The sequence below is a fragment of the Nonomuraea sp. NPDC001699 genome, assembly GCF_053596455.1.
In genome coordinates, this window is record NZ_JBSFGF010000005.1 from 283,436 (window position 1) to 392,304 (window position 108,869).

At 70.8% G+C, this 108,869-nt stretch carries 115 protein-coding genes, 2 tRNA genes and 1 other RNA gene (2 of these 118 running past the window's edge); 55 read left to right on the plus strand and 63 right to left on the minus strand.

Annotation, left to right across the window (positions count from 1 at the left end):
- On the minus strand, positions 1-1,563 hold the start of the coding sequence (locus ACWCSU_RS17850) for a BTAD domain-containing putative transcriptional regulator (RefSeq protein WP_449936086.1). The gene continues 1,713 nt to the left of window position 1, outside the view; the window shows 1,563 of its 3,276 coding nt (coding positions 1-1,563); it begins with the start codon at positions 1,561-1,563; its stop codon lies off the left edge, out of view.
- A 73-nt stretch (positions 1,564-1,636) separates the two neighbouring features.
- Positions 1,637-2,104 carry an ATP-binding protein gene (locus ACWCSU_RS17855; RefSeq protein WP_364083837.1) on the minus strand — a complete coding sequence of 156 codons (468 nt, stop codon included), beginning with the start codon at positions 2,102-2,104 and terminating at the stop codon, positions 1,637-1,639.
- A 194-nt stretch (positions 2,105-2,298) separates the two neighbouring features.
- Here ACWCSU_RS17855 and ACWCSU_RS17860 point away from each other — a divergent pair, with 194 nt between their 5' ends.
- Positions 2,299-2,496: a hypothetical protein gene (locus tag ACWCSU_RS17860; RefSeq protein WP_449936087.1), complete on the plus strand. Its 198-nt coding sequence runs from the start codon at positions 2,299-2,301 to the stop codon at positions 2,494-2,496.
- Here the strand turns inward: ACWCSU_RS17860 and ACWCSU_RS17865 are convergent.
- A complete protein-coding gene (locus tag ACWCSU_RS17865; protein ID WP_397035833.1) occupies positions 2,493-3,194 on the minus strand; it encodes a DUF2267 domain-containing protein in 702 nt (233 codons plus the stop codon). The two genes, ACWCSU_RS17860 and ACWCSU_RS17865, sit on opposite strands and share 4 nt — an antisense overlap.
- A gap of 38 nt (positions 3,195-3,232) precedes the next feature.
- Positions 3,233-5,512: a xanthine dehydrogenase family protein molybdopterin-binding subunit gene (locus tag ACWCSU_RS17870; protein ID WP_449936088.1), complete on the minus strand. Its 2,280-nt coding sequence runs from the start codon at positions 5,510-5,512 to the stop codon at positions 3,233-3,235.
- Between the two features lie 86 nt (positions 5,513-5,598).
- Here ACWCSU_RS17870 and ACWCSU_RS17875 point away from each other — a divergent pair, with 86 nt between their 5' ends.
- Positions 5,599-6,093, plus strand: a complete 495-nt coding sequence (locus ACWCSU_RS17875; RefSeq protein ID WP_449936091.1) for an MSMEG_6728 family protein — start codon at positions 5,599-5,601, stop codon at positions 6,091-6,093.
- Between the two features lie 47 nt (positions 6,094-6,140).
- Here the strand turns inward: ACWCSU_RS17875 and ACWCSU_RS17880 are convergent, their stop codons facing one another.
- Positions 6,141-7,202 carry a carboxymuconolactone decarboxylase family protein gene (locus tag ACWCSU_RS17880; RefSeq protein WP_449936092.1) on the minus strand — a complete coding sequence of 354 codons (1,062 nt, stop codon included), beginning with the start codon at positions 7,200-7,202 and terminating at the stop codon, positions 6,141-6,143.
- A gap of 166 nt (positions 7,203-7,368) precedes the next feature.
- On the opposite strand from ACWCSU_RS17880, the gene ACWCSU_RS17885 reads away from it, so the two are divergent.
- The 3 genes from ACWCSU_RS17885 to ACWCSU_RS17895 all read left to right on the plus strand — a co-directional run bounded on the left by ACWCSU_RS17885 (position 7,369) and on the right by ACWCSU_RS17895 (position 10,718).
- Positions 7,369-8,505, plus strand: a complete 1,137-nt coding sequence (locus tag ACWCSU_RS17885; protein WP_449936094.1) for a sensor histidine kinase — start codon at positions 7,369-7,371, stop codon at positions 8,503-8,505.
- Positions 8,502-9,161: a response regulator transcription factor gene (locus ACWCSU_RS17890; RefSeq protein WP_357702071.1), complete on the plus strand. Its 660-nt coding sequence runs from the start codon at positions 8,502-8,504 to the stop codon at positions 9,159-9,161. Before ACWCSU_RS17885 ends, ACWCSU_RS17890 begins: the two co-directional genes overlap by 4 nt.
- Positions 9,162-9,308: 147 nt before the next feature.
- Complete coding sequence (locus tag ACWCSU_RS17895; protein ID WP_357702068.1) at positions 9,309-10,718, plus strand: LCP family protein; 1,410 nt, start codon at positions 9,309-9,311, stop codon at positions 10,716-10,718.
- A gap of 27 nt (positions 10,719-10,745) precedes the next feature.
- Here the strand turns inward: ACWCSU_RS17895 and ACWCSU_RS17900 are convergent, their stop codons facing one another.
- Positions 10,746-11,312 (minus strand): NADPH-dependent F420 reductase, encoded by a 567-nt coding sequence (locus tag ACWCSU_RS17900; protein WP_357702066.1) that lies wholly within the window; start codon positions 11,310-11,312, stop codon positions 10,746-10,748.
- Between the two features lie 117 nt (positions 11,313-11,429).
- Here ACWCSU_RS17900 and ACWCSU_RS17905 point away from each other — a divergent pair, with 117 nt between their 5' ends.
- A complete protein-coding gene (locus tag ACWCSU_RS17905; protein WP_449936096.1) occupies positions 11,430-12,257 on the plus strand; it encodes an alpha/beta hydrolase in 828 nt (275 codons plus the stop codon).
- A 149-nt stretch (positions 12,258-12,406) separates the two neighbouring features.
- Here the strand turns inward: ACWCSU_RS17905 and ACWCSU_RS17910 are convergent, their stop codons facing one another.
- Positions 12,407-12,577, minus strand: a complete 171-nt coding sequence (locus ACWCSU_RS17910; RefSeq protein ID WP_357702062.1) for a DUF3073 domain-containing protein — start codon at positions 12,575-12,577, stop codon at positions 12,407-12,409.
- A gap of 86 nt (positions 12,578-12,663) precedes the next feature.
- Here ACWCSU_RS17910 and ACWCSU_RS17915 point away from each other — a divergent pair, with 86 nt between their 5' ends.
- Positions 12,664-12,996 (plus strand): ArsR/SmtB family transcription factor, encoded by a 333-nt coding sequence (locus tag ACWCSU_RS17915; protein ID WP_090938046.1) that lies wholly within the window; start codon positions 12,664-12,666, stop codon positions 12,994-12,996.
- Here the strand turns inward: ACWCSU_RS17915 and ACWCSU_RS17920 are convergent.
- Entirely contained in the window at positions 12,989-13,552 is a 564-nt protein-coding gene (locus tag ACWCSU_RS17920) for a hypothetical protein (protein ID WP_449936098.1), read from the minus strand. The two genes, ACWCSU_RS17915 and ACWCSU_RS17920, sit on opposite strands and share 8 nt — an antisense overlap.
- Positions 13,553-13,628: 76 nt before the next feature.
- Here ACWCSU_RS17920 and ACWCSU_RS17925 point away from each other — a divergent pair, with 76 nt between their 5' ends.
- The 3 genes from ACWCSU_RS17925 to ACWCSU_RS17935 are packed head-to-tail and all read left to right on the plus strand — an operon-like array spanning position 13,629 to position 15,982.
- Positions 13,629-14,141: a PadR family transcriptional regulator gene (locus ACWCSU_RS17925; protein ID WP_357702057.1), complete on the plus strand. Its 513-nt coding sequence runs from the start codon at positions 13,629-13,631 to the stop codon at positions 14,139-14,141.
- A 10-nt stretch (positions 14,142-14,151) separates the two neighbouring features.
- Positions 14,152-15,030: a 1,4-dihydroxy-2-naphthoyl-CoA synthase gene (locus ACWCSU_RS17930; RefSeq protein ID WP_364083809.1), complete on the plus strand. Its 879-nt coding sequence runs from the start codon at positions 14,152-14,154 to the stop codon at positions 15,028-15,030.
- A gap of 34 nt (positions 15,031-15,064) precedes the next feature.
- Positions 15,065-15,982 (plus strand): aminoglycoside phosphotransferase family protein, encoded by a 918-nt coding sequence (locus ACWCSU_RS17935; RefSeq protein ID WP_449936100.1) that lies wholly within the window; start codon positions 15,065-15,067, stop codon positions 15,980-15,982.
- A 14-nt stretch (positions 15,983-15,996) separates the two neighbouring features.
- Here ACWCSU_RS17935 and ACWCSU_RS17940 read toward each other — a convergent pair whose 3' ends face one another.
- Complete coding sequence (locus tag ACWCSU_RS17940; RefSeq protein WP_449936102.1) at positions 15,997-16,686, minus strand: HPP family protein; 690 nt, start codon at positions 16,684-16,686, stop codon at positions 15,997-15,999.
- 14 nt (positions 16,687-16,700) lie between these two features.
- Entirely contained in the window at positions 16,701-17,561 is an 861-nt protein-coding gene (locus ACWCSU_RS17945) for an alpha/beta fold hydrolase (RefSeq protein WP_449936104.1), read from the minus strand.
- A gap of 125 nt (positions 17,562-17,686) precedes the next feature.
- Between ACWCSU_RS17945 and ACWCSU_RS17950 the strand changes: the two genes are divergently transcribed.
- On the plus strand, positions 17,687-18,178 hold the full coding sequence (locus ACWCSU_RS17950) for a CGNR zinc finger domain-containing protein (protein WP_449936106.1): 492 nt from the start codon (positions 17,687-17,689) through the stop codon (positions 18,176-18,178).
- A 19-nt stretch (positions 18,179-18,197) separates the two neighbouring features.
- Here ACWCSU_RS17950 and ACWCSU_RS17955 read toward each other — a convergent pair whose 3' ends face one another.
- Entirely contained in the window at positions 18,198-19,112 is a 915-nt protein-coding gene (locus tag ACWCSU_RS17955) for an NADP-dependent oxidoreductase (RefSeq protein ID WP_449936413.1), read from the minus strand.
- Between the two features lie 214 nt (positions 19,113-19,326).
- Between ACWCSU_RS17955 and ACWCSU_RS17960 the strand changes: the two genes are divergently transcribed.
- From ACWCSU_RS17960 to ACWCSU_RS17970, 3 genes are read left to right on the plus strand one after another with little or no spacing between them, the layout of a single operon-like run.
- Entirely contained in the window at positions 19,327-19,818 is a 492-nt protein-coding gene (locus ACWCSU_RS17960) for a hypothetical protein (protein WP_357693516.1), read from the plus strand.
- Positions 19,818-21,914 (plus strand): flotillin family protein, encoded by a 2,097-nt coding sequence (locus ACWCSU_RS17965; protein ID WP_357693514.1) that lies wholly within the window; start codon positions 19,818-19,820, stop codon positions 21,912-21,914. The genes ACWCSU_RS17960 and ACWCSU_RS17965 overlap by 1 nt, the downstream gene beginning before the upstream one ends.
- 1 nt (position 21,915) lies before the next feature.
- Entirely contained in the window at positions 21,916-26,721 is a 4,806-nt protein-coding gene (locus ACWCSU_RS17970; RefSeq protein WP_449936108.1) for a DNA repair ATPase, read from the plus strand.
- Between the two features lie 98 nt (positions 26,722-26,819).
- On the opposite strand, the gene abc-f is transcribed toward ACWCSU_RS17970, so the two are convergent.
- Complete coding sequence (gene abc-f / locus ACWCSU_RS17975) at positions 26,820-28,457, minus strand: ribosomal protection-like ABC-F family protein (RefSeq protein ID WP_449936109.1); 1,638 nt, start codon at positions 28,455-28,457, stop codon at positions 26,820-26,822.
- Positions 28,458-28,615: 158 nt separating this feature from the next.
- Positions 28,616-29,056 (minus strand): MarR family winged helix-turn-helix transcriptional regulator, encoded by a 441-nt coding sequence (locus tag ACWCSU_RS17980; protein WP_357693508.1) that lies wholly within the window; start codon positions 29,054-29,056, stop codon positions 28,616-28,618.
- A gap of 84 nt (positions 29,057-29,140) precedes the next feature.
- Between ACWCSU_RS17980 and ACWCSU_RS17985 the strand changes: the two genes are divergently transcribed.
- Positions 29,141-30,286 carry an FAD-dependent oxidoreductase gene (locus ACWCSU_RS17985; RefSeq protein WP_449936110.1) on the plus strand — a complete coding sequence of 382 codons (1,146 nt, stop codon included), beginning with the start codon at positions 29,141-29,143 and terminating at the stop codon, positions 30,284-30,286.
- Here ACWCSU_RS17985 and dapA read toward each other — a convergent pair.
- Positions 30,248-31,126, minus strand: a complete 879-nt coding sequence (gene dapA / locus ACWCSU_RS17990; RefSeq protein WP_357693504.1) for a 4-hydroxy-tetrahydrodipicolinate synthase — start codon at positions 31,124-31,126, stop codon at positions 30,248-30,250. The genes ACWCSU_RS17985 and dapA overlap by 39 nt on opposite strands.
- Positions 31,127-31,197: 71 nt before the next feature.
- Between dapA and ACWCSU_RS17995 the strand changes: the two genes are divergently transcribed.
- Positions 31,198-32,067: a LysR family transcriptional regulator gene (locus tag ACWCSU_RS17995; protein ID WP_449936112.1), complete on the plus strand. Its 870-nt coding sequence runs from the start codon at positions 31,198-31,200 to the stop codon at positions 32,065-32,067.
- Positions 32,068-32,083: 16 nt separating this feature from the next.
- On the opposite strand, the gene ACWCSU_RS18000 is transcribed toward ACWCSU_RS17995, so the two are convergent.
- Positions 32,084-32,560, minus strand: a complete 477-nt coding sequence (locus tag ACWCSU_RS18000) for a hypothetical protein (RefSeq protein WP_357693500.1) — start codon at positions 32,558-32,560, stop codon at positions 32,084-32,086.
- A 96-nt stretch (positions 32,561-32,656) separates the two neighbouring features.
- A complete protein-coding gene (locus ACWCSU_RS18005; protein WP_357693498.1) occupies positions 32,657-33,244 on the minus strand; it encodes a TetR/AcrR family transcriptional regulator in 588 nt (195 codons plus the stop codon).
- An 83-nt stretch (positions 33,245-33,327) separates the two neighbouring features.
- Here ACWCSU_RS18005 and ACWCSU_RS18010 point away from each other — a divergent pair, with 83 nt between their 5' ends.
- Positions 33,328-34,281, plus strand: coding sequence for a quinone oxidoreductase family protein (locus ACWCSU_RS18010; RefSeq protein ID WP_449936114.1), 954 nt, complete (start codon positions 33,328-33,330; stop codon positions 34,279-34,281).
- 5 nt (positions 34,282-34,286) lie between these two features.
- On the opposite strand, the gene ACWCSU_RS18015 is transcribed toward ACWCSU_RS18010, so the two are convergent.
- A complete protein-coding gene (locus ACWCSU_RS18015) occupies positions 34,287-35,237 on the minus strand; it encodes a serine hydrolase domain-containing protein (protein WP_449936116.1) in 951 nt (316 codons plus the stop codon).
- A 129-nt stretch (positions 35,238-35,366) separates the two neighbouring features.
- On the opposite strand from ACWCSU_RS18015, the gene ACWCSU_RS18020 reads away from it, so the two are divergent.
- From ACWCSU_RS18020 to ACWCSU_RS18030, 3 genes are all read left to right on the plus strand, one after another.
- Positions 35,367-36,350, plus strand: a complete 984-nt coding sequence (locus tag ACWCSU_RS18020; protein ID WP_449936117.1) for a polyprenyl synthetase family protein — start codon at positions 35,367-35,369, stop codon at positions 36,348-36,350.
- Between the two features lie 84 nt (positions 36,351-36,434).
- A complete protein-coding gene (locus ACWCSU_RS18025) occupies positions 36,435-37,109 on the plus strand; it encodes a hypothetical protein (RefSeq protein ID WP_357693491.1) in 675 nt (224 codons plus the stop codon).
- Positions 37,110-37,151: 42 nt separating this feature from the next.
- Positions 37,152-37,718 (plus strand): hypothetical protein, encoded by a 567-nt coding sequence (locus tag ACWCSU_RS18030; protein WP_397035870.1) that lies wholly within the window; start codon positions 37,152-37,154, stop codon positions 37,716-37,718.
- Here the strand turns inward: ACWCSU_RS18030 and ACWCSU_RS18035 are convergent.
- A complete protein-coding gene (locus ACWCSU_RS18035; RefSeq protein WP_449936121.1) occupies positions 37,696-39,126 on the minus strand; it encodes an MFS transporter in 1,431 nt (476 codons plus the stop codon). The two genes, ACWCSU_RS18030 and ACWCSU_RS18035, sit on opposite strands and share 23 nt — an antisense overlap.
- Before the next feature lie 41 nt (positions 39,127-39,167).
- Positions 39,168-39,896 (minus strand): class I SAM-dependent methyltransferase, encoded by a 729-nt coding sequence (locus ACWCSU_RS18040; protein ID WP_357693485.1) that lies wholly within the window; start codon positions 39,894-39,896, stop codon positions 39,168-39,170.
- 247 nt (positions 39,897-40,143) lie between these two features.
- On the opposite strand from ACWCSU_RS18040, the gene ACWCSU_RS18045 reads away from it, so the two are divergent.
- The 3 genes from ACWCSU_RS18045 to ACWCSU_RS18055 all read left to right on the plus strand — a co-directional run bounded on the left by ACWCSU_RS18045 (position 40,144) and on the right by ACWCSU_RS18055 (position 42,900).
- Positions 40,144-41,406 (plus strand): LCP family protein, encoded by a 1,263-nt coding sequence (locus ACWCSU_RS18045; RefSeq protein ID WP_449936123.1) that lies wholly within the window; start codon positions 40,144-40,146, stop codon positions 41,404-41,406.
- 100 nt (positions 41,407-41,506) lie between these two features.
- Positions 41,507-42,436: an ATP-binding protein gene (locus tag ACWCSU_RS18050; protein WP_449936126.1), complete on the plus strand. Its 930-nt coding sequence runs from the start codon at positions 41,507-41,509 to the stop codon at positions 42,434-42,436.
- 77 nt (positions 42,437-42,513) lie between these two features.
- Positions 42,514-42,900 carry an SCO5389 family protein gene (locus tag ACWCSU_RS18055; protein ID WP_449936129.1) on the plus strand — a complete coding sequence of 129 codons (387 nt, stop codon included), beginning with the start codon at positions 42,514-42,516 and terminating at the stop codon, positions 42,898-42,900.
- A gap of 35 nt (positions 42,901-42,935) precedes the next feature.
- Here ACWCSU_RS18055 and ACWCSU_RS18060 read toward each other — a convergent pair whose 3' ends face one another.
- The 3 genes from ACWCSU_RS18060 to ACWCSU_RS18070 are packed head-to-tail and all read right to left on the minus strand — an operon-like array spanning position 42,936 to position 45,550.
- Positions 42,936-43,916, minus strand: coding sequence for an LLM class flavin-dependent oxidoreductase (locus ACWCSU_RS18060; RefSeq protein WP_449936130.1), 981 nt, complete (start codon positions 43,914-43,916; stop codon positions 42,936-42,938).
- A 17-nt stretch (positions 43,917-43,933) separates the two neighbouring features.
- The gene (locus ACWCSU_RS18065) at positions 43,934-44,605 is read right to left on the minus strand and encodes a ribonuclease HII (RefSeq protein WP_364083740.1); all 672 of its coding nucleotides are present in this window, start codon (positions 44,603-44,605) and stop codon (positions 43,934-43,936) included.
- A 9-nt stretch (positions 44,606-44,614) separates the two neighbouring features.
- Positions 44,615-45,550 (minus strand): LysR family transcriptional regulator, encoded by a 936-nt coding sequence (locus ACWCSU_RS18070; RefSeq protein ID WP_357693473.1) that lies wholly within the window; start codon positions 45,548-45,550, stop codon positions 44,615-44,617.
- Between the two features lie 79 nt (positions 45,551-45,629).
- Here ACWCSU_RS18070 and ACWCSU_RS18075 point away from each other — a divergent pair, with 79 nt between their 5' ends.
- The 3 genes from ACWCSU_RS18075 to ACWCSU_RS18085 all read left to right on the plus strand — a co-directional run bounded on the left by ACWCSU_RS18075 (position 45,630) and on the right by ACWCSU_RS18085 (position 50,959).
- Complete coding sequence (locus ACWCSU_RS18075; protein WP_364083736.1) at positions 45,630-46,916, plus strand: pyridoxal phosphate-dependent aminotransferase; 1,287 nt, start codon at positions 45,630-45,632, stop codon at positions 46,914-46,916.
- A gap of 141 nt (positions 46,917-47,057) precedes the next feature.
- Positions 47,058-47,702: a GNAT family N-acetyltransferase gene (locus ACWCSU_RS18080; RefSeq protein WP_352318377.1), complete on the plus strand. Its 645-nt coding sequence runs from the start codon at positions 47,058-47,060 to the stop codon at positions 47,700-47,702.
- A gap of 254 nt (positions 47,703-47,956) precedes the next feature.
- Positions 47,957-50,959 carry an AfsR/SARP family transcriptional regulator gene (locus ACWCSU_RS18085; protein ID WP_449936133.1) on the plus strand — a complete coding sequence of 1,001 codons (3,003 nt, stop codon included), beginning with the start codon at positions 47,957-47,959 and terminating at the stop codon, positions 50,957-50,959.
- 257 nt (positions 50,960-51,216) lie between these two features.
- Here the strand turns inward: ACWCSU_RS18085 and ACWCSU_RS18090 are convergent, their stop codons facing one another.
- The gene (locus ACWCSU_RS18090; protein WP_357693467.1) at positions 51,217-52,629 is read right to left on the minus strand and encodes a DUF7059 domain-containing protein; all 1,413 of its coding nucleotides are present in this window, start codon (positions 52,627-52,629) and stop codon (positions 51,217-51,219) included.
- A 124-nt stretch (positions 52,630-52,753) separates the two neighbouring features.
- Between ACWCSU_RS18090 and ACWCSU_RS18095 the strand changes: the two genes are divergently transcribed.
- The gene (locus tag ACWCSU_RS18095; RefSeq protein ID WP_357693465.1) at positions 52,754-53,056 is read left to right on the plus strand and encodes a hypothetical protein; all 303 of its coding nucleotides are present in this window, start codon (positions 52,754-52,756) and stop codon (positions 53,054-53,056) included.
- Here the strand turns inward: ACWCSU_RS18095 and ACWCSU_RS18100 are convergent.
- Genes ACWCSU_RS18100 through ACWCSU_RS18110 form a run of 3 tightly spaced genes read right to left on the minus strand, consistent with a single transcriptional unit; the run spans position 53,028 to position 55,147 of the window.
- Positions 53,028-54,005, minus strand: coding sequence for an NAD(P)-dependent oxidoreductase (locus ACWCSU_RS18100; RefSeq protein ID WP_357693463.1), 978 nt, complete (start codon positions 54,003-54,005; stop codon positions 53,028-53,030). The two genes, ACWCSU_RS18095 and ACWCSU_RS18100, sit on opposite strands and share 29 nt — an antisense overlap.
- Before the next feature lie 33 nt (positions 54,006-54,038).
- Positions 54,039-54,638 (minus strand): TetR/AcrR family transcriptional regulator, encoded by a 600-nt coding sequence (locus ACWCSU_RS18105; protein WP_364083728.1) that lies wholly within the window; start codon positions 54,636-54,638, stop codon positions 54,039-54,041.
- Positions 54,635-55,147, minus strand: coding sequence for an N-acetyltransferase family protein (locus ACWCSU_RS18110; protein WP_449936138.1), 513 nt, complete (start codon positions 55,145-55,147; stop codon positions 54,635-54,637). Before ACWCSU_RS18110 ends, ACWCSU_RS18105 begins: the two co-directional genes overlap by 4 nt.
- 58 nt (positions 55,148-55,205) lie before the next feature.
- Between ACWCSU_RS18110 and ACWCSU_RS18115 the strand changes: the two genes are divergently transcribed.
- The 4 genes from ACWCSU_RS18115 (at position 55,206) to ACWCSU_RS18130 (ending at position 58,645) form a co-directional block, all read left to right on the plus strand.
- Positions 55,206-55,685 (plus strand): winged helix-turn-helix transcriptional regulator, encoded by a 480-nt coding sequence (locus ACWCSU_RS18115; RefSeq protein WP_449936140.1) that lies wholly within the window; start codon positions 55,206-55,208, stop codon positions 55,683-55,685.
- A 49-nt stretch (positions 55,686-55,734) separates the two neighbouring features.
- Positions 55,735-56,538, plus strand: coding sequence for an SURF1 family cytochrome oxidase biogenesis protein (locus ACWCSU_RS18120; RefSeq protein ID WP_357693456.1), 804 nt, complete (start codon positions 55,735-55,737; stop codon positions 56,536-56,538).
- Between the two features lie 9 nt (positions 56,539-56,547).
- Positions 56,548-57,291 (plus strand): tyrosine-protein phosphatase, encoded by a 744-nt coding sequence (locus ACWCSU_RS18125; protein WP_449936143.1) that lies wholly within the window; start codon positions 56,548-56,550, stop codon positions 57,289-57,291.
- A 157-nt stretch (positions 57,292-57,448) separates the two neighbouring features.
- The gene (locus ACWCSU_RS18130) at positions 57,449-58,645 is read left to right on the plus strand and encodes an amidohydrolase family protein (RefSeq protein ID WP_357693452.1); all 1,197 of its coding nucleotides are present in this window, start codon (positions 57,449-57,451) and stop codon (positions 58,643-58,645) included.
- Here the strand turns inward: ACWCSU_RS18130 and ACWCSU_RS18135 are convergent.
- The 4 genes from ACWCSU_RS18135 to ACWCSU_RS18150 all read right to left on the minus strand — a co-directional run bounded on the left by ACWCSU_RS18135 (position 58,642) and on the right by ACWCSU_RS18150 (position 62,179).
- Positions 58,642-58,995, minus strand: coding sequence for a YkvA family protein (locus tag ACWCSU_RS18135; RefSeq protein WP_357693450.1), 354 nt, complete (start codon positions 58,993-58,995; stop codon positions 58,642-58,644). The two genes, ACWCSU_RS18130 and ACWCSU_RS18135, sit on opposite strands and share 4 nt — an antisense overlap.
- A gap of 65 nt (positions 58,996-59,060) precedes the next feature.
- Complete coding sequence (locus ACWCSU_RS18140; RefSeq protein ID WP_364083713.1) at positions 59,061-60,479, minus strand: amidase; 1,419 nt, start codon at positions 60,477-60,479, stop codon at positions 59,061-59,063.
- Positions 60,479-61,444, minus strand: coding sequence for an LLM class F420-dependent oxidoreductase (locus tag ACWCSU_RS18145; protein ID WP_449936147.1), 966 nt, complete (start codon positions 61,442-61,444; stop codon positions 60,479-60,481). The genes ACWCSU_RS18140 and ACWCSU_RS18145 overlap by 1 nt, the downstream gene beginning before the upstream one ends.
- 66 nt (positions 61,445-61,510) lie before the next feature.
- Entirely contained in the window at positions 61,511-62,179 is a 669-nt protein-coding gene (locus ACWCSU_RS18150; RefSeq protein ID WP_397035889.1) for a TetR/AcrR family transcriptional regulator, read from the minus strand.
- Positions 62,180-62,336: 157 nt separating this feature from the next.
- Between ACWCSU_RS18150 and ACWCSU_RS18155 the strand changes: the two genes are divergently transcribed.
- Positions 62,337-63,245: a hypothetical protein gene (locus tag ACWCSU_RS18155; RefSeq protein WP_449936148.1), complete on the plus strand. Its 909-nt coding sequence runs from the start codon at positions 62,337-62,339 to the stop codon at positions 63,243-63,245.
- Between the two features lie 127 nt (positions 63,246-63,372).
- On the opposite strand, the gene ACWCSU_RS18160 is transcribed toward ACWCSU_RS18155, so the two are convergent.
- The 5 genes from ACWCSU_RS18160 to ACWCSU_RS18180 form a co-directional block, all read right to left on the minus strand.
- On the minus strand, positions 63,373-64,431 hold the full coding sequence (locus ACWCSU_RS18160; protein WP_357693440.1) for an aspartate-semialdehyde dehydrogenase: 1,059 nt from the start codon (positions 64,429-64,431) through the stop codon (positions 63,373-63,375).
- Positions 64,428-65,702 (minus strand): aspartate kinase, encoded by a 1,275-nt coding sequence (locus ACWCSU_RS18165; protein ID WP_357693438.1) that lies wholly within the window; start codon positions 65,700-65,702, stop codon positions 64,428-64,430. Before ACWCSU_RS18165 ends, ACWCSU_RS18160 begins: the two co-directional genes overlap by 4 nt.
- An 87-nt stretch (positions 65,703-65,789) precedes the next feature.
- Positions 65,790-66,320, minus strand: a complete 531-nt coding sequence (locus tag ACWCSU_RS18170) for a DUF5063 domain-containing protein (protein WP_352362187.1) — start codon at positions 66,318-66,320, stop codon at positions 65,790-65,792.
- Entirely contained in the window at positions 66,313-66,912 is a 600-nt protein-coding gene (gene recR / locus ACWCSU_RS18175; RefSeq protein WP_357693436.1) for a recombination mediator RecR, read from the minus strand. Before recR ends, ACWCSU_RS18170 begins: the two co-directional genes overlap by 8 nt.
- A gap of 2 nt (positions 66,913-66,914) precedes the next feature.
- Positions 66,915-67,265, minus strand: a complete 351-nt coding sequence (locus ACWCSU_RS18180) for a YbaB/EbfC family nucleoid-associated protein (protein WP_125640519.1) — start codon at positions 67,263-67,265, stop codon at positions 66,915-66,917.
- A gap of 491 nt (positions 67,266-67,756) precedes the next feature.
- Between ACWCSU_RS18180 and ACWCSU_RS18185 the strand changes: the two genes are divergently transcribed.
- The gene (locus ACWCSU_RS18185; protein ID WP_357693434.1) at positions 67,757-69,013 is read left to right on the plus strand and encodes a helix-turn-helix domain-containing protein; all 1,257 of its coding nucleotides are present in this window, start codon (positions 67,757-67,759) and stop codon (positions 69,011-69,013) included.
- Positions 69,014-69,038: 25 nt separating this feature from the next.
- Here the strand turns inward: ACWCSU_RS18185 and ACWCSU_RS18190 are convergent, their stop codons facing one another.
- Together ACWCSU_RS18190 and ffs are read right to left on the minus strand one after the other, a co-directional pair.
- On the minus strand, positions 69,039-71,351 hold the full coding sequence (locus ACWCSU_RS18190) for a DNA polymerase III subunit gamma and tau (protein ID WP_449936153.1): 2,313 nt from the start codon (positions 71,349-71,351) through the stop codon (positions 69,039-69,041).
- A gap of 31 nt (positions 71,352-71,382) precedes the next feature.
- Positions 71,383-71,478, minus strand: an RNA gene (ffs, locus tag ACWCSU_RS18195) — signal recognition particle sRNA small type.
- A 106-nt stretch (positions 71,479-71,584) separates the two neighbouring features.
- Here ffs and ACWCSU_RS18200 point away from each other — a divergent pair.
- Positions 71,585-71,672, plus strand: a tRNA-Ser gene (locus tag ACWCSU_RS18200).
- A 62-nt stretch (positions 71,673-71,734) separates the two neighbouring features.
- On the opposite strand, the gene ACWCSU_RS18205 is transcribed toward ACWCSU_RS18200, so the two are convergent.
- Together ACWCSU_RS18205 and ACWCSU_RS18210 are read right to left on the minus strand one after the other, a co-directional pair.
- Positions 71,735-72,154: an SRPBCC family protein gene (locus ACWCSU_RS18205; RefSeq protein ID WP_357693428.1), complete on the minus strand. Its 420-nt coding sequence runs from the start codon at positions 72,152-72,154 to the stop codon at positions 71,735-71,737.
- 37 nt (positions 72,155-72,191) lie between these two features.
- The gene (locus tag ACWCSU_RS18210) at positions 72,192-73,202 is read right to left on the minus strand and encodes an aldo/keto reductase (protein WP_449936157.1); all 1,011 of its coding nucleotides are present in this window, start codon (positions 73,200-73,202) and stop codon (positions 72,192-72,194) included.
- Between the two features lie 173 nt (positions 73,203-73,375).
- Between ACWCSU_RS18210 and ACWCSU_RS18215 the strand changes: the two genes are divergently transcribed.
- Entirely contained in the window at positions 73,376-74,299 is a 924-nt protein-coding gene (locus ACWCSU_RS18215; protein WP_449936160.1) for a hypothetical protein, read from the plus strand.
- A 55-nt stretch (positions 74,300-74,354) separates the two neighbouring features.
- Complete coding sequence (locus ACWCSU_RS18220) at positions 74,355-74,831, plus strand: hypothetical protein (RefSeq protein ID WP_449936162.1); 477 nt, start codon at positions 74,355-74,357, stop codon at positions 74,829-74,831.
- Positions 74,832-74,837: 6 nt separating this feature from the next.
- Here ACWCSU_RS18220 and ACWCSU_RS18225 read toward each other — a convergent pair whose 3' ends face one another.
- Positions 74,838-75,479, minus strand: a complete 642-nt coding sequence (locus ACWCSU_RS18225; protein ID WP_449936164.1) for a LysE family translocator — start codon at positions 75,477-75,479, stop codon at positions 74,838-74,840.
- A gap of 88 nt (positions 75,480-75,567) precedes the next feature.
- Here ACWCSU_RS18225 and ypfJ (ACWCSU_RS18230) point away from each other — a divergent pair, with 88 nt between their 5' ends.
- The 4 genes from ypfJ (ACWCSU_RS18230) (at position 75,568) to ACWCSU_RS18245 (ending at position 78,205) form a co-directional block, all read left to right on the plus strand.
- Positions 75,568-76,527, plus strand: coding sequence for a KPN_02809 family neutral zinc metallopeptidase (gene ypfJ / locus ACWCSU_RS18230; protein WP_449936166.1), 960 nt, complete (start codon positions 75,568-75,570; stop codon positions 76,525-76,527).
- Between the two features lie 54 nt (positions 76,528-76,581).
- On the plus strand, positions 76,582-77,439 hold the full coding sequence (gene ypfJ, locus ACWCSU_RS18235) for a KPN_02809 family neutral zinc metallopeptidase (protein ID WP_357693416.1): 858 nt from the start codon (positions 76,582-76,584) through the stop codon (positions 77,437-77,439).
- Between the two features lie 45 nt (positions 77,440-77,484).
- Positions 77,485-77,781 carry a type II toxin-antitoxin system VapB family antitoxin gene (locus tag ACWCSU_RS18240; RefSeq protein WP_357693414.1) on the plus strand — a complete coding sequence of 99 codons (297 nt, stop codon included), beginning with the start codon at positions 77,485-77,487 and terminating at the stop codon, positions 77,779-77,781.
- Between the two features lie 109 nt (positions 77,782-77,890).
- Positions 77,891-78,205 (plus strand): hypothetical protein, encoded by a 315-nt coding sequence (locus ACWCSU_RS18245; RefSeq protein WP_449936170.1) that lies wholly within the window; start codon positions 77,891-77,893, stop codon positions 78,203-78,205.
- A gap of 40 nt (positions 78,206-78,245) precedes the next feature.
- On the opposite strand, the gene ACWCSU_RS18250 is transcribed toward ACWCSU_RS18245, so the two are convergent.
- From ACWCSU_RS18250 to ACWCSU_RS18265, 4 genes are all read right to left on the minus strand, one after another.
- Positions 78,246-78,335: transfer RNA gene (locus tag ACWCSU_RS18250), tRNA-Ser, on the minus strand.
- A 10-nt stretch (positions 78,336-78,345) separates the two neighbouring features.
- The gene (gene tadA / locus ACWCSU_RS18255; protein WP_449936171.1) at positions 78,346-78,876 is read right to left on the minus strand and encodes a tRNA adenosine(34) deaminase TadA; all 531 of its coding nucleotides are present in this window, start codon (positions 78,874-78,876) and stop codon (positions 78,346-78,348) included.
- Positions 78,873-79,349, minus strand: coding sequence for a tRNA adenosine deaminase-associated protein (locus ACWCSU_RS18260; protein WP_357693408.1), 477 nt, complete (start codon positions 79,347-79,349; stop codon positions 78,873-78,875). Before ACWCSU_RS18260 ends, tadA begins: the two co-directional genes overlap by 4 nt.
- Positions 79,350-79,367: 18 nt before the next feature.
- A complete protein-coding gene (locus ACWCSU_RS18265; protein WP_449936174.1) occupies positions 79,368-79,883 on the minus strand; it encodes a tRNA adenosine deaminase-associated protein in 516 nt (171 codons plus the stop codon).
- Between the two features lie 149 nt (positions 79,884-80,032).
- Here ACWCSU_RS18265 and upp point away from each other — a divergent pair, with 149 nt between their 5' ends.
- From upp to ACWCSU_RS18295, 6 genes are all read left to right on the plus strand, one after another.
- Positions 80,033-80,671 (plus strand): uracil phosphoribosyltransferase, encoded by a 639-nt coding sequence (gene upp, locus ACWCSU_RS18270; protein ID WP_357693404.1) that lies wholly within the window; start codon positions 80,033-80,035, stop codon positions 80,669-80,671.
- 210 nt (positions 80,672-80,881) lie between these two features.
- Entirely contained in the window at positions 80,882-81,106 is a 225-nt protein-coding gene (locus tag ACWCSU_RS18275) for a hypothetical protein (protein WP_352318442.1), read from the plus strand.
- Positions 81,107-81,203: 97 nt separating this feature from the next.
- Positions 81,204-81,362 carry a hypothetical protein gene (locus tag ACWCSU_RS18280; protein ID WP_352318444.1) on the plus strand — a complete coding sequence of 53 codons (159 nt, stop codon included), beginning with the start codon at positions 81,204-81,206 and terminating at the stop codon, positions 81,360-81,362.
- A complete protein-coding gene (locus ACWCSU_RS18285) occupies positions 81,359-81,892 on the plus strand; it encodes a PH domain-containing protein (RefSeq protein ID WP_125640563.1) in 534 nt (177 codons plus the stop codon). The genes ACWCSU_RS18280 and ACWCSU_RS18285 overlap by 4 nt, the downstream gene beginning before the upstream one ends.
- Before the next feature lie 96 nt (positions 81,893-81,988).
- Positions 81,989-83,332, plus strand: a complete 1,344-nt coding sequence (locus ACWCSU_RS18290) for a helix-turn-helix transcriptional regulator (protein ID WP_364083663.1) — start codon at positions 81,989-81,991, stop codon at positions 83,330-83,332.
- 100 nt (positions 83,333-83,432) lie between these two features.
- Positions 83,433-84,107 carry a FadR/GntR family transcriptional regulator gene (locus ACWCSU_RS18295; RefSeq protein ID WP_357693399.1) on the plus strand — a complete coding sequence of 225 codons (675 nt, stop codon included), beginning with the start codon at positions 83,433-83,435 and terminating at the stop codon, positions 84,105-84,107.
- Positions 84,108-84,114: 7 nt separating this feature from the next.
- Here ACWCSU_RS18295 and ACWCSU_RS18300 read toward each other — a convergent pair whose 3' ends face one another.
- Together ACWCSU_RS18300 and ACWCSU_RS18305 are read right to left on the minus strand one after the other, a co-directional pair.
- Positions 84,115-84,957: an SDR family oxidoreductase gene (locus ACWCSU_RS18300; RefSeq protein WP_449936178.1), complete on the minus strand. Its 843-nt coding sequence runs from the start codon at positions 84,955-84,957 to the stop codon at positions 84,115-84,117.
- Positions 84,954-85,241, minus strand: a complete 288-nt coding sequence (locus tag ACWCSU_RS18305; RefSeq protein ID WP_364083657.1) for an antibiotic biosynthesis monooxygenase family protein — start codon at positions 85,239-85,241, stop codon at positions 84,954-84,956. Before ACWCSU_RS18305 ends, ACWCSU_RS18300 begins: the two co-directional genes overlap by 4 nt.
- A gap of 63 nt (positions 85,242-85,304) precedes the next feature.
- Between ACWCSU_RS18305 and ACWCSU_RS18310 the strand changes: the two genes are divergently transcribed.
- A complete protein-coding gene (locus ACWCSU_RS18310; RefSeq protein ID WP_357693395.1) occupies positions 85,305-85,760 on the plus strand; it encodes a MarR family winged helix-turn-helix transcriptional regulator in 456 nt (151 codons plus the stop codon).
- A 4-nt stretch (positions 85,761-85,764) separates the two neighbouring features.
- On the opposite strand, the gene dnaN is transcribed toward ACWCSU_RS18310, so the two are convergent.
- The 3 genes from dnaN to ACWCSU_RS18325 all read right to left on the minus strand — a co-directional run bounded on the left by dnaN (position 85,765) and on the right by ACWCSU_RS18325 (position 89,058).
- The gene (gene dnaN / locus ACWCSU_RS18315) at positions 85,765-86,862 is read right to left on the minus strand and encodes a DNA polymerase III subunit beta (protein ID WP_449936181.1); all 1,098 of its coding nucleotides are present in this window, start codon (positions 86,860-86,862) and stop codon (positions 85,765-85,767) included.
- Positions 86,863-86,986: 124 nt separating this feature from the next.
- Positions 86,987-87,640, minus strand: coding sequence for a response regulator transcription factor (locus ACWCSU_RS18320; RefSeq protein ID WP_449936184.1), 654 nt, complete (start codon positions 87,638-87,640; stop codon positions 86,987-86,989).
- Positions 87,640-89,058, minus strand: coding sequence for a sensor histidine kinase (locus ACWCSU_RS18325; protein ID WP_449936186.1), 1,419 nt, complete (start codon positions 89,056-89,058; stop codon positions 87,640-87,642). The genes ACWCSU_RS18320 and ACWCSU_RS18325 overlap by 1 nt, the downstream gene beginning before the upstream one ends.
- 109 nt (positions 89,059-89,167) lie before the next feature.
- On the opposite strand from ACWCSU_RS18325, the gene ACWCSU_RS18330 reads away from it, so the two are divergent.
- Together ACWCSU_RS18330 and ACWCSU_RS18335 are read left to right on the plus strand one after the other, a co-directional pair.
- Complete coding sequence (locus ACWCSU_RS18330; protein ID WP_357693388.1) at positions 89,168-90,073, plus strand: ABC transporter ATP-binding protein; 906 nt, start codon at positions 89,168-89,170, stop codon at positions 90,071-90,073.
- Complete coding sequence (locus ACWCSU_RS18335; RefSeq protein WP_449936189.1) at positions 90,070-90,801, plus strand: ABC transporter permease; 732 nt, start codon at positions 90,070-90,072, stop codon at positions 90,799-90,801. The genes ACWCSU_RS18330 and ACWCSU_RS18335 overlap by 4 nt, the downstream gene beginning before the upstream one ends.
- A 5-nt stretch (positions 90,802-90,806) precedes the next feature.
- Here ACWCSU_RS18335 and ACWCSU_RS18340 read toward each other — a convergent pair whose 3' ends face one another.
- On the minus strand, positions 90,807-91,718 hold the full coding sequence (locus ACWCSU_RS18340; protein ID WP_449936191.1) for an SMP-30/gluconolactonase/LRE family protein: 912 nt from the start codon (positions 91,716-91,718) through the stop codon (positions 90,807-90,809).
- A 56-nt stretch (positions 91,719-91,774) separates the two neighbouring features.
- Between ACWCSU_RS18340 and ACWCSU_RS18345 the strand changes: the two genes are divergently transcribed.
- Positions 91,775-92,206 carry an Lrp/AsnC family transcriptional regulator gene (locus ACWCSU_RS18345; RefSeq protein ID WP_449936192.1) on the plus strand — a complete coding sequence of 144 codons (432 nt, stop codon included), beginning with the start codon at positions 91,775-91,777 and terminating at the stop codon, positions 92,204-92,206.
- Between the two features lie 9 nt (positions 92,207-92,215).
- Entirely contained in the window at positions 92,216-92,722 is a 507-nt protein-coding gene (soxR, locus tag ACWCSU_RS18350) for a redox-sensitive transcriptional activator SoxR (RefSeq protein ID WP_357693380.1), read from the plus strand.
- On the opposite strand, the gene ACWCSU_RS18355 is transcribed toward soxR, so the two are convergent.
- Positions 92,688-93,143: a universal stress protein gene (locus tag ACWCSU_RS18355; RefSeq protein ID WP_357693378.1), complete on the minus strand. Its 456-nt coding sequence runs from the start codon at positions 93,141-93,143 to the stop codon at positions 92,688-92,690. The two genes, soxR and ACWCSU_RS18355, sit on opposite strands and share 35 nt — an antisense overlap.
- A gap of 103 nt (positions 93,144-93,246) precedes the next feature.
- Positions 93,247-95,880, minus strand: coding sequence for a replicative DNA helicase (locus ACWCSU_RS18360; RefSeq protein ID WP_449936195.1), 2,634 nt, complete (start codon positions 95,878-95,880; stop codon positions 93,247-93,249).
- A gap of 284 nt (positions 95,881-96,164) precedes the next feature.
- Here ACWCSU_RS18360 and ACWCSU_RS18365 point away from each other — a divergent pair, with 284 nt between their 5' ends.
- A complete protein-coding gene (locus ACWCSU_RS18365) occupies positions 96,165-97,466 on the plus strand; it encodes an MATE family efflux transporter (RefSeq protein WP_357693374.1) in 1,302 nt (433 codons plus the stop codon).
- A 122-nt stretch (positions 97,467-97,588) separates the two neighbouring features.
- A complete protein-coding gene (locus ACWCSU_RS18370) occupies positions 97,589-99,058 on the plus strand; it encodes an APC family permease (protein ID WP_449936197.1) in 1,470 nt (489 codons plus the stop codon).
- Here the strand turns inward: ACWCSU_RS18370 and ACWCSU_RS18375 are convergent.
- The 7 genes from ACWCSU_RS18375 to rpsF all read right to left on the minus strand — a co-directional run bounded on the left by ACWCSU_RS18375 (position 99,055) and on the right by rpsF (position 103,576).
- The gene (locus ACWCSU_RS18375; RefSeq protein ID WP_397035937.1) at positions 99,055-99,798 is read right to left on the minus strand and encodes an amino acid ABC transporter ATP-binding protein; all 744 of its coding nucleotides are present in this window, start codon (positions 99,796-99,798) and stop codon (positions 99,055-99,057) included. The genes ACWCSU_RS18370 and ACWCSU_RS18375 overlap by 4 nt on opposite strands.
- Positions 99,795-100,655 carry an amino acid ABC transporter permease gene (locus ACWCSU_RS18380; RefSeq protein WP_449936199.1) on the minus strand — a complete coding sequence of 287 codons (861 nt, stop codon included), beginning with the start codon at positions 100,653-100,655 and terminating at the stop codon, positions 99,795-99,797. The genes ACWCSU_RS18375 and ACWCSU_RS18380 overlap by 4 nt, the downstream gene beginning before the upstream one ends.
- Entirely contained in the window at positions 100,652-101,521 is an 870-nt protein-coding gene (locus ACWCSU_RS18385) for an ABC transporter substrate-binding protein (RefSeq protein WP_357693366.1), read from the minus strand. Before ACWCSU_RS18385 ends, ACWCSU_RS18380 begins: the two co-directional genes overlap by 4 nt.
- Before the next feature lie 292 nt (positions 101,522-101,813).
- Positions 101,814-102,260, minus strand: coding sequence for a 50S ribosomal protein L9 (rplI, locus tag ACWCSU_RS18390; RefSeq protein WP_357693364.1), 447 nt, complete (start codon positions 102,258-102,260; stop codon positions 101,814-101,816).
- A 14-nt stretch (positions 102,261-102,274) separates the two neighbouring features.
- Positions 102,275-102,511 (minus strand): 30S ribosomal protein S18, encoded by a 237-nt coding sequence (gene rpsR / locus ACWCSU_RS18395; protein WP_020543048.1) that lies wholly within the window; start codon positions 102,509-102,511, stop codon positions 102,275-102,277.
- Between the two features lie 63 nt (positions 102,512-102,574).
- The gene (locus ACWCSU_RS18400) at positions 102,575-103,138 is read right to left on the minus strand and encodes a single-stranded DNA-binding protein (protein ID WP_364083620.1); all 564 of its coding nucleotides are present in this window, start codon (positions 103,136-103,138) and stop codon (positions 102,575-102,577) included.
- Positions 103,139-103,285: 147 nt separating this feature from the next.
- Complete coding sequence (gene rpsF, locus ACWCSU_RS18405; RefSeq protein ID WP_026214314.1) at positions 103,286-103,576, minus strand: 30S ribosomal protein S6; 291 nt, start codon at positions 103,574-103,576, stop codon at positions 103,286-103,288.
- 191 nt (positions 103,577-103,767) lie between these two features.
- Between rpsF and ACWCSU_RS18410 the strand changes: the two genes are divergently transcribed.
- The gene (locus ACWCSU_RS18410) at positions 103,768-104,085 is read left to right on the plus strand and encodes a hypothetical protein (RefSeq protein ID WP_357693361.1); all 318 of its coding nucleotides are present in this window, start codon (positions 103,768-103,770) and stop codon (positions 104,083-104,085) included.
- A gap of 58 nt (positions 104,086-104,143) precedes the next feature.
- Here the strand turns inward: ACWCSU_RS18410 and ACWCSU_RS18415 are convergent, their stop codons facing one another.
- A complete protein-coding gene (locus tag ACWCSU_RS18415) occupies positions 104,144-104,323 on the minus strand; it encodes a hypothetical protein (RefSeq protein ID WP_357693360.1) in 180 nt (59 codons plus the stop codon).
- 76 nt (positions 104,324-104,399) lie between these two features.
- On the opposite strand from ACWCSU_RS18415, the gene ACWCSU_RS18420 reads away from it, so the two are divergent.
- Positions 104,400-105,143 (plus strand): deoxyribonuclease IV, encoded by a 744-nt coding sequence (locus ACWCSU_RS18420; protein ID WP_364083614.1) that lies wholly within the window; start codon positions 104,400-104,402, stop codon positions 105,141-105,143.
- A 128-nt stretch (positions 105,144-105,271) separates the two neighbouring features.
- Here ACWCSU_RS18420 and ACWCSU_RS18425 read toward each other — a convergent pair whose 3' ends face one another.
- The 3 genes in view from ACWCSU_RS18425 to ACWCSU_RS18435 are tightly spaced (each overlapping or abutting the next) and all read right to left on the minus strand, a layout consistent with a single transcriptional unit that may run on beyond the window.
- A complete protein-coding gene (locus ACWCSU_RS18425) occupies positions 105,272-106,336 on the minus strand; it encodes a mannosyltransferase family protein (RefSeq protein ID WP_449936204.1) in 1,065 nt (354 codons plus the stop codon).
- Positions 106,333-107,649 carry a glycosyltransferase family 87 protein gene (locus ACWCSU_RS18430; RefSeq protein WP_449936205.1) on the minus strand — a complete coding sequence of 439 codons (1,317 nt, stop codon included), beginning with the start codon at positions 107,647-107,649 and terminating at the stop codon, positions 106,333-106,335. Before ACWCSU_RS18430 ends, ACWCSU_RS18425 begins: the two co-directional genes overlap by 4 nt.
- On the minus strand, positions 107,646-108,869 hold the final stretch of the coding sequence (locus ACWCSU_RS18435) for a transglycosylase domain-containing protein (RefSeq protein WP_449936208.1). The gene runs 1,239 nt beyond the window's last position; 1,224 of the gene's 2,463 nt are visible here — the last part of the coding sequence; the start codon falls outside the window, past its right edge; its stop codon occupies positions 107,646-107,648. The genes ACWCSU_RS18430 and ACWCSU_RS18435 overlap by 4 nt, the downstream gene beginning before the upstream one ends.

The following is a 108,869-nucleotide window of genomic DNA, read 5'->3' on the forward strand; positions in this document are numbered from 1 at the left end:
CAGCTCGGTCACCGCGGCGGGCACCTCGTACGCGTCCGGGTCCACGTCCGGGTCCTGGGCCATCAGCCTGATGCTCTCGCGCAGGAAGAACGGGTTGCCGCCGGTGCAGTCGGCCATCCTGGCGCACGACTCGTCGTCCAGCTCGACGCCGAGGTCGGCCGCGATGGCGCGGACCGCCTCGGGGCCGACGCCGGTCAGGCGCAGCCGCAGCAGGTCGTAGCGGACCAGCCGCCCGAGCACGTCACCGGTGCCGGTGCGGAAGGCGGCGACCAGCGTGACCGCGCCGCCCCGCAGCAGCATCACCAGATGCCTGAGCAGGTCGAGCGAGGCGGGGTCGGCCCACTGGAGGTCGTCCAGGACGATCACCAGCGGCTGGCCGCGCGAGGCCGTGACGAGCCACCGGGCGACGGCCTGGTTCCGGCGCGACACCAACGCCTCGGCCGGCCCTCCGGCCACCGGCGCCACGGCGGCCGGGACGTCGAGGAGGCCGGACAGGGCCTCGCGGTCCGGCGGCGGGCAGTGCGGCTCCAGCGCCTCGAACACCTGCGTCCACGGCCACAGCGCGGGGGTGCCCTCGGCGTCGTGGCAGCGTCCCCGGAGCACGAGCCGGCCGAGCCGCTCGCAGCGCTCGCCGAACGCCTCCAGCAGCCTGGTCTTCCCGATCCCGGGCTCGCCGCTGACCTCGGCGACCGCGAGCCCGGCGGGCGCGGCCGGCTCGGCCAGCGCCATCAGCTCGGCGAGCTGGGCCTCACGCCCGTGCAGGGTGTTCGGTGAGCGCGGCGCGGCGGCCACCAGCGCCGGGGTCTCGTTCACCGGCGCGAGCGAGTCGACCTGGCGCAGGATGTCCGATTCCAGGGAGCGCAGCTCGGGCCCCGGGTCGAGGCCGAGCTCGTCGGACAGCCGCCTGGCCGCCGTGCGCAGCACGGCCAGCGCCTCGGCCTGGCGCCCGGTGCGATAGAGGGACAGGGCGAGCAGGCTCCACAGGCGTTCGCGCAGCGGGTTGGCGACGGTCTCGGCCTCCAGCTCGGTGATCAGCGGCTGGGGGCGGCCCAGGTCGAGCAGCGCGCGGGCCCGCCGCTCGACCGCGACCAGGCGCAGCTCGCGCAGGCGGCTCACCTCGGTGAGCGCCCACGGCTCGTCCTGGAACTCCTCGTACGGCGAGCCGCGCCACAATCCCAGCGCCTCGTCCAGGCAGGCCAGCGCCTCCTCGGCCGACCGGAACTCCGCCCGGTTCACCAGCTCGGCGAACCGGCGCGCGTCCACATGGTCGGCGGCCAGCAGGTAACCGGGCGCGCGGGCGATCAGCGTCCTCGGCCGGACGCGCGGCCCGCGGTCCGGCTCGACCGCGCGGCGCAGGTTGGAGACGTAGGAGTGCAGGGTGGGCAGGGCGCTGGGCGGGGCGGCGCCGGCGTACAGGTCGTCGATCAGCGTCTCGGCGGGGACCACGGCCCCCTGCGCGACCAGCAGCCGGGCCAGCACGGCCCGCGGGCGGGGGCCGCCGAGGCCGACCGCGGCCCCGTCGGCGTCGCGGACCTCCAGCGGCCCCAGAACTCGGAATTCCACGTTGTCCCACTCATCGGCTTCATCCTGATCGATGACAGTATGGTCGAGCCGACTTGAAGGAGACTGGAACCCGTCACGTGCCCGCTCTGATCGGCACGACGTTGCCGGGCCCGCCGCGGCGTGGCAGCGCGAACCAGGTGGCCTTGCCGACCAGATCGGGGTGGGTCAGATAGCGCTGGGGATGGCAGCCGTAGAAGCCGTCGGAGAGCCGGGCGACGATGCGCAGCCCCCTTCCGTGCTCGGCGGCCGGATCGGGGACGGACGGGGCGGGCAGGGGCGGGCCGGCGTCCACGACGACGCACATGATCTCCTTGGCGTCCACGTGGAGGAGCAGCTCGTACGGGCCCTCGCCGTACATGAACGCGTTGGTGACCAGTTCGCTCACCATGAGGACGGCGTCGTCCACGACGTCGTCGTGCAGGTCGAGCCCGGACAGCTCCGTACGGATGATCGACCGGGCGTGGCCGACGGTCCGGGCGTCCGCGCGCAACGGCCATACGTACTGGTTCCTGATCCGCCGGGCCGACCGCAGCCTGGACATGGCCTCTCCATCCTGGGAAGGGCGGCGAAGAACGCTCGTTTCACTCAACACGAGACCTGCCTCCGAGTTGACGGACATGCGGCTGTCCAAACCTGTACGCACGCAAGGGCCGAACGGGTCGAACGTTTTCCGAGAAATCCCGACTTTCTTCGCGCCCGACATGTCTTCCCAGGTCAGCGGGTACGGACAGGGCCATGAGCAGTCCTGACGAGAGCAGCCCCAAGACCGACACCAAGCCCCTCCTCGACGCGGCCAGGCGCCCGGCCGAGGAGGGCGGGACGCCGTCGGGGCACCGGACCGCCGGGCAGGCGGCCCTGGAACAGGCCCTGTCACAGGCGGGCAAGGACCTGGAGGACCTCACCGGCGAAACGACCGGCGGGGCCCGCGGCTAGGGGCGGCCGATACCGGCGCCCACCTCCTCGATGACGTCGTCCACCCGCCTGGCCAGGTCCACGTCGAGGGCCGTGACCGCGCCCACGGAGACGGTCCTGACCACGATGGCCAGGCCGTCGGCGGTGTCGTGGAGCTGGGGCTGGCGGCCGTAGGTGACCTTGAGGTGGTCGAGCGCGCGGCGGACGGCCCGCAGGTTCTCCCGCGGCAGGGAGATCTCGCGGCGCAGCGCCGAGCGGTCGCCGGTCCACAGGGGCAGCCCGGCCAGCGCCGAGGCGATCTCGTCGTCGGTGAGCGTGGCGGTGTGCCCCTTGGGGCCGGTGATGCCGCCGCCGCTGCCCGGCGGCTCGAACAGGGGGCGTACCTGCTCCGGGATGTGCAGCCGGGCGATCAGCTCGGGGTCCTGCTCGGCGACGGCGGCCAGCACGGCCTGGGCCCTGAGCCTGGCCTGTTCGGGCGGACGGCGGCCGAGCAGCGCGGCCTGGCGGACGAAGCCCTCCTCGGTGCCGTCGTTGCGCGGATGGTCCATGGGGAAGTCGTCGGTCAGCTCGGGCGGCAGGGCCTCGATGAGCTCGCGGCGGTCGTCGTCGTCGAGCGTACGGGCCAGCGTGGTCAGCGTGGCCTCCGCCGCCGCTCTGGCCGGGCCCGCCCCCAGGCCCGTCATGCGGCCGATGGAGGCCAAAAGTGCACGATATTCCATGATTCGTCCCCCGATCCTTCAGGCTCCTCGTGCCCAGGTCAGAGGTGTCGACACCTCCACACGACCTGCGGGGTGAGGGGCACGTCGGTGACGCGTCCGGCCAGCTCGGGCATGGCGGCGGCGACCGCGTTGCCGATGGCGGCGGGCGGGCCGATCGTGCCCGCCTCGCCTGCTCCCTTCATGCCGCCGGGGGTGCGCGGCGACGGGGTCTCCAGCAGCACGACCTCGATGTCGGGCACCTCGCGGGTGGTCGGCAGCAGGTACTCGGCGAGCGGCTGCCCGTCCTCGGTGTGGACGATCTCCTCGGTCAGCGCCATGCCGATGCTCTGCGCGACCCCGCCCCGGATCTGGCCCTCGACCAGGGACGGGTTGACCAGCGTCCCGGCGTCGTTGACCACCCAGTAACGCTCCACCTCGACCGCGCCGGTCTCGGGGTCCACCGCGACGGCGGCGGCGTGCGCGCCGTAGGCGAAGGTGTAGGCGGACGGGTCGTAGCTGACCCGCTCCTCCAGGCCCGGCGTGACGCCTTCCGGCAGGTCCCAGGCCCGCCAGGCGGACGTGGCCAGCTCCCGGAACGACACCGACGCCCGCGGGTCGCCCTTCACCCGCACGGACCCGTCGACGATCTCCAGGTCGCCGGGCGCCGCCTCCAGCCGGTGAGCGGCGATGGCCAGCAGCTTGTCACGCAACCGGGCGGCGGCCTGGACGAGCGCCCCGCCGCCGACCGCGAGCGAGCGGCTGGCGATCGACCCGACCGACGAGTACGGCGTCGCCGCGGTGTCCCCCAGCACCACCCGCACCCGCTCGATCGGCACCCCCACCCGGTCGGCCGCGAGCTGGGCCAGCGCGGTCTCGATGCCCTGCCCGATCGAGACCACCCCGGACGACACCACCACTGACGCGTCCTGCTCCATCCGCAGCACCGCCGTCTCGTAGCCGCCCGCCTGGATGCCCGTCGCCTTCATCTCCATCGACGGGCCCAGGCCGGTGGTCTCGACGTGGCAGGAGTAGCCGATGCCGCGCCGGCGCCCGTCGTCCACATCGGTCACCGGGGTGACCAGGTCGCGCAGGGTGCGCAGGGCCAGCGGATAGTCGCCGGAGTCGTACGTCTGGTACACCCGGCTCGTGACCGGCAGCTCGTCCGGCTCCAGCATGTTACGCAGCCGCAGCTCGACCGGGTCGAGGCCGAGCCGCCGGGCCGCCTCGTCGATCAGGCGCTCCCTGGTCCAGGTGCACTCGGGCTGCCCGAAACCGCGGTAGGAGCCGGTCGGGGTGGTGTTCGTGACGACCCCGCGCACGCGTACGCCGACCCGCTCGAACCGGTACGGCCCCGGCAACAGCGTGGCCGAGACCGCGAAGGGCGAGATGCCGACGTTCGACGGATGGGCGCCGAGGTCGCCGAGGATGTCGGCGTGCAGGGCGACGAACCGGCCCTCGCCGTCGAGCGCCAGCCTGGCCCGGTGGACGGCGGCCCGCGCGGGCAGCGTCGCCGACAGCCGGTCGCCGGGCGACTCGGTCCAGCTCACCGGACGGCCCAGGCGCATCGCGGCCAGGCAGACGGCCGCCTCGTCGGGGTAGACGTGCTCCTTGCCGCCGAACCCGCCGCCGGTGTCCCGGCTGATCACGCGCACCCGGTCGTGGGTGAGCCCGAACGCCTCCGCCAGGTGCTCGCGCACGTGGTGGGGGGCCTGGGAGGAGATGTGCACGGTCAGCTCGTCGTCGGCGTAGGAGGCCACGACGCCGCGCGGCTCCAGGGGATGCGGCGAGATCCGGCCCATCCTGAACGTCATCTCGACGACGTGCTCGGCCGACTCGACGAACTCCGCGCAGTCGGCGTCGCCGATCGGGAAGTCGGTGACCAAATTCGTGCCCCAGTCGGGGTGGAGCAGCGGCGCGTCCTCCTCCAGGGCGCGTTCCGCGCCGACGACCGCAGGGAACTGGTCCAGCTCCAGGTCCAGCAGGTCGGCGGCGTCGCGCGCGGCGGCCGGGGTCTCGGCCACGACCACGGCGAGCGGCTGGCCGGCGTACCTGATCGTGTCGTCGAGCGCCCGGTAGGAGGCGAGCGGCTGGCCGGGGGCGAGGGTGACGCAGGGCAGCAGGACCCCGGCCGCGTCGGCGGGGGTGACGACGTCGAGCACCCCCTCGACCGTCCAGGTCGCCTTGGCGTCGCAGCCCAGGAGCCGTCCGTGGGCGACGGGGCTGCGCACCACCACCGCGTACGCCATGCCCGGCAGGCGTACGTTGCCGACGTACCTTCCCCTTCCGGTCAGCAGTCTGGCGTCTTCCCTGCGAGGCGTCCGCGCGCCGACATAGCCCATGGGCCGATTGTGCGCGCCGGAAGGCGTGTGGTCTATACGATCGCGCGGGACGGCAGGCGCGAAAGACCAGGTCAGCGAGGGTATTGATGCAGACTTTTCTTCCATATCCGGATTTCACGGCAAGTGCCGGGGTTCTGGATGCCCTGCGGCTGGGCAAGCAGCGGGTGGAGGCCCTCCAGGTGTTGCGCGCCCTGATCGTCCCCGGCTACGGCTGGCGCCACCACCCCGCCGTCAAGATGTGGGCCGGCTACGAGGAGGCCCTGGTCCGTTACGGGCTCGACGTGTGCGACCGCTGGTGCTCGACCGGCCGGGCCGACACCTGCGCGGCCTCGATGTCCGTCGAGCTGGGCCGCGCCTGCGGCACCCCCGTCGTCCGCACCCAGCACGAGCTGGCGGCGGCCGACGAGCTGCCGCCCTGGCTCGGCGACGACGCCTTCCACCTCAGCCACCGCTCCGCCCTCCTGCGCAAGGACCCCGGCCACTACCGCCCGCTCTTCGGCGACGAACCGGACGACCTCGAATACGTCTGGCCCACCTCCGGCCGCCCCCCGGCCTGCCTGCCGACCGGCCCCCAGACCTGACCCGCCCCGCCCCGACCCCGAACCCGCCGCCCCGAGCCGACCAGGCCCTACCCGAGTGCCGCTCCGCCCGGCTCGGCGTGGGCTCCCGTGAGGCGGGCCTCCTGGTGGCGGGTCGCCGTAGCGGCGCCGAAGGCGATGAGCCGCACCAGGTCGCCGTCCGTGTATCCGGCCGCGTATCCGGCCGTCGGCGCGGTCGCGTGCCAGGCGGCGACGTCCGGGTCGGTGATCCGGTAGGGCGCCAGGGCGGTGAGCAGGGCGAGCCTGGCTCCCGGCCGTTCCGCTGCGGGCACGCCGGTCAGCGGGCCCGCCGACAGGTCGCCGCCCATCGGCGGGTGCTCGCCGTCCCAGGCCGCGACCGCCTCGGTGACGGCCGTCCGCGCCGCCTCCCCCAGCAGCTCCCCGCCCGCCTCCGCGACGGCCATGAGCGTGGCGTACGCCGTGCCGACCGGCGAACCGGCCGCCCAGGCGGGCCCGGCCGACGCGGGCAGGCCGTCCAGCACGTCCAGGCCCGCGCCGGGCGGCAGCTCGCGGCGTACCGTGCGGGACATCGCCCGGCCGCCCACGCTGCGCACCAGGCGCGACTTCTGCAGGTTGCCGGGCAGCAGGTTCTCGGTGAGCAGGGCCGAGGCGATCCGGTTGACGAAGTGAAAGGTCAGCGCGGTCCCGACGTACCCGGGCGCCTGGTCGGCCGGGAAGGGCGCGGGCGCGCGCCGGTCCTTGGCCCACCGCAGCAGCGCGGCGTGCCCGGGGTCCTCCGGCACGCCCCCGGCCGCGACGGTCTCGGCCAGCCTGTGGTCGCCGGTGGCGTGCAGCAGCGTCGTGTGCGCTGCCACGCAGAACGGGCATCGGTTGGCCAGCGACACCCCCAGCGCCACCACCTCCCTGCCGGTCCTGGACCCCGGCCCGGCCAGCAGCGACTCCCGCAGCAGCGCCCAGGTCCCGGCCAGCACGGCGGGGGCGGGCGACAGCGTGAGGAAGACCGCCATGCGGGCCATGCCGAAGTCGTCGGCCAGGCGCGCGTACACCCGGGCCACCCGGCCCGTGGCGTCCTGGGGCCGGACGGGCGTGACGTAGCGGAACTGGCCTCCGGCCATCGGCGTCGTGTTCATGCCCGCCATGGTGGGCCGGGAGAAGGCGCGGAGTCGTCCCGCCCGGGATGACTTCCGCGGCTACGGCACAGGGCGCAGGTGCGGGCGGCGTACGACGGCGGGAGTAGTGCCCATTTCCGCCCGAATGAGGACGAACATCGACACATCACGATCTACTGTGCTTGGCATGAGCTTGCAGCACCGATGGCGTCCCGCCGCCATGGACGTGGCGCTCGCGGCGGTGGTGGCCGTGCTGCTGACGGCGACCGCGGTGACCACGCCGGGCGCGGGCCCGGTGGACTACGTCGCCGTGCTCGCCGGAGCGCTCACCCTCGTCGTCTGGCGGCGGGCGCCGGTGCCGGCGCTGCTGGTCACCACGCTGTGCATGCTGGTCTACTCCGCGCACGCGCAGCCCGGCCCGCCGGCCTCCTTCCCCGTCATGGTGACGGTGTTCGCCACGGTCAGGGCCGGGCACCGGGCGGTCGCGGCGGTCGCCGGCGCGGTGTTCCTGGGCGGCACCCTGGCGGTCAACCTGGCCGCGGCCGCCGGGCAGCCCCCGCAGGAGATCGTGCAGAAGACGACGCTGCTGCTCGGCTGGTTCCTGGCGGCCGGGGTGACCGCGACCGTGACCCGGCACCGGCAGGCGTACCTCGTGCAGGTCGAGCGGCGGGCCGCCGAGGCCGAGCGGACCCGCGAGGAGGCGGCGCTGCGCCGCGCGGGCGAGGAGCGGCTGCGCATCGCCAGGGAGCTGCACGACTCACTCACCCACACCATCTCGGTCATCAAGGTGCAGGCGGGCGTGGCCGTGCACCTCGCGCGCAAGCGCGGCGAGGAGGTGCCGGCGGCGCTGCTGGCCATCCAGGAGGCCAGCGGCGAGGCCATGCGCGAGCTGCGCGCCACGCTGGAGGTGCTGCGCGAGCCGGACGGCGACCCTCCGGCCAGCGGCCTCGACCGGCTCACCCACCTGGTCGAACGGGCCCGCTCGACCGGCGTCCCGGCCACGGTGACGGTCACCGGCGACCGCCGTGACCTGCCCGCCGAGGTCGACCGCGCGGCCTACAGGATCGTCCAGGAGGCGCTGACCAACGTCTCCAAGCACGCCGGGCCCGCCACCGCCTCGGTACGCGTCGACTACGGCAAGGAGGAGCTAACCGTGCAGGTGGACGACGACGGCCGCGCGAACGGCGCCCCCTGCGACCCCGGCGTGGGCCTGCTGGGCATGCGGGAGCGGGTCACGGCGCTCGGCGGACGGCTGTGCACCGGGCCGCGTCCCGAGGGCGGGTTCACCGTACGCGCCGAGCTGCCGTTGCAGGAGGCCCGATGATCCGCGTGCTGCTGGTGGACGACCAGGCCCTCATCCGCGGCGGCTTCCGCGCCCTGCTGGAGGCCGAGGACGACATCGAGGTCGTCGCCGAGGCGGCCAACGGGGAGCAGGCCGTCGCCCTCGCCCTGGAACACCGTCCGGACGTCGCGCTCGTCGACGTGCAGATGCCCGTCATGGACGGCATCGAGGCCACCAGGCGGATCGCCGCGGACGCACGCCTGTCCGAGGTCCACGTGGTCATCCTGACGAACTACGGCCTGGACGAGTACGTCTTCCACGCCCTGCGCGCCGGCGCGAGCGGCTTCCTGGTCAAGGACACCGAGCCCGCCGACCTGCTCCAGGGCGTCAGGGTGGCCGCCCGCGGCGACGCCCTGCTCTCCCCCGCCATCACCCGCCGCCTGATCGGCGAGTACGTCGCCCGCCGCCCCGAACCCGACCCCCAGGGCCTGGACGTGCTCACCAACCGCGAACGCGAGGTGACCGCCCTGGTCGCCCGCGGCATGTCCAACGACGAGATCGCCGCCCAGATGGTGATCAGCCCGACCACCGCCAAGACGCACGTGAGCCGGGCGATGACCAAGCTGCACGCCCGCGACCGCGCCCAGCTCGTGGTCTTCGCCTACGAGTCCGGCCTGGTGACCCCGCGCGAGCGCTGACCCGAGGCTTGACCGTCAAGGAACGCGGTCCCTCCTCATACCCGTCCCGGACTGAGTACACTCGGGCTCGTTCAACGGCCGAGACTTGTACGGCGAGGCTCTTGGCCCGGGGCGGTGGCCCCTTGGCCCCCGTCCCTCTGGAGTCACGTGAGCAGCGGGCTTGTCGACGCTCCGCCCTCCAGCGACCCCGGCGCCCCCAGGCGGCGCCGCCGGCGCTGGCTGCGCTGGGTGATCGCGATCGCGGTCGCCGTCGTCCTCCTGGTCGGCGGTGTGGCCGTCGGCGTCACCGCCAAACTCAGCGGCAACCTCAAGCGCTCGACGGTCACCAAGGAGGACCTCGGCGAGACGCGGCCCCCCAAGGTCGCCACCTCGGCGATGAACGTCCTGATCGTGGGCTCCGACCAGCGCGACGGCAAGAACGCCAGGTACGGCCACCGCATCGCGGGCGAGCGCACCGACACGATCATGCTGGCGCACGTGTCGTCCAAGCGGGACAACGCCATGGTGATCAGCTTCCCGCGCGACTCGCTGGTCCAGCTCCCCGCCTGCCGGGCCACGGGCGGCCTGCCCGGCCAGCAGCCACACCTGGGCATGATCAACGAGTCGTTCAACTCCGGGGGCATCGCCTGCACCTGGAAGACGATCGAGTCGCTCACCCGCATCCACATCGACCACTTCGTGAAGGTCGACTTCACCGGCTTCAAGAGCATGGTCAACGCCGTGGGCGGCGTCGAGGTCTGCCTGCCCTCGCCGGTGAACGACAAGAAGGCCCTGCTCCACCTGCCCGCCGGGCGGCAGACGCTCAACGGCGAGCAGGCGCTCGGTTACGTCCGCGCCCGCTACAGCCTCGGCGACGGCTCCGACATCGGGCGCATCCAGCGGCAGCAGATGTTCATCGCCTCCATGCTCAAGAAGGTGATGAGCGGCGAAACGCTCACCGACCCGTCCAAACTGTTCGGCTTCCTCGACGCCGGCACCAAGTCGGTGACCGTCGACGACGACCTGTCGGTCGGCGTCATGAAGGACCTCGCCACCAGCCTCCAGGGCCTCAACGCCGGGCAGATCCGCTTCATCACCACCCCCTGGCACTACTCGCTGACCCAGCCGGGCCGCGTCGAGTGGGTGCAGCCGCAGGCGGGCCGGCTGTTCCAGATCGCGGCCAGGGACCAGAGCGTCCAGGGCGTCAAGGGCGGACAGGCCAAGGTGGGGCGGTCGAAGATCCAGATCGAGCTGCGCAACGGCACCTACCGCGGCGGCCTCGGCACGCAGGTGGCCGCCTTCCTCGAACAGCGCGGCTACCACATCAGCAAGATCGGCGACTCGGCGAAGAAGCCCCAGCCGAAGACCACGCTGCTGTACGGCCCCAACGCCGAGACGCGGGTGCCCACCCTCACCAACGACCTCCTGGCCGCCACGCCGAGGCTGGTCCCGGGCGCCCGGACGAACCACCTGGTGCTGGTGATCGGCGACGACTGGAAGGGGCTCAAGCCGCTGCGCGCCGACGACACCGAGGCGATCAAGGGCTTCGACGCCACCCACGACACCTGCGCGGCCTGACGCCCCTCACAGGGACCTCAAGGGGGCTCACAGGGAGTCGGCCAGCCCGCCGCCGTCGATGGCGGTGAACCCGGCGTCCTCGATGAGCGGCACCACGACCTTCTTGGCGGCGTCGTCGTCGCCCCAGTAGGGCATGTCGGCCCGCGGGCCGCCGCGCTGCCCGGCCGTGCCCAGCTCCAGCAGCTCGTTGGGGTACTTGGTGTTGAACGTGCGCACCACCCGCACCTCGGGGCCGAGCACGTGCTGCTGGTACTGCGGGCTGGTGAGCCCGTCCGGGACGGCCACCACCGCCTCGGCGCCGTCGCGTTCGGTGATCGGGTTGCTGGGGTCGATGACGATCTTGCCTGCCAGCGCCGCGCCCAGCTCCTCGACCACCGTGGGGAAGGCCTCCCACCACACCGCCATGACGACGACCTCGCCGAAGCGCGCCGCCTCGATCGGCGAGCCGCCGCCCGCCTGCCCCTCGGCGGCGACCGCGGCCTCCTCGGCCAGGGTCAGCCGGGCGTCGCTGAAGAGCACGTCGTGACCGGCCGCCGCGAGCAGCCGGCCGAGCGGCGCGCCGAGCCTGCCCGCACCCACGATTCCTATGCGCATGTCTCGATCTCCTTGTCGGGCCCGATCGGCACCTGCCCATCGGCCTTCCCGGCATGCCTGTCTTTGCGCCGGAGCTGGGAGACCTTTGCCGTCGGGTGATCCCTACACTCGTCGTCCATGAGCGATCCCGACGTCCATGAGCTGCGCAGGGGCAGCGCCGAGCGGGCGCACCTGCGTGCGCGGGGGCCCGAGCTGCCGCACGTGACCGAGCTGACCGGGCCGCGCGGGCTGCGGCTGCGGCACTACCGGCCGGCGGAGGAGCGGCGGCCGCTCGTGGTGTACGTGCACGGGGGCGCATGGGTGTTCTGCGGCCTGGACACGCACGACCGGATCTGCCGCCTGCTGGCCGACGGGTGCGGCGTCGAGGTGATGGCCGTGGACTACCGGCTGGCGCCTGAGCACCCGTACCCGGCGGCGGTCGAGGACGTCGTGGAGGTGCTGCGCACGGCCCGTCCGGTCGCGGTGGCCGGGGACAGCGCGGGCGCCTACCTCGCCACGATGGCCTGCCTGGAGCTGCGCGACGCGGACGACCCGTCGCCCGCCGCCCAGATCCTGATCTGCCCCAACACCGACCTCACGCTCTCGCAGCCCAGCGTGCGGGAGAAGGGCACCGGTCACGGCCTCGACGAGAGCTTCCTCGCCTGGGCCGTCCGGCAGTGGGCGCCCGATCCGGCGCGGCGCGCCGACCCGGGGCTGAGCCCACTGCTCGTGCCCGACCTGCGCGGGCTGCCCGCCACGCTGATCGTCACCGCCGAGCACGACGCCCTCAGGGACGAGGGCGAGGCGTACGCCCGGCGGCTGGCCGAGGCGGGCGTGCCGGTCACGTGCCGCAGGGAACCCGGCCTCGCGCACGGCTTCCAGCAGAACGCCGACCCGGTGTCGGAGGCGGCCACCGGCCGCCTGCTCGCCGACGCGCGCCGCCTGCTCGAAGCGGTGACGGGCTGACCCCTCCGCACCACGGCGGCGTGACCGCACACCGCGGCACGCCACCGGGCGGGCACAGAAGCACCGCCTGGAACTCGCGGCGACCGGTCAGGCGCCGAAGGCCAGGCGGCCCAAGAACGTCGCGGACGCCCCCGCGAAGCCGGCGCGCGTCAATGCGCGCGCTCGGACTCCTGCTCGGACGCCGTAGACGGGTACATCTCCTCGCGCGGCGTGTCCGCACCCAGCTCCTCGCGCAGCCGGTCGTAGTCGATGTTGTGGTTGGTGTACTTCAGCTGGCGAGCGACCTTCGTCTGCTTCGCCTTGGCTCTTCCTCGGCCCATGGCTACTCCCTAGTCCCCGCTGTCATGCTATCCAACAACGTTACGACTTGAAGAATTATGCAACTGCGCTCGATTAGTCTTGCAATATGCACGTGGAGGTCCACCAGGCCAAGGCCGACTTCTTCAGGACGCTCGGCCACCCCGCTCGCATCAGAGTGTTGGAGCTACTCCAGGAAGGTCCACTGCCCGTCAGAGACCTGCTGGCCCAGATCGACATCGAGGCGTCGAGCCTCTCACAACAGCTGGCGGTCCTGCGCAGGGCCGGGATCGTGAGCGCAATCCGCGAAGGCAGCACAGTGGTCTACACGCTGGCCACTCCCGAGCTGGCCGACCTGCTCGGAGCCGCCCGCCGCATCCTCACCGACATGCTGGCCGACCAGGGGGAGCTCCTGGCCGAGCTGCGGGCGGAGGTCACTTAGCGGCGGCCTCGGCGCGACGCCTGACGACCTTCGGGTAACGGGCGGTGAAGGCGGCGGGGACGACGAACGAGAGCACCTTGATCGCGATGACGACCGTGGTGGCGTGGGGGGCCGCGGCCAGCACGAACGTCAGCGAGACGGCGGCGAGCGTGAACGCCACCGCCCACACCGCCGTGATCACCACGTTGACGCGGTGGAAGGCGGGGGTCTCCCAGATCTCCTTGGGCGCCATCGTGCGCGCGATGCCCAGCGTGAACGGCTTGCGGATGGCCATCGAACCCCAGGCGGTGCCCGCCAGCCACACGTTGACCAGCGCGGGCCCGTACGGCGTGAGCGGCGAGTGCGGGGCCACCAGGGAGAGCACGGTGAGCAGGGCGAAGAAGACGGCGGCGCTCGTCTCGATCACGATCTCGTCCCAGGCCCGCCCGGAGCGGCGGTCGACGACCACGAGAGCAACGGCGATCACGAGGCCGGTGATGGCGCCCCAGCGCCATTCGTCGCCGGTGGCGATGACCGCGTAGACGACCCAGGGGAGGAAACCGAGCAGACCGCGCATCGCGCAACTCCTTTGACGTTCCTAAGTAGACATGTCGAAGGTAGAACCTCCTGTGGAGATATGTCAATATAGGAATATGAGCTTGAGACACGCCGTGCTGGGTCTGCTCGCCGAGGGGCCGGCCAGCGGCTACGACCTGCTGAAGACCTTCGACGTCTCATTGTCCAACGTCTGGCCCGCGACGCAGAGCCAGCTCTACGCCGAGCTCGGCAAGCTGGCCGACGCCGGTCTCGTGAGCGTGGCGGCCGAGGGCCCCCGGGGGCGCAAGGAGTACGCGATCACCCAGGAGGGCCGCGCCGAGTTGCGCCGCTGGATCACCGAGGTCGAGCCGGTCAGGGTCGGGCGCAGCGACATGCTGCTGCGCGTGTTCTTCCTCGGGCAGGTCGATCCCGAGCAGGCCCGCGCGTACCTGCGCCGCCAGGCCGAGGTGGTGGGCAAGCACCTGGAGCACATGGAGGCCATCAAGGGCTTCGTCGAGAGCGGCCAGGACAACCTGTCGGTCTACGGCCGGCTGGCCCTGGAGTACGGCCTGCGGCTGGGCGCCGTCCAGAAGGAGTGGGCCGAGTGGGCCGAGGGGCAGATCCGTTAGGCTCGCCCCCATGGTCTCCGAGCTGTTCGATCCGAAGATGTGGCAGGTAGTCGAGGGCTTCGACTTCACCGACATCACCTACCACCGGGCCCTCGACCAGGGCACGGTGCGGGTCGCGTTCAACCGGCCCGAAGTGCGCAACGCCTTCAGGCCGCAGACGGTCGACGAGCTCTACCGGGCGCTCGACCACGCCAGGCAGACCACCGACGTCGGCTGCGTGCTGCTCACCGGCAACGGCCCCTCGCCCAAGGACGGCGGGTGGGCCTTCTGCTCCGGCGGCGACCAGCGCATCAGGGGCAAAGACGGCTACCAGTACGCCGACGGCACCCCCGCCACCGGGCGCCTGCACATCCTGGAGGTGCAGCGGCTGATCCGCTTCATGCCCAAGATCGTGATCTGCGTGGTGCCCGGCTGGGCCGCGGGCGGCGGCCACAGCCTCCACGTCGTGGCCGATCTCACACTCGCCAGCGCCGAGCACGCCCGCTTCAAGCAGACCGACGCCGACGTGGCCAGCTTCGACGGCGGCTTCGGCTCGGCCTACCTCGCGCGGCAGGTCGGGCAGAAGTTCGCCCGCGAGATCTTCTTCCTCGGCGACACCTACAGCGCGGCCGACGCCCACCGCATGGGCATGGTCAACGCCGTCGTCCCGCACGCGGAGCTGGAGGCCACGGCGCTGGAGTGGGCGCGCAAGGTCAACGGCAAGTCGCCGACCGCCCAGCGCATGCTGAAGTTCGCCTTCAACATGATCGACGACGGGCTCGTCGGGCAGCAGGTGTTCGCGGGCGAGGCGACGCGGCTGGCGTACATGACGGACGAGGCGGCCGAGGGGCGCGACTCCTTCCTGGAGAAGCGGGCGCCCGACTGGTCGCCCTACCCCTGGCACTTCTAGCCACGGGCTCCCCGGTCGGAGGCAGACTGGGGTGATGCGGATCAAGGTTCCCGAGGCACTGACCGAATCACATGTGAAGATCGACGGGGAGCGGGGGCGGGTGTGGTCGGCCGGCCTGCCGGCACTGGCCGAGCGCTACCTGGAGGAGTGGGGGCTGCGCCTGGACGAGGGGCCGCCCATGCACGGCGTGGTCTCCCTCGTGCTGCCCGTCGTACGGGACGACGGCACCAGAGCGGCGCTCAAGCTCCAGCCCGTCACCGACGAGAACGCCACCGAGGCGCCCGGCCTGCGCACGTGGGCCGGCAAGGGCTCGGTGCTGCTGCTGGACGAGGCCCCCGAGACCGGCACCCTGCTGCTGGAACGCCTCGACTCCGACCGCCCGCTGTCGGCCGTGCCGGACGACGTCGAGGCGCTGAAGATCCTGACCGAGTTGCTGGGCCGGTTGACCGCCTTCCCCGCCCCGCCGGGCCTGCGCCGGTTGGGCGACATCGCCGCGGAGATGCTGGCCGACGTCGACCGGGCGGCGGCCGCGCTGCCCCGCGAGCAGGACAGGTTCTGGCTGCGGTGGGCCGCGGACGCGGTCGCCGAGCTCGTCTCCGAACCCGGCGACCGGCTGCTGCACTGGGACCTGCACTACGACAACGTGCTGGCCGCCGAGCGGGAGCCGTGGCTGGCCATCGACCCCAAGCCGCTGGCCGGCGACCCCGGCTTCGACCTGTGGCCCGCCCTGGACAACCGGTGGGAGGCCGTCGTCGCCACCGGCGACCCGATCAAGGGCGTGCTGCGGCGGTTCGACCTGATGGTGGACGGACTGGGCCTCGACCCGGCCAGGGCGGCCGGCTGGACCCTCGGCCGCCTCCTGCAGAACGCCCTCTGGGACGTCGAGGACGGCGAGAGCGAGCTGAACGAGGTCGGCCTGGTGATCGCCGAGGCCATGCGCCACCGGCAGTGACGCGTGGCCCGCGGTCAACGCCAGTAGGCGGGGTACTTGTGGCCCGGCAGCGCCCTGCCGAGCGCCACACCGCCGGCGATCACCACGATGCCGGCCACCAGTACCGGGTCGAGCAGGTACACGGGGTCGGGGGCGGTGAGCCCGATCAGCGCCGCAGTGGCGCCCGCCGGGGGGTGCGGGGCGCGCAGCAGCATCATCGGGGCCGTGGAGAGCGCCGCCGCGGCGACCGCCGCCCACACCGAGGGGCCGGTGAGGGCGGTGAGGGCCAGGGCGAGCGCCGAGGCGCTCAGATGGCCGAGGAGGATGCTGCGCGGCTGGGCGAACGGCGCGGCGGGGGCCAGGGCCACGATCATGGCGGAGGCCGCGAACGGCAGCGCGAACAGCTCCAGGCCGGTGAGGGTGGTGACCAGGGCCAGCAGGGACAGCCCGGCCAGCGCTGCCACGGTGGCCAGGGCCACCACCCTTCCGGGCGGTCGTGCGGGCGCCCCCGACGCAGCGGCCCGCACGTACCTCTTCAGGGTCGCCGCCGCCGGCGAGGGCGGCGGCTCGGGCGTCACCGCCGCCCGGCCCACCGCGAGCCCCCGTGGCGGGGGTACGCGGTGGACGGCCGGGGACGGGAGCGCGGCGGAGTCATGCGGACGGGCGGTCACCGGGGCGGCCGAGCCGGTGCCGGCGGCGACGCTCCGGCGGCGGCGGTGGGACATCGGGGGGGCTCCCGTCAGTCGGAGAGGCGGCGGAGGAAGTCGCGGACCAGGGCGGCGATCTGCGGGCCGCGCGTCTCCAGGGCGAAGTGGCCCGCGTCCAGGAGCTGGATCTGCACGCGCTTGGTGTCCCGGTCGAAGGCGAGGGCGCCGTCGGGGCCGAAGATCTCGTCGTGCCGCCCCCAGACGGCCAGCACCGGCGTCTGGTTGGTGCGCAGGTACTCCTGCCACTCCGGGTAGAGGCCCGGGTTGCGGCCGTAGTCCACGAAGAGGGCGAGCTGGACGGCGTGGTTGCCGGGCCGGTCGAGCCGGGCCTGGTCGAGGACCGCCTTGTCCGGGTTGACCAGGCCGGTGTCACGGACGCCGTGCGTGTACTGCCAGTGGGTGGCCTCGGGCGTGAGCAGGCCGAGCAGCGCGGAGGTGTTCTCCTCGGACGGGTCGGCCCACGCCTTGCGCAGCGGCTCCCAGAAGGGCGTCAGGCCCTCCTCGTACGCGTTGCCGTTCTGGGTGACGATGCCGGTGATGCGCTCGGGGTGCCGCGTGGCGAGGCGGAAGCCGACCGGGGCGCCGTAGTCGTGCACGTAGAGGGCGTACTTGGTGAGGCCGAGGGTGTCGAGCAGCTGGTCGACGACGTCGGCCAGGTGGTCGAAGGTGTACTCCCACTCGTCGGCGGCAGGGGCCGAGCTGTGGCCGAATCCGGGGTAGTCGGGCGCGATCAGGTGGAACTCGTCGGCCAGCTCGGCGATCAGCTCCTGGTAGGCCACCGACGAGGTCGGGAACCCGTGCAGCAGCACCAGCGTGGGCGCCGAGGGGTCGCCCGCCTCCCGGTAGAACACGTCGAGTCCGTCGATCACAGCGGTGCGGTACTGAACAGTCATGTCAACACTCCTCTAACCGGCTAAATCCGTTTTGCTGGTTAAGTGATAGCATGGTGAAAGTTAACCAGTCAAATCGCTTTGAGGGGTTAGAGGCAGTGAGGATACGGCCGCTCCGCGATGAGCCCTTGGCTCTGGACCTGGTGGACACCGTGTGGGTGGACCAGGGCGCCCTCGTGGACCAGTTCGACGACCTGGAAGGCGTGCGCGCCTGGCTCGGCGACCACGGCCTGCCGGGCGAGGACGATCTGGAACGCGTGCGCGACCGCCTCGTCCTGGCACGTGACGCGCTGCGCGGGCTGCTCGAAGGACGCGGGCACGACCGGCTCAACGCGGTGCTCGACGAGGGCGCGACCAGGCCGCAGGTGGGCGACGACGGGCCGCGTGACACGGTCGTGGTGAGCGATCCGGCCTGGGAGGCGGCCTGGACGGCGGCCGCCGCCGTCGTCCCGCTGCTGCGCGGGCGTCCCGAACGGCTGCGCAAGTGCGCGAACCCGGCCTGCGTCCTGTGGTTCCTGGACGTGAGCAAGAACGGCAGCCGCAGGTGGTGCTCGATGGAGGTGTGCGGCAACCGCGCGAAGGCGGGCCGGTTCAACCAGCGTCACAAGAACGCCGACTGAACCGGCCCGCCCAGGGACCTCAGTCCGTCACCAGGACGACCTTGCCCCGGCCGTGGCCGGTCTCGACCTCCCTGTGGGCGTCGGCGGCCTCCTCCAGCCGGTACGTCCGCCGCACCGGGAAGGCGAACCGGCCCTCGGCGTACAGGGCGGCGTACCGGCCGAGGCGTTCGGCGGTGCGCTCGCCCATCACGGTCCTGACGCCCAGCTCGGCCGCCTTGCCGTGCTCGACCAGCGTGACGATGCGCGCCCGGTCGGCGACCAGGTCGAGCGAGACCTCCAGGGCGTGGCCGCCGGCGCCGTCGAGGGCCGCGTCCACGCCGCCGGGGGCCAGCGCGCGCACCCGGTCGGCGAGCCCGTCGCCGTAGGCCACCGGGATCGCGCCGAGGTCGCGCAGGTGGTCGTGGTTGACCTCACTGGCGGTGCCGATCACCGTGGCGCCGCGCATGCGGGCGATCTGCACGGCCGCCGTGCCCACGGACCCGGCCGCGCCGTGCACGAGCAGCGTCTCGCCGGCGGCGACGCCCAGGCTGTCGAGGGCCAGCTCGGCCGTCTGGACGCCGGACGTCAGCCCGCCGGCCACCTCCCAGGGCGTCCCGGCGGGCTTGGGCGCCACGTCGGCGGCCGGGACCACGATGTACTCGGCGTAGGCGTACAGCCGCGAGAAGCCCAGCACCTCGTCCCCGGCCGACACCCCGGTGACCCCGTCGCCCACCTGGTCGACCACGCCGGCGAACTCGTTGCCAGGGATGCGCGGCCAGGGCACGTCCCCCAGGTACGGCGGCAGCCACCCCGCCCGTACGGCCGTGTCGAAGGGTTGCACACCGGCCGCCCGCACGCGTACGCGCACCTCTCCCGGGCCCGCCTGCGGCGCGGGCACCTCCATCACCTTCAGCACTTCGGGTCCGCCCGGCTCGGCGAACGCCGCCGCCCTCATCACATCGCTCATGCCGATGAGCGTGCTACCTCAACCCTGCTTGAGGTCAAGTCGGACAACTTTCGATATGAAGTCGGGAACTTTCCGCTTTAGTCGCGCTTTATATGTATATAGTCCGTCAGGACACACCGGGGGATGGGCAAACCGAGGGCTGATGACCGAGTTCTTCCACGCCGCTCTGAGCTTTCCGACAGTTATTTTCACTTTCCTCCTCGTGGCCGTCGTGGCTTATTGGCTGGCCGTCATCGCCGGCCTGCTCGACCTCGACCACGACGCGCCGTGGCTGGGGTTCGGGGGCGTGCCCGCCGGGATCGCGATCTCCCTGTTGGTCGCGATCGCCTGGCTGCTGGCCCTGATCGGCGGCCAGGTGCTGCCGGACGCCGCGCTGGCCGCCGCGCCCTTCGCCGCGGCGGCGGGCGCCTGGCTCGCCACGCGCGCCCTGATCAGGCCGCTGCGCAGGGCCTTCCCGGACGGCGGACGCCACTCGCGCGACGACCTCGTGGGCCGCCCGTGCGTCATCCGCACCGGGGCCGCCACCCCCGACTTCGGCCAGGCCGAGGTCGCCGCCGAGGACGGCTCGACCGCCGTCGTCCAGGTCCGCACGACCGGCGGGGACCGCCTGGCCCGCGGCGACAAAGCACTCATCTTCCAATACGACAAAGACGGCGAATTCTTCTGGGTCATGCCCTACGAAAGCGAGATCTGATGGACGTCATCTCCACGGGCTTCGGCGTATTTCTCGCCGTCGTCCTGGTCATCGTGATTGGCCTGCTCGTCATCATCGGCCGCCTTTTCCGCAAGGTGGAACAGGGCAAGGCGCTGATCGTGTCGAAGGTCAACAAGGTGGACGTGACGTTCACCGGCGCCATCGTGCTGCCCGTCGTCCACAAGGCCGAGACCATGGACATCTCGGTGAAGACCATCGAGATCACGCGTACCGGCCGCGAGGGGCTGATCTGCCGGGACAACATCAGGGCCGACATCAAGATCACGTTCTTCGTCCGGGTGAACAAGACCGCCGAGGACGTCATCAAGGTCGCCCAGGCCATCGGCACCGCCAGGGCCAGTGACGAGAACACGCTCCAGGAGCTGTTCAGCGCCAAGTTCTCCGAGGCGCTGAAGACGGCCGGCAAGCACCTCGACTTCGTCGACCTCTACACCAAGCGGGACGAGTTCCGCGACGAGATCATCCGGCTCATCGGCACCGACCTGAACGGCTACAGCCTCGAAGACGCCGCCATCGACTACCTGGAGCAGACCGCGCTCACCCAGCTCGACTCCAGCAACATCCTGGACGCCCAGGGCATCAGGAAGATCACCGAGCTGACCGCGCTGGAACACGTACGGACCAACGAGTTCCAGCGGGCCGAGGAGAAGGAGATCACCCGCCAGAACGTGGACGCCCGCGAGGCCATCCTGGAACTCCAGCGCCGCCAGGCCGACGCCGAGCTCAAGCAGCGCCGCGAGATCGAGACGGTCAAGGCCCGCGAGGAGGCGGAGATCGCCCGCGTGCAGGCCGAGGAACGGCTGCGCGCGCAGACGGCGGACATCAGGACCGACGAGCAGCTCGGCGTGCAGCGCGAGAACCAGGCCCGCGAGGTGGCGGTCGCCGAGAAGAACCGCGAACGGGTGATCGCGATCGAGAGCGAGCGCATCGAGAAGGACCGCCTGCTGGAGGTCATCGCCCGGGAGCGGGAGACCGAGCTGTCGCGCATCGCCAAGGACAAGGAGGTCGAGACCGAGAAGCGGTCGATCGCCGAGGTCATCAGGGAGCGCATCGCGGTCGACAAGACGGTGGCCGAGCAGGAGGAGAGCATCAAGCGGCTGCGCGTGGTCGAGGAGGCCGAGCGCACCCGCCAGCAGGTGATCATCGCCGCCGAGGCCGAGGCGCAGGAGAACCTGGTCAAGGACATCAAGGCGGCCGAGGCGGCGGAGGCGGCGTCGAAGTTCAGGGCCCGTGAGGAGCTGGTGCTGGCCGAGGCCCGGCAGCAGGCCGCCGAGCTGGACGCGCGGGCCAAGATCCGGCTCGCGGAGGGCGTCCAGGCCGAGTCCGCGGCGGCCGGGCTGGCGCAGGTGCAGGTCAAGGAGCGCGACGCGGACGCCATCGAGAAGGTCGGCCGCGCGGAGGCGGCGTCCCTGGGCGAGAAGCTGCGGGCCGAGGCCGAGGGCGCGCGGGCCATGGCGCTGATCGAGGGCGACCGGCTCAAGGCGCAGGCCGAGGGCGAGCAGGCCATGGCGCTGGCCGGCGCCACCGCGATCGGCGAGAAGCTGAAGGCCGAGGCCGAGGGCCTGACCCAGAAGGCCGCCGCGATGGCCGCCCTGGACGAGGCCAGCCGGGGCCACGAGGAGTACCGCCTGCGCCTGGAGGCCGACAAGGAAATCAGGCTCAAGCACATCGACGTCACCCGCCAGGTGGCCGAGTCGCAGGCCAGCGTGCTGGCGGCGGGCCTGTCCAAGGCCAACATCGACATCGTCGGCGGCGACACGATGTTCTTCGACAAGGTCGTCGGCTCGATCACCACGGGCAAGGCGGTGGACGGCTTCGTCGGCCACTCGGAGGTGGCCGGGGCCCTGGTGCAGCCGTACCTCAACGGGACGGCCAGCCTGGCGGCCGACATCGCGAGCGTGGTCGGCGGGGTGCGCACCGAGGACATCAAGAACCTGACCGTCTCGGCGCTGCTCATGCGGCTCATCCAGGACGGCGGCCCGCAGTCGTCGGCGCTCGGCGAGCTGCTGGAGACCGCGCGGCGGCTCGGGTTGGCCGACTCCCCGGTGGCCGCGCTGGCGGCGGCGAAGGGCTGACGTGAGCACCACCGAGCTGGAAGCCGGGACCTACGAGGTTCTCAGGAACCGTCTCCAGGCGCAGGCCAAGGCCCTGGCGGTCGCGGCGGAGGAGGTCAACGGGCAGCGGCTGCGCGTCTTCGGCGGCGCGGAGCTGCGCCTGCTCGGCACCGAGCGCATCAGGACGGAGAACAACTGCGTCCCGAGGGACATCGTCTCGCTGGGCGAGGTGATGTTGTTCGGCTACAACGTCTTCATCGGGCTCAAGCCGGAGACGACCGTGGCCGACGTGTTCGCCGTCCACCGCTTCACCAGGGACGGGGACACGTTCACGTTCGAGACCGGCAAGCTGGAGACGCTGGAGGAGCCGGCGTTCAGGAAGGACTTCGCCGAGCTGTACCGGTACTACAAGGAGACCAGCCTCCAGCAGCTCAGGCGGGTCGAGGGCAAGCTGCTGGCGGTGTTCCGGACGGGCCCGGCGGACACGCGGGTGCTCAGGTGGGCGGTCAGCAACGGCGGTGTCCCGAGATATCTGGACAACCGGGGAGAGCGGGACCACGTCTTCCCGCCGTCCCACGACTTCGAGTGGACGCCGACCACCCGCGACGACCACGTGCTCGGCCGCCATCCGCACATCTCGATCGAGGGCGAGGTCTTCGTCGAGACGATCGGCGGCGACCTGACCATCAAGGTCGAGAACAACACGGAGACCGGCGCGGGCGTCTACTCCGAGCCGGTCACCGAACGCCTCCAGTCGCTGGCCGACGCCGACGTCGAGTACGCCAGAATCGGGCCGCTCGTCCTCATGCGGATCAGGCCGTACAAGGAGCAGGACTGGCGGCATCTGGTCTTCAACACCCGTACCAAGGCGGTGACCAGGCTCGACGGCATCGGCCAGTCCTGCCAGCGGCTGCCCGAGGACCAGGGGCTGATCTTCCCGGGCGGCTACTACCTGGCGACCGGGGTCAGCAAGACGTTCGACACGGACGTGACGGACCTGGAGTTCGAGCGGGTCGTGCGCTCGCCCAACGGCGAGGACGTCCTGTACGTCTTCCACGCCCGGGGCGACGGCCGCTCGCTGCTGCTGCCGTACAACGTGATCAGGAAGGAGGTGGCCAACCCCATTGTCTGCCACGGGTACTCCCTGTTCGACGACGGCACGATGGTGGTCTTCCGCGCCCTCTCCGAGGAGCCGACCCGGGTCCACCCGATGCAGGTGTGGCAGACGCCGTACGTGTCCGACACCTACGCCGCCGCGCAGCCCACCGGGACCGGGCCCCTGGAGCGCATCGGCAACGCCGAGCTGGTGCGCGGGATCTCCGACTGCCTGTCCGTGGCCCGCATGGTCGAGGAGATGGCGGCGTCGGAGGCCACGTTCGAGGCGCTGATCGCCGCCTGCACCCGCGCGGCGGACTCCTACCACTGGCTCGGCGAGCACGGGCTCGCCGCGCCGCTCGCCGGGCCGCTCGCCGACGTGCGCGCCACCGCCGAGCAGGTGCTCGACGAGTACGAGAACGTCGAGCAGCTCACCCGCCAGGCCGCCGACACGCTGACGGCGGCGGCCGAGGAGACCACCCACCTGGTACGCCAGGCCGCCGCCGACACCCCCGCCACCGCCGACGCCTGGGTCACCACGCTGGCCGGCCTGCGCAGGCAGCAGGGCCGCCTGGTGACCCTGCGCGACGTCCGCCACCTGGACCTCGCCCGCCTGGACGAGCTGTCCGCCGCCGTGACCGCGGAGCTGGCCGCGACCGGCAGGCGCGCGGTCGCCTTCCTGGAGGGCGCGGAGGCGTTCACCGCCTACCACGCGGCGGTCGAAGGGCTGGCCGCCGACGCCGCCGCGATCGCGACCGTGGCCGAGGCCGCGCCCGTCGCGGACCGGCTGGCCGAGCAGGCGGAGGGCCTGGAGGTGGTGACGGAGGTCGTCGGTTCGCTGGAGATCGCCGACGCCACGGTCCGCACGTCGATCCTGGGCCGGATCGCCGAGGTGCTGGGCGGGGTGAACCGGGCGCGGGCCCTGCTCGACGGGCGGCGGCGCGAGCTGCTGGGCTCGGAGGGCCGCGCGGCCTTCGCCGCCGAGTTCGCCCTGTTCGGCCAGGCCGTCACGGGCGCGCTGGCGATGGCCGACACACCGGACAAGTGCGACGAGCAGCTCGGCCGCCTGATGCTTCAGGTGGAGAACCTGGAGGCCCGGTTCGGCGAGTTCGACGACTTCGCCGCCCAGCTCGCGGGCCGGCGGGACGAGGTCTACGAGGCGTTCTCGGCCAGGAAGCAGACCCAGCTCGACGGCCTGGCGCGACGGGCCGACCGGGTCTTCGCCTCGGCCGGGCGCATTTTGGCCAGTGTGACCGGGCGGCTGGCGTCCCTGGGGTCGATGGACGAGGTCAACACGTACTTCGCCACCGATCCGATGGTCGGCAGGATCCGTACGGCGGCGGCCGAGCTGCGTTCCCTGGGCGACGCCGTACGGGCCGAGGAGCTGGACGGCCGGGTCAAGGCGGCCCAGCAGGAGGCCGGCCGCGCCCTGCGGGACCGGCTGGACCTGTTCACCGACGGCGGCGAGACGCTGCGCCTCGGCCGTCACCGCTTCGCCGTCAACACCCAGCCGATCGACCTGACGCTGGTCCCGCACGACGGCGACCTGCACTTCGCGATCACGGGAACGGACTACCGCGCGCCCGTACCGGCCTCGTTCGCCGACACGCGGCCGTTCTGGGACCAGCTCCTGGTGTCGGAGACGCCGGACATGTACCGGGCCGAGCACCTGGCCGCCTCCCTCCTGGAGTCCGTACGGCCCGGGGCTCCCCTGGCCGACCTGGTACGTCAGGCCGCCGAGCAGCGATACGACGAGGGTTACGAGCGCGGCGTCCACGACCACGACGCGATCCTCGTCCTGGAGAGCCTGGTCCGCCTGAGCGAGGGCGCCGGACTCCTGCGCTACCCGCCCGAGGCCCGCGCGGCGGCCCAGCTCTTCTGGGCCTTCGGCACGGACGAGGTTTCACGTAAAACATTGACCACCAGAGCCGCCTCCCTGGTCCGCGCCCGCTCGGTCTTCGGCCACACCCCCGCGCTGGAGGCCCTGGCCGTCGAGCTCAGTGCCCGGATCGCCGCTTTCTCCCCCAGTGCAGAGGGCGCCGCCGAGCTGGCCGGTGAGTACCTGGTCGAGGAGCTGGGCGCGACGCCGTTCGGCTTCGTGACCGGCAAGGCGGCCCGCGACCTGCTCGACGGCTTCAGGCAGACACTCGGCCCGGCCAGGACGCGCGAGTTCGAGGAGGAGCTGGCCGCGCTCCCCCTGCCCGAGCGGCTCCAGCTCGCCCACGCCTGGATCGGCGCCTACCGCCAGGGCCCCGAGGTGGCCGAGGCCGTCGCCGTGCACCTGTGCGACCTGCCCCGCCACGACTCCGACGCCGCCGTCGAGGAGACCGTCGAGGGCCTGCTCGGCGCGCATCCGCGCGTCCAGGACCGCAGGCTGCGGGTCAGGCTCGACGAGCTGCTGGCCAGGGCACGCGCCTTCAGGCGGGAACGGGTTCCGGCCTTCCGGGCCTACCAGCGCCGCCGCAACGAGCTGGTCGAGCAGGAACGCCGCCGGCTGCGCCTGGAGGAGTACCGGCCCAAGGTCATGAGCGCGTTCGTCCGCAACCGGCTGCTGGACGAGGTCTACCTGCCGCTGATCGGCGACAACCTGGCCAAGCAGCTCGGCGCGGCGGGCGCGGGCAAGCGCACCGACCAGATGGGCCTGCTGCTGCTCATCTCCCCGCCCGGCTACGGCAAGACCACGCTGATGGAGTACGTCGCCAGCCGCCTCGGCCTGGTCTTCGTCAAGGTGAACGGCCCGGCGCTCGGCCACGGCGTCACCTCGCTCGACCCGGCCGACGCGCCCGACGCCACGGCCAGGCAGGAGGTCGAGAAGATCTCCTTCGCGCTGGAGACCGGCAACAACACCCTGCTCTACCTGGACGACATCCAGCACACCTCGCCGGAGCTGCTGCAGAAGTTCATCTCGCTGTGCGACGCCCAGCGCCGCATCGAAGGCGTCTGGAACGGCCGGACCCGCACGTACGACCTGCGCGGCAAGCGGTTCGCGGTGTGCATGGCGGGCAACCCGTACACCGAGTCCGGGCAGCGCTTCCGCATCCCGGACATGCTGGCCAACCGCGCCGACGTGTGGAACCTGGGCGACGTGCTCTCCGGCAAGGACGAGCTGTTCGCGCTGAGCTACGTCGACAACGCGCTGACCTCCAACCCGGTGCTGGCCCCCCTCTCGGGCCGCGACGGGGGCGACGTCGAGCTGCTGGTACGCCTGGCCAAGGGCGACCCGGCCGTCCGCCCGGACCAGCTCCGGCACCCGTACGGGAAGGCCGAGCTGGACCAGGTGCTCGGCGTGCTGGGCAAGCTGGTGCGCGTCCAGGAGGTGGTGCTGGCCAACAACGCGGCGTACATCGCGTCGGCGTCGCAGGCGGAGGCGTCCAGGACCGAGCCGCCGTACCGGTTGCAGGGGTCGTACCGGAACATGAACAAGCTGGCCGAGCGCATCGTGCCCGCCATGAACGACGACGAGCTGGAGGCGGTGATCGACGACCACTACCTGGGCGAGGCGCAGACCCTCACCCAGGACGCCGAGGCCAACCTGCTCAAACTGGCCGAGCTGCGCGGCCGCCTGACCCCCGCCCAGGCGGCGCGCTGGGCGGAGATCAAGGCGGCCTTCCTCCGGGCCAGGGCGCTGGGCGGCGACGGCGACGACCCGATGACCCGAGCCGTGGGCGCCCTCGGCCTCCTCGCCGACCGGGTCGGCGAGGTGGGCACGGCCATCAGGGAATCCGACCGCTGAGCGAGGCGGCCACCGGCCGTCGGGGAGTGCGGCCGGTGGCCGAGGGAGGCACGGCCATCCGTCGGTCGGCCCGCCCCTGAGCCGGGCGGGCACGGCCGTCAGGGGGTGCGGCCGTTGCGGGGGGCTGGGGCGAGCTCCAGGTGGGCGCCGGTGAAGGCGGCGCGCAGGCGGCGGTCGTGGGTGACGACCACCAGCGCGCCCTCGTAGTCGGCCAGCGCCTCCTCAAGCTGCTCCACCAGCATCGGCGACAGGTGGTTGGTCGGCTCGTCGAGCAGGAGCAGGTCCACCGGGTCGCTGACCAGGCGGGCCAGCTCGACCCTGCGGCGCTGCCCGTACGAGAGGTCGGCGAGCCGCCGCCGCAGGTCGTCCGGCCGGAACAGGCCCAGGCCGAGCAGCCGGTCGGCGTGCTCGCCGGGGCTGCCCGGCCGCCCCTCGGCGAAGGCCGCGAGCACGGTACGGTCCAGCCGCGCCGCCTGTTCCTCCTGGCGGAGCAGCCCGGCCCGCCCGGCCCGGCGTACGGTGCCCGCGTCGGGACGCAGTTCGCCGGCGAGCACCCGCATGAGCGTGGTCTTGCCCGCGCCGTTCGGCCCGGTGACCAGCAGCCGCTCCCCCCGCCGCACGGTGAGCCCGTCGAGCCGCAGCCGCCCCGCCACCCGCACCCCGTCGAGCACGACCGCCGTCGGTGGCCCGTCCGGCACGTCGGTGAGGGACGGGACGGAGGTGGCGATGGAGGTGGCGATGGAGGCGGTGAACCGCAGCGGGACGGGCGGCGGTGGCACCGGGTGCTCCCTGAGCCACCGCATCCGCTGCTGCGACTGCCGGACGCGCCCGGCCGCACCGTGCGTACGCGACCGCGCCCGCCACGCGCCGGTGCCCATCCCGGCCTTCGCCATCGCCCGCGGGACGGCCGCCATCCGCCCGGCGTTGGCCGTCACCAGACCGGCGTGCCGGGCCAGCTCGGACCGCCACTCCTCGTGGGCCCGCACGTGCGCGGCCCGTTCGGCGGCCTTGGCCGTGAGGTAGCCGGAGTAGCCGTCGCCGTAGCGGCGCACCCGTCCGGCGGAGACCTCCAGGATCACCGTGGTGACCCGGTCGAGGAACTCCCGGTCGTGACTGATCGCCACGACCGTGCCGCGGTGCTCGCGCAGACGCTCTTCGAGCCAGGCGACGGCCTGGTCGTCCAGGTCGTTGGTCGGCTCGTCGAGCAGCAGCAGCTCCGGCGCGGCGGCCAGCGTCGCGGCCAGGGCCAGCCTCGACCGCTCGCCGCCCGACATCGTGGAGACCGGGCGGTCCCGGTCCAGGCCGGGCAGGCCGAGGCCGTGCAGCGCGACGTCCACGCGGGTGTCGGCCTCGTAGCCGCCGCGCGCCTCGAACTCGGCGACGGCCTTGGCGTAGGCGTCCAGGTCGGTGGCGGCGAGCGCGCGCATCCGCGCCTCGATCTCGCGCAGCTCGGCCAGGGCCAGGTCCACGACGTCGGCCACGGTGGCGTGCGGCGGCAGCTCCAGCGACTGCGGGAGGTACCCCACGCCGCCGGGCGCGACCACGGTCAGCTCGCCGTTGTCCGGACGTTCGACGCCTGCCATGAGCTTGAGCAGCGTGGACTTGCCCGAGCCGTTGTCGCCGATCACGCCGGCCCGCTCGCCGGGCCTGACGGTGAGCGACACACGGTCCAGGACGGCCCGGGTGTCGTAACGCTTGGTGATCTCGGTCAGCGCCAATTGGGCAGCAGTACGCATAGAGGCCCCACCTCCTTGTCTCAACGCGGATATGACCGGTACGAGGCGCGGCGGAGCTGTCGGCTCAACGCGGATGCGCCTCGGGCGTGAGAATCACAGGAAGCAGTAACCCATATCGCCGGACACGGTAGCCCGTAATGGGATCTTTGTACAGCCCTTTATTCGGCCCGCAGTTCCGTGGTGGCCTCCCGTTGCAGGGCCGTGGACCGCCGGAGGAAGTCGACGATCAGGGCCAGTTCCTCGTCGGTGTAGCGGTCGTACAGGCCGGACATCGCGGCCACGAACGGCTCGAACAGCTCGCCGAAGCCGGCCAGCCGCTCCCAGTTGATCTCCACGATGACCCGGCGCCGGTCCTTGGTGTCGCGCACCCGGCGGACCAGCCATTTGGCCTCCAGCCGGTCGATCAGCCCGCTGACCGAGGCCGGGGCCAGGCCGGTGTGCTGGGACAGCTCCCCCGCGGTCAGCGGGCCGAGGCGCTGGAGCAGGTCGAGCGTCTTCTCCTCGGTCATCCCCAGGCCCAGCCGCTCGCCCATGGCGCTGTGGTACATGACCGCGGCGTTGCTGCTCTCGCGACCCGCCTCGACCAGTTCGTCCAACAATTTCTTTCGATGCACCGAAATATCTCTGGACATCCCGCCGCCTGCTCTCATATATTTCGTTCGGTCGAACGAAAGGATATCACCATGAAGGCTCTGGTCATAGGCTGCGGGATCGGCGGTCCGGTCACGGCGATGGCCCTCCAGGCGGTCGGCATCGACGCCGCGATCCACGAGGCGTACGGGCGGGGCGCCGAGAACGTCGGCTCGTTCCTCAACCTGGCCTCCAACGGCCTGGCCGCCCTGCGCGTGCTCGGCGTCCACCGCGAGGCGCTGTCGTCGGCCATCCCCACCCCGCGCATGGTCATGTGGAGCGGCACCGGCAAGCGCCTCGGCGAGGTGGCCAACGGCCTGCGGCTCGACGACGGCACGGTCAGCCACACCGTGCTCCGCTCCGACCTCTACGGCTCCCTGCGTGACGAGGCCGCCCGGCGCGGCATCCCCATCACGTACGGCAAACGCCTGGTCTCCTACGAGGACACCGGCGACGAGGTCGTGGCCACCTTCGAGGACGGCACCTCGGCCACCGGCGACCTGCTGATCGCCTGCGACGGCGTGCACTCACGCACCCGTTCGCTCCTCGACCCCGGCGCGCCCGGCCCGCGCTACAGCGGTCTGTACAGCTTCGGCGGCATCGTCCGGGACGCCGGGGTCGGCGGCGAGCCCGGCGTCTACAACATGATCTTCGGCAAGCGGGCCTTCTTCGGCTACACGGTGGCCGAGTCGGGCGACACGTGGTGGTTCGCGAACCTGCCCAGGCGGCTCGGCGACGTGCCGGCGGACTGGAAGCCGGTCCTGGAGGAGGCGTTCGAGGGCGACGCGAACGTCTCGGCCGACGTCGTCCGCCGCGGCCCGGTCGACCTGGCGCTGCCGGTGTACGACCTGCCGCCGGTGCCCGTCTGGCACAAGGGCCGCGTCCTGCTCACCGGGGACGCCGCCCACGCCACCTCGCCCAGCTCCGGCCAGGGCGCCTCGCTGGCCGTCGAGGACGCGGTCGTGCTGGCCAGGTGCCTGCGGGAGGCGAAGGGCCACCGCGAGGCGTTCGAGCGCTTCGAGGCCGAGCGGCGGCCCAGGGTCGAGCGGGTGGTGGCCTACTCCAGGACGATCAGCAACAGCAAGGCCGCGGGCCCGGTCGCCCGGGTCTTCCGCGACCTGATGCTGCCGATGTTCCTGAAGCGGAGCGCGAGCCAGGAGTCACTGGCCTGGATGTACCGCCACCAGGTCGGCCTGTGACACCGCGGCGGCCGAGGCGGGCAGCAGCGGCAGCCGCACGTCCGGCGTGGGGATCAGGCCCCTGGCGTGCAGGACGCCCTTGATCACGGTCGGGTTGGGCTCGGCGAAGAGCGCGCGGGAGACCTGCGCCAGCCGGTGCCCGAGCGGACGCGCGGTGGCCACGTCACCGGCCTGCCAGGCGTCCACCAGCTCGACGAAGCTCCTGGTCAGCAGGTGCGCCGAGGCCAGGATGCCGCCGGAGGCGCCGAGGGCGAGCAGCGGCGAGACGAACGCGTCGTCGCCGCCGAGCACCTCGAACTTGTCGGGCAGATCCGCGAGCAGGTCGATCGTGTCCTGGTCGATGCCGCCCGCGGCGTACTTGACGCCCGCGACGTTCGGATGGGCCCCGATGCGCCGCAGGGTCTCGGCTCCCACGGCCTGTCCCGTCCGGTAGGGGATGTGGTAGACCACCAGCGGCACGGGTGACGCCTCGGCCAGCGCCTCGAAGTGCGCGATCACACCGCGCTCGCCGGGCCGCAGGAAGTACGGCACGGTCACCAGGGCCGCGTCCACCCCGGCGGGCAGCTCGCGCAGCGCCGCGGCCGTCGTCCGGGTGTCGTTCCCGGTCACGCCCACGGTCAGCACCGCCCGGCGTCCGGCGCACACGCGGACGCAGGTCTCGACCACCAGCGCCCGCTCGGCGGGGTCGAGGGCGGCCACCTCGGCCGTCGTCCCCAGCGCCACCAGCCCGGCCGCGCCCTCGTCGAGCATCTGCCCGGCCAGCTTCTCGACCGCGTCGGCGGCCACCTCGCCCGACGACGTGAACGGCGTGACCAGCGGTACGTGGATTCCTCTCAGCATGCTCCGAGCCTGCCGCCCGACGACCTGTTAGGTCCAGTTCGGATTTCTTCGTTCGAGCTTAAGATGAACTTATGCTCGATCCTCGCAAGCTCCACCTGCTCCGCGAGCTGGCCAGGCGCGGCACGATCAGCGCCGTGGCCGAGGCGGTCACGTTCACGCCTTCGGCGGTCTCGCAGCAGCTCAGCGCGCTGGAGCGGGAGGCGGGCGTGCCGCTGCTGGAACGCACCGGCCGCACGGTCACCCTCACCCCGGCCGGGCTGCTGCTCGTCGAGCACGCGCAGGCCGTGCTCGAACAGCTCGAACGCGCCTCGGCCGCGCTCGCCGCCGCCCGGGGCGGGCCGTCGGGCCCGCTGCGGATCGGCGCGTTCCCGACGGCCACCCGCGTGCTGCTGCCGCCCGCGCTGGCGCGCCTGACCGGCGCGTACCCGGGCCTTGAGCCGATGGTCGCCGAGATCGACCCCGCCGACGTCTCGGCGGCGCTGCGGGCGGGCGAGCTCGACGTAGCCCTCGTGCACGAGTACGACTTCGTGCCCCCGGTCACCGACGCCTCCATCGAGACCGAACCGCTGTTCACCGAGCCGATGTACCTGACCGACCGCGCCTGCGTCCCCGACGCCCGCGACGATCCGTGGATCCTGAGCAAGCCGGGCACGCTCTGCCACACCATGGCGATCAGGGCCTGCCAGGCGGCCGGCTTCGAGCCGCGGGTCCGGCACCACATCGACGACTTCGACACCGTGCTCGCCTTCGCCGCCGCGGGTCAGGGCGTCGCGCTCGTGCCCCGGCTGGCGGCGCTCACCCCGCCCGGCGGCGTCTCGCTGACCCGCCTTCCCCTGAGCCGCCGCACGCGGGCCGCCTTCCGCCGCGGCTACGGCGACCATCCGGCGGTCCGCGCGGCCGTCGCCGCCTTCCACGCCGCCGCCACCACCCTCCCCCTCTGACACCGCCCCCCGCGAGCTAGACCCCCGGGTCCGCAAGGGCGCAGATCGCGTAGACGGTGAAGTTGTACGCGAAGCCGTAGTTGCTGGGCGGGGCCACCTCCCAGCCGTTGGTCCCCGCCGGGCGGGAGGCGTTGGGCGAGATCGTGTCGGGCAGGGTGTACCCGCCGCTCACCACCCGCTTGCCCGCGCTGCACGTGACGCTCCGGGGCGTGGACGAGAACGGCGGATTCGTGAACTCCTCCTGCACGAGCTCCCAGCCGAGGACACCGTCCCGGCCGGGCTCGCCCGGCGGACCGGGCGGGCCGGGGCGGCCGGGCGGGCAGTGCTCGCAGTGGTGGCCGCAGCAGCTCGGCGGATCGGTGGCCCCGGGCACCGTCGCCCCCGTCCGGGCGGCGGCAGCGCTCTGAACCGAGACGGCCCCGGCTCCGCCGAGCAGCAAGGCGCCCGCCGCCAGCACCGAACAGGCGGGGACGGATCGAATACGGAAGATCATGGCACTCCTCGTGGGTTCGGAGCCCAGATACCCGCGACCCGGGGCGCCACAGACGCCCACATGATCAAATTTCAACCCAGCGATCGGTAAATCCGCTCAGGAGGCGGGCCTGCCGAGCAGCCCTTCGGCGAGGGCGGCGAAGCTGCGGGCGAGCCGCGCGCTGTCCCCGGCGCGCAGCCGGCTCGCGATCGGCTCCATGTGCAGGGACCCGAGCAGCAGGTGGGCGATCTCGTCCGCGTCCACGTCCGGCCGTCCTTCGGTGATCAGCGCGGTGACGTGCCGGTGCCAGCCGACGTAGATCGGGTTGGCCTCGCGAGGCTCGGACCTGCTCGTCGCCACCGCGTGCTCGTGCGCGGCGACCAGGTTGCCGTTGCGCGCCGCCAGCTCGGCCACCGCTCCGAGGAAGGCGACCAGCCGTTCGACGGGCGGCGCTCCGGGGCCGAGCGGCGGCGGCCCCTCGGCCACCGCCTGGTCCAGCTCGTGGGCCCGCTCGCTCATCAGCTCCCGCATCAGCCCCGTACGGCTGCCGAAGCGGTGGAACACCGTTCCCTTGCCCACGCCCGCGGCCACCGCGACCCGCTCGACGGAGACCTGCTCGGGCGGGTGCAGCCGCAGCAGCTCCTCGGCCGCCCGCAGGATCGCCCGCCTGTTGCGCGCGGCGTCGGCCCGCTCTCGACGTTCCATCCGGTCATTGTTTCCCATGGACAAAGTTGACCAGCGGTCCATATATTAACTGGACCAGCGGTTCAGATATGGGAGGAACAACCATGCTCGCCATCCAGCTCGACGCGACCGGCGGCCCCGAGGCCCTGCGACCCGTGGATCTGCCCCGCCCACGCGCCGCCGCGGGCCAGGTCGTCGTCCGCGCGCAGGCGATCGGCGTCAGCCATGCCGAGACGCAGATCCGCTCGGGCGCGCTGCCGTTCCCGCTGCCGCTGCCCGCCGTGCTCGGCGCGGAGGCGGTCGGCGAGGTCGTCGAGGTGGGCGAGGGCGTGGACGGCGGCCTGCTCGGCACCGTCCGCGTGGGAGTGACCGGCGGCCTCGGCGCCTACGCCGAGTACGTGGCCATGCCCGCCGCCATGACCTGCCCCGTCCCGGAAGACGTGACGCCCCTGGAGGCCCTGGCCGGGGCCGCGCCCGGCGCGATCGCCCTCGCCCTGCTGCACCGGGCCCGGCTCGGCGGCGGGGAGACCGTGCTGGTCGAGGCGGGCACGAGCGCGGTCGGCGGGCACGTGGTGGCGCACGCCAAGGAGTTCGGGGCGGCTCGGGTGATCGCCACCGCCGGTTCGCCGGCCAAGCTGCGGCGGGCCCTCGACCTCGGCGCCGACCAGGCCGTCGACCACGGCGACCCGGCCTGGCCGGACGCGCTGCCGGACATCGACGTGGTCTTCGAGTCGATCGGCGGCGCGTCGGCCCGGCGGGTGCTCGACCGGCTCGTCCCCGGCACCGGACGGATGTTGTTCTACGGCATGCTCAGCGGCGAGCCCGCCGCCGTCACGGCCGCCGACCTGATGGAGCGCGGCCTGACCGTCGTGGGCTGCAGCGGCCCCGGCTGGGCGGGCCAGGTGTTCGGCACGCACTACCCCGAGATGCTCGCCCGGCTCGGCTCAGGACGCAGCCGGGCCGCCGTCCACGGGACCCTGCCGCTGGCCGAGGCGGCCGAGGCCCATCGCCTCCTGGAGTCGCGGGCGGCCACGGGCCGCGTCCTGCTGGTCCCGTGACCGGCTCACCGGTCGAGGACGGCGTCCAGCACGGCCGTGGCGCTCACCTGCTCCCCGTTGTAGTCGCCGGCCGTCACCGCCACCACCAGCTCCTCGCCGGGCAGCACGAGCAGCCGCTGGCCGCCGTTCCCGATGGCCTCGGTCCACGGCCGGTCGCCGGTGCTGACGTACCACTGGTAGCCGTAGCGGAAGGTGCCGTCAATGACGACGCGGGGCCGCGTCATCTCGCGCACCCACTGCTCGGGGACGATGCCGAGCCCGCCGCCGAGCACGAGCCGTCCGAGTGCGGCCAGGTCGAGGGGCCGCAGCCGCAACCCGGACGCGGCCATGGCCACCCCGTCCGCGCCCTTGGTCCACTCGGACCGGGTGATCCCGAGCGGCTCGAACAGCACCTTCGTGGCGTACTCCTCCAGCGGTTCGCCCGCGCCCCGCGCGATGAGCCCGCCGATCAGCGCCGAGGCGCCGCCGCAGTACCGCCACCGCCTCCCGGCTTCCTCGACCACAGGGCGTTCCAGGACGAACCGGTACCGGTCGGGGGCGAGCTCCATCGCGAGCTCACTGTTGGCCGGGCTCGTGTACGGCAGGTCCTCGTTCCAGTCGAGCCCGAGCGTCATGGTGAACGCGTGCTCGACGGTGAGGTGAGCCCGCTCGGAATCAGCCACCAGATCCGGATATTCGGGGAACTGTTCCACCAGTCGGGCGTCCGGCGGCGGCACCAGCCCGTCGCGCAGGGCGATGCCGTACAGCAGGGCGACCACGCTCTTGGTGACCGACCGCACGTCGTGCGGCGTGTCCCGGTCGAACACGACGTGCCGGGGCTCCTCCGTGATCCGCTGGTCGACGCCCGCGCCGTAGTGCTCGACGACGACCTCGCCGCCCCGCATGACCACGACCGCGTGCAGGTTGGGCGCCGTGCCGGCGTTCAGGACCGCCTCGACCCGCTCCGCCATTCCCATGATGTCCTCCTAAGCCCGGGGGACATCCTGTCGTACCGGCTCACACGATGTCAGGGTCAACCCTCGGGCTGAGAGCGTCCTCAGCGTCTCTCAGGCGCGGCACAGCGGCTCAGGAGCAGGCTTGATCCCATGGAGCAACTCGTGAACAGCCCCGCCGTCGCCGAAGGTCTGCTCAAGGTCGAGGCCAGGATCAGGCGGCTCAGCGGTTCGTCCGCGCTGCCGGGGATCAACGCGGGCGCCGGGCGGATCGTCGGCGCCGGAGGCAAGCGGTTGCGTCCGGCGCTGACGCTGGCGACCTCGCTCGCCCTCGGCAGGGCCCCCGACCGCCGGGTGATCACGGCCGCCGCGTGCGTCGAGCTCATCCACGCCGGCTCGCTCGTGCACGACGACCTCATGGACCGGGCGACCGAGCGGCGCGGCACCCGTACGCTCAACGCCGAGCTGGGCGAGGGCAAGGCGCTGGTGATCGGCGACTTCATGCTGGCCAGGGCGGGCCTGGCGGCCATCACCGCGGTCTCCAGGCCGGTCGCCGAGGTGCTCGCGGCCACCGTGGTCGAGCTGGCCGAGGGCCAGTACCTGGAGACGAGCGAGCTGTTCAACCCGGCCAGGACCCGGGAGAGCGCATTGCGCTCGATCACCGGCAAGACCGCCGCGCTGTTCCGGGCCGGCTGCCTGGTGGCGGCCGTCTGCGCGCGGGCCTCCGCCGAGGACCGGGCCCGCGTGGCGGCGTACGGCGAGAAGTTCGGGCTGCTCTTCCAGGTGCTGGACGACCTGCTCGACCTGACCGCCTCCAGCGCCCAGCTCGGCAAGCCGGCCGGCAACGACCTGCGGCAGGGCGTCTACAGCCTGCCGCTGCTGCTGTCGGGCACCGACCTGGGCGACCTGCTCGGCCGTGACATGACCGACGAGCAGGTGGCCGAGGCGCTGCGCAGGCTGCGCGCGGGCGACCTGGTGCCCAACACGCTGGAGTTCTGCCGCGGCCTGGCCTCCGACGCGCTGGCCGCCCTGCCGGTGATCCACGACAAGGAGATCGCGACCCTCCTGTACGGCCTCCCGACGGCCTACATCGACCACGTCGCGAGGATGTCGTCGCAGTTGACGGGCGTCGGTTGAGATTTGTTGGAACAATTGGTAGGAATCGCCTCCACAACCCGGTGAATCGCGCTAATACTGGAGTCACGCACTACAGGAGCGCACATGCGAAAGATCCCCCCTCGCATGATGATCCGGGACGACGGGCTTGAGTCCAGTCACTTCCTCCAGCTCGCCGCCGTGGACTTCACCGGCATCTACGCGGTCCACCTGGCCGCGAAGGAAGAACGGCTGAAGATGACCAGGCTCGCGTTGAGCCTGTTGTCGGGGCCGTTCCTGGCGGCCATCGCCCTGACCAGCGCCAAGGTGGTGGACCCGCAGAGCCTCACGGACTGGCAGCGCGTGCCGTGGTACCTGTTCGCCCTGGTCACGGCGTTCGGGGTGCTCAGCGTGCTGCCGTTCCTGCGGCTGATCGAGGCGGTCGACGCGCACGCCAGGACGGCCCGCGCGATCAACAACTTCCGCCTGCTTTACGCCTCCAGGCTCAAGGACCGGCTCGGCTGGAGCCCGAACCTGCCGACCGACCCGCGCTTCCCGGAGACGTACGCGCCGCTGGCCTGGCCCGGGATCAACGTGATGACCCTGGCGCTGGCGAACTCGACCTACCTGACGGTGGGCCTCACGGGCCTCTGCGGGCAGGCGCCCAACCTGCTCATGCTCACCTTCGGCGTCCTCCTGGTCGCGCTGGTCCACTACGCCGTCTACTACGTGCGCTGCAACGTGACCAGGCGACGCCGGCTCCCGCACAACCCCTACGAGTTCCCGAATCAGGAGACCTGAATGCCCGGCCCTGCGTCATGGGCGTCATGTGGGGAGGCGTGGATGTGGATGATGCGACATGTCTGGACGGCGGGCACCCTCGCCGACGACGACCGCGGCCCCGTGATCGAGGCGCCGTCCGTGCTGTTCGAGATCGCCGAGGTGAGGGGCGACGACCCGATCATCGCGCGATACGGCGACGCCGAGAGGCTGGCCCTGTACAGCAGGAAGTTCAGCGAGGACGTGGTCGTGCCGCCGTTCAAGTACAGCTACGGCGCGCGGATCAGGGGGCAGCTCGCCTGGGCCGCCGACCTGCTGCGGGTCAAGCCGTACAGCAAGAGCGCGTGGATCTCGCTGACCACCCCGGGCGAGCCGTACGACGCGGTGCCGTGCCTGATCGGCGTGGCGTTCCGGATCCGGGACGGCGCGCTTGTCATGACCGCCACCTTCCGCTCCCAGAACGCCTTCACCAGCTACCTCAACTACCTGCCGCTCGCCGAGGTGCACGCGACCATGGCCCGCGGCCTGGAGCTGGACCGGGGCCCGATGCGGGTGTTCGTGGACGTTCCGCACCTGTACCTGGCCGACAGCACCCAGGTGCTGCGCGTCATGCGGCCCGCGCGGCGGTGAGCGGCGCGGCGATCTCCTCCAGGCCCTTGCGCTCGGCCTTGACCCCGAAGACCAGCTCGACCAGCCCCGCGACGATCATCACGATCGCGCCGATGGAGAACGCCAGCGCCGTGTCGCCCGGCTCGCCGCTCTCGACCAGCGAGGCGAACACGAGCGGGCCCGCGATGCCCCCGGCGGCCGTGCCGATCGCGAAGAAGAACGCGATCGCCATCGCCCTGGTCTCCATCGGGAAGATCTCGCTGACCGTCAGGTACGCCGCGCTCGCCCCCGCCGAGGCCACGAAGAGCACCGCCGACCAGCAGAGGGTCAGCGTCATCGCGGTCAGCGCGCCCTGGCCGAACAGCCAGGCGGTGCCGAGCAGCAGCACTCCGGAGCCGATGTAGGTCGCCGTGATCATCGGGACCCGGCCGACGGTGTCGAAGAGCCTGCCGAGCAGCAGCGGGCCGAGGAAGTTGCCGACCGCGATGATGGCGAAGTAGTAGCCGGTGTGCGAGTCGATCTTGAAGAACGTGGTCAGGATCTGGGCGTACCCGAAGGTGATCGCGTTGTACAGGAACGCCTGGCCGATGAAGAGCGACAGGCCGAGCACCGTGCGCTTGGGGTAGAGCGCGACCATCGTGTGCGCGATCCTGAGGAAACCGATCGACCTGCGCTGGTGGATGGTCATCGACTCCCGCGGCTCTGGCAGGTCGCCGCCGATCCGGCGTTCGATGTCGTCCACGAGCTGCTCGGCCTCGCGGTCGCGTCCGTGGATGAACAGCCATCGGGGGCTTTCCGGGACGTTCCTGCGTACCAGCAGGATGGCCAGGCCAAGCACGACGCCGAGCCCGAACGCCACCCGCCAGCCGATGTTGATCGGCAGGTCGTTCAGCAGCGGCACGGTCAGCAGCGCGCCGCCCGCCGCGCCGAGCCAGTAGCTGCCGTTGATGATGATGTCGATGCGTCCCCGGTGGTGGCTCGGGATCAGCTCGTCGATCGCGGAGTTGATGGCCGCGTACTCGCCGCCGATGCCGAAACCGGTCATGAACCGGAACAGGAAGAACCACCAGGCGTCGAAGGACAGGGCGGTCATCAGCGTGGCCGCGAGGTAGACCACGAGCGTCAGCAGGAACAGCTTCTTCCTGCCGAACCTGTCGGTCAGCCAGCCGAAGAACAGGGCCCCCACGCAGGCCCCGGCGACATAAAGGGCCGCGGCCAAGCCGGCGACCTGCGCCTGGGTGATGTCCAGGCCGCTGCCGGGCTTGGCGAGCTGCCCGGACAGGTTGCCGACGATGGTGACCTCTAACCCGTCGAGGACCCATACGGTCCCGAGACCGATGACGATCATCCAGTGCCAGCGGGACCACGGCAGCCGGTCCAGCCGTGCGGGCACTTTGGTAGTTACCGTGCCGGTTTCCACGTCGCTCATAAGGGCACTTGGGTACCCGGTAAACGAACGGCAAACGTTCCCTACAAGGCGGCTTTTCTGGCCTCGACCAGGGTGGTGCCGAACCAGGGGCCGCCGTACCACAGGCGTGCGCCGAGGTCGCGCACGCGGATGTCGATCACGCCCAGTCCGCGCAGGACGTCCTCGTAGGCGGGCACGTACCGGAAGTCCGCGACCAGCATGAGCCCGCCGGGCCGCAGCACCCGATGGGCCTCGCGGACGGCCTGCTCGCGACCTTCGGCGGAGGGGATGTTGTGGATCGCCAGGCTCGACACGACGACGTCGAAGGCGCCGTCCTCGAACGGCAGGGCGCGCATGTCGCCCGTGACCAGGTCGACCCGGTCGGCGACGCCTTCCGCCGCGGCGTTGGCCAGGGTGACGGCCGCGGCGTTGCCCGACTGGTCCTTCGTGCTCCACAGGTCGACCCCGGTGGCCCGTCCGGACGTGAGCCGGGCGGCGGCCGTCAGCAGCACCGCGCCGCGCCCGCAGCCGAGGTCGAGCACCCGCTCACCGCCTTCGAGCGGCTCCAGCAGCTCGGCCCAGACGGCGAACTTGCCGCGGCGGGTGGTGTAGAGGTAGCTGGCCGCGCTGGCCAGCGTGTAGAGCCCGCCGAAGGCGAAGGCGATCCCGGCGGCGGGGATGTCCAGCATGAAGGAGACCACCGCGAGAGCCAGCAGGACGATCGCTCCGAAGAACAGTCCGCCGAGGGCCCACGGTGCGTCGAATCCGTAGCTACCGTGTCGAGTGCTCACTCTCACGTTATATCTCAAGATGGTCTTGACCGGGAATTGAGCAAACACTGCCCCTTCACCCTCAATTGAGCCGCAACGCAATAACTATGGTGACTTGGATGGGCTGGCATTGGGGGTTTGACCAGGCATGACAGGGAAACATCGCGAATTCGGCCTAGGTGCGAGCATTGCGCTGACGGTGGCGTCGGCCGCCCTCTGGGGGGTGGCGCACCTGGCCACCCACCGCCATCGGATGGGCATCGCTCTGATGGCAGCCTACGTCCTGATGCTCGCCGGCATCCTCACGGTGTTCACGGCGTTCAGCACGCGTCTGCTGTCGCTGGCGGTCCAGCCCGGCTGGCTCACCCTGCTCACCGTGGCGCTGGTCGTGATCGCGCTCGCCTGGACCGCGGTGATCATCCGTTCGTTCCTGCTCGTCCGCCCCGACTCCTCCGACATCGCCGGACGCTTCCTGACCACCACGCTCGCAGCCGCCCTCTGCGCGCTCGTCCTGGCCCCCACCGCGTACGCGGCCCGCCTGGCCTACCTGTCCCGCGACGTCGTCCGCAGCGTCTTCTCCACCCCCACCGACGACAGCGCCCCCATCGTCGCCCAGGACCCGTGGAACGGCGCGAAGCGCGTCAACTTCCTCCTCATCGGCGCGGACGCCGCCCCCGGCCGTCCCGGCGTGCGCACCGACAGCATGACCGTGGCCAGCGTGGACACCGAGACCGGCGCCACCACCCTGTTCGGCCTGCCGCGCAACCTGCAGAAGGTCCAGCTCCCGCACGGCCCGGCCCGGAGCCGCTTCCCCTTCGGCTTCACCGGCGACGGCCCCAACACCCCCGGCCTGCTCAACGAGATCTTCCAGTACGCCGAGGACCACCCGGACATGGTCCCCGGCGTCCCCAAGGGCAAGCGCGGCCCGTCGCTGCTCAAGCGCACCGTCAGCGACATCCTCGGCATCCCGGTCCCCTACTACGCCATGGTCGACATGAAGGGGTTCGCCGAGATCATCGACGCGATGGGCGGCGTCCGGGTCACCGTCAAGTACCCCATCGTGTACGGCAAGTACCGCGAGGGCCTGCTCCCCGCGGGCACCCGCAAACTCTCGGGCGAGGAGGCCCTCTGGTACGGCCGGTCGCGCACCGACAGCGACGACTACGTCCGCATGGGCCGCCAGAAGTGCCTGCTCAACGCGGTCGCCAAGCAGGCCGACCCGATGACCGTGCTCAAGAGCTTCGAGAAGCTGGCCGCGGCCACCAAGCGGGCCATCTCCAGCGACGTGCCCCAGGACCTGCTGCCGGCCCTGATCGAGCTGTCGGACAAGGTGAAGGACGCCAGGATCAGGAGCCTGAGCTTCGTCCCGCCGCTGATCAGCACCGTCACGCCCGACTGGTACCTGATCAGGCGCAAGGTCTCCGAGTCCCTGGACGAGCGCCCCGCCAACCGGTCGGCGAGCGCGCACCACTCCGCCGAGCCGACCCAGGACCCGGAGAACCCGGTCAGCCTCGACGCCGCCTGCGGCTGAACCCTCACCTTCCCGACAGCCATCACCCGTGCACGGAGTGTGGCATGATGGTGCCCGGGCCCAACGGAAACGATTTTCATCGTCATTTCAGGGAGCGCACGTGAGAGTGGCATTCGTCGGCAAGGGCGGCAGCGGGAAGACGACGATCTCGGCGCTGTTCGCACGGCACCTGGCGAGCCAGGGCGACCCGGTGGTCGTCATGGACGCCGACATCAACCAGCACCTGGCCCTGGTGCTCGGCCTCGACGCCCAGCCCGAGCCGCTCGGGGCCCACCTCACCGCGATCAAAGACCTGCTGCGCGGCGACAACCCGCGCATCGCCTCGGCCGAGACCATGGTCAAGACCACCCCGCCGGGCCGCGGCTCGCGCCTGCTGCGCTTCGACGACCTGGCCGCGCTCGACTACGCCGTGACCACCCCTCATGGCCTGCGCCTGCTGGCCACGGGGCCGTTCGACGACGACGACCTCGGCGTGGCCTGCTACCACTCGAAGGTCGGCGCGGTCGAGCTGCTGCTCAACCACCTGGTCGACGGCCGGGGCGAATACGTCGTGGTCGACATGACCGCCGGGTCCGACTCCTTCGCCTCGGGGCTGTTCACCCGCTTCGACCTGACCTTCCTCGTCGCCGAGCCCACCAGGCAGGGCGTGAGCGTCTACCAGCAGTACCGCGACCACGCCGCCAAGTACGACGTCGCGCTCGCCGTGGTCGGCAACAAGGTCCACGGGCCGTCCGACGTGGAGTTCCTGCGCGAGCACGTCGGCGACGACCTGCTGACGTGGATGGAGCACTCCTCGGCGGTGCGCGCCATGGAGCAGGGCCGCCACTTCACCCTCGACGACCTGGAGCCGGCCAACCTCGACGCGCTCGCCGTCCTGTGCAAGACGCTCGACGGGCAGGAGAAGGACTGGGCGCGCTTCGGCCGCCAGACCGCGGAGTTCCACCTGCGCAACGCCCGCGCGTGGGCCAACGCCCGTACGGGAGCCGACCTGGCCGAGCAGATCGATCCTGACTTCGTCTACGGCCCGTAAACCACACCTCCAGGCATCTGGAGCGACCCTCTTCCCCCGCATAACGTCAGATTCGATCCCCTTCGAGAGGAGACAGCATGTCGCTGACCGTCCCGAACGATCTGCTGGACCAGGCCCGAGCCGGAGACGTGGACGACGCCGCGTTCGTCGCCTGCGTCCGCGACTCGCTCCCCTACGCGTGGTCGATGATCAGTGAGCTGGTCACCGAACGCTCGCGCAGCGGAGCCGAGTTCGCCGACAACCAGGTGCCACCGCCGTCCGAGGAGGCCCGTGGCCAGCTCCTGCGGTGTCTGGCGAGCGACGCGATGCGCGGCGCGCTCGAACGCCACTTCGGCGTACGGCTGGCCTTCCAGAACTGCCACCGGGTCGCCGTCTTCGACCCGTCGGCCACCAAGGCCCTCGACGAGTTCGTGACCCCGCGGGCCCAGATCCTCAACCAGAAACCGGAGCTGGTCGACTGCTGAACCCACGGGCGAGCCGGGCCGTCCCGGCTCGCCCGTCAGCCCCTCAGCAGGGGCAGGACCTCCGCGCCGATGCGGCGCACGTCCTCCAGGGCCCGCCGGTGGTCGCCGATGCCCTCGACGGTCAGGATGACGTGCTCGATGCCGGTGCTCTGGGCCGTGCGCAGCAGCACCTCGGCGCAGTGGGCGGGCGAGCCCACCGGGTGGATGCGCGTCAGCAGGTCGACGTAGGCGGCGACGTCCCGTGCGGGGCGTGGCCGGTCGTCCACCGGCAGGTAGCCGGCCAGCCCGGGGCCGAGCCACGCGGGCATCGACTCCTTCAGCTCGCGGACGGCCGCCTCGGTGGAGTCGGCCACGTGGGCCACCCCCGCCGCCAGGTGCCCCGCCGGGCTCCCGCCGCGCGCGACGTGCTCGGCGACCAGCTGGGCCTTCTCCCGATCCCCGATGTGCATGCCGAGCAGCATCGGCAGCCCGCGCTCGGCCGCCAGCGCCACCGTCGAGCCCGACGTGCAGGCCACCACGGGCCGCAGCCGGGCCCGCGGCACCAGGGCGACCTCCCTGAACCGGAAGAACTCCCCCTCGGCCGCCACCGACCCCTCGGACAGGGCCTCGACCAGCAGGTCGAGCGACTCGGCGAACCCCCGCTCGAACCGGTCGAGCCCGGTGCCGAACACCTCCAGGTCGACCCACGGACCGCCCCGGCCGACGCCGGGCGTGAACCGCCCGCCCGACAGGTGGTGCAGCATGGCCGCCTGCTCGGCCAGCGCGACGGGATGCTGCGAGGACAGCACGCTCACCGCCGTGCCGAGCCCGATCCGGCTGGTACGCCCCGCGGCCACGGCGGCCAGCGTGACGGCCGACGGGCACACGCCGTAGGACATGAAGTGATGCTCGGCGATCCAGGCGTCGTGGAACCCGGCCGCCTCGGCGGCCTCGATCAGCTCCACCGAGTTCCGCAGGACCCGCCCGGGATCCTGGCCGGGAAAGCACGCCGCGATGACGAAGATCCCGATCCGCACTCCCCCGATCCTACGGCTCAGCCGAACAGCGCGGCCTGCCCTTCACCCACGAGCGGATCCCTGACCTGCTTCAGATGCCGCCATTGCGGCAGGTCGTCCAGGTAGGACCAGGAGAGCCGGTGGTGCGGCGTGGGGCCGAGCCGGGCCAGGGCCTCCTGGTGTGCGGGCGAGGGATATCCGGCGTTCTCCGCGAAGCCGTACTCCTCATGCCCGATCAGCCCCATGTACGCGTCGCGCCGCACCTTGGCCAGGACCGAGGCCGCCGCGACCGAGACGCTGGCCGCGTCGCCCTTGATCTCCAGGCGGACCGGCCAGGGAGCGCCGATGTAGTCGTGCTTGCCGTCGAGGATCACGGCGTCGGGGCGCACCGGCAGGGCTTCGAGCGCCCGGCGGGCGGCCCTGCGCAGCGCCTCGGTCATGCCGAGCGCGTCGATCTCGGCGTGGCTCGCCTCGCCGAACCCGATGCCGGCCGCCCACGCGGTCAGCTCGTCGGCGAGCGGCCCCCGCTTGGCGGCCGAGACCTGCTTGGAGTCGGTCAGGCCGGGCGGCGGCTCGGACAGGTCGGTCACGACGGCACAGACCGTCACCGGCCCCGCCCACGCACCCCTGCCCACCTCGTCGACGCCCGCGACCGTGCGGGTGCTCGGCATGGACAGCAGGAGCTGCTCGATCTCGTACGTCGGCGCCATGCGCAGACGCTACCGCTCGGCCGGGGTCACCGGTTCCAGATCGCCCGCGATGTACCGGGCGGCCACGTGGATCGCCCGCAACGTCACCGACACCGACGGCCGGTGCACGCTGGACCTGCGGGCCACCGCGTGCACGTCGCGGCCGACCGGGCTGCCGGGGAACTCCCGCACCGACAGCCCCCGCACCCCGGCGGCCAGCGCGAGCGCGGGCACCGCCGCGATGCCGATGCCCTTGGCGACGAGCGAGAGGATCGTCCCCAGCCCCTCGAACTCCCAGGGCGTCGGCCGGGTGCCGCCGACGTCCTGGAACAGCCGGTCCACCGCCAGGCGCGAGGGCTCGCCGTCGGGGGTGGCCATCCACGGTTCGTCGCGCAGTTCGCGCAGGTCGAGCGGCACGTCGGGGTCGGCCAGCCGGTGCCTGCGCGGCACGACGAGCACGATGGGGTCGCGCAGCAGGGGGAAGACCCGCAGGCTCTCGCTCTCGCGGACCGCGCCGTACCAGTCGTCCACCAGGGCGATGTCCACCTCGCCCGACTGGACCTCCCGCATCCCCCGGCCTGACCGGCTCTGGCCCAGTCGGAGCGTCAGCTCGGTGTGGCGGCGCAGCGAACGCGCGAGCGCCGGCGCGAATGCCACGGCCGCTGTGGGGAAGGCGGTGACGACGACGCGCCCCGAAGGGGTGCCCGCATGGGCGGAGAGGTCGGACTCGGCCTCCTCGACCATTGACAGGATGCGTTCGGCGTGCTGGACGAGCCGGCGTCCCGCGTCGGTGAGCTCCGCGCTGCGCGCGGTCCTGTCGATGAGCGCGGTGCCGGTCTCCCGTTCCAGCGCCGCGAGCTGCTGGGAGACGGCCGACGGGCTGTAGCCCAGGGACTCGGCGGCGGCCGCGATGCTGCCACGGCGAGCGAACTCGCAGATCAGTGCCAAACGCCGGAATTCGAGCATCAGACTTCCTTATGCCTACCCACAAAAAGCCTCGCTTGTCCTGATGCCTTCATACAACCACCCTGGGAACGTGACAAACATGACGGTGACCTTGTCCGCCACCTTGGCGGCGAACGAAGACATCGAACGAAGACGACGCGCCGGGGAACGCGTGCTGCACCTGGCCTTCGGCGAGGCCGGCCTGCCCGTCCACCCGGCGCTGCGCGACAAGCTGGCCGCCGCCTCCGAGCGCAACGGCTACGGGCCGGTCGCGGGGGCGTCCGGGCTCCGGGCCGCGGCAGCGGGCTACTGGACACGACGGGGGCTCCTGACCGAGCCCGAGCTGGTCGTCTGCGGACCGGGCAGCAAATCGCTGCTGTACGGCCTGCTCCTGGCGATCGGCGGCGACATCGTCCTGCCCATGCCCAGCTGGGTCAGCTACGCCGCGCAGGCCGATCTGGTGGGCTCCCGCCCCATCCTGGTGCCCGCACCGCCAGGAGAGGGCGGGGTCCCCGACCCGGACCTGGTCGTCACGGCGGTCCGCCGGGCGCGGGCCGAGGGCAGGACCGTCAGCTCCCTGCTGGTCACGCTGCCCGACAACCCCACCGGCCGGCTGGCGACGCCGGAGACCGTCGCCCGCCTGGCGGCCGTGGCGCGCGAGCTGGACCTGATCGTGATCTCCGACGAGATCTACCGCGACCTCGTCCACGACGAGTCGGCGGTCTACACCTCGCCGGCCGACCTCGCGCCCGAGCGCACGATCATCACCACCGGGCTCAGCAAGAGCCTGGCGCTCGGCGGGTGGCGGATCGGCGTGGCCCGGCTGCCCGAGGGCGCGCACGCGCTGCGTACCCGGCTGCTGGCGGTGGCCAGCGAGATCTGGTCGGCGCCGGCCGCGCCCGTCCAGGAGGCCGCGACGTACGCCTTCGAGGAGCCGCGCGAGCTGACCGACCGCGTCGCCGCCAGCCGCCGGTTGCACGGCATCGTGGCGCGGGCCGTCCACGAGCGGTTCACGGAGATCGGCGCCTCGGTGCCGCGACCTCAGGGAGGCTTCTACCTCTATCCCGACCTGAGCCATCTCAGGCTGGGCGGCTCCGCCGACCTCACCAGGATCCTGCTGGACGAGCACGGCATCGGCGTCCTTCCCGGACACGCCTTCGGCGACGACCCGTCGGCCGCCCGCGTACGCGTGGCGGTGAGCCTGCTCTACGGCGACACGCCCGAAGAGCGCATGACCGCCCTGACCAGCACCGATCCCCTTCAACTCCCGTGGATCGCAGCAAATCTGAACCATCTGTCCATGGGGTTGAAGGAGCTGTCCCTGGTCCGTCACGGCGTCGTCGGTGAACGGCATCCGGCGCTGGTCCCGGCGCCATGTCACGGTTAGGCGAATCTTTCCCCAAGAGCTGGTTTACCATCCACCAAATCAGCCCTCTGACCTGCGGAAACACCGCACATCAAGAAACCCGGGAAAGATGGTGCCGAGAGCCTGGTTACACGCGCCCCGCGTGAGCCTCATCATGTGCTCATGCCCGCTCTTGTCACCTTGTCCGGGCGCTCCGTGCGCCTGGAACCTCTCAGCCACGCGGTGATCGACGATCTCGTCGCCGCGGCGAGTGAAGACCGCTCCACTTACGCCTTCACTCGCGTCCCGGACGGCCGGGACGAGATGGTCTCCTATGTGGAGGCCGCCATGGCTGAGCAGGCGGAGGGCCGCACGCTGCCCTTCGCCATCCGGTGGCTGAACACCGACCGCGTGGTCGGTGCCACCCGTCTCATGCACCTGGAGTACTGGCAGGGGCCCATGCCCTGGCCTCCGGGTACACGGGGTGCGGTGGGCGACATCCCGTCCGTGGCGGACATCGGTTACACCTGGCTGGGCGCCTGCGCCCAGGGCACGGGCGTCAACCGGGAGAGCAAGTTCCTCATGCTCTCGCTCGCCTTCGAGACCTGGAACGTCCACCGCATCACACTCAAGGCAGATGTCAGGAACGTCCGATCCCGGGCCGCCATCGAGGCCCTCGGCGCACACTTCGACGGGGTGCGGCGAGCGGATAGCCGAGGCGCCGACAACACGGTCCGAGATACGGCCTTCTACTCGATCCTGAACTCCGAATGGCCGCTCGTCCGAGAACGGCTGGCCATGCGGCTCGGACTGGTAGAGGCAGCGTAGGAACATCGGCAACGGCCCCGCCCATACTTTTCCGGGCGGGGCCTGTATTTTTCTGCGTCCCCATCGGCTCTACATGACACGCCCCCGTGTCGGTGTGTCATGTCCGGCCCACCATCAGCATGCGGAGGCGCGGTCAACACCGGATCAAAGGCGGATCAACGGGTCGTTCGGTGATCAGCCCAGCTCTAGGTGGTGAGTAGTGCTGGATCTATCATTTGGACACAAATCGTTCCATTGCCCAGGAGACAGACGGCATGGCTGGTCAGAGCGTTGAGGGCGGGCTGCGGTTCGCCGTGCTCGGTCCCGTCCGCGCGTGGCGCGAGGGGCAGGAACTCGACCTGGGCACCCCGCTGCAACGCTCCATCCTCGGCATGCTCCTCCTGCGGGAGGGCCGGGCGGTCACGCCCGCCGAGATGATCGACGCCGTCTGGGGCGAGGACGCGCCGCCCCGCGCCCTGGGCGCGCTGCGCACGTACGTCTCCCGCCTGCGCACGGTCCTCGAACCCGACAGGCCCGCCCGTTCCCGCCCCGAGCTGCTGACCTCCATCGGCCGCGGCTACGCGCTCCGCCTGCCCAACGACGCCCTCGACCTGACCCGCTTCGAACGCGGCATCGCCGAGGCCGAGTCCGCGCGCAAGTCCGGCCGCCTCTCCGCCGCCGCCGAGGGCATGCGGGCCGCGCTGACCCTGTTCGAGGGCGAGCCGCTGGCCGGAGCCGTCGGCCCGTACGCCGAGCACCAGCGCGACCGCCTGGCCGAACGCCGCGTCAGCGTCATCGAGACCCTCATGGACCTCGACCTGGAGCTGGGCGACCACGCCGCGGTCGTGTCCGAGCTGATCGCGCTCACCGCCGAGCACCCGCTGCGCGAACGGCTGCGCGCCCAGCTCATGCTGGCCTACTACCGGTGCGGACGGCAGGGCGACGCGCTCAACGTGTTCACCGAGACGCGCGAGGCGCTGATCGACGAGCTGGGCATCGAGCCCGGCAGCGAGCTGACCACGCTCCACCAGCGCATCCTGGCCGCCGACCCGGCGCTCGCCCTCACGCCTCCCCCGTCCGCGGCCGAGCAGGCCGCCGACGAACACGCGGCCGAGGAGGAGCCGCCCGCGCTCGAACTGCCGCGTCCCGCGCAGCTCCCCGCCGCGGTCAACGACTTCACCGGGCGCAAGGAGGTGGCCGTCCGCGTCCACACCCTGCTGTCCTCGCAGTCGTCGGCGGAGGGCGTGCCGGTGGTGGCGCTGTGCGGCATCGGCGGCGTCGGCAAGACCACGCTGGCCGTTCACGTGGCGCACACGGCCGACGACCTGTTCCCCGACGGCCAGCTCTACGCCGACCTGCGCGGTCACAGCGACGAGGTGACCGCGCCGGAGTCGGCGCTCGGCGGCTTCCTGCGCGCGCTCGGCGTCCCCCCTGACGTCATCCCCGACGGCCTGGCCGAACGTTCGGCGCTCTACCGCTCGCTGCTGTCCGACCGGCGCATCCTCGTGCTGCTGGACAACGCCCGCGACGCCGACCAGGTCAGCCCGCTGCTGCCGGGCTCGCCGGGCTGCGCCACGATCGTCACCAGCCGGGCCAAGCTGGCCGACCTGCCCGCGGCCAGGCTGATCGACCTCGACGTCATGGAGCCGGACGAGGCGCTGTCGCTGTTCTCCACCGTGGCCGGTCCCGAGCGGGTGGCGGCCGAGCACGGCGCCGCCATGGACGTGGTCGCCGCCTGCGGATTCCTGCCGCTGGCCGTCCGGATCGTGGCCGCGCGGCTGGCCGCCCGCCCCTCCTGGACGGTCGCCTCGCTGGTGCCCAGGCTGGCCGACGAGCAGCGCCGCCTCGACGAGCTGCGCGTGGGCAACCTGGCCGTCGAGGCCACGTTCGCGCTCGGTTACGGCCAGCTCGAACCCGCCCAGGCCCGCGCGTTCCGCCTGCTGTCCCTGCCGAAGGGCCCCGACATCTCGATCGGCGCCGCCGCGGCCGTGCTGGCGATGACCATGTACGAGGCCGAGGAGCTGCTGGAGTCGCTGGTCGACATGAGCCTCCTGGAGGCCACCGCGCCCGGCCGCTACCGCTTCCACGACCTGCTCAGGCTGTTCGCCAGGCGCGTCCTGGACAAGACCGAGCGTCCCGAGGACAAGTCGCTGGCGTTGCGCCGGCTGCTCGGCTTCTACCTGGCCTCGTCCCGGTCCGCCCATCAGCTGGCCTACGAGGGCAGCATGATCCCCGACAACCTGGCCGTGGTCGGCAGCGGGCTCACCTTCACCTCCGTCGACGAGGCCGTGGCCTGGCTGATCTCCGAGGGCGACTCGCTGTTCGCGGCCATCAACCAGGCCGCGACCGCATCCCCCACGGGCGAGCAGCTGCTGCCGGCCGCCGACATGCTGGTGGCCATGGAACCGCTGCTGGAGGCCGGTACCCACACCCGCGAGTTCGACCAGGGCACCCGCGCGGTGCTCGCCGCCGCGCTGAGCCTGGACGACGAGGCGAGCGAGCTGCGCTCGCGTTACGTGCTGGGCCGGGTGCTGTTCGCGAGCAACCGGCTCTCGGAGTCCGAGACGCACTTCCGCCGCGTGTACGAGCTCTCCGACGCCCGCCACGAGAAGATCGTCACCGGCGAGGTGCTCAACGCGCTGGCCGTCGTCGTCGGCCGGCAGCGCCGCCACACCGAGGCCCTGGCCCTGTTCGACGCCGCCTCCCGCTACTACCGCGAGAACGGCGTGCCCGCCGGCGAGGCCCTGGTGCTCAGCTACTCGGCCCGCGACCACCTCGGCCTCGGCCACGCCGACGACGCCATCGCCGCGGCGGAGAAGGGCCTGGCCATCTTCACCGAGATCGGCAGCGGCGCCGGCACCGCCCGCGCCCGCTACCACCTGGGCATCGTGCTCAGCCGGGTCGGCCGGCTCACCGAGGCGGTGCACCACCACGCCGAGTGCCTGGCCTTCTTCCGTTCCAGCAAGCAGCGCGTCTGGGAGCAGCGCGTGTGCTCCCGGCTGGCCGAGACGTTCATCGCCGCCGGGCGCTACCCCGACGCCGTACGCCACGCCGAGCAGGCCCTCGTGGTCTCGCGCGAGATCGGCCACCCGTACGGCGAGGCGCTCTCGCTCACCGTGCTCGGCCGGGCGCTACGCGGACTTGGCAGCACCGGGCGGAGCCTGGACTGCCTCCGGCAGGCCTACGACGTCTTCACCAGGCTCGGCGCCCCCGAAGCCGGCGACCTGAAACTCCTGCTGGACGGCTTCGCCGTCGAACGGTCCGTCGTCGAGTCCTGAGTACAGCTCGTCGTCCAGACGTGTCATCCACACATGGTTGATCACAGCTGTCCTTCGTCAATGCCGATGGCAGCCCGGCCGGTCATCCTGACCGCCACGCGTCGCCAGGGGGCCCGGTCATCCGGATGCTTCGCGTGACGGCTAGCCGCCTCACATCAGACGACCGGCCGGACTCGACACGGGACCTTTGAACCCCCCAGGCCCGCGTCTCGGTCAAGAGCTTCCACCCGGGGGGTCAACGTCGGATCAACGGTGAATCAAAGCAGGAAATAACCCTCGGCGATGAGCGGCCGGATCGCGTCGGCGTTGGGGATCTCGCCGTCGCCGACCAGCTCGGCGATCACGTTGAGCAGCGGCCCGAGCGCCAGGTCGCCGTCGCACACGCCGGCCAGCGCGGCCTCGACGGTGCCGACCTCCCTGCTGCGCCGCAGCCCCTGCGTCTGGCGCAGCACGATCCGGATCGGGTCCTCGGCGCCGGGCAGGCCGACGCGCTCGTCGAGCACCCCTTCGGCCGTGCGCAGCAGCGCCGCGTCGAGGTCGGCGGCCCGGTGGGCGGCGGCGATCGCGTCGAGCACGTCGTCGACGTAGTCGCCGACCGGGAGGGCCACCTGGTGGGGAAGGTGCTCCACGCGCACGACCGGGTCGAGCGTGCCCGAGTTGCGCATGGTGATCCAGCCGAAGCCGATGCCCTCGACCTTGCGCTCGTCGAACCAGGCCAGCCACCGGTCGTAGTGGTCGGTGTAGCCCTTGGTGCCCTGCTCGGCGGCGTCCTTGAGCCACAGCTCGACGTATTCGGCCGGGTCCTGGACGTCGCGCTGGACGACCCAGGCGTCGCAGCCGGTCTCGCGCAGCCAGCCGCCCACCCGGTCGTGCCAGTCCTCGCCCTCGACGTGCAGCCAGTTGGCCAGGAAGTGGGCCTGCCCGCCGGGCGCCAGGTGGCGCGGGGTGCGGCGGACGAGGTCGCGGCAGAAGTCGTCGGCCTCGCCGCCGGACTCGCGGTAGGTCAGCGTGCGCTCGGCCCCGGGGGCGATGACGAACGGCGGGTTGCTGACGACCAGGTCGAACAGCTCGTCCTCGACCGGCTCGAACATCGACCCCACCCGGGCGTCGACGCCCGGCACGCCGGACAGCTCCCAGCTCAGCCGGGCCAGCTCGACGGCGCGCGGGTTGAGGTCGGTCGCCACCACCTGCTCGGCGCGGCCGGCCAGGTGCAGCACCTGGACACCGCAGCCGGTGCCGAGGTCGAGCGCGCGCGGGACGGCACGCCTGGTGACGAGCTGGGCCAGGTTGGCCGAGGCGCCGCCCGCCCCCACGACGTGGTCGGCCCGCAGCGCCGGGTCGCCGGGCCGGACCTTGCGGTCGGAGACCACGTAGCCGCCGGTCTCCCAGGGCTGGAGGTGCACGGTCGCCCTGATCAGGTCGCCGTCGGCCGACACCAGGCCCGACTCCAGGACGGCGGCCGGCACGGCCCTGGCCGGGACCGGCACGCCGAGCCACCAGAGCCTGATCAGGGTGGCCAGGGGGTCGCCGTCGGCGGTCGCCCGCAGAGCCGGGACGAGCTCCTCCCGCGCCAGGGCCGAGGCCGCCATGGCGCCGAGCCGGTCGCGGACGCCGTCGATCGTGTAGCCGGTTTCGAGGAGGTGATGGCGCAGTCGTTCCACGGACACCATCCTTTCACCAGCCACCGACAGTGCTCATACTGTTACTTACACCCCCAAGCGTTCTGCAAGCCATGGACAAGTGGGTGGCGGTATCTCTAAGGGTGCAAGACGCCGCACCGAGGAGCGCGCCACCATGCTGATCCCCTGCCTGGCCTGCGAATCGCGATTCGGGCCCGACGAGTACTTCAACGCCTGCTCCGACTACAACCGTGGCCTGGACCTCGTCTCGTGGACCTGCCCGCGCTGCGGCAACCGCGACGACCTGCGGGTGCTGCCCGGCGAGCTGGGGTTCGGCTATCCCTCGCGCGGCAGGTTCGACGTCCACGACCGGGTGCGCGTGCCCGGCCTGCGCAGGCAGCGCGGCGACCTGCGGCTGGACATCTCCCTCGACCGCTCCCGCTGGCAGGTCAGGACGCGGATCCGGCAACCGGCCTGACCGGCGCGCACGCGTAGGCGGGCGGCTCGCCCCGCAGCAGCCGCGCGATGTCCTCCACCAGCGCCTCCGCCAGCTCCTCCAGGCTCTCCCCGGTGGCCTCGCCCAGTCTGGGCGTGAGCACGACGTTCGGCAGCCTGGTCAGCGGGTGGGCCGGATCGAGCCATTCGCCCTCGAAGTGGTCGAGCCCGGCGCCGCCGACCTGGCCCTGCCGCAAGGCGTCCACCAGGGCGGTCAGGTCGTGCAGGGCTCCGCGTGAGGTGTTGAGGTAGATCGCGCCGTGGCGCATCGCGCCGAACTCGCTGTAGCCGAAGAAGCCCCTCGTGTCCGGGGTCAGCGGCACGTGCAGCGACACCACGTCGGCCTCCGCCAGCAGCGCGGGCAGGGTGTGCGTGGCCTCGGGGACGAACGGGTCGCAGGTGACCACCCGCATGCCCAGCCCCTGGCAGCGCCAGCGCATGGCCCGGCCGATCCGTCCGAGGCCCACGATGCCCAGCGTGCGGCCGGTGAGCCGTCTGCCGCGGTGGCGTTGGGCCGGGGGCACCCTGCCGCGGTGCGCCCGGCCCCTGCGCACCTCACGGTCGGCGGTGACGATGTTCCTGCTGACCGCGAACAGCAGCGCGAGCGTCAGCTCGGCCACCGCCTCCGGGTCGCGGTCGGGGGCGTGCAGGACGGTGACCCCGCGTTCGGCGGCCAGGCGCAGGTCCACGCCCGTGGGGGCGCCCAGGCTGGCCACGATGTCGATGTGAAGTCCGAGTACCGAGGTGCGAACCTGGTCGCCGTCGGTGATGAGCACGTTCGCGCCGGTCTCGATGACCAGGTCGGCGAGCTGCTCGTCGGTGAAGCCGACGCTGGGCCGCGGAGGAGCCTCGGCCACGTCGGCGACCTCGCCCAGGCGGGCGAGCGCGCTCTCCGGCAGGTCGGGCAGTACCAGAGCCCGAGGTCTTCTCACATTTGGACAATAACACCACAGACGGTACTCAGATCATTGCTCCCCGCGCTGGCGGAGACTCTGCCAGGCCGCCTCGCCCAGGCCCTTGATCTCTTCCTCGGTCGGGGTGTGCGCCCCGGCGAACCACAGACGGCACATCTCCTGCGCGGGACCGAGCCACAGGACGTAGCACATGGTGGCGTGGACGGGCTGGAGCCGGCCGTTCTTCATGTGCGGCTTCCACCAGTCGGAGACCTGGCGGAAGAACGCCCGCCTGGCCTCGGCGACCTCCGCGCCGCCCGGCTCGTGCTTGCGCGGCGGGCGCTCGCTGACCAGGATCCTGGCCCGCTCGGGGTGCTCGCCGGCCCAGCGCATGTGGAAGGCGACCACGGCCTCGATGCCGGCGCGGGCGTCGTCGTGACCGACCAGCTCGGCGAGGAACGCCTGCTGGTAGGCGTCGAGGATCTCGGCGTACAGGACGCCGTAGACATGTTCCTTGCTGGCGAAGTGGTGGTAGAAGCTGCCGACGCTTACACCGCTCTCCTCGCGCAGACTGGCCAGCGTGGTGGCCGAGACACCGTCCTGGCTGAAGCGGCGGAGGGCACCCTCGATGATGCGGGTGCGGCCGTCGCGTCCGTTCTTGACACTCTTCACACTGTCAATGGTGTGCTACCAGAACCTTGTTCCGCAAATACTCCGGCCAGATCGATCATAGCGGTCACCTCGACCGTCCCGGACGCGACCTTCATCCTGGCGTCCGGCCACAGCCTGCGGACGAGCCCGAGCACCCGCCGGTTCTCGCCCAGCACGTCCATCCCCACGGTACGCGCGCCCCTCCCGGCGGCCCTGAGCAGCAAGGCGTCGACGAGCCACGGGCCGAGCCCGCACCCCTGCCAGCGGTCGGCCACGACGACGGCGATCTCGACGTCGGCGCAGCCGCCCCGGTAGCTCATGGCGTGCCCGACGATCTCGTCCCCGGCGGTGACGACGAGCGCGTCGCGGCGTTCGTCCAGGGTCAGCAGGGCGCGTACGAGGTGGGCGGCCGGGACGGTCAGGCCGGTGAAGAACCGCAACGTCTGCGTGTGCAGAGACAACCCGGTCAGGAAGCGTCTGATCCGTTCCTCGTCGTCCGGGCGGACCGGGCGGATCTGAGTTCCGTGCATAGACTCAGCCTGCCTTTCAGAGCTGGGTCTGTCAATTGAACTCAGATATGATGGGGAGATGAACGTGCCGTTCCGATTGGGCTTCCGGGTGGACAACTGCTCGATCGAGCGCACCCTGGACATCGTCGGCGAGAAGTGGACATTCCTGGTGCTGCGCGAGGCGTTCAGCGGCGTACGGCGGTTCGCCGACATGCAGGCGATCACCGGCGCCCCCCGCCAGGTGCTCAGCGCCCGTCTGGCCCGGCTGGTCGACGAGGGCCTGCTGCGCAAGGAGCCCTACCGCGAGCCCGGCCAGCGCCAGCGCGACGAATACCGGCTCACCGACAAGGGCCGCGACCTCTATCCGCTGCTGGTCGCGCTCATGCACTGGGGTGACAAATACCTGGCCGACGACGAGGGCCCGCCGGTGCGGCTCACCCACCGCGACTGCGGCGCCCCCGTCGAGCTGCGCTTCCGCTGCGCAGAGGGCCACGAGGTGGCCGGTCCGCGCGAGGTGACGCCGGTGCCCGGCCCGGGCCCCGGGCTGCGCAGCGTCTAGCCGGACGGCCGCGTGAGGGAGCACCCGCCCCGGTGCCTAACCTTGAAGCGTGTACCGGTTCCTGCTGACGCCCCGGTGGCTGGCGCTCCACGTCGTGGTGCTGCTGGTCATCCCCTCGTTCGTGTTCCTGGGCAGGTGGCAGTTCGGGCGGTTCGAGGAGCGGTCCGACAACAAGGACAGGGTGACCTCCAACATCGAGGCCGCCCCCACCCCGCTCGACCGGCTCACGGCTCCCGGCCGGCAGGTCGGCGAGGCCGACCGCTACCGCACGGTCGTCGCCTCCGGCACGTACGACGCCGCCAACGGCCTGCTCGTACGCCGCCGCCCGCAGGAGGGCCAGAACGGCTTCTACGTCCTGACCCCCCTCGTCACCGGCGACGGCGCCGCGGTGATCGTCAACCGTGGCTGGATCCCGGCCGCCGCCAGCGCCGACGCGGCTCCCCCGGTCCCCGCCCCGCCCACCGGACAGGTAACTGTCACCGGACGGCTACGTCTGAACGAGACCGAAGACTCCACCGGCATCCGCGAACGGTCCGGCCTGCCGGACGGCCAGGTGCTGCTGATCGACGCGGACAAGATCGGGAAGCGGTGGCCGTACCGGCTGGTGGGCGGCTATGTCGAGCTCACCGGGCAGCAGCCGGCGTCCGGCTCGGCACCCGCGCCGGTGCCCGCGCCCGACGTCGGCTCCGGCGGCGGGCTCAACCTGGCCTACGGGGTCCAGTGGTGGTTGTTCATCGGCATCGCCATCGGCGGCTGGATCATGCTGATCCGGCGCGAGGTGGCCGAGCGGAAGGCCGGAAAGGCCTCCGGCGAGCCCGTGGCGTCCCCGGAGGCGGAAACCGCCGCCAACTAAGGTTGAAGGGTGATCCGCCACATTGAGTTCACCAATCTCCGCAACTTTCGTGACGTAGGTGGATATGCCACCGAGGACGGGCGTACCGTCCGGTGGCAGCGGCTCTACCGGGCCGACTCCCTGGGCTGGCTGTCCGGCGACGACCTGGCCGCCTTCCACGCGCTGCGCGTGCGCACTGTCATCGACCTGCGGCATTCCTCCGAGGTCGAGAGATCCGGCCGGGTGCCGGAGACCGAAGGGCTGACCTACCGGAACCTGCCGATCGAGGGCCGCGCCTGGAACATCGCCGAGTTCAGCGAGGAGCTCGGCGTCGAGCGCTACCTCGCCGACCGGTACCTGGAGATGACCGAGGACGGCGTGGAGAACCTGCGCACCGCCGTGGAGACGATCGCCGTCGACGACAACGCGCCGGTCGTCGTCCACTGCGCGGTGGGCAAGGACCGCACCGGCCTGCTCACCGCGCTGATCCTCTCCCTGGCCGGCGTGGCCGAGGACGACATCGTCGCCGACTACGCCCTGACCGGCCTGGCCACCGAGCGCTTCATCGCCGACCGGCACACCAGGCATCCGGACGCCCTGATGTGGCCGGGGTTCGGCCAGGCCCCCGCCCAGGCCATGCGCCTGTTCCTGGACGACCTGATCGAGCGGCACGGCTCCGTCGAGCGCTACGTCACCGGCGTCCTCCAGGTCGAGCGGTCCACCATCGCCGAACTTCGCCGAAATCTCCTGACTGATTCGATCTCCCGCGGGTAGAAGCCGCCGGGGTCCGCAAGGGGCAGCATCCTCAAGGACCCCACGGCCCGGGACCGCCGCCATCCCCCTCCAGGCGGTCCCGGGTACGAATGTATGGATACCCAACGGATACGTCGCAGCTTGTTCGACGTTATGCCGTCGTCGTACGGTTACCTGCGTGACTACGCCGCTGCTCCCCGACCCTGATCCCCGGCGGCGCGACTATGTGATCATCTCTGCCGACGATCACCTGATCGAGCCTCCTGACCTCTTCGAGGACAGGCTCCCGGAGAAATACGCCGACGTCGCGCCCAAGGTCGTGGAGACGGACGCCGGTCACCAGGTCTGGCGCTACGGCGGGGCCACGTACCCGTGCGCGGGCATCGACGTGGGCGCCGGGCTGCCGCGCGAGCAGTGGACCCTGGATCCGGTCAGGTTCGAGCAGATGCGTCCCGGCTGCCACGACATCGAGGCCCGCGTCCAGGACATGGACGTCGCCGGCATCTGGGCGGCGCTCTGCTTCCCCGGCATGCTGGCCGGCCAGGCGGGCATGCCGTTCGCCAGGACCCGCGACCAGGAGCTCGGCCTGGCCCTGGTCAAGGCGTGGAACGACTGGCACATCGACGTCTGGGCCGGCACCTACCCCGAGCGGATCATCGGCCTGCAACTACCCTGGCTGCCCGATCCGGACATCGCCGCCAAGGAGATCAGGGCCAACGCCGCCCGCGGCTTCAAGGCCGTGGTCTTCCCCGAGTTCCCGACCCGGCTCAGGCTGCCGTCGATCCACACCGGTCACTGGGACCCGTTCTTCGCCGCCTGCGAGGAGACCGGCACGGTCGTGGCCCTGCACACCGGCGACTCCTCCTGGTCGCCCGTGCCCTCGCCCGACACGCCCATCGAGGCGATCACCACGCTGATGCCCACCAGCGCCATGTTCGCCTGCGCCGACTGGCTCTGGTCGGGCCTGCCGCTGCGCTTTCCCGGGCTGCGCATCCTCATCGTCGAGGGCGGGGTCGGCTGGCTGCCGATGCTGGCCGAGCGCGCCGACTACGCGCTCGACCACCCGGTCGCCGGCGAGGCCGCCTGGGACGGCGGCCTGAAGCCCAGCGAGGTGCTGCGCCGCAACTTCTTCTTCGGCACGCTCGACGACCACGCGCTGTCCGGCGTGCGCCTCGCGGTCGGGCTCGACCACGTGCTGCAGGAGAGCGGCTATCCGCACTCCGACTCGACGTGGCCCGACACCCAGAAGGCCGTGGCCGGCAACCTCGGCGCGCTGCCGCCCGCCGACATCGCCAGGGTCGCCTACGGCAACGCCGCCCGCCTGTTCGGGCATCCGCTGCCCTCGCGCGCCTGGTTGCGGATGGAGGAGATCTAACCCTCGTCCCCGACCAGCCTGGCCTGGATGACCTTGCGCTCGTGCTCGACGTAGCGACCGCTCTCGCCGAGCAGCGAGGCGATCAGCCACAGGAACACGCCGAAGTCGTCGGCCACCCCGATGAGCACCAGGAAGTCGGGGATGACGTCGATCGGCGACAGGATGTAGACCACGCCGAGCGCCATCAGGGCGAGCCTGCCCTTGCCCATGCCGTCGTAGCGGCCGCGCGTGACCGCGCCGATCATGCGCGGGATCGCCCGCACCCTGGTCATCATTCCCGGCGTGCCAGGCTTGGTCACCTCGCGGTACGTCCGCCACGCCGCCGCTGCCCGTGCTGCCTTCGCCATCATGAGGAACCTCCTACCCCCGGCTTCTCACGACATAACGCGTCAGCCGGGTGAGGGGTTCCTGACGGTCACCGCATGGCGGCATGCACGAACGGGCTGACCTGCTCGATCCGCGCGGCCACCCGGATCAGCAGATCCTCCCGGCCCGCCGCCGCCACGAGCTGCACGCCGACCGGCAGCCCCGCCGCGTTCCTGTGCAGCGGCAGTGAGATCGCCGGCTGGCCGGTCGCGTTGATCGGCGAGGTGTAGGCCACCACCTGCGCGGTCCTGCCGAACGCGGTGCTCAGGTCGGCGGGCGGGATCCAGCCGAGCGGGAACGGCGCCGCCCCCGACGACGGCATCAGCAGCAGGTCGTTGCCCTCGGCCCACCAGGAGGCCATGCGGCGGCGGAAGCCGTCCACCCATTGAGTGGCCAGGATGTGGTCGGCCGCGCTGTTGGCGCGGGCCGCGGCGACCATGGCCGCGTTGCGCGGTTCGAGCTCGTCCGGCTCCACCGGCCTGCCGCGGGCCGCGCCCAGGCTCAGCACGTGCGCGGCGAGGTTGTTGGCGACGATGGCGCCGAAGTGCCGGGCGAACTCCGGTTCGGCGAGCGCCCGCGGGCCGCCGGGGGCCACGTCGTGCCCGAGGCTCTCCAGCAGCGCCGCCGCCCTGGTGACGGCCTCGGCCAGGTCGGGATCGGCGGGCACGTCCTGCCGCGGGTGGGCGGTCAGGAAGCCGACGCGCAGCCGTCCGGGGTCGGCGTCCAGCTCGGCGGTCAGCGGGCCGGGCAGCGCGGGGGCGTCGTAGGGGTCGCCCGGCTCGTAGCCGGAGACCGCGTCGAGCGCGGCCGCCGTGTCGCGGACGGACCTGCTCACGAACCCCGGGCAGGAGAAGCCGCTCCAGCCCTCGCCCGCGGACGGGCCCATGCTCAGCCGGCCGCGCGTCGGCTTGAGCCCGACCAGACCGCACAGCGAGGCGGGGACGCGGATCGAACCGCCGCCGTCGCTCGCCGTGGCCAGCGCGACCATGCCGGCGGCCACCGCCGCCGCCGAGCCGCCGCTCGACCCGCCCGCCGAGTACGCCGGGTCGTAGGGGTTGCGGGTGGGGCCGAACGCCGCCGGCTCGGTCGTGACCGTGCTGCCGAACTCGGGGGTGTTCGTCCGGCCCAGCAGCACGAATCCCGCCCGGCGCAGGCGGACGACGCCGTGGCCGTCCTGGGCGTCGTCCAGGCCGTCGAGCACCCGCGAGCCCGCGCCGTACGGCTCGCCCGCCTGCCGCCAGCCCAGGTCCTTGAGCAGGATCGGCACGCCGCGGAAGGGCGCGTCCGCCGGAAGGGCGTCGATCTCGGCCAGCGCCCGCTCGAACCGCCGGTGGACGACGGCGTTGAGCTCGCCGTCGTGGGCCTCGATGGCGGCGATGGCGGCCTCTGCCAGCTCGCGGGCCGACACCTGCCCGTCCCTGACCGCCTGGGCCTGGCCGACGGCGTCGAGCCGCAGCACGTCGTCCATCAGCCCTCCCGGATGGGGGCCAGGTCGCGTACGGCCTGCTCGATCGGCACCTCGCCGCCGGGGATGGGCGCGAGCACCGGCGTGTCGAGCCCGTTGTCGACGTACCGGCGGATCCTGGCCCGGCAGGTGGCGGCGTCGCCGTGGACGACGAGGGCATCGACCACCTCGTCCGGGATGGCCTTGAGCGCGGCCTGGCGGTCGCCCGCCGACCACGCCTCGTGCATGGGACGCAGCACCTCGCCCCGGCCCAGCCAGTCGTGGAAGGCGGCGTACGCGGGGACGGTCAGGTAGCCGGCCAGCATCCGCCGGGCCATCTCGCGCACCTTGTCGGCGTCCTCGCTCACGCAGACGAACAGGCGGGCGATCAGCTCGGTGTCCGGGCCGATCTCGGCGCGTACCTTGGGCACATCCTCGGGGGCGAGCCAGTTGGTGATCGCGCCGTCGGCCTCCTCGGCGGCCAGGCGCAACATCCGGGGCCGCAGCGCGGCCAGCACGATCCTGGGGGCGGTCTTCGGTGCCCGTTCCAGCTTGAAGCCCTTGATCTCGAACGTCTCGTACCGCTCGGAGACCTTCTCCCCCGCCAGCGCCCTTCTCAGGAAGCGCAGTGTGTCGCGGGTGCGCGCGTACGGCTTGGCGAACTGCCCGGCGTTCCACCGCTCGACGATCGCCGGCGAGGAGGAGCCGATGCCGAGCACGAACCGGCCGGGCGCCAGGTCGGCCAGGGTGGCCGCGGACATGGCCAGCAATCCCGGCCCCCGCGTGGAGACCGGGACGATCGCGCTCCCGAGCCGCATCCCCGGAGCCCACTGCGTGGCCAGCGCCAGCGGGACGAACCCGTCGTTCCCGTTGACCTCGGCCGACCAGGCGTCGGTGTAGCCGAGGCCCGGCAGCTCCGCGATCAGCTCTTGCGACTTCGCCAGGGAACGGTCGTAGAAGGGGATGGTCATGCCCCAGTTCGGCGTCATTCAGGGCCTCCGGTTCGATGACGGTGAGCCGACCATACCAAGCGGTATGTCGCTACCAGGAGCCCCTCAGGCCCGCAATTCGTGCACCGCCGCGATGAAGTCCTTCGTGATCCCCTGCAACCCGGGCAGATGCGACAACCCCACCAGCCGATCCACCAGCGGCACCGTCACCTCGATCAGCCGGTAGGTGCGCACGCACCCCGGCGAGGTGTCGTGCACCCAGAACAGCACCATGCCCATCGACAACAACCACAGCAGCTCCGGCAGCTCGGCCCGCAGCTCGGCGTTCATCCGGTCCTTCGACCCCTCGACCACCTCGCGGTAGATCCCGATGGACGCCTCTCGCGCCGGCGACGACTGGGCGCTGAACGGACTCAGCGGGTTCGTCGGCTCGGCCGCGTGCTTGAAGAACTTCACCGCGAACTCGTGGTACGGCTCCGACACCCGCACCCACTCGCACAGCACCCCGCTCAGCCGCGCGGCGAACGACCTCTCCGTGGCCAGGAACTCCCGGCAGGCCTGCTCGTGCTCGGCCTGCGCGCGGTCGTAATAGGCCTGGATCAGCGCCTCCTTGCTCTCGAAGTAGTAGTAGGCGTTGCCCACTGACACCCCTGCCTCGGCGGCGATGGCGCGCATGGTCGTCGCGTCGAAGCCACGCTCACGGAACAGTCGCAAGGCCGTCTCGACGATGACCTCTCGGGTGCTCTCCGATCCTCTGTTTCGGGCTTCGGACACGTTCGTCACTTTACGTCTTGAAAGCGCGGTGGGTCATGGAGTGGCACGGTGATCGCCGCCACAGGGCAAAGATGGCTATGAGACATGAGTTATCTCCTGGGAATGGTGGGATTGTCGTTTCAGGCGGAAGGGCTCTTTTCCGCGAAAAGGCATCGACATGTGGATACGTGGAACAGCGCGCACCTTCGTGGTGGCGCTCCTCGGCATTCAGATCACCATAATCGCGCTGGCGTCGGCCGCTTCCGCCGCCTCCCACCCATCAGGTGGAGAGCGGGCTCAGGCGCCAACACCGTTCAACCGTCCTGACGAGACCGGAGGGATCGACCTGTCCCTGTGGTTCCCGGAGGGGATCGACGGGCCGTGGACGAACATCCGGCAGGCCGCCGTCGAGGCAGCCATGTCGGAGACATACCAGGTCGGGCACCACCAGGCGGACCCCACGGCCGCCGAGTCGCAGCTGTGGAGGGAGGACTCAGAAGAGGCGGAGGACGCCTGGGCCGACGCCGAGGAGGCGTTCGTCGAGCAGACGTACGCCCAGGATCGCGCCGAGCGCTCAGAAGCCGCCACGAGGCCCGCGAGCGTCGAGGAGGCCGTCGTGCCTCAGTTCCGGCCGCAGAGGGCGCAGAAGCGATCTCAGCTTGATCTGGCGCGCACGGTGCCCAGGCAGGCGGCGATGCACATGACCCACGCCCTGGCCGCCCGCTGGCTGAAGAGCTCGGGCCTGCGCACGAAGTCGTCCGGCCACTGTACGAGCCGCCACATGCACCACTGCACCTCGCTCGACTCCGTAAGGGCCGGCACGATCGCCCGGATCATCGACCTCAAGCATGACAGCGGCTGCCCGGTCATGGTGACCGGCGGCACGGAGACGGGCCACGCACCCGGCCAGTACAGCCACGGGAACGGCTACAAGCTCGACATCACGCACAACGCGTGCATCGACCGCTACATCACCAGGAACCACCACAAGACGGGGGTCCGCGGTGACGGCGCCGCGCTCTACCGTTCCGCCACCGGAACCGTCTTCGCCAACGAGAACAGCCACTGGGACATCCTGTTCCGGTGACAGGCCCCGCCCGCCGTCGCGCCGCCGGAGCTCTCCTTGAGAAGGCGACTCTCCGTGGCAGACGAATCTCCGTGAAAAGGCGAAGGACGCCGCGACTGGCACGGCGTCCCCACGGAGTCGGCCGGGCCTACAGCTCGGAGGCCACCAGTTCGGCGATCTCCGCCGCGTTCAGCGCGGCCCCCTTGCGCAGGTTGTCGCCGCAGACGAACAGGTCGAGCGTGTTCGGGAAGTCGATCGCCTGGCGGACGCGGCCCACGTAGGTCGGGTCGTTGCCCACCACGTCGAGCGGCGTCGGGAAGACGCCGTTGGCCGGGTCGTCCATCAGCACCACCGTCGGCGCCGCCGACAGCACTCGGTGCGCGTCCTCGACCGTGATCTCCCGCTCGAAGCGGGCGTGCACGGCCAGCGAGTGCGTGGTGATGACCGGCACGCGGACGCAGGTCGCGGAGACCTTCAGGCCGGGGATGCCGAGGATCTTGCGTGACTCGTTGCGGAGCTTGAGCTCCTCGGACGCCCAGCCGCCGTCCTTGTACGAGCCCGCCCACGGCACCACGTTGAACGCGATGGGCGCCGGGAACGGCGACTCCCCGGGCAGCTTGTCGGCCAGGACGTTGCGCACGTCGCCGGCCGTCTGGCCGACCGAACGGTCGCCGGCCAGCGCCTCGACCTCGTCGTAGAGCCGCGCCGAGCCCGCCACTCCCGCGCCCGACACCGCCTGGTAGGAGGCGACGACGAGCTCCGTGAGCACGTACTCGGCGTGCAGCGCGCCCATGGCCGCCATCATCGACAGCGTGGTGCAGTTGGGGGTCGAGATGATGTTCCTGGGCCGCTCGCGCGCGTCGAGCGGGTTGACCTCCGGCACCACCAGCGGCACGTCGGGCTCCATGCGGAACGTGCCGGACTTGTCGATCGCGATCGCGCCACGCTCGGCCGCGATCGGCACCCACACGGCCGACACCTCGTCGGGCACGTCGAAGATGGCGATGTCGATGCCGTCGAAGACCTCGGGCGCCAGCGCCTGGACCACGACGTCCTCGCCGCGCACGCGCAGCACCTTGCCCGCCGAGCGCGGGGAGGCGACGAGACGGATCTCGCCCCAGATGTCCTCCCGGCTGGACACGATGTCCCGCATGACGGTGCCCACGGCGCCGGTGGCGCCGATCAGTGCGAGATTGGGCCTGCTCATCGTCCGCTACCTCCGTACACCACGGCTTCGACCTGGTCGGCGTCGAGATCGAAGGCTCGGTGGGCGGCCGCCACGGCCGCGTCGACACCGTCCTGCTCGACGATCACTGAGATGCGGATCTCCGAGGTGGAGATCATCTCGATGTTGACCCCCGCGTCGGCGAGGGCCGCGAAGAACGTCGCCGTGACGCCGGGGTGCGAGCGCATGCCCGCGCCGATCAGCGACACCTTCCCGATCTGGTCGTCGAAGAGCAGCGACTCGTAGCCGATGCGGCCCTGGATCTTCTTCAGCGCCGTCAGCGCGACCTGGCTGTCGGCCGTGGGCAGCGTGAAGGAGATGTCGGTACGGCCCGTGGCCGCCGCCGAGACGTTCTGGACGATCATGTCGATGTTGATCTCGGCTTCGGCCAGCGTTTTGAAGATCGAGGCAGCCTCGCCGACCTTGTCGGGGACCCCGACAACAGTGATCTTGGCCTCGCTCCGGTCGTGCGCGACGCCGGAGATGATCGGCTGCTCCATCTCGGTTCCTTCGGTGTAAGGGTCGGAGACGACCCACGTGCCTTCCCTGGTGCTGAACGAGCTGCGTACGTGGATCGGCAGGTCGAACCGCCGAGCGTACTCGACGCAGCGAAGATGCAGGATCTTCGCGCCGCAGGCCGCCATCTCCATCATCTCGTCGTACGAGATCCTGGGGATCTTGCGGGCCACGGGGACGATGCGCGGGTCGGCCGTGAAGATGCCGTCGACATCGGTGTAGATCTCGCAGACGTCGGCCTCCAGGGCCGCCGCGAGCGCGACGGCCGTGGTGTCGGAGCCGCCGCGGCCCAGCGTGGTGATGTCCTTGGTGTCCTGCGAGACGCCCTGGAACCCGGCCACGATCGCGATGTGCCCCTGGTCGAGCGCCTCACGGATGCGGCCCGGCGTCACGTCGATGATGCGGGCCTTGCCGTGGGTGGAGTCGGTGATCACGCCGGCCTGCGAGCCGGTGAACGAACGGGCCTCGTGGCCGAGGTTGGCGATCGCCATGGCCAGCAGGGCCATCGAGATGCGCTCTCCGGAGGTCAGCAGCATGTCGAGCTCGCGGCCCGGAGGCAGCGGCGACACCTGCTCGGCCAGGTCGAGCAGCTCGTCCGTCGTGTCGCCCATCGCGGAGACGATCACGACCACGTCGTTGCCGGTTTTTTTCGTCGCGACGATCCGCTGCGCGACCCGCTTGATGCAGGACGCGTCGGCGACGGACGAACCACCGTACTTTTGCACAACGAGCGCCACGAGAGTCTCCCGGTCTGGACTGTGAACTGCCAGTCTACTGGGGGCCTCTCATGGGGCTGATGGTTCATACCACTATGTGGATGATCATCACACGGTGGTGGCTTCCTCCGCCACGTCGAGCCGCGAGTGCGCGGCGAGGGCCTGCAGCGCGCGCATCGCCGCGCCCGCATGGTTGCCCCAGGTGTTGAAGTAGGAGTACTGCCACCACCACAACGCCTCGTGCGGACGGCCGGCGTGGAAGTGACGCAGCCCGTGGATGAGGTCGGCGGCCACCGCGGTCAGATCGTCCGACAGCCGGTACGGCGTGACCGACGTGTCCTTGTACGGGTCGAACACCTCGGCGTAGTCGTCGACCGCCTCCAGCCGCTCGGCCAGCGCCGTGCGCACGCCGTCGATGTCGGGGTCCTCGCTCATCGGCGGCTCGTAGTTGCCCGAGAGGATCACGTCGCGGTTGGCGCCGAGCTTGGCCCCGGCCAGGCTCACCTGCGCGACCTCCACCAGGAGCAGCGACCAGATCGCGTCACCGCCCTCGCCGCCGGCGACCCTGGTCAGGCCGTCGACGTAGTTCTGCGCGTGCGCGGCGATCTCTTCGGCGAGCACATCCCACATATCAGACATCCAGGAGCCTCCGTCCTTCGAAAGCACGGCCCAGGGTCACCTCGTCGGCGTACTCGAGGTCACCGCCCACCGGCAGGCCGCTGGCGAGTCGTGTCACTTTGATGCCCATCGGCTTGACCAGACGGGCGAGGTAGGTAGCGGTCGCCTCGCCTTCGAGATTGGGGTCGGTGGCGAGGATGAGCTCGGTGACCCGCCCGTCGGCCAGGCGCGTCATGAGCTCGCGGATGCGCAGGTCGTCGGGGCCGACACCGTCGATCGGGCTGATCGCGCCGCCGAGCACGTGGTACGTGCCGCGGTACTCGCGCGTCTTCTCGATCGCCACGACGTCCTTCGACTCCTCGACCACGCAGATGACGTGCGTGTCGCGCCGCGGGTCGCGGCAGATGCGGCACTCCTCCTCGGAGGCCACGTTGCCGCACACCCGGCAGAAGCGCACCTTGTCCTTGACCTCGAGCAGCGCGTGCGCCAACCGCTTGACGTCGGCCGGGTCGGCCGACAGCAGATGGAAGGCGATGCGCTGCGCGCTCTTGGGACCGACCCCGGGCAGCATGCCGAGCTCGTCGATCAGGTTCTGGACGACCCCTTCGTACATGCCTAGAACCCTGGCAGCTGTCCGAGTCCGCCGCCGCCCAGACCTTGGGCGAGCGGGCCGAGCTTCTCCTGCTGCAGGTCGGCGGCGGCGCGCACCGCGTCGCGGACGGCCGCGATCACCAGGTCGGCGATCGTGTCGGCGGTGTCCTGCGGGTCGGCCGCGTCGATCACGCTCGGGTCGATCTTGAGTTCGAGCAGCTCACCTGAGCCGTTGACGACGGCCGTGACCATGCCGCCGCCTGACGAGCCCTCGATCTGCGCGTCGTTGAGCTCCTGCTGGGCGCTCACAAGCTGCTGCTGCATGAGCTGAGCCTGCTCCAGCAGCTGCTGCAGGTTGACATCCCCTGGGTTCACCGTCGTGCGCTCCTCGTGGCTCCGGTTCTTGACTGCCACGAGCCTACGGTGTTTGGGCGGCGTCATGTACTGGGAGGGCTCCCCATGTTTCCCTCCAGACACGTCACGGTCCTTGGTCATGGCCGGATCTCGGCCCCCCTCCAGTGTCCGAGACCCGGCCATCACGTCGGACGGAGCGGCCGCACCACGCCGACGCGTGTTTCGGAACGCTAGTGCGACCAACGTTGCACACACGTTGCGTTCATTCAATCACCCTTCGCAATCCCCCTGAACGGCTTGCGCATATCGCCGCCAGGACGGATGCTCTTGTTGACTACTTGGAGTGACCGATGAGTTACGGCCATCTCGATGCGTACTCCCGCCTTCTACGCGGAGCACACGAAGCGGCGACCACGGGACAGAGTTCCCCCAATTCGCCTCGCACTCTGATCACGGCGTCCTGGCGGCGATCGCTCGCGGCGGGGATCGACCCGGATGGCCGGAGTGCTCCCTTGGTCTGCGAGTCCGCCGACATCGACGAGATCCGCGAGGCTCATCCGCTGCAACCGCTGCTGCCGCTGCTCGCCCAGACCCTCTCCGGCCTGGCGGACGAGACCGACCACGTCATGATCGTCACAGACCGTGACGGACGGGTCCTCTGGCGGGAGGGCAAAGGCGGCATCCTGCGCGACGCCGACCAGGTGGGCCTGGCCGACGGTCACCACTGGGGCGAGTGCATGGCCGGCACCAACGGCATCGGCACCGCGCTCGCCACCGGCCGGCCGGTCCACGTCTACTCCGAGGAACACCTGATGCGGGTGCTGCACGTCTGGTCGTGCAGCGCGGCGCCGATCAGCGACCCGGAGTCGGGCGACGTCATAGGCTGCGTCGACGTCAGCGGCATCGCGCGTTCCCTGCATCCGGCGACGGTCGCCCTGGTCAGCGCGACGGCCAAGCTCGCCGAGTCGCAGCTCGCCGTACGGATGCACGAGCGCGACGAACGGCTGCGCCGCCGGTACGAGTCCCTGCGCAACCGGGGAGGCATCCTGCTGTCCCCCACGGGCCGGGTCATCTCGGGCGATCCCATGGGCCGACTCGGCACCCGCCTGTCCCTGTCCGGCCAGCGCATGATCCTGCGCGACGGGAGCGTCGCCTTCCTTGAGCCCTTCTGTGACGGCTACCTCCTGCGCGACACCCCGTCCGCGACGCCGCCCACCCTCCGCCTGACCTGCCTCGGCGAGGGCACCCCGACGGCCGACCTCGGCGACCGCGCGCACCCGCTCTCACTGCGCCACGCCGAGATCCTCGCCCTTCTCGCCCTGCACCCCCAGGGCCTGTCGGCCGACCAGCTCTCGTTCCACCTGTACGGCGACGACGGCAACCCCGTGACGATCCGGGCCGAGATCCATCGGCTGCGCAGCCAGCTCGGGGAGGTGCTAGCGGCGAAGCCGTACCGGCTGGTGTGCCCGGTCGAGGCCGACTTCCTCGGCCTTCGCCGGCTGCTGGCGTCGGGCGACACCGCCGCCCTGGCCCGCTCCTACCCCGGCCCGCTCCTGCCGCGCTCGGAGTCGCCGGACATCCGGCGCGAACGCGAGGAGCTCGAAGCCCAGGTACGCGCGTGCCTCCTGCGCCACGGCTCCCCCGAGGACCTGTGGACGTACGCCCAGACTCCCAACGGCCGCGACGACTACCAGGTGCTCGAACGCCTGTCGGCCCTTCCGCCGACGGACCCGCGCTCGGCCGCCGCCCGCGCCCGTCTCTTCCCCTGACCGCGCCGGTCCGGGGCGGCCGTCGTCAGGTGTGGTCGATCTCGCCGATGACCTGGGCGCCGAGTTCGCGTTGCAGCAGGGCCATGCCGGAGACGGCGTCCACGTCGGCGTCGGCGTCGTTCAGCGGGTCGACTTCGTCGGCGTCGGCGGCCTTGTCACGACCGGGGATGGCACTCGGCCACGCCGCCGCGCCGCCCGCGCGCGAGGCGGGGGCACGTGGCCCCGCCTGGGCGGCCGCCTTGGCAGCCGACCGCGCGGCGGCCAGGCCCGCTCCGACCGGCGCACCGGCGGGCTGCCGGGCGGTCACGGTCTGGGTGGGGTCGGGGCTCGGCGGGGAACCGGGGCTGAGGTCGTCGGGCGCGTCGGGCCAGGACTCGTCGGTGGTCGGGGGCGCGGACGCGGCGGCCGGAGGTTGGCCCGGGTCCGGGGAGGCCTGGTCGTCCTGGGAGCCGCCGTGGGAGGCGGATCGCCCCTGGGAGGTCGCCTGGACGCCGGCCCCGCCTTGCGGACTGGTCGTCGCCTGACCGGCGGCCGGGGCCGCCTGCGGCGCGGGGGCGGCGTGGCCGCCGGACGGCGGCTGCTGGCGTACGGGGCCGCGGGTGGCCTGGGGCGCCGGTGAGCCGCCGACCACCGCCTCGACCCGCCAGGTGCCGCCGAGCACGTCGCCGAGCGCGGTCGCCACGACGGCGTCCTTGCCGCCGCCCGTGAAGTTCTTCATCGCGCCGACCTGGCTGAACCCGAGCGTGACCAGGTTGCCTTCGACGCCTACGACCTGGGCGTTCGTGCTGACGTTGGCCCAGACCACGATGCTGCGCTGCTTGAGCGCGGCCAGCACGGCGGGCCACTGCTGCTGCATGCCGCCCGCCCCGCCCGCGACCGGGCCGGACGCGACCGGAGCCGCAGCCGGAGCGGTGGGGGCCGGTGCGGGCGCGCCGGAGACCTGGGCCGCCGCCGAGCCGGGACGTACGGGCTCGGGCCAGTCGTCGGCCCCTCCGCTCACAGGCGCGGGACCGTCGACGGGCGTCGCGGGCTCCTGAGCCACCGCGTCGTGACCGGCGGCCACGGGCGCGGCGACCGGGACGGCCGGAGGAGCGACGGCGGGAACGGGCACGTCATGGCCGCCTGAAGCCGCCGGACGCGGGATCGTCACCGCGCCCGCCCTGGAGGCCATCTGGGCGACCGTGCCGCCGCGCTCCAGGCGTTCGAGCCGGGCGAGCAGGGACGCCTCACCCTGCGAGGCGCCCGGCAGCAGGACGCGCGCGCACATGAGTTCGAGCAGCAGGCGCGGCGAGGTGGCGCCGCGCATCTCGGTGAGCCCCGCGTTGAAGATCTCGGCCGCGCGGGTGAGCTCGGCGGGTCCCATCGAGGACGCCTGCCGCACCAGCCGCTCCAGCTCGTCGGCGGGACGGTCGAGCAGCCCGCTCGACGCCGCCTCGGGCACGTTGGCCAGGATCACCAGGTCGCGGAAGCGCTCCAGCAGGTCGGAGGCGAAGCGGCGCGGGTCGTGGCCGCCCTCGATCACCCGGTTGACCGCCTGGAACACCTGGCCGCCGTCACGCGCGGCGAACGCGTTGACGACCTCGTCGAGCAGGTCTCCGTCGGTGTAGCCGAGCAGGGAGACGGCCTTGGCGTAGGTGATGCCGTCCTCCTCGGCCCCGGCGAGGAGCTGGTCGAGGATGGAGAGCGAGTCACGTGCCGAGCCGGCGCCCGCGCGTACGACCAGCGGCAGGGCGGGCGGCTCGAAGGGCACGCCCTCGGAGGTGAGGATCTCCTCCATCAACACCTTGAGCGTCGCCGGCGGCATCAGCCTGAACGGATAGTGGTGCGTACGCGACTTGATGGTGCCGATGACCTTTTCCGGCTCCGTCGTCGCGAAGATGAACTTCAGGTGCGGCGGAGGCTCCTCGACGAGCTTGAGCAGCGCGTTGAAACCCTCGCGGGTCACCATGTGCGCCTCGTCGATGATGTAGATCTTGTAGCGCGCCGACACGGGCGCGAAGAAGGCGCGTTCGCGCAGGTCACGGGCATCGTCGACGCCACCGTGGGAGGCCGCGTCGATCTCGATGACGTCGAGGTGGCCGGGGCCGGTCGGGGCGAGCGCGACACACGACTCGCAGGTGCCGCAGGGGTCGGGCGTCGGGCCCTGCTCGCAGTTGAGAGAGCGGGCGAGAATCCGCGCGCTGGAGGTCTTGCCGCATCCACGGGGGCCGCTGAACAGGTAAGCGTGGTTGATGCGGCCCGTACGCAACGCCTGCCGCAGCGGATCTGTGACGTGTTCCTGACCCTTGACCTCGGCGAAGGTCCCGGGTCGATACCTGCGGTAAAGCGCAAGGCTCATGCGACCATCCCGCCTGCGAGGGGGCTCTCAACGAAGAGACCCCCCGCACACCCGCCAGAGCCCGCTTATCCTTGCTGCCTTCCGGCCCTGGGGAGGTTCACAGGATGACGCCGCGCGAGGGGTCCCTGGACAGTCTAACCGGCCTCAGCAGTGCTCGCTCCACGGTTCGGGCCAAGAGCGTCCCGGAAAAATCGCGGTCACCATAGTGCTGGAAGTCCGGTAAGCTCGTCGGCGGAGGATTCGCCTAGTGGCCGAGGGCGCACGCTTGGAAAGCGTGTAAAGGGCAACCTTTCAGGGGTTCAAATCCCCTATCCTCCGCCAGTTCAGAAGGGGTGTGCCGTGATCACGGCACACCCCTTCCGACTTTCCGGCCCGGTGCGGGCTCAGGTCGCCAGGACGTTGTGCAGGGCTTCGAGGCCGTCGCGGAAGATGGTGGTGAACAGGCCGACCGCCTCGCCCTCGCTCACCCCCACCGGCGTGAAGCATCCCGACCACTGCACCTCGGAGGCGTCCTCGCGCCCGGGAACGGCGTGGACGCGCAGGGTGGAGAGGTAGCCGGTGACGGGGAAGGGCGCTTCGACGATGGCGTAGGTGTAGTGGCGCTCCGCCTCGCTGAAGTCCATGAGGCGTTCGACGATCACTTCGCCGTCCGGGTTGGTCAGCCGGCGGACGCGGCCGCCTTCGAGCATGGTGCTCTCGGGGATGTACGGAAGCCAGTCGGGCAGGGCGTGGAACCCTCCGATGAGATCCCAGACCCGCTCCGGGGAGGCGGGCAGGACGCGGCTGACCGAGGTCGTTGCCATGGTCGTTCTCCTGGTGGTCGTGGCGGCACGGGCGAGGTCAGGCGCCGCCGGGGAGCGGGGCGGCCGGGCTGACCAGGCCGAGGGCGCGCAGTTCCTCCCAGAACGCGGCGGGCACGGTCTCGTTCAGCGCGGCGACGTCCTCGGCGATCCGGCTGGGACGGGTGGCCCCTGGTACCGCGGCCACGGCCACCGGATGGGCGAGGGAGAACTGCAGGGCGGCCGCCTTGATGCTGACGCCGTACCGCTCGGCAAGGGCCTTGATCTGGCCGACGCGCTCGACGATCTCCGGTGGCGCCTGCTGGTACTCGAAATGGGTGCCGCCGGCGAGGACGCCGGAGCTGTAGGGCCCGCCGACGACCATGCTGACGTCCTGCTCCTCGGCCATGGGCAGCAGCCGTTGCAGGGCGTGCTCGTGGTCGAGGAGCGTGTACCGGCCGGCGAGCAGGAAGCCGTCGGGCTGGGGTTCGTCCAGGGCGAGGGTCAGCTCGATCGGCTCGGTGCGGTTGACGCCCAGGCCCCAGCCCCGGATCACGCCTTCGTCGCGCAGCCGGGCCAGCACCCGGAACGCCCCGGTACGGGCCTCCTCGAACTTCTGCAGCCACACGTCGCCGTGGAAGTCCTGGGCGATGTCGTGCACCCAGACGATGTCCAGCCGGTCGACGCCCAGGCGCTTGAGGCTGTCCTCGATCGAACGTTCGGTGGCGGGAGCGGTCCATTCGTCGAGCATCCGGTTCGGGCGGCCGTGCTCGAACAGCCCGCCCTTCTCGCCCAGTTCCCGGTCGCCGCTCTCCACCTCGTCGAGGATGACGCGGCCCACCTTCGTCGACAGGACGTAGGAGTCGCGGGGCTTGCCGGACAGCAGCGTGCCGAGCCGGGACTCGGCCAGGCCGGCCCCGTAGAAGGGGGCGGTGTCGTAGTAGCGGATGCCGTGGTCCCAGGCGGCCTCCAAGGTGGCGTGCACCTCTTCCTCGGGGATCGCGCGGAACATGTTGCCGAGGGGAGCCGTGCCGAACCCGAGTCGGCCGGGAAGGATTCCCGCGAGTGACATGACATTTCTTCCTTCCCTGTGCTGGCACTGCGGCCAGGTGGCGGGCTTGCCTCGCGCGACGGCCCGCGACAAGTGTCTGGAGTTCAATCCCCTGCAGGCCGGAGGTCGCACTTCGCGTGGGTAAAGAGCGGTCCCCCAAGCCGGACGGCCTTCTTTACGCTGATCCGCCCGGCGTGATCAAGCGCTCCGGCATCCCCGACCCGAAGGACACACCCGTGGCCCGCATGCTTCGCCACCTCGACGAAGAGCTCCGCCTGTTCTACGGAAGGCTCTGCCTGTACGGCGGCACCGAGATCCCGGAGTTCAGCGACGACGAGTCGGAGGCCACCCACGAGACGGTGACCGTCCGCCTGGAGGCATGGGACGTCGAGCCGCCGGAGCCGGGCCCCGACTGGAGAGCGATCGAGCAGACGGGCTTCACGGCCGCGACCGGAGTCGTTCAGATGGGGGTGTTGGACGGCAATGGCGGTGATTTCCTGATCGGTCCGCCCTGGTTCGAGTACGGCCTGACCGTGCACGTCCACAGCGTGAATGTGCTGCGCTGGGTGTTCCGGTTCTGGCCGATCCGGGATGTCTTCGACCCGCTCGTGCACATGAGGCCGAAGGAACCGGCCGGAGCCGCGCTGGAGCACCGCCGGGTGCCCGTTCCCGTCACGGAGTCCGGGCAGTGGGCGGCGATGCGGCAGGACAGGTTCAGGTCCCCGCAGGAAAGCGTGTCGTGGACGGCCCCGGCGCAGGATCATCTCGGCGCCGATCCGATCGCCCGCAAGTTCAGCCTGCTTCAGCAGGATCCGGTCTCACGTGCGCTGAACCCCGATCACGTGCCCACCTTCCCGGCTTCCGTGGATTCGGACCGGAACCCGGGCGAGACCTACCGGATGTGGCGCTGGGAGACGTGGACCGCCGACGGCCGCCCGCCGGACGGACACCTTCGGACGGGCAGGATCGTGCACCTGCGTGACGTCCACGAGGGCCGGGTGCTGGCCTCGGGCATCGTGACGGTGCTCCACACCGAGGACGGGCGTCGCCACGTCCGGGACGCCGAACCCCACGAGGCCGCCCGGGTCGTCTGCGCCGAGGAAACCTGGACGGAATGACGCGATCCTCGGAACGGGTGGCAAGAACGGAATTCGTCAGGATATCTTGACGGTCATGACTTTGAGCATCGCCGATCTTCCCGGCCACGAGGGCTTCGCCGCGCCCGTCCTGCCCGACGGGGAGCTGGCCTCGACGTCCAGCGCCTTCACCAGGACGTACGTCGGATACCAGGCCGCGTGTTCGTGCGGGTGGACCGATCGGCGGCGGTATCCGGCGACGCCCGAGGGGGCCAAGGAGGCGGAGTACCGGTGGTGGAGCAGGCACACGCCGCCGCTGCTCGCCGCCGCACCGCCCGCCTGGCTGGTGACCAAGTCGAACCTGCTGTGCGAGCAGGTCGTGAAGCTCTCCGCCGATCGTCCGCTGGCCGCGCTCACCCTGCTGTCCCAGGTGGAGAGCTGGCAGCGCACGCTGCTCGACCAGGCCGTCGCCGGAGCGCGCGAGAACGGCGCCTCCTGGACGGAGATCGGCGAGGCCATGGGCATCTCCAAGCAGGCGGCCCACGAACGCTTCAGGGCCCAGGTGAGCCGGTAGAGCCCGTCAGGCCGGCACGAGGGCCTTCGAGCGGTCGGCGACCATGCGTACGGCGAAGACGCCGAGCACCGCGCCCATCGCGTACCGCTGCACCCGCAGCCACACCGGACGACGGGCGAGGAAGGCGGCGAGGCCGCCGGCCGAGACCGCGATCAGCGCATTGACGAGCGTGCCGATCGCGATCTGCACCGAGCCGAGCGCGAGGCTCTGCAGCAGCACGTGACCCAAGGCCGGGTCGATGAACTGTGGGAGCAGCGACAGGTACAGGATCGCGATCTTGGGATTCAGCAGGCAGGTGAGCAAGCCCATGGCGAACAGCTTCCGCGGCCGCTCGACCTCCAGCTCCCGTGGCTGGAAGACCGACGCGCCGCCCGGCCTGATCGCGTTCCAGGCCATCCAGAGCAGGTACGCGGCCCCGGCCAGCTTCAGCGCCGTGTAGGCCACCGGCACGTACGCGAACACGGCCGTCAGTCCGAGGCACGTCGCTGTCAGGTACGTCATGAACCCCAGCGCGACACCCACGAGCGAGATCAGCCCGGCGCGGGGCCCCTGGCTGATCGAGCGGGACACCAGATAGATCATGTTCGGCCCCGGCGTCAGAACCATGCCCAGGGACACCAGCGCGATCCCGATCAACCCACCAGTCATGGCGGCAGATTAACCGACAAATGCGGAAAAATCATGCTCGCACATATTGCTCTGCGTAATCATCCGACTACGGGGGATGAAGCAGGGTATGCAGTTCGACGATGACACCCCACTCGACCCCTCACAGGTCGAGGACGTCCGGGCCTCCGGCTCCCAGCCCGGCCGCGGCGGCGGTGGCTGGGGCGGGATGCCGGGCGGCGGCTGCATGTTGCCCATCGGCGGCCGTGGCGGCGGCTGCCTGCTGCTGGTCCTGGCCGTGGCCGGGCTGTTCCTGTTCAAGCTCGCCCCCTCGCCCTTCCGCGGCGACGAGGGCGGCGAGCAGGGCGGCGGACGCTACCCGAGCGCCCCCGGCCAGCTCTCCCCCAGCGGCAACCTCGCCGAACGCTGCCGTACGGGCGCCGACGCCGACCAGGCGGAGGACTGCCGGATCGTCGGCACGGTGAACAGCATCCAGTCCTACTGGCGGCAGGCGTTCAAGGAGCGCGACAAGGAGTACACGCCGGCCAAGACCGTGCTGTTCTCGCGGGCCGTGAACACCGGCTGCGGCCCGGCCGACTCGGCCGTGGGCCCGTTCTACTGCCCGAGCGACCGCAAGGTCTACCTGGACCTGGCCTTCTTCGACACCCTCCAGCGCGACTTCGGCGCCGAGGGCGGCCCGTTCGCCCAGGCGTACGTGGTCGCCCACGAGTACGGCCACCACGTCCAGAACCTGCTCGGCACCATGGACAAGGTCGGCAACAACAGCAGGCCGGGCGCCAACAGCGCGTCCGTGCGCCTGGAACTTCAGGCCGACTGCTACGCCGGCGTCTGGGCGCACAACGCGGTCAAGACCGGCTTCTACCGCGAACCTTTCACCCAGGCCGACATCAACCAGGCCCTCGACGCCGCCGCGGCGGTCGGCGACGACAGCATCCAGCGCCGCTCCCAGGGCCGCGTCACCCCCGACGCCTTCACCCACGGCACCTCACAGCAACGCGAGAAGTGGTTCAGTGTCGGGTACGACACCGGCGTTCCGGAGAGATGTGACACCTTCTCGAATGGCATCTAGGCGGCCAGTTGGGGAAGCTCTGTAGCGGGCAGCACCCCAGAAGGGACGTCAGATATGGATTTCAAGGACGACGTCAACCTCGATTCGTCGCAGGTCGAGGACGTCGGTGGTCGCGGTGGCGGCGGGTTCTCGGGCGGCGGCTTCCCCGGCGGCATGGTCCTCGGGGGCGGCGGGATCGTCGGCCTGATCGCCTTAGTGCTGGTGTTCGTGCTCAACAACCTGGGCGGCGGCGGTGGCGACGGCGAGCCCGCGCAGAAGCAGCCTCCGGCCAAGCTCTCCCAGGAGTGCAAGACGGGCAAGGACGCCGATCAGTCGGAGAAGTGCCGCGTCGTGGGCGTGGTCAACAGCATCCAGGACTACTGGAAGCAGGAGATCTCCGGCTACCGGACGTCGAAGACGGTCCTGTACTCCGGCAGCCTCCGTACCGGCTGCGGCGCGGCCAGCTCCGCCGTCGGCCCGTTCTACTGCCCCAGTGACCAGCGCGTCTACCTCGACCTGAGCTTCTTCGACCAGCTCCACAGCCAGTTCGGCGCCAAGGGCGGCCCCTTCGCCCAGGCTTACGTGATCGCCCACGAATACGGCCACCACGTCCAGGACCTGCGCGGCGCCCTCCAGTCCGACACCGGCAGTTCGGTCCCCGTCGAGCTCCAGGCCGACTGCTACGCCGGCGTCTGGGCGCAGAACGCGGTCAAGACCGGCTTCTACGAAAAGCCCTTCACCCAGTCGGAAATCGCCGAGGCCCTGGACGCCGCGGCCGCCGTGGGCGACGACAGAATCCAGCAACGCACGAGCGGCAGAATCGATCCCGAATCGTTTACGCACGGCTCGTCCGAGCAACGCGTCAACGCCTTCCAGCGCGGCTACCAAAACGGCCGGCCCGGCGACTGTGAACAGTCTGAGCTGGGCCGATAGCCCCGGAGAACGCACGGGGTCGAATTCTCTCCTAAAATGAGGTGGGTGATCTTCAAGCTCGTCGGCGACGGACGCCCTTATCCCGAACACGGTCTGACGAACCGAGAGTGGGCGCAGATCCCTCCCAGGCAGGTCCGACTCGACTCGTTGATCACCACGAAGGCCATGCTGGACCTGCATTCGCTGCTCGCCGCCGACTCCACCTTCTACGGCGACCTGTTCCCGCACGTGGTGCAGTGGAAGGGCGAGCTCTATCTGGAGGACGGCCTCCACCGGGCCCTGCGCGCGGCCCTGCACCAACGGTCGATCCTGCACGCCAGAGTCCTGGATCTGCCCAGCTGAAACGCGCCGGAAAAGGGAGCCGTCATTCGCGGCTCCCTTTTTCATGTGTCAACCTGATCGACGTGCCGTGCGTCACGTCCGCGTCTTTCGACATCCTTTGGAGAATGCCGTGTCGTATCCACCGCCACATGGGCCGTGGCCGCCACCCGGATACGGCCCGCCGCACTACTCCCACCAGCCGGTCCAGGAGTACTTCGAGGAGCCGGGGCCCATCGACAATCGCAACCTGATCGTGTTGCTGGCGATCGGGCTGCCGCTGTTGCTCCTCAGCGCCTGCGGCGCCCTGTTCTTCGTCCTGACCGACGACGGCCGCCCGGAGTCCCGCGCCGGCGAGACGGTCCAGACGCAGGTCGTCGAGGACAGCCCGCCCGACATCCAGCTCAACCTGAACCCGCCGTCCGACGAGCCCACCCAGCAGCCCTGAGGGCAAAAGAAAAGGGCCTCCGAGGTCGTCGGAGGCCCGATGGCGGTGGTGGTGGGATTTGAACCCACGGATGAGTTGCCCCATCACACGCTTTCGAGGCGTGCGCCCTCGGCCACTAGGCGACACCACCGCGGACGAGCTTACCGGATTCTGCGAGTGGCGAAGAACTCCTTAAGGACAGCGGAGCACTCTTCGGCCAAGACACCCATGACGACCTCGGGCCGGTGGTTGAGTCTCCGGTCACGTACGACGTCCCAGAGCGAGCCCACGGCGCCGCCCTTCTCGTCCACGGCGCCGTACACGATCCGGTCGACCCGGGCGAGCACGGCCGCGCCCGCGCACATCGTGCAGGGCTCCAGGGTGACCACCAGCGTGCAGCCGGCCAGCCGCCACTGCCCGCGCAGCGCGGCGGCCCGCCTGAGCGCGAGCACCTCGGCGTGCGCGGTGGGATCGGCGGCGGACTCGCGATCGTTGCCCGCCGCGGCCAGCACCTCGCCGAGCGGCCCGAGCACGACGGCGCCGACGGGGATCTCGCCCCTGCCCCCGGCCGCGACGGCCTCGGCCAGGGCCAGGCGCATCGCTTCCTCGTGGGCCGCTTCCTCGTGGGCCGCTTCCTCGTGGGCCGCTTCCTCGTGGGCCGCTTCCTCGTGGGCCGCTTTCTCGTGGGTCAACGCAACCGGTCGAGCTCGTCGGCGAACGACAGCCGTTCGGCGATCACCGAGAGGACGTCGGCGGGCAGCAGGCCCTCCTCCATGCTCAGCTCCAGCAGCTCCTCCGAGCTCACGCCGAGGTCGCTGAGCAGCTCGAAGTCACCGGCGGGACGGATGCCGAGGCCGTTGCCCTCCTTGTCGGGGGCCACGCCGGCGAACTCGGCGAACAGCTCCCCCATGCCGTTGGAGGTGATCGCGTGCACGTCCGACAGGAACACCCGGGGCTCGTCCTCGCCGCGGTAGCGGGCGATGGCGAACCATTCGTCCTCGACCTCGACGCAGAGCAGGGCCAGCTCGTCGCCCGTCAGGCCCAGGGCCTCGATGACGGCGTCGCCGAAGTCGTCGACGATCTCCGCGTGGCGCAGGTCGACCTCTGCACCGGTCCAGCCGTCGGAAGTCCTGACAAAAGCCGCAGAGAAGGTGTTGGACGCCATGCCCGCACTCCAGGGGGGTCAGCCGAAGACCGTTTCGATGGCACGCTCGAACGGCTCGGAGAAGCCGAGCCGCGCGGCGATGCTGGACAGCACATCTTCGGGGAGGAGATCGATGTCGCCGGAGAGGATGCCCAGCTCCATCTCGTCCAACCCGAGATCGGCGAAGATCGACAGATCTCCCGCCGGCAGCACGGTCTCCTCGTCCTGGAGGATCTCGTCGAGCTCCTCCTCGTCGGGGACCGGCACGTCGAGGTAGTGCAGCACCTGGCGGGCGAGCGGGAAGTCCCAGGAGGCGGCGATGTCGGACAGGAAGACGTCGACCCGGTCACCGAGGACGCGCAGCGCCACGAAGAACTCGTCGCCGACCGCGACCAGGCCGATCGTGCCGCTCTCGCTCGGCTGCTGCCTGAGGGCCTGGATCAGGCCCTGGAGGTCGGACGTGAGCGTGACGGGCAACAACTCCGCGTGCCACCGCTCGTCCTCGCGATAAATCACGATGGCGAAGTCGAGCGCATCTTCGTCTGTCATCGCCATCCCCACCCGAGCCTCTGACACGACAGGTTCGCACCAGACCCCAATCGTTCCAGAACAGGCCACGCGGCGTGTGCCTCTCCGACCAAATTGTGATCAAAACCAAAGGCCCGAGGTGCCACCACTCCGTCCACCGGATACCGTTGGCCTCTATGGAAACCCTCGTCGTCGACCATCCGCTCGTGGCCCACAAGCTCACCACGCTGCGCGATGTCCGCACCGACTCGCCGACCTTCCGCAGGCTCGCGGACGAGCTGGTGACGCTGCTGGCGTACGAGGCGACGCGCGACGTACGGGTCACCGACGTCACCGTCCAGACCCCGGTCTCCCCCGCCCACGGCGTGCGCCTGGCCAAGCCGCAGCCGCTGGTCGTGCCCATCCTGCGCGCCGGGCTCGGCATGCTCGACGGCATGACGCGGCTGCTGCCCACCGCCGAGGTCGGCTTCCTCGGGATGATCCGCAACGAGTCCACCCTCCAGGCCGAGACGTACGCCACCCGCCTGCCCGACGACCTGTCCGGGCGTCAGTGCTTCGTCGTCGACCCGATGCTCGCCACCGGCGGCACGCTCGCCGCGGCCGTGCAGTTCCTGTTCGACCGGGGCGCGGTCGACGTCACCGCCATCTGCCTGCTGGCCGCCCCCGAGGGCCTGGCGTACATGGACAAGGTGTTCGCCAACTCCGGCAAGCCCATCCGCGTGGTCACCGCCGCCCTCGACGAGCGGCTCAACGAGAACGGCTACATCGTCCCCGGGCTCGGCGACGCCGGCGACCGCCTCTACGGCGTGGTCTGACCCTTCCATCGGCTCCCCTTCTCCTTACGCTGGGTCGTCACTTCGTTACATACTGTGGTTGGGTGGGTACGAAGAGACAGGAAGGGAACTTCCGCATGCGCGTGGGGGAAGCACGATGAGCGACATGCCCGGTGCCAAGGGGTCCTCGTGAATGAGCGAGCACCCGGCAACAGCAGTGCCCCGTCTCATGCGACCGGCACAGGAGGGCGCATGAGCGAGCACACCGAGGCGGACCCGACTCCGTACGCGGAGGTGGAGGCCGCACTTCGCGACGAGTTCGCCGGCGTGCATTCCTCGACCACCGTAACGCGCTGTGTGGAAGCAGCGCACTACGGCGCGCTGGAAGTCACCGGTTATGCGCATCCGAGCCTTGTGGAACGCATCGCCCGGAAGCACCTTCACGTCCTGGCGCTGGTCGCCAGCGAACGTGGCTAAGCAAGATCAAAACTAACCCGCCAAGTTACCTTTACCCCGGCTAGCGGGTGGGTAATGTATACGGCGGGTGGAGTGGGTTAGTGGCACGGAGGCGACAGTGCAGGTCAAAAAAGTCCTCACATACGGTGGTATCGCGTTTGTGGCGTACTACCTGTTCGCGCGACCAGCTGATGCCGCAGACGCGGTGAAGGGAGCGTTCGACACGGTGTTCAACGCGGCCGACTCTCTGGCCCAATTTGTGAACAATCTCGCATGAGACTGGTGACCCACGGGGACTCTGCTCCGTCGTCGGTCAACCGCTACCTCCTCCCCAACGAACAACAGGTCATCATGGTGCGGCGTCATCCCGCCGTACTTCTGCGTCCGGTCGCCGAGGTCTTCGGCGGCCTGGTCGTCGCCGGGCTCCTCAGCAAGTTCTTCGGTGGTGGGGAGTCCGGCGGCACCGCGCTCGTCGTGGTGTGGTGGCTGTGGCTGCTGCTGCTCGTCCGCTTCGTATGGAAAGTCGCGGAGTGGTCGGTCGATTACTTTGTGGTGACGTCCAAGCGCATGTTGCTCACCACAGGGTTGATCACGCGCAAGGTCGCGATGATGCCGCTCGGCAAGGTCACCGACATGAGCTTCCAGCGATCTCTCCTGGGGCGCATGCTCGGTTACGGCGAGTTCATCCTCGAGTCCGCTGGTCAGGACCAGGCTCTGTCAACGGTCGAGTACATTCCGTATCCGGAGACCCTCTACCTGGAGGTCTGCCAGATGCTTTTTCCCAGCAAGGACGAGAGCGACGATTAATCTCGACGTGGCAAATTCTTCACGCGGGGATACCAGATTCGGCCACTTCATGCAATCATTGCGTGTTGTTGACCCTTCCCCGCCTTGAGAGATGAGATGCCGAGTCAGGGAACCATCGGTGACCGCGTCCGTGGACTGCGGCTGAACAGGCGGATGTCCCAGGCCCAGTTGGCCGGACCCGACCTGTCTGACAGTTATGTCTCGCTCATCGAGTCGGGCAAGCGTACGCCGACTCCTGTCGTGGCCCGCCTCCTCGCCGAGCGGCTGGGGTGCACCACCGAGTTCCTCCTGCACGGCATCGAGCCGAGGCAGCGCATCGACACCGAGCTGGGTCTCCGCCATGCCGAGCTGGAGCTGCAGCACGGCGACCCCGCGGTTGCGGCCGACCGTTTCACGGAGATCGTGAAGGCCGCCGACGAGGAGAACGCCATGCTCACCGCGCACGCCCGGTTCGGCCGGGCCCGTGCGCTGGAGGTGCAGGGGCGTCTCGGGCAGGCCGTCGAGGCGTTCGAGCGGCTGCGCAGGGAGGCCGCCGCGCATCCCGAGCGCCTGGCCGACCTGCCGCTCACGATCGCGCTGAGCCGCTGCTACCAGCGGGCCGGCGACCGGTTGAGGGCCCGTGACCTGGCCGCGTCCGCGCTGGAGCAGGCCGAGCGGCTGTCCATCTCGCAGGGCGAGATCGCGGTCGACCTGGCCACCGCTCTGGTCGAGGCGCGCAGCGAGCGTGAGGGCGACTCCCCCGAGCTCGAGTACGTCAAGAGGGTGCTGGACAACAGCGGCGTTCCTGAAGTTATGGACCGTTCCGAGGAAATCCACGCGCTGTGGCAGGCGAGTTCCGCCGCCGCCGCCGGGGAGGACTCCGCGCTGGCCGTGCGCCTGGCCGACGACGCCATCATGGCGGGCCGTCAGGCCCGGCTCGCGCTTCAGCTCGCGCGGGCGGCCATGCACTGGTCCAGGCTGGTCACCGCGCCCCTCGACGAGGCCGAGCGGCTGGCCGCCGCCGCGTCGCGCGCCTTCGCCGCCTCTCCCGGCAGCGTCCGTGAGCACGGCGAGAGCCTGATCGCGCACGCGCGGGTGCGGCTGCGGGCAGGCGACCAGACGGGCGCCGCCGAGCTGGCCACCACGGCGCTGGGGCTGGCCCACGACGGTTCGGGCACCACGCCGGCCGAGGCGAACCTTCTGCTCGCCACCGTCGCGCTCGACCTCGACGGCAGTGCCACGACGCAGCTCCGTACCGCGCACGAGATGCTCGACTCGCTCGACCGTCCGGTGTTCGGGTCCGACAGGCAGGCCGCCCGCTGCTGGCGCGAGCTGGGTGACCTCTACGGCAGGGTCGGGGCGAGAGCACAACAGACCGCGGCATATCGTAAAGCCCTTGAAGCTGCCGGAGTTCGCTCGGCATTGGCAGGGGTGACGGTAGACGCCACGGTCGCGCACTGAACCTCCGGGAGCTCCAGATTTGGACTTTTGAGTCTGGAATAATTAGGGTCTACCAGTCATTGACTCATAGGATGATTGGTTTCCCCGGAGGAGGCGGACTGTGAGTCTGCGTACGGCGCAGCGGGCTTCGCTCGTCGACCAGGTGATCGATCAGCTCAAGGAGCAGATCACCTCAGGGTCGTGGCAGATGAACGGCAAGATCCCCACCGAGACGGTGCTCGCCGAGCAGCTCGGGGTGGGGCGCAACACCGTTCGCGAGGCCGTACGTGCGTTGACGCACGCCGGGCTGCTGGAGTGCCGTCAGGGGGACGGCACTTACGTCCGGGCGACCAGTGAGCTGTCGGGGGCGATGCTGCGCCGGCTGCGCCAGGCCGAGCAGCTGGAGATCCTTGAGGTGCGGCGCGCGCTGGAGGTCGAGTCCGCCCGGCTGGCCGCGACCCGCCGCACCGACGAGGACATCCGCCGCATCGAGGCCGCGCTGGCCGAACGCGACCGCGCCTGGGAGCTGGACGACCCCGACTTCTTCGTCGAGGCCGACCTCGCCTTCCACATGGCGGTCGCGCACGCCACCCACAACCTCGTGCTCATCGACCTCTACGAGGACTTCTCGGCGGCTCTGCGGGCCAGCATCACGGCCGCGGGCACGTCGTTCAACAAGAGCTACATCCCGCACGACGCCATCGCCCGTGCCATCGCCGCCGGGGACGCCACCGCGGCCGAGCGGGCCGGGCACGCGTGCATGGAGCACATCCTCATCGCCCTCACCGACGCCTGACCGGCTGTCAGGCGGCGGGACGCAGCTCGGCCGCATGGTCCTTCGCGAACTCGGTGAAGGACCGGCCCGGGCGTCCCGTCACGTCGGTGAAGGCCGTCGTCGTGAGGTCGCCCCAGTTCCCGGAGTACGCGTTGAGGTACTCCCTGGTGACGGCCGCGTCCCACTCGCGCAGGCCGGCGTCGAGCATCGAGCGGTAGGCGTCGTCGGGCGTCACGGGCTGGTAGGCGATCGGCGTGCCGTAGACCTCGGTCAGGGCGGTGGCCGCCTCCCCCAGCGAGATGCTGGCCGGGCCCGTGAGCGTGTAGGTGCGGCCCTTGTGCGACGCCGGGTCACGCAGCACCGCGGCGGCGAAGTCGCCGATGTCGCGGACGTCGATCAACCCGATCCTGCCCTCCCCCGTGCCGCCGTAGAGGGTGTCGCCGTTGACCGAGCCCAGCAGGTTCTGCATGAAGAAGGCCGGGCGGATGACGGTCCAGTCGAGGCCCGAGGCGGCCAGCTCGACGTCGGACAGAGCGTGCAGGCGGCCGTTGCGGGTGGGGGCGTCGTGGGCGGCCCCGATGGCCGACAGGCGCACGACGTGACGCACCCCTGCCTTCATGGCCGCCCAGAGGGCGTTCATGCTCGCGTGGGGCGCCTGGGGGCCCATGGCGGTCAACAGCCACAAGGTGTCGACGCCCGCGAAGGCCGCGTCGAGCGTGGCGGGATCGTCGAGGTCGCCGACGGCCACTTCGACGCCCGCGGGAGCCTTGGCCGCGTCGCGCACCAGGACGCGCACGTCGGTCAGGTCGCCGAGGGACCTCAGCACGGCGCCGGAGACGGTGCCGGTGGCACCGGTGATCAGGATGGTCATCGCAATGTCCCCTCTTCTGCGGAGATCAACTCGTCGATCAGGTCGAAGAACTTCTGGATGCCCGGTAGGTTCGCCCCCTTGGCGCGGGAGGCGGCGAAATCGTCGCCCGAGCGCCAGTCGACGATGTCCAGCCATTCGTCGTCGGACAGGCGGACGAGCCTGGCGCCGAGGAAGCCGGCGCGGTCGGCCGCGAAGTCGGCGAGCATGTCCGGGCGGGCCGCCAGCAACTGGTCGGCACGCTCCGGGGACACTCTGAATCTGGTGAGTTCCACCGTCGTCGTCATGCCACGACAATATAGTAAGAATCAGTGACAGTCAAAATCAGTGACTAAATGGAGGGCCGACACGTGCGCAGGAGTCATCGCAAGCAGGACGAACCAGACCTCGGTGTCCTGGCGGGGCGCACGCTCTTCGCCCTGCAGGGCGAGCTCTTCGCCAAGCTGGCCGAGCAGGGACATCCGGGTCTGCGGCCGCGGCACGGGGCGGTGCTGGCCTACCTGGACGAGGAGGGCAGCAGGGCGACCGACCTGGCGGCGCAGTCGGGGCAGCACAAACAGGTGATCGGCACGCTGGTGGACGAGCTGGTCGCGCTCGGCTACGTGGAACGGCAGCCCGACCCGGCCGACCGCCGGGCCAAGCTGATCGTGCCCACGGAGAAGGCGCTGGACCACATGACCAGGTCGGACGCCATCATCGCCGAGATGGAGGCCGCGCACGCACAGGCCGTGGGCGAGCAGGCGTACGCGGAGTTCAAGAGGGTCTTCAAGCTGGTCGCCGAGCGGCAGACGGGCGCGGCGGGATGACGGCTCAGGTCAGGCGCAGCGACATGACCAGGTAGCGGAAGGCGGGCCGGGCGTCGCCCGGGAAGTCCTGGATGAGGGCGGGCCTGGTCGGCGACTCCATGTTGATCCTGGCCAGCTCGGTCTCGATGCCGGTCAGGCCGTCGAGCAGGAACTGCGACTGGAAGGCGATCTGGATGTCGTCGCCGCGCAGGTCGCATCCGACCACCTCGGTGCCGCGCCCGATGTCGCCGCCGCCCGCCTGGATCAGCACCTGGCCCTGCGAGAACGACAGCCGGATCGCGGTGTTGCGCTCGGCCACCAGGGCCACCCGCTTGATCGCGTTGACGAACGGCGTCACCGCGACGTCGGCCCTGATCGACCAGTCGGAGGTCAGCCTGGCCCGGTAGTCGATGAACTGCTCGTCGAGCAGGCGCACGGTGGTGCTGCGGCCGACGCTCTCGAACCCGGCCACGCCGTCGCCCATCGCGACCGACACCTCGCCGCCGCGCAGCGACTTGGCCACCTCCACCAGCACCTTCGCCGGCACCATGGCCGAGACGGCGACGCCCGGCGCGGCCGGACGCCAGACGAAGTCGTGGGCGGCGATGCGGTAGCGGTCGGTGGCGGCCATCGCCACGGACTCGCCGTCGATGTCGACCCGGATGCCGGTGAGCATCGGCAGCGTGTCGTCGCGGCTGGCCGCGGGCGCGACCTGGCTGACCGCGGTGGCGAACACGCCGCCGCCGATCGCGCCGATGCTCGGAGGCATCGTCGGCAGGGCCGGGAAGTCTTCGACCGGCATCGTGATCAGCCCGAATTCGGCACTCCCGCAGGTCAGCACGGCCTCGGCGCCCTCGGTGACGATCTCGACGTCTTCGGCCGGCAGGCTGCGGCTGATCTCGGCGAGCAGCTTGCCGGGGATGAGCACGCTGCCGGGCTCGGCCACGTCGGCGTCGACCCGGGCGCGCGCGGAGACGTCGTAGTCGAAGGCGGACAGGGTCAGCTCGTCGCCCGCCTCCAGGAGCAACCCGGAAAGTACGGGCACCACCGGGCGGCTGGGCAGGACTCTGGCGGCCCATGCCACCGCATCTGCCAGTACATCGCGGTTAACCCGGATCTTCACGAGGATCCACCCTTTCGTCGCGCCGTGCCTCTATGAAAATAGCCGCTCCCACCGACAACTCCGGCTGAGCCCGGGCACGACTGGGCGGCCAGTGACCATTGAGCCTGGTGGGGCAGGAAGGGCGTCAGGCCCGGCTGTTCAGGTACGCGAGCACGGCGAGGACGCGGCGGTTGTCGTCGTCGGAGGGGGACAAACCAAGCTTGGCGAAGATGCCGGCCGTGTGCTTGGCGACGGCGCTCTCGCTCAGGTAGAGCCGCTGGGAGATCGCGGCGTTGGAGCGGCCCTCGGCCATGGCCTCCAGCACCTCGCGCTCGCGCGGCGTGAGCGCGGCCAGCGGCTCGTTCCTGGCGTTGCTGGCCAGCAGCTTGGCGATCACCTCGGGGTCCATCGCGGTGCCGCCCTCGGCCACCCTGCGCACGGCGTCGATGAACTGCTCCGCGTTGAACACCCGGTCCTTCAGCAGGTAACCGATGCCGCCCGAGCCGTCGGCCAGCAGCTCGCGGGCGTAGAGCTGCTCGACGTGCTGCGACAGCACGAGGACGGGCAGCCCCGGCACCTGCGCGCGGGCGGTCAGCGCGGCCTGAAGGCCCTCGTCGGTGAACGTGGGCGGCAGCCGTACGTCGACGACCGAGACGTCGGGACGCAGCTCCAGCAGGGCCTTCAGCAGCTCGGGGCCGCTCTCGACCGCGGCGACGACCGTGAAGCCGTGCGCCTGCAACAGGTGGACCAGGCCGTCTCTGAGCAGGTAGAGGTCTTCGGCGACCAGCACCCGCTTCATCAGCAGGACCCCAGACCACCGACGCGGCCGAGTACGAGGCTTCTGTTGTGGACGAGCCGGATACGCATGGCCGCAATGTACATGATGGTGCCAATGGCGATGTTGAACACGATCAGCGGCCATTGCAGGGGTTCGGGCAGGTAGAGGGCGAGGAACCAGCTCCGCTCGTCGATGTGGGCCGCCTTGAAGACGGCCGTGACGAGGCCCTGGGGGAACAGCGGGCACCAGGCCGTGGCGTACAGGACGGCGATCGTGGCGGCCTTCCTGGGGGGCAGCTTGGTCTGCTCGGCCTGGTCGGGGAGCACGTGCGGGATGTCCAGGGTGACGACGGTGGGGCCGCCGGGCGGGCTGTGCAGGGCCAGCACGCCGTCGAAGGCGGCCAGGCGGCGTTCGATGCCGGTCAGGCCGCTGCCCGCGGCCGGGTCGGCGCCGCCCATGCCGTCGTCGCGGACGGTGATGCGCAGCGCCGCGCCGTTGACGCTGATGTCGATGGCCGCCGACTCGGCCCCGCTGTGCCGGGCGGCGTTGGCGAGCAGCTCGCTGATCGCGAAGTAGGCCGCCGCCTCCACCGGGGGCTCCAGGCGTTGGGGCAGCTCGACGTCCACCGTGACGCGCAGCGGGCTGTCCATGGCCAGGGCGCGTACGGCGTCGGCCAGGCCGCGCTCGGCCAGCACCGGCGGGTGGATGCCGCGGATGACGGTACGCAGCTCGGTCAGGGTCTCGGCCGAGGCGTCCCTGGTCTTGGCCAGCAGGGCCTTGGCGGCGGCCGGGTTGTCGTCGATGAGCTGCTCGACCGCGCCCAGCGTCATGCCGATGGCCACCAGGCGGGCCTGGGTGCCGTCGTGCAGGTCGCGTTCGATCCTGCGCATCTCGGCGGCCTGGGAGTCGGCGGCGAGGTTGCGTACCTGCCTGAGGTGGATGAGCTGGCCGGACAGGCGGCTGGCGGAGGTGGCGCCGAGCAGGAGGCGGACCATGAGGGCGTACAGCCGCAGGCCGCGCCCCGGGAACACGACGAACAGCGGCAGCAGCCCGACCTTGACGATCGGGTCGAGCACCAGCCAGAGCGTGTCGCGCCAGGTCGCCGGGTCGGTGAGCAGCCACTTGAACCGGTCGTTCCAGGCCGGCATGCGCGGCGACTTGTACAGCGTCCGGTCGACGCGGTAGAGGCCGTCGGACATGGGGACCGGCGGCGGCGGCTTGGGGAGGTAGGGCGGCTCGATCTCGATGCCGGTCCACGCGCGCAGCAGGCCGCGGTGCTTCTCGGCCGTCCGCCGGACCATCCGGGCCTGCCACGGGAAGAAGAAGACCATCCCGAGCGCGAACGACAGCGTGATCATGGCGCCGGCCAAGGGGATCAGCACGATCTCGACCAGCAGCAGCGCGTACAGGGCCGCGACCTGCCCGAACCTCTGAAGCATGCTCCCAGTCTGCGCCAACATCCGCGCCGGGAACACTGCACCTAGATACACCCTTGCCCGGCATCTACCGCGATTCCGCGGAAAAGCCGGGACTCCTAGCGTCGATGCCATGAAGGTGATCGAAGTGAGGAACCTGCGCAAGCAGTATCCGAACCACCTCGCGGTGGACGACGTGTCTTTCGAGGTCGCCGAGGGTGAGATCTTCGGCATCCTCGGCCCCAACGGCGCCGGCAAGACCACGACCGTGGAGTGCGTGGCGGGCATGCGCTCATCGGACGGCGGCACCGTACGCGTGACGGGCCTGGACCCACGCCGCGACCGGGACGAGCTGCGCCAGGTGCTCGGCATGCAACTGCAGAGCGCCGCGCTGCCGGAGAAGATCAAGGTGTGGGAGGCCCTGGACCTGTACGCCTCCTTCTACCCCGACCCCGCCGACTGGAGGGAACTGCTCGAACACGTCGGTCTCGGGCACAAGCGCGACGCCACGTTCAAGAACCTCTCCGGCGGCCAGCGGCAGCGGCTGTCGGTCGCGCTGGCGCTGGTGGGCCGGCCGCGGGTGGCGGTGCTCGACGAGCTGACCACCGGCCTCGACCCGCAGGCCCGCAGGGACACGTGGGAGCTGATCGAGCAGGTACGCGACTCGGGCGTGACGATCGTGCTGGTCACGCACTTCATGGAGGAGGCCGAGCGGCTCTGCGACCGGCTCGCGCTCATCGACGCGGGCAAGGTGGTGGCCACCGATACACCCGCGGGGCTGATCGCCCAGGTGGGGGCCGAGCAGCACGTACGGTTCCGCCCCTCGGGCCCGTTGGACGACGCCGTGCTGCTGGCGCTGCCCGAGGTGCGCGAGGTCGTCAGGCACGGCGGGCAGGTCTCGGTCTCGGGCACCGGCAACCTCGCCCATGTGGTCACGCTGGCCCTGGCCCAGCACCAGATCATCCCCGCCGACCTGCGCATCGAGCAGGCGACCCTGGACGACGCGTTCCTCGCGCTCACCGGAAGGAAGTTGTCATGACGAAGATCCTGCTCGTGGAGGCCAAGCTGCACCTGCGCGACTGGCCGTTCATGATCTTCACCATCGGGTTGCCGGTCGGCCTGCTGCTGGTGCTGGGGCTCAGCGTGCCGGACATGACCAAGCCCGACGCATCCGGGCTGCGGTCGGTGGATGCGCAAATGCCGGCCCTGATGACCCTGCTCGCGCTGCTGACGCTGGCCCTCAGCGTGCTGCCCACCGTGCTGGCCGGCTACCGGGAGCAGGGCGTGCTCAGGCGCATGTCCACCACGCCGGTGCATCCGGGACGGCTGCTGACCGTCCAGCTCCTGATCAACCTGACCGTCGGGGCCGTGTCCACGGTCGTGCTGATCGTGGCCGGGATGGCGGCGTTCGGGACGTCGGCGCCCAGGCAGTGGCTCGGGTTCGTGCTGGTCTTCCTGCTCGGCGCCGCCGCGCTGATGGCCATCGGCCTGGTGATCGCGGCGCTGGCGCCCAACGGGAAGGCGGCCTCGGGGATCGGGTCGGCGGTGATGTTCCCGCTGATGTTCGTCGGGGGCATGTGGCTGCCGCGCGAGATGATGCCGGACGCGCTGCGCAAGGTCAGCGACTTCTCCGTGGCCGGGCCCTTCGCCCAGGCGCTCAAGGACACCTGGGCCGGACAGGCCCCCCAACTTCTGCACGTGGTGGTGATGGCCGCAGGGCTGGCGGTGTTCGGGGGCCTGGCCGTGCGGCTGTTCCGGTGGGAGTAGGGACGTCAGCGGCGGGCCCAGACCGGGCGGGCGCCGGTGACGTTGGTCATCAGGGAGTAGAGCGAAGAGGAGGAGGCGATGAACAGCCTGTTCCTCTTCTGCCCGCCGAACACCAGGTTCGCCGTGTTCTCCGGCAGCCTGAGCCGGCCGATCAGGGTGCCGTCGGGGTCGTGGCAGAGCAGCGCCTTGCCGGCCGCGGCCCAGACGCGGCCGGTGTCGTCGAGGCGCAGGCCGTCGAAGTTGTCGGCCGGGGTGCCCTCGGCGAAGACCTTGCCGCCCGACAGCGTGCCGTCCTCGCCGACCTCGAAGACGCGCAGGTGCCTGGCCCTGGTGTCGGCGACGTACAGGAGCTTCTCGTCGAGGGAGAAGGCCAGGCCGTTGGGACGGACGAAGTCGCCGGCCACCATGCGCACCTCGCCGGTCACCGGGTCGGCGCGGTAGACGTGGCAGCCGTCGATCTCCTGCTCGGCCACGACGCCCTCGTAGTTGCTGGTGATGCCGTACGGGGGGTCGGTGAACCAGACGGAGCCGTCGGAGCGCACGACGGCGTCGTTGGGGCTGTTGAGGCGCCTGCCCTGCCAGCGGTCGGCGATGACGGTGATCGAGCCGTCGTGCTCGGTGCGGGTGACGCGGCGGTTGCCCTGCTCGCAGGAGATCAGCCGGCCCTCCCGGTCGATGGTGTTGCCGTTGGTGTAGCCGGACGGCTGCCGGAACGTGCCGACCGTGCCGGTCGTCTCGTCCCAGCGGAGCATGCGCTCGTTGGGGATGTCGCTCCAGACCAGGTAACGGCCGGCCGGGAAGTAGACCGGGCCCTCGGCCCATCGGGTGCCCGCGTGGAGGCGTTCGAGCCGGTCGTCGCCGCCGATGCCGGCGAAACGCTCGTCGAGGGCTTCGAACTCGGTGGGGATCGTGTCCATGACGACCACCATACGGCATTCGGTCATATCGACATTTCACCGTATAGGATTCAGCAATGGACGAGATCGACAGGACACTGATCGGGTTGTTGCTGGAGGACGCGACGCAGTCGTACGCGGCGCTCGGCAAGGCGGTGGGGCTGTCCAGCGGGGCGGCGCACGAACGCGTACGGAAGCTGCGCGAGCGCGGCGTGATCAGACGGACCACGATCGAGGTGGACCAGGACGCCCTGGGCCGCACGGTGACCGCCTACGTCCTGGTGGACGGCGCGACCTGGATGGGCGACACCGCCGGCCCGCTGGCCGCGATCCCCGCCGTGGAGGAGGCCCACGTCATCGCGGGGCCGGCGTCGCTGCTGGTCAAGGTGCGCACGTCCAGCACCAAGGAGCTCCAGGACGTCCTGCGCCAGATCTTCGAGGTGGACGGCGTGACCGGCACCCAGACCATCGTCGTGCTGGAGACGTTCTTCGAGCGAACCCTCAAGTAAGCTTCAGGTATGGTTGCCTGGAACAGCAAAGAACTGACGGTCGGACAGCTCGCCGAACGCAGCGGCGTGGCCGTCTCCGCGCTGCACTTCTACGAGACCAAGGGTCTCATCGCCAGCCGCCGCACCGCCGGCAACCAGCGCCGCTACCACCGCGACACCCTGCGCAGGGTCGCCTTCATCCGGCTCTCGCAACGGCTCGGCATCCCCCTCGCGACCATCGGGGACGCGCTGTCCGAACTGCCCGACGGGCGCACCCCCAACCGGGAGGACTGGGCCAGGCTGTCGGCCGCCTGGCGCGGCGAGCTGGACGATCGCATCGAGCAGCTCCAGCGGCTGCGCGACGACCTGACCGACTGCATCGGCTGCGGCTGCCTGTCACTCGACCGATGCCCGGTCGCCAACCCGTACGACCGGCTCGGCGACGAAGGGCCGGGCGCCCGCCGCATGGACACCCGGCTGTCCCCGCCCAAGGTCTGCTGCGTCAGCCCTTCGGCGCCGCAACCGGCGGAACGATGAGCGTCGGCCGGTGGGCGTGGTGGAGCACATGGTTGGACACGCTGCCGAGCAGCACCGACCTGACCCCCGCCAGACCCCGCGAGCCGGTCACGATGAGCGAGGCGTCGATCTCGTCGGCCACGTCGACGACCGTCTTCCAGATGGACTCGTTGTCGGCGACCGCGCGGTAGGTCACCTCGGGCAGACCGGCGGCGACAGCCAGCTCGGCCCCTTCCTTGGCGTAGTACTCGGCCTGGGCCTGCGCCTCGGTCTCGGTCTCCGGCGAGATCGCCCCCGCCGCCAGCGGGTACTTCCTCATCTGCACGAGCAGCGGCTCCCACACGGTGACGACGACGGTCGGCTGAGCGGCCAGATTCTTGGCGGCGAACTCGATGGCGCTGCGCGAATCCGCCGAGCCGTCGTAGGCGATCAGGATGGTCATGGCGTTCTCCCCTTTGCTTACGTCATCGGGTAGAGCGCCCTGATGATCGATCCCCATCCCTCCGCGGCTGTCTGGTTTGTCACACCTTGACTGTCGTTTGGCGTCAGTGCTGAGCCATGTCCACGAAGCGGCTGTAGTGACCCTGGAAGGCCACGGTCACCGTGGCGGTCGGGCCGTTACGGTGCTTGGCCACGATCAGGTCGGCCTCACCGGCCCGGGGCGACTCCCGCTCGTAGGCGTCCTCGCGATGCAACAGGATGACCATGTCGGCGTCCTGCTCGATGCTGTTGTGCACCGCGATGCCATTGGCGACGAAGTTGTGCGTGCCGAGGACCGTGGCGTCGAACACCGGCTGATCGCCCAGGCTCTCGATCGACTCGACCTCGTCCCAGAACACGTCGTTCGTCGCCAGCATCTCCATGTCGGCGTCGTCGAGGATCGAAGCCACTTTCCCCAGACGTTCCCGGCTCGGAGCGTGCTTCCACAACGTGCTGCCACAGAACTGGGTGCCGAGCCGGGCGGAGAACTCCCGGTGGGTCATGCCGCGCTCCGACAGGACGCCGCGCACACGGTCCCAGATCTCGGAGGGAATCGTGTCCAGGTTGGTGTTGCCCTTGATCTCCCGCAGCCGGCCCGCGGACGCGGCAGCCTGCGCCGACCGCTCACCGTGGACGCCCACCTCGTCCAGGAACCGGAGCTGGTTCTCGGCGCCGTAGACGACCAGCTGATACCCGGGCCTGTAGCCGGCCTTGCGCACCGCCTTCACGCGCGTCATCACGTTGAAGCGGAGAAGCAACCGAGCCACGTCGTCCACCAGCCGGCGACTCGTCGAGGCGTAGTAGATGCGCGACTGGCCGCTCTTCGCGTCCCACCACACGCATCCATCGGTCGCCCAGAGGTGCCGCAGGAACAAGGCAATCTGCTTCTTCGTCAGGGAGAAGACCCCATCGGGGACGAACTTCTCATGACTCCGCAGCCCGAAGAGCCCCAAGGAGTCCAGCCAGGCGGCGACGGGGTTGCGCCTGACGTGAGTCAGCCGGTAGGGAGCCGGCAGCCTCAGAGTGGTGACCCGCGCGGCGGCGTACTCGTCACGAACGGCGCTGATGCCGAAGTGCTCCGCCGCCCGTGCCACCGACGTCAGGCATGCCTCGTCCGTGCTCGCATAGCGGATCGGCTGACGCTTGACGAAGGAGCCGTCACCGATCATGTGGGCGAGCAGCACGACCTCCGCCTCCGGCCACTCCTGGAGGCCTTCGGGGGCCGGAACGTGCCGCGGGACCGCCAGCCGGGACCCCGTGGCCAACTCTCCTAGAGGCCGCCAGCCGTCATAGGTCAGGAAGGGGTGGTTCGCGGTGGCTTCGACCTCACGCCCCGAGCGCAGGCGTAGACGGAAGACCTCCTTGACCCCGCTCGTGAAGGCGTGTGTCAACGTGCGTGGCACGAGCCGCAGCCGTTCGTCGAGCGACCACACCGGGACGTTCCGCGCACCGCTCTCCAGCAACTCGCCGATCGACACCTCGGCTCCGGTGTCGGCACGCATGATTCGGGTGGCGGCGGTCAGGCAGCCCGATTCGCGAAGGTCGCTGACTGCGGGGCGTTTGTCCGTACGTTGCTCGGGGCCACGGTTGAGCTGCGAGATGGCGATGACCGGCACCTCAAGCTCCTTGGCCAGCAGCTTGATCGCACGCGAGATCTCCGAGACCTCGTTCTGGCGGCTCTCGGTCTTCTTCGGCGAGCTCATGAGCTGGAGATAGTCGATGACCACGAACCGCAGGTCGTTGCGTTGCTTGAGCCGCCGGCACTTGGCCCGGATCTCCATCATCGACATGTTGGGCGAGTCGTCGATGAACAGCGGCGCCTCGGCCACCTCGCTCATCCTGCGCGCGAGGCGGGTCCAGTCGTCGTCGCCCATCATGCCCGAGCGCATCGCGTGCAGGGCGACCCTGGCCTCGGCGGACAGCAGACGCATGGTGATCTCGTTGCGGGACATTTCCAGCGAGAAGATGACAGTGGTCATTCCATGCTTGATCGCCGCAGAACGCGCAAAATCCAGACCCAGCGTGCTTTTGCCGATGGCCGGGCGGGCGGCCACGACGATCATCTGGCCCGGGTGGAGGCCGTTGGTGAGTTGGTCGAGGTCCTGGAAGCCGGTCGGGACGCCGACCATCTGGCCGCCGCGGCTGCCGATGGCCTCCAGCTCGTCGAGGGCGCCCGGCATGATGTCGGCCAGCGGCGCGTAGTCTTCCGACGTGCGGCGTTCGGTGACCTTGTAGATCTCCGCCTGGGCGCGGTCGACGAGGTCGTCGACCTCTTCGTTCTGGCCGCCGTAGCCGAAGGAGACGATGCGGGTGCCGGCCTCGATCAGGCGGCGCAGGATCGCCTGCTCGCGCACGATCTTGGCGTAGTAGCCGGCGTTGGCGGCCGTGGGGACGACCGCCGTCAGCGTGTGGAGGTAGGCGGCGCCACCCACCCTGGCCATCTCGCCGCGTTTCTGCAGCTCGTCGAAGACGGTGACGGCGTCGGCGGGCTCGCCTCGGCCGTAGAGGTCGGTGATGACCTCGTAGACCATCTGGTGGGCGGGCCGGTAGAAGTCGTCGGAGCGCAGGATCTCCACGACGTCGGCGATGGCGTCCTTCGACAGCAGCATGCCGCCGAGCACGGACTGCTCCGCCTCGATGTTGTGCGGCGGGGTGCGATCGAAACCGGGGCCTCCGCCGCCCTCTTCGTCAATGCTCACCGCGCCCCCTCGAACAACCTTGCAGGCGGTCGCACCACCCCCACTTGTAGTCGACCGGTGTGACAGTTTCGCTGGTTCGGCGCGAGAGGGCAACGCGGCCTGTGGACAACGCTGTGGGTGAGCTGTGCACCAGCGCGCCCAGGGTGTGAACGCTCTGTGGACGAGCCTGGGGATAACTCTTTTGGATATGCACCGATCATCGTCTGACCTGGGCAAACAGTGTCCACCGGCTGTGGAGGAAAGAAAGTTGGCCCGACACGCCGTGTAATGGCCATAATAGACAAATGCCCATTACACCCCAGGATCGGGAGATTTTGCGGCTCGCGCTGCCCGCGTTCGGCGCGCTGGTCGCCGAGCCGCTCTTCCTGCTCGCCGACTACGCCATCGTCGGCCACGGCCTCGGCACCACGGCCGTGGGCGCGCTGGGCGTGGCGGGGGCGGTCCTGGCGACGCTGGTGAACCTCTGCGTCTTCCTCGCCTACGGCACCACGGCGTCCGTGGCGCGGCAGAGCGGCGCCGGCAACCACGCGCGGGCCATGCGCAACGGCGTGGACGGCATCTGGCTGGCCCTGTCCATCGGCGTGGTGCTCATCGCCCTGGGCTGGCCGCTCGCGCCGGCCATGGTCGACCTGTTCGGAGCCGCTCCCGACCAGGCCGAGCTGGCCGTGACGTACCTGCGGATCAGCCTGCTCGGCGCGCCCGGGATGCTGGTCGTGCTGGCGGGCACCGGGGTGCTGCGCGGCCTCCAGGACACGGTCACGCCGCTGGTGGTGGCCGTGGGCTCGTTCGCGCTCAACGCGGCGCTGAACGCCTGGTTCGTGCTCGGGCTGCATTGGGGCATCGCCGGGTCGGCGTGGGGCACCACACTGGCCCAGACGCTCGGAGCCGTCGTCTACCTGGTCGTGGTGGTCAGGGGCGCCCGGCGGCTCGGCACGCCGCTCACGCCCGACCTCGCGGGCGTCCGGCAGGCCGGTACGGCCGGTCTCGCCCTGCTCATCCGTACGGTGTGCCTGCGGATCGTGCTGATCGTGGGCACGGTGGTCGCCACCCGGATGGGCCAGGCCCAACTGGCCGCGTACGCCATCGCCGGCCAGGTGTGGAACCTGATGGCCTTCGCCCTCGACGCGATCGCGATCGCCGGCCAGGCCATCACCGGACGCTCGCTCGGCGCCGGGGACACGGTCGTCACCAGGGCCGCGACCAGGCGGATGATGCAGTGGGGCCTGTGGTCGGGCCTGGCGCTCGGCGTGGCGGTCGTGGCGGCCAGGCCGCTGCTGCCCGGCCTGTTCGGCGCCGACCCGGCGGTGACCGACGAGCTTCTGGCCGTGTTGTGGCCGGTCGCGCTGTTCCAGCCGATCTGCGGGGTGGTGTTCGTGCTCGACGGCGTGCTGATCGGCGCGGGCGACCAGCGCTACCTGGCCTGGGCCGGGGTGTGGACGACGCTGGCGTACCTGCCCGCGGCCTTCCTGGCCGCCGAGTTCGGCCTGGTCGCGCTCTGGTGCGCGCTCGGGGTGTGGATGATCGCCCGGCTGGTCACCCTCACCCGGCGGGCGGCTGGCACGGCCTGGCTGGTGACCGGCGCGTAGCCGATCCGACCTGCCGCGTCACCCCGGCGGACGGCCGGAGTCCGGGTCACCGTAATCGTCTTGTGCTTGCCGTTGTCCAACTGGTGAGACAGCATGGGCGAGTTCCCTGAGCGGGGTGTTCCGTGTCCACGATTCTGCGACGACTGCCGCCGTCAGAGGCGACCGGGTTACGCACCGGCGCCCGCCACAGCCTGTCCGAGGTCTATCGCCCGGCCGACCTCGTGGTTCTCGGGCTCGGCGTGATCATCGGAGCCGGCATCTTCAGCGTCGCCGGCGAGCAGGCCCAGACCACCGCGGGGCCCGGCGTGATCCTCTCGTTCATGATCGCCGGGATCGCGTGCCTGCTGGCGTGCCTGTGCTACGCCGAGCTGTCGTCCACGATGCCGACCTCGGGCAGCGCCTACACCTTCACGTACGTCATCTTCGGCGAGGTCTGGGCGTGGATCATCGGCTGGGCGCTGATCCTGGAGCTGCAGTTCGCCGCTGCGGTGGTGGCCAGGGCTTGGGCGTCCATCGCGGTCAAGGCGGTCGCCGACTTCGGCGTACGGGTGCCGCAGTCCGTGGACGACGTGCTCGTCCTGGTCATCCTGGTGCTGCTGACGGGCATCGTGGCCCTCGGCGCGCGGGTCGGGCTGCGGGCGTTGTGGATCATGGTGTCGGCCAAACTGCTGGCCATCGGGGCGGTCATCGTCGTGGGCCTGGCCCACATCGACGTGGCCAACTACGGCGACTTCTACGTCGAGCCCAAGGCACTGCCCGTGCGTCCGCGGACCGTCATCGAGCTCTTCGCCGGGCACGGCATGGCCTTCGGCTGGTTCGGCGTCTTCGCGGCGGCCTCGGCGATCGCGTTCGCCTACATCGGCTTCGACATCGTCGCCACCTCGGCCGAGGAGAGCGTCAACGCGCCGAAGGCCGTGCCCAAGGGCATGATCCGCAGCCTGGTGATCGCCACGGTCATCTACCTCGCGGTCGCGCTCGTCATGGTGGGCATGGTCTCGTACACGAAGATCAGCGGGGACGCGCCGCTGTCGAGCGCGTTCCGTGCCGTGGGCGTGGACTGGATGGTGCACGTCATCGACGCGGGGGCGGTGCTCGGGCTGACGACGGTGATCCTGGTGCTGATCGTGGGCCAGACGCGCGTGCTGTTCTCGATGGCCCGCGACGGGCTGATCCCGCGTGGCCTGGCCACGGTCAGCCGCAGGTACCACACGCCGACGCGGGTGACGCTGCTGATCGGGTTCATCGCGATCGTGCTGGCCGAGTTCGTGCCGGTGCTGACCATGCAGGAGCTGGTGGTGATCGGGACGCTGTTCGCGTTCCTGTTCGTGGCGGCGGGGGTGATCGTGATGCGGCGGCGCATGCCGCACCTGGAGCGCGGCTTCCGCGTGCCGCTCTCGCCGCTGCTGCCCGCGCTCTCGCTGGTCGCCACGCTCTGGCTGATGCTGAACCTGCGCGTGCTCACCTGGGCGTGGTTCGTCCTGTGGATGGCCTTCGGGCTGCTGGTCTACCTTCTGTACGGCCGCCGCCACAGCCTGCTCGCCACCCCGCGCGACGCCCCGGCCGAACCCGGCCGGGGCCGCCACCGCCGCTAGAGGCGTCCGGATTCGAGCACGCTGCGCAGGAACTCCCTGGTCCGCGGCTGCTCCGGCGAGGCGAAGATCTTCTCCGGCGGCCCCTTCTCCACCAGTACGCCGTCGTCGAGGAAGCACACGGTGTCGGAGATGTCGCGGCAGAAGCTCATCTCGTGGGTCGTGAGGATCATGGTCATCCCCGACTCCTTGAGCTCCCTGACGATCCCCAGCACCTCGACCACCAGCTGGGGGTCGAGCGCCGAGGTGACCTCGTCGAGCAGCATCAGCCTGGGCTGCATGGCCAGCGCCCTGATGACCGCCACCCGCTGCTGCTGGCCGCCCGAGAGCTGGTCGGGGTAGGCGCCGGCCTTGGCCGCCAGCCCGAATTTGGCCAGCAGCTCATGTGCCTCCTCCTCGGCCTGCTTCCTGGGCGTCTTGAGCACCTGGCGCGGCGCGAGCGTGACGTTGTCGAGCACGGTCATGTGCGGGAACAGGTTGAACGCCTGGAACACGATGCCGAGCCGCTTGCGCACGTCGTCGACGTCCACGCGGGGGTCGGTGATCTCCTGGCCGTCGAGGTGGATGGCGCCGTCGTCGACGGTCTCCAGCAGGTTCACGCAGCGCAGGAGGGTGGACTTGCCCGACCCGGACGCGCCGATCAGGCTGACGACCTCGTGCGCGCGCACCTCCAGGTCGATGCCGCGCAGCACGCTGTGACCGTGGAAGTTCTTCCACACCCCTTCGATGGTCAGCAGGCTCATGCGCCACGCCTCCTGCGCGTTCGGGCGGCCAGGTGGTCGGTGAGCCTGGCCATCGGGATCGTGAGCAGGATGAACAGCAGCGACGCGACCAGGTAGGGCGTGTAGTTGAACTTGCTGGAGGCGATGATCTGGGCCTGCCTGAGCGCCTCCAGCGGCCCGATGGTGGCCACCAGCGCGGTGTCCTTCTGCAGCGAGACGAAGTCGTTGAGCAGCGGCGGCACGACCCGGCGGGTGGCCTGCGGGAGCACGACGAACCGCATGGTCTTGACGTGGCTCAGGCCCAGCGAGCGGGCGGCCGCGACCTGGCTGGGGTGCACCGACTCGATGCCGGAGCGGAACACCTCGGCCACGTACGCGCCGTACGAGAGCGTGAGCCCGATCACGCCGAGCGTGGCCAGGTCCGTGGGGATGCCCTGCAGCCGCAGCGCGGGCAGCCCGAAGCCGACGAGGTAGATGACCAGGATCGTCGGCACGCCGCGGAAGACGTCGGTGTAGAGCGTGGCCAGGGCCCTGATCGGGAAGAACGCGGGCGTGGTGATGCCCCTGGCCAGCGCCACCAGCAGCCCGACGATCAGGATCAGCGGCTCGGCGATCAGGAACATCTTGATGTTGAGCAGGAACCCGTCCAGCACGTGGGGCAGCGCCTTGCCGAACCACTCGGGCGAGAAGAACGCCTCCTGGACCCGGGGCCAGCCGGGCGAGTTCGTGACCAGGACCACGACCAGGACGAGGAAGACGATCGTCGAGGCCGTGGCGATCGAGCCCGAGCGGCGCGCCCGCGACCTGCGGACGCGCTCGCGCTCAAGCTGCCGCTGCGAGGGGACGTGCTCGCTGGCGGGCTTACTCGTCGGGCTCACGACAACTCAGGCGCGCCGGCGGCCGAGCCCAGCCACTCCTGCTCGATCTTCGCCAGGTCGCCCTTCGACTTCAGGGAGTCGACGGCCTTGTCCAGGCACGGCTTGAGCGCGCTGCCCTTCTCCATGACCAGGCCGAACTCCTCCGGCGTGCCCGCGGTCGAGCTGAACTGGCCGACGATCTTGGAGTTGTCCACCTGGGCGGCCGTGACGTAGAACGCGGTGGGCAGGTCGACGACGATCGCGTCCACCTGCTTGTTCTTCAGCGCGTTCACGGCGTCGACCTGGTCGTTGTAGACGTTGGGCTCGGCGGACGGCTTGATGACGTCCTTGACCCCGGCCAGCGACGTGGTGCCCACCTGGACGCCGAACTTGGCGTCCTTGAGCTCGGCCACGTTCTTCGCCTCGGCGAACTTGCTGCCCTTGATCGCCACGACGGCCTGCTTGACCGTGTAGTAGCCCTTGCTGAAGTCGACCGCCTTGGCCCGGTCGGGGTTGATCGAGACCTGGTTGACGTCGAAGTCGAACTGCTTGGCCCCCGGCGCGAACGCGGAGTCGAACTTGATCGTGCTCCACTGCACCTCGGTCCGGTCGAAGCCGAGCTCGCCGGCCACCGCGAACGCCACCGCGCTCTCGAAGCCCTGGCCGTTGCTCGGGTCGTCGTCCTTGAACCACGGCTCGTAGGCCGGCTTGTCGGTGCCGATGGTGAGCTTGCCGCCGTTGACGAGCTTGAGCTGGTCCTTCGTGCACATGTCGGCAGCCGCGGAGCCGGTCGCCGTGGCCGCGGGGGCCGGTTGGTCCGCCGGGGCACATGCGACGGCCCCCACCGCGAGCACACCGATCGCGAGCAGCATCGTGGAACGGGCCATGGCAGAGCCTCCAGGGGGAAACACACACAAAGAACGCAGGCATTCTACGCGGCCCCCACGGGAAACAAGTGCGCAGGTCACCACGGCAGCCGGTCACGCGTGGGCGCGCGTCACGGCGGCCCGCCGGTGAAGGGTCAGCGGCCGTTCCCCTGGAGGGCCCTCGGCCGGAGTACGGCGGGTGGCCGGACCGGGCGCAGCCGTAAGGACCGGAAAAGGACACCGGCCACGGGCGGCGGGCACGGGAACGCGAAAAAGCCCCCCTCCTTGCGGAGAGGGGCTTGATCAGCGATCGTCAGCCGGCCACGACGTCGACGTCGACGGACGCCGACACCTCGGGGTGGAGCTTGACGGAGATCTTGTGCGACCCGACGCTCTTGATCGGGTTGCGGATCTCGATGCGACGGCGGTCGAGGGTCGGGCCACCGGCCGCCTTGACGGCGTCGGCGATGTCGCCCGTGGTGATCGAGCCGAACAGCCGGCCCGACTCGCCCGCGCGGGTGGTCAGCCGCACGCGCAGGGCGCCGAGCTGGCCGGCGACCTCCTTGGCGGTGCCGATGTCGCGGATCTCGCGAGCGTCGCGAGCCTTCTTGATGGTCTCGATCTGGCGCTCGGCGCCACGCGTCCAGCGCATGGCGTAGCCGCGCGGGATGAGGTAGTTACGGCCGTAGCCGTCCTTGACCTCGACGACGTCGCCAGGGGCGCCGAGGCCGGAGACCTCGTTGGTGAGGATGAGCTTCATGTCGACAGACCTCCTTAGCGCGCGGTGCTCGTGTAAGGCAGCAGAGCCACCTCACGGGCGTTCTTGATCGCGGTCGCCACGTCGCGCTGGTGCTGGGTGCAGTTGCCCGTCACCCGGCGCGCACGGATCTTGCCGCGGTCGGAGATGAACTTCCGAAGCAGCGCCGTGTCCTTGTAGTCGACGTATGAGATCTTGTCGTGGCAGAACAGGCAAACCTTCTTCTTGGGCTTGCGCAGTGCCGGCTTAGCCATCGTGGTGCTCCTCTCAGAGCCCCGCTTTTCGGGCGGGAATGGACTCGGGCTTGTGGACAGGTGTTAGAAAGGCGGTTCGTCGCTGAAGTCGTTGCCGCCGCCGAAGCCGCCGCCCTGGTTGCCGCCGCCGCCGAAGCCGCCGCCACCACCGCCACCGCCCTGGTAGCCGCCGCCCTGGGGCGGGGCGGGCGAGGCAGAGGCCCACGGGTCGTCGGCAGGGCCGCCGCCGAAGCCGCCGCCACCACCGCCGCCGCCCTGACGGGTGGTGCGGTTGACCTTGGCCGTGGCGTTGCGCAGGGACGGGCCGACCTCGTCGACCTCGACCTCATAGACCGTGCGCTTCTCGCCTTCCTTGGTCTCGTAAGACCGTTGCTTGAGCCGCCCCTGCACGATGACCCGCATGCCGCGCTGGAGGCTTTCGGCGGCGTTCTCCGCCGCCTGCCGCCACACGTTGCAGGTCAGGAAGAGGCTTTCGCCATCCTTCCACTCGTTGGTCTGGCGATCCATGAACCGCGGAGTGGACGCGATGCGGAATCGAGCCACCGCTTGACCCGTCGGGGTGAAGCGCAGCTCCGGGTCGTCGACAAGGTTGCCGACGATGGTGATTACGGTGTCGCCTGCTGCCATGGCTAGCGCTCGCCTTCCTGCACGCCTTCGCTTGGGTTACGGCTCAGAGTACGGGTGCTCTCCGACAAAAAGCCGGTGGTCGTCAACAAGAAACCCGCTCGTCGGCCCGCCACCGAGACGGCGGCCCGCTTTGCGGCCTTCCTGCTGCTAGTGCACGTCCGGGCGCAGGACCTTGGTGCGCAGGATGCCCTCGTTGAGGTTCATCTGCCGGTCGAGCTCCTTGACCGTCGCGGGCTCCGCGGACAGGTCGATGACGGCGTAGATGCCTTCCGACTTCTTGTCGATGTCGTAGGCGAGCCGACGACGGCCCCAGACGTCGACCTTCTCCACGGTGCCGCCGTCGTTGCGGACCACGGTGAGGAACTGGTCGAGGGACGGCGCGACAGTGCGCTCATCGAGCGAAGGGTCCAGAATGACCATTACTTCGTAACGACGCATGCGGGACTCCAACCTCCTCTGGACTCTTGCGGTCACGACACTCTGCCGTGACAGGAGGACGCTGACGTCAGGCCGCGGCGCCCCATTTCGGCGCCCCGGGTCGATGGATCACCCATCACAACGCAGCGCTGCCCAGGTTACCAGCCACGAGTAGGTGGGAAGGCATGTAAGAAAGCAAGGGGGTGGCGGCTGTGCCACATGTGCTTCATCCCTCTGAAAGGGAGCGGTTCAGGCTCACGCTCAACACCGACGGACGCTCTCACCCGGTGGAGAACGGCCTGGCGGTCGCGACACTGGCTTGCGGTCTCGTGGCGTTCGTCGCCGCGTTCTTCCCCGCCGCCCACGTGATCTCGTCCTGGCTCGGCACGCTCGGTTTCGGGACCGGTCTCTACTCGCAGTACATCTCGGTGACCACGCCTCAGCGCTCGGTCAACATCGTGGGTCTGGTGGCCTCGTTCGTGGGAGCCGTGCTCGGCATCGCCCACGGCGGCTTCCTGCCGCATCCTTGACGGGCCCCCGCACGGCGAACGGCCCCGGTGACGCCCGGGGCCGTCGTGTGTCCGCGGCTCACCTGCCGATGTGCAGGTCGATGCCGAGCAGGACCAGGAACCAGAGGAACACCGCGAGCAGTGCCTCGGCGACGTCCCGGAGGAGACCCGGGGTGATGTAGTCGTAGATCCAGGCGACGTAGATTCCGACGATCACGTAGACCAATAAGAGCAGCGCCCGCAGTCGCCAGCGTGTCATATGCGTTCTCCTCGGGGGTAGGGGGTGCCGGGCGTCTTCCCGGGGGCGGTCCCGCCAAACGGATAAGCTCCTTGACATGCTGCGTATCGGAGCTCACGTCGACCAGGACGATCCCGCCGCTCACGCCGAACGGGTCGGCGCGGAGGTCGTGCAGTTCTTCCTCGGCGATCCCCAGGGCTACGCCAAGCCGGTGCTGCCGGACAAGCCGGTCGAAGGCGTCGACGTCTACATCCACGCGCCCTACCTGATCAACGTCGCCACGACGAACAACCGCATCAGGATCCCCAGCCGCAAGCTGCTCGAACAACATCTGAAGGCGGCCGCGGGGCTCGGCGCCAAGGGCCTGGTCGTGCACGGCGGCCACGTCAACAAGAGCGACGACCCGCAGGTGGGCTTCGACAACTGGCGCAAGGTGTTCGAGCGCATGGAGTGCCCGATCCCCGTGCTCATCGAGAACACCGCGGGCGGCGGCAACGCGATGGCCCGCAAGCTGGAGCGCATCGCCCGGCTGTGGGACGCGCTCGACGGCTTCGACGTGGGCTTCTGCCTCGACACCTGTCACGCGCACGCGGGCGGCGAGGAGCTGGTCGACCTGGTCGAGCGGGTCAAGGCGATCACCGGCCGGATCGACCTCGTCCACTGCAACGACTCGCGCGACGACTTCGACTCCGGCGCCGACCGGCACGCCAACCTGGGCCAGGGGAAGATCGACCCCGAGCTGATCCTGGCGGTCTGCCGCGCGGCCGGCGCCCCGGTCGTGGTGGAGACGCCGGGCGAGGGCCAGGCCGACGACATCGCGTTCCTGCGCAAGAACCTCTGAACGCGGCGCGAGAACCTCGGAACGCCGCGCTGGGGCCTCGGAACGCCGCGCGGGAGCCTCTGGACCGAAAACACACAGCCTGTGGATAACTTCCCTGGATTACCGAGGCGAAGAAACGGGTAGAAACTTCAGCCCGCCCAGGCGCCCGTGAGGAAGCGGGCCGCGTTGAGGTACATGAGCGGCCCGCAGATCAGCGCGTACAGCACCATGACCCACGGCTTCCTGGTCGCCGCCTTCGCGACCAGCACCCACAGCGGGAACCACAGCAGCAGCGAGCGCGGGATCGACAGGTAGTACGCCGAGGTCATCAGCGCCGCCGCCTGCAACCCGCAGTAGACGGCCTCGCTCCACCTGCGCAGCGCCAGCAGCCACACCAGCACGCCCACCGCCAGCACGGCCCCGGCGATCTCCATGCGGAAGGCCACCGCGAAGTCGTCGGTGCCCATGGCCGAGCTCCACGTCGTCCGCCACGCCTGCCAGGGCCACTCGAAGTCGCGACCCCAGCCGGCCTCCTGCGCGTGCTTCCAGGCCAGCCAGTCCCCGGAGCGCCGGTAGTGGTAGAACGAGTACGCCGCCAGCGGCAGGAAGGGCACCGCCAGCCAGCCGGCCCGCCGCCACGACTCCCTGCTCCTGACGAACTCCACCGCCAGCGCGACCGCCAGGAACAGCCCGGTGATCCGCACGCACGACGCCCCCGCCGCCAGCAGGACGGCCTGCGGCCAGCGTCCGAGGCGGGCGGCCAGCCACGCGGGGATCGCGAAGGCCAGGAACAGCGACTCGCTGTAGCCCGCCGACAGGAACACGGCCATCGGGAACAGCAGCAGCGCCAGCACCGCCATCCAGCCGGTCGCGCCCTCCAGCTCGGCCAGCCTGGCCAGCGCGACCATGGCCACCGCCCCGGCGACCAGCGAGATCAGCATTCCGCAGATCGCCCAGTCGGGCACCACGAGATGCACGGCCCGCAGCACGACCGGCAGGCCGGGGAAGAACGCGGGCAGGCCGTCGTCGTGCGGTTTGCCGGGTTCTCCGTCGTACCCGTACTGGGCGATCGTGACGAACAGGCCGGCGTCCCATTGGCGCCACTTGCCGGCGTACTCGGCGAGGGTCACGCCGAGCAGCGTCGACACCAGGAGCCCGGCCCTCGATCCGAGCCACAGCAGCAGCGCGTCCCGACCGGCCGAGCGCGTGATCATGGTGTCTTCAGTACGAACCGGTCGGGGGCGTCGTCGAACACCCCGCCCGCCTGGTCGTCGATGTCACCCTGACGCACCACGTCCCGTTCCGGGCGCAGGATGTCACGGACGACGAACGCCATCATGATCCCGATGGTGATGACCCGTCCCCAGACCGCGGTGAAGTACGTGTCGTCCCCGATGCCCAGGTCGTCGCGGCTGAGCGGGGGCTGGGCGAGCAGGTAGAGCCAGATCGCCGCGAAGTACCAGACCTCGGCGAGCTGCCACAGCGCCAGCGGCTTCCACCTGGGCCTGGCCAGCACCGCGAACGGCACCAGCCACAACACGAACTGCGGCGACCACACCTTGTTCGTCATCATGAACGCGGCCAGGGCGAGGAAGCAGATCTGCACCAGCCGGGGCCGGCGCGGCGCGGCGAGCGCGAGCACGGCGATGCCCAGGCACAACACGGCCAGCGCCACCATGCCGAGCGTGCTGACGTCGGCCTCGCCCAGGATGCCCCAGCCCTTGCGCTGGAAGAACAGCCATGGCGATCCCCAGTCGATCCCGCGTTCCTGGGAGAAGACGTAGAAGCGGCGCCAACCGTCCCAGGCGAAGAGCATGAAGGGCACGTTCACCACGAGCCAGGCCCCCGCGGTCGAGCCCAGCGTCACCAGGAACGGCCGCCAGCGGGCGGTCCTCAGCGTGAGCAGGAACAGCGCGCCGAGGAACATCAGCGGGTAGAACTTGGTCGCGATCGCCAGGCCGAGCAGCACGCCCGCCAGCACCTGCCGCTTGCGCGCCCAGGCCAGCAGCATGCCCATCGACAGCGCGCCGGCGACCAGGTCCCAGTTGATGTACGCGGCCAGGATCACGGCGGGCGAGATCGCGTACCACAGCGCGTCCCACCGGCGGGTGGGCCCGGCCACCGCCGCCATCAGCAGGACGCCGACCACCAGGCAGATGCCGAGCAGCAGGACCGTGAGGTCGTAGAACCTGACGGCCTGGGCGACCTGGTCGAGGTCCAGCTTCCGCGAGATCCAGGCGATGACCTGCATCACCTCGCCCAGCACCACGGGGTACTCGACCTGCTTGTCGAACGGCACGTCGGCGAAGTACGGGTTCTGGGTCGCGAGCTGGCGGTCGAAGTACAGCGGGTAGATGTCGGTGTAACAGAAGTTCGTGTACGTCTGGACCTGGTCGTTCCATCCGCCGGTCCGGCACGGCAGCCGCACCACGTAGGCGAGGACGGCCCCCAGGGCGGCGATCAGCCCCAGGGGAAGGAACGGCACGGCACGCGCCGCCAGAGGGACGCGCGCCTCGGTCGTGGTCACCACTCCTCGTGTCTGGCGTTCATCTGGTGGGTGCCGGCCGGGCGGGAGTCGGGCACCTTGCCGCCTCCGCCGCCGCTCAGGATGCCGTGGTCGTCGGCTTCGGGGATGCCGGTGTCCTGCTGGGAGTCGTCGGTGACGTCACCGCCGTCGTCGTTGCAGGGCGCGACCAGGCAGTCCTGCTGGTTGCCGTCGTCGAAGGGGTTGCCCGAGCCGTCGTCGAGCGGGTTCTTGGTCGGCGTCGGCGTCGGCACCGGGCGCGGCACGATGTTCTCCGGCAGGCCGATGTCGGCCTTCGGCGGGAACTGCTCGATCGGCTTGCCCTCGTGCGCGGCGAGCATGAACCGCCGCCAGGTCGCGGTGGGCGGGCCGGCGCCCTCGAACCCGAGCGGGGCCTCCTCGGCCTTGGTGTACTTGTTGTTCGGGCCGTACTTCTTGCTCGGCTTGCCGCCGGGGGTCTCCGGGCAGTTGGCATGCAGGGGCTGGACGACCTTGCCCGTCTTGGTCACGCACCGCTCGCGGTAGAACCCGACAGCCGTGGAGATCTGCGGCGTGTAGCCGACAAACCAGGCTTCCTTCTCGTTGTTGTTGGTGCCGGTCTTGCCGGCCGCGGGCCGGTTGCCGAGCCCCTGGCCCGCTGCGGTGCCGCTCCTCAGCACCTCCTGCATGGCGGTCGTCGAGTCGGCGGCCACCTCCGCGTCGATGACCCTGGTCGAGGTCCGCTGCTCGGGGTAGACGACCTGCCCGTTGAGCTTGACGTCCTGCACCACGTGGTACTTGGTGTACTTGCCGCCGTTGGCGAAGATCGCATACCCGGCGGCCTGCTCGACCGGCTTCACCAGGGCGCTGCCGATGGCGAACTGGAACTGGTGCTCCCTGACGTCCAGGTCCATGCGTCCCTTGTCGAACCCGGCGTTCTCCACGAGCTCCTTCACCTCGTCGAGCTGCCTGGGCAGCTTGAACGCCATCGACACGTACGCGGTGTTGACGGACTGCGCCGTGGCCTTGATCACGTCGACGGCCTGGCCGACGTTGTGGCTGTTGCGGAAACCGTCCTTCTGCTGGCCCGGGATGATCTTCGGCACGGTCTGGTTGCCCGGCACGTAGCTCTTGAGCGAGTAACCGGCCTGCAGCCAGGCCGCCAGCACGTACGGCTTGAACGCCGACGCGGCCTGCTTGTTGGCGTCGAAGGGCTCGTTGAACGGGTCGGTGAGGAAGTCGCG

Bases quoted from the DNA above. Each gene is read 5' to 3' on its own strand.
- ACWCSU_RS17875 (WP_449936091.1), top strand. From the start codon at position 5,599: ATGCAGACTTTTCTTCCATATCCGGATTTCACGGCAAGTGCCGGGGTT.
- ACWCSU_RS18045 (WP_449936123.1), top strand. From the start codon at position 40,144: ATGGCAGCCTACGTCCTGATGCTCGCCGGCATCCTCACGGTGTTCACG.
- ACWCSU_RS18265 (WP_449936174.1), bottom strand. From the start codon at position 79,883: ATGGCGATGACAGACGAAGATGCGCTCGACTTCGCCATCGTGATTTAT.
- ACWCSU_RS18260 (WP_357693408.1), bottom strand. From the start codon at position 79,349: ATGGCGTCCAACACCTTCTCTGCGGCTTTTGTCAGGACTTCCGACGGC.
- ACWCSU_RS17955 (WP_449936413.1), bottom strand. From the start codon at position 19,112: ATGAGGGCGGCGGCGTTCGCCGAGCCGGGCGGACCCGAAGTGCTGAAG.
- ACWCSU_RS18155 (WP_449936148.1), top strand. From the start codon at position 62,337: ATGTGGATACGTGGAACAGCGCGCACCTTCGTGGTGGCGCTCCTCGGC.
- ACWCSU_RS18095 (WP_357693465.1), top strand. From the start codon at position 52,754: ATGCTGATCCCCTGCCTGGCCTGCGAATCGCGATTCGGGCCCGACGAG.
- ACWCSU_RS18275 (WP_352318442.1), top strand. From the start codon at position 80,882: ATGAGCGAGCACACCGAGGCGGACCCGACTCCGTACGCGGAGGTGGAG.
- ACWCSU_RS18035 (WP_449936121.1), bottom strand. From the start codon at position 39,126: ATGAGCGACGTGGAAACCGGCACGGTAACTACCAAAGTGCCCGCACGG.
- ACWCSU_RS18145 (WP_449936147.1), bottom strand. From the start codon at position 61,444: ATGACGCCGAACTGGGGCATGACCATCCCCTTCTACGACCGTTCCCTG.
- ACWCSU_RS18220 (WP_449936162.1), top strand. From the start codon at position 74,355: ATGACTTTGAGCATCGCCGATCTTCCCGGCCACGAGGGCTTCGCCGCG.
- ACWCSU_RS18325 (WP_449936186.1), bottom strand. From the start codon at position 89,058: ATGCTTCAGAGGTTCGGGCAGGTCGCGGCCCTGTACGCGCTGCTGCTG.
- ACWCSU_RS18015 (WP_449936116.1), bottom strand. From the start codon at position 35,237: ATGGGAATGGCGGAGCGGGTCGAGGCGGTCCTGAACGCCGGCACGGCG.
- ypfJ (WP_449936166.1), top strand. From the start codon at position 75,568: ATGCAGTTCGACGATGACACCCCACTCGACCCCTCACAGGTCGAGGAC.
- ACWCSU_RS18345 (WP_449936192.1), top strand. From the start codon at position 91,775: ATGGACGAGATCGACAGGACACTGATCGGGTTGTTGCTGGAGGACGCG.
- ACWCSU_RS17855 (WP_364083837.1), bottom strand. From the start codon at position 2,104: ATGTCCAGGCTGCGGTCGGCCCGGCGGATCAGGAACCAGTACGTATGG.
- ACWCSU_RS18420 (WP_364083614.1), top strand. From the start codon at position 104,400: ATGCTGCGTATCGGAGCTCACGTCGACCAGGACGATCCCGCCGCTCAC.
- ACWCSU_RS18375 (WP_397035937.1), bottom strand. From the start codon at position 99,798: ATGAGCCTGCTGACCATCGAAGGGGTGTGGAAGAACTTCCACGGTCAC.
- ACWCSU_RS17965 (WP_357693514.1), top strand. From the start codon at position 19,818: ATGGACGTCATCTCCACGGGCTTCGGCGTATTTCTCGCCGTCGTCCTG.
- ACWCSU_RS18135 (WP_357693450.1), bottom strand. From the start codon at position 58,995: ATGATGGCGAAGGCAGCACGGGCAGCGGCGGCGTGGCGGACGTACCGC.
- ACWCSU_RS18065 (WP_364083740.1), bottom strand. From the start codon at position 44,605: ATGGCGCCGACGTACGAGATCGAGCAGCTCCTGCTGTCCATGCCGAGC.
- ACWCSU_RS17995 (WP_449936112.1), top strand. From the start codon at position 31,198: ATGCTCGATCCTCGCAAGCTCCACCTGCTCCGCGAGCTGGCCAGGCGC.
- ypfJ (WP_357693416.1), top strand. From the start codon at position 76,582: ATGGATTTCAAGGACGACGTCAACCTCGATTCGTCGCAGGTCGAGGAC.
- abc-f (WP_449936109.1), bottom strand. From the start codon at position 28,457: ATGCGTACTGCTGCCCAATTGGCGCTGACCGAGATCACCAAGCGTTAC.
- ACWCSU_RS18210 (WP_449936157.1), bottom strand. From the start codon at position 73,202: ATGTCACTCGCGGGAATCCTTCCCGGCCGACTCGGGTTCGGCACGGCT.
- ACWCSU_RS18070 (WP_357693473.1), bottom strand. From the start codon at position 45,550: ATGCTCGAATTCCGGCGTTTGGCACTGATCTGCGAGTTCGCTCGCCGT.
- ACWCSU_RS17900 (WP_357702066.1), bottom strand. From the start codon at position 11,312: ATGCGCATAGGAATCGTGGGTGCGGGCAGGCTCGGCGCGCCGCTCGGC.
- ACWCSU_RS18080 (WP_352318377.1), top strand. From the start codon at position 47,058: ATGCCCGCTCTTGTCACCTTGTCCGGGCGCTCCGTGCGCCTGGAACCT.
- upp (WP_357693404.1), top strand. From the start codon at position 80,033: ATGGAAACCCTCGTCGTCGACCATCCGCTCGTGGCCCACAAGCTCACC.
- ACWCSU_RS18115 (WP_449936140.1), top strand. From the start codon at position 55,206: ATGAACGTGCCGTTCCGATTGGGCTTCCGGGTGGACAACTGCTCGATC.
- ACWCSU_RS18110 (WP_449936138.1), bottom strand. From the start codon at position 55,147: ATGCACGGAACTCAGATCCGCCCGGTCCGCCCGGACGACGAGGAACGG.
- ACWCSU_RS17935 (WP_449936100.1), top strand. From the start codon at position 15,065: ATGCGGATCAAGGTTCCCGAGGCACTGACCGAATCACATGTGAAGATC.
- ACWCSU_RS18425 (WP_449936204.1), bottom strand. From the start codon at position 106,336: ATGATCACGCGCTCGGCCGGTCGGGACGCGCTGCTGCTGTGGCTCGGA.
- ACWCSU_RS18225 (WP_449936164.1), bottom strand. From the start codon at position 75,479: ATGACTGGTGGGTTGATCGGGATCGCGCTGGTGTCCCTGGGCATGGTT.
- ACWCSU_RS17885 (WP_449936094.1), top strand. From the start codon at position 7,369: ATGAGCTTGCAGCACCGATGGCGTCCCGCCGCCATGGACGTGGCGCTC.
- ACWCSU_RS17890 (WP_357702071.1), top strand. From the start codon at position 8,502: ATGATCCGCGTGCTGCTGGTGGACGACCAGGCCCTCATCCGCGGCGGC.
- ACWCSU_RS18010 (WP_449936114.1), top strand. From the start codon at position 33,328: ATGCTCGCCATCCAGCTCGACGCGACCGGCGGCCCCGAGGCCCTGCGA.
- ACWCSU_RS18330 (WP_357693388.1), top strand. From the start codon at position 89,168: ATGAAGGTGATCGAAGTGAGGAACCTGCGCAAGCAGTATCCGAACCAC.
- ACWCSU_RS18170 (WP_352362187.1), bottom strand. From the start codon at position 66,320: ATGTCTGATATGTGGGATGTGCTCGCCGAAGAGATCGCCGCGCACGCG.
- recR (WP_357693436.1), bottom strand. From the start codon at position 66,912: ATGTACGAAGGGGTCGTCCAGAACCTGATCGACGAGCTCGGCATGCTG.
- ACWCSU_RS17915 (WP_090938046.1), top strand. From the start codon at position 12,664: ATGCACGTGGAGGTCCACCAGGCCAAGGCCGACTTCTTCAGGACGCTC.
- rpsF (WP_026214314.1), bottom strand. From the start codon at position 103,576: ATGCGTCGTTACGAAGTAATGGTCATTCTGGACCCTTCGCTCGATGAG.
- ACWCSU_RS18365 (WP_357693374.1), top strand. From the start codon at position 96,165: ATGCCCATTACACCCCAGGATCGGGAGATTTTGCGGCTCGCGCTGCCC.
- ACWCSU_RS17920 (WP_449936098.1), bottom strand. From the start codon at position 13,552: ATGCGCGGTCTGCTCGGTTTCCTCCCCTGGGTCGTCTACGCGGTCATC.
- ACWCSU_RS18020 (WP_449936117.1), top strand. From the start codon at position 35,367: ATGGAGCAACTCGTGAACAGCCCCGCCGTCGCCGAAGGTCTGCTCAAG.
- ACWCSU_RS18385 (WP_357693366.1), bottom strand. From the start codon at position 101,521: ATGGCCCGTTCCACGATGCTGCTCGCGATCGGTGTGCTCGCGGTGGGG.
- soxR (WP_357693380.1), top strand. From the start codon at position 92,216: ATGGTTGCCTGGAACAGCAAAGAACTGACGGTCGGACAGCTCGCCGAA.
- ACWCSU_RS18085 (WP_449936133.1), top strand. From the start codon at position 47,957: ATGGCTGGTCAGAGCGTTGAGGGCGGGCTGCGGTTCGCCGTGCTCGGT.
- ACWCSU_RS17870 (WP_449936088.1), bottom strand. From the start codon at position 5,512: ATGGGCTATGTCGGCGCGCGGACGCCTCGCAGGGAAGACGCCAGACTG.
- ACWCSU_RS18300 (WP_449936178.1), bottom strand. From the start codon at position 84,957: ATGACCATCCTGATCACCGGTGCCACCGGCACCGTCTCCGGCGCCGTG.
- ACWCSU_RS18320 (WP_449936184.1), bottom strand. From the start codon at position 87,640: ATGAAGCGGGTGCTGGTCGCCGAAGACCTCTACCTGCTCAGAGACGGC.
- ACWCSU_RS18340 (WP_449936191.1), bottom strand. From the start codon at position 91,718: ATGGACACGATCCCCACCGAGTTCGAAGCCCTCGACGAGCGTTTCGCC.
- ACWCSU_RS18075 (WP_364083736.1), top strand. From the start codon at position 45,630: ATGACGGTGACCTTGTCCGCCACCTTGGCGGCGAACGAAGACATCGAA.
- ACWCSU_RS18000 (WP_357693500.1), bottom strand. From the start codon at position 32,560: ATGATCTTCCGTATTCGATCCGTCCCCGCCTGTTCGGTGCTGGCGGCG.
- ACWCSU_RS18190 (WP_449936153.1), bottom strand. From the start codon at position 71,351: ATGAGCCTTGCGCTTTACCGCAGGTATCGACCCGGGACCTTCGCCGAG.
- ACWCSU_RS18305 (WP_364083657.1), bottom strand. From the start codon at position 85,241: ATGACGACGACGGTGGAACTCACCAGATTCAGAGTGTCCCCGGAGCGT.
- ACWCSU_RS18005 (WP_357693498.1), bottom strand. From the start codon at position 33,244: ATGGAACGTCGAGAGCGGGCCGACGCCGCGCGCAACAGGCGGGCGATC.
- ACWCSU_RS18140 (WP_364083713.1), bottom strand. From the start codon at position 60,479: ATGGACGACGTGCTGCGGCTCGACGCCGTCGGCCAGGCCCAGGCGGTC.
- ACWCSU_RS18290 (WP_364083663.1), top strand. From the start codon at position 81,989: ATGCCGAGTCAGGGAACCATCGGTGACCGCGTCCGTGGACTGCGGCTG.
- rpsR (WP_020543048.1), bottom strand. From the start codon at position 102,511: ATGGCTAAGCCGGCACTGCGCAAGCCCAAGAAGAAGGTTTGCCTGTTC.
- ACWCSU_RS17940 (WP_449936102.1), bottom strand. From the start codon at position 16,686: ATGTCCCACCGCCGCCGCCGGAGCGTCGCCGCCGGCACCGGCTCGGCC.
- ACWCSU_RS18335 (WP_449936189.1), top strand. From the start codon at position 90,070: ATGACGAAGATCCTGCTCGTGGAGGCCAAGCTGCACCTGCGCGACTGG.
- ACWCSU_RS18400 (WP_364083620.1), bottom strand. From the start codon at position 103,138: ATGGCAGCAGGCGACACCGTAATCACCATCGTCGGCAACCTTGTCGAC.
- ACWCSU_RS17925 (WP_357702057.1), top strand. From the start codon at position 13,629: ATGAGCTTGAGACACGCCGTGCTGGGTCTGCTCGCCGAGGGGCCGGCC.
- ACWCSU_RS17880 (WP_449936092.1), bottom strand. From the start codon at position 7,202: ATGAACACGACGCCGATGGCCGGAGGCCAGTTCCGCTACGTCACGCCC.
- ACWCSU_RS17865 (WP_397035833.1), bottom strand. From the start codon at position 3,194: ATGGAATATCGTGCACTTTTGGCCTCCATCGGCCGCATGACGGGCCTG.
- ACWCSU_RS18025 (WP_357693491.1), top strand. From the start codon at position 36,435: ATGCGAAAGATCCCCCCTCGCATGATGATCCGGGACGACGGGCTTGAG.
- ACWCSU_RS18030 (WP_397035870.1), top strand. From the start codon at position 37,152: ATGTGGATGATGCGACATGTCTGGACGGCGGGCACCCTCGCCGACGAC.
- ACWCSU_RS17860 (WP_449936087.1), top strand. From the start codon at position 2,299: ATGAGCAGTCCTGACGAGAGCAGCCCCAAGACCGACACCAAGCCCCTC.
- rplI (WP_357693364.1), bottom strand. From the start codon at position 102,260: ATGAAGCTCATCCTCACCAACGAGGTCTCCGGCCTCGGCGCCCCTGGC.
- ACWCSU_RS18285 (WP_125640563.1), top strand. From the start codon at position 81,359: ATGAGACTGGTGACCCACGGGGACTCTGCTCCGTCGTCGGTCAACCGC.
- ACWCSU_RS18415 (WP_357693360.1), bottom strand. From the start codon at position 104,323: ATGACACGCTGGCGACTGCGGGCGCTGCTCTTATTGGTCTACGTGATC.
- ACWCSU_RS18090 (WP_357693467.1), bottom strand. From the start codon at position 52,629: ATGGTGTCCGTGGAACGACTGCGCCATCACCTCCTCGAAACCGGCTAC.
- ACWCSU_RS17910 (WP_357702062.1), bottom strand. From the start codon at position 12,577: ATGGGCCGAGGAAGAGCCAAGGCGAAGCAGACGAAGGTCGCTCGCCAG.
- ACWCSU_RS17945 (WP_449936104.1), bottom strand. From the start codon at position 17,561: ATGACTGTTCAGTACCGCACCGCTGTGATCGACGGACTCGACGTGTTC.
- ACWCSU_RS17985 (WP_449936110.1), top strand. From the start codon at position 29,141: ATGAAGGCTCTGGTCATAGGCTGCGGGATCGGCGGTCCGGTCACGGCG.
- ACWCSU_RS18160 (WP_357693440.1), bottom strand. From the start codon at position 64,431: ATGAGCAGGCCCAATCTCGCACTGATCGGCGCCACCGGCGCCGTGGGC.
- ACWCSU_RS18205 (WP_357693428.1), bottom strand. From the start codon at position 72,154: ATGGCAACGACCTCGGTCAGCCGCGTCCTGCCCGCCTCCCCGGAGCGG.
- ACWCSU_RS18355 (WP_357693378.1), bottom strand. From the start codon at position 93,143: ATGACCATCCTGATCGCCTACGACGGCTCGGCGGATTCGCGCAGCGCC.
- ACWCSU_RS17930 (WP_364083809.1), top strand. From the start codon at position 14,152: ATGGTCTCCGAGCTGTTCGATCCGAAGATGTGGCAGGTAGTCGAGGGC.
- dapA (WP_357693504.1), bottom strand. From the start codon at position 31,126: ATGCTGAGAGGAATCCACGTACCGCTGGTCACGCCGTTCACGTCGTCG.
- ACWCSU_RS17905 (WP_449936096.1), top strand. From the start codon at position 11,430: ATGAGCGATCCCGACGTCCATGAGCTGCGCAGGGGCAGCGCCGAGCGG.
- ACWCSU_RS18055 (WP_449936129.1), top strand. From the start codon at position 42,514: ATGTCGCTGACCGTCCCGAACGATCTGCTGGACCAGGCCCGAGCCGGA.